Origin of the sequence: Mycobacterium sp. NPDC050551 (assembly GCF_040674075.1) — a bacterium.
GTDB lineage: Bacteria > Actinomycetota > Actinomycetes > Mycobacteriales > Mycobacteriaceae > Mycobacterium.
The window spans coordinates 112,579-226,156 of sequence record NZ_JBFARC010000005.1 but is presented as its reverse complement, the minus strand read 5'-3'; the positions used below and the strand labels follow the sequence as shown (position 1 = coordinate 226,156).

The window sequence follows — 113,578 nt, the reverse complement described above, 5'->3', positions numbered from 1 at the left end:
AGGAACGACCAGTGGGTGGGGAAGACCTTGTTGAGCTGTCGCCGCACCGCCGCGGACGGGTGGTAACGCGAGTCGATCGCATCACCCTGCGCCGCGAGTTTGGAACTCATGACTTTGTCCTCCGTTCCCAGAAGGCCGGCCCGACTGGCTCGATGAAGTCGCCGTTGGCGACGAGGTAGCCGTCCTGGTCAATGGTGATGGGCAGCTGCGCCAACGCACGCGCGGCGGGGCCGAAGATCGGCTTCGCGAAGTGCAGGGCGTCGAACTGCGACTGGTGGCACGGGCACAGGATCCGGTTCGTCTGCTGCTCGTAGAGCGACGCCGGGCAACCCAGGTGCGAGCACACCTTGGTGTAGGCGAAGAACTCACCGAAGTTGAAGCTCTCCTGGTTCTTTCGCTTGACCACCTTGGCCATGTCACCGGGCCGCAGACGGATCAGCATCACCGGGTTGCGCACGCCCATCGAGATCTCGACGAGGTGGTGCTCGGACTCGACCGTGGTGCCGTCACCGTCGGACTCGCGCCACGGGTAGACGGTCTCCATGCCGCCGGCGTCGAGGTCCTCGGGCCGCATCTTGACGAACGGGGAGGAGCCGACCTCACCGGTCGCCCGCGCCAGGAAGATCGTTTCGCCACGGAAACGAGGCGTCCACCCGGATGTCCACAGCACGGCCTTCATGCCCTCGGCGGTGGGGACCACCGGCTTCCACGGGTTCTTGATCAGGCCGCCGAGGAACGCCACCAGCGTGCCGAGCCCGAAGGCGCCCATGCCGACGCCCAGCGACATCACGATCAGCTTGCGGCGCTTGATCGTCGAGCCCTCGAGCGCGTCGGTCAGGTTGGCCGCTGCGGTCTTGCGCTGGATCTCCGCGGAGCGCCCGTCGTGGCGTTCCTGGACCGAGATCTCCTCGGGGATGAACTTCTTCTGGAACAGCACCGCGCCGACGCCGATGGCCAGCACGGACAGGCCGAACGTGACGCCGTAGAGCGGCGTGGCCAACGAGTACATGAACTCACCCGCCGACCCGTAGGGCTGGTACTCCCACGGCCAGAAGAGGAAGACCACCAGCAGCGCGAGGCCTGAGAAACCGCCGAGCAGAAGCCAGTTCGCGACGGTGCGCTCGGCCCGCTTCTCGGCCCGGGTGCCCGGCACCGGCCAGCGCGGCTCCTTGTAGATGGTCTCGACGCCGTCGATGCGACCACCCAGCTCGACGAGTTCCTCGCGGGTCATCTCGGCGAGTTCGGCGTCGGTGGGCTGGCCGGGCACGCCCGCGTGGCCCGGGGCGTCGGTGCCCTTGGGGGTGTCTTCCGGGTCGCCGTCGCGGCGGGGGTCGCCGTCGGCTCCGCGCTCGGTCATGCCCGTGCTCCGATCCAGAGGGCCGCAGCGATGACGGCCACCATGCCGATGATCCAGGCCGCCATGCCCTCCGGCGCGGGGCCGAAGCCGCCGAGGCCGTAGCCGCCCGGGTTCGGCGTCTCGGCCGACTCCCGGACGTAGGCGACGATGTCGCGCTTCTCCTCGGGCGAGAGCTGGCGGTCGGAGAACTTGGGCATGTTCTGCGGGCCGGTCAGCATCGCCGAGTAGATCTGCGACTCGGTGGCGTCGCCCAGGTCGGGGGCGTACTTGCCCGACGACAGTGCGCCGCCCTTGCCGGTGAAGTTGTGGCACGACGCGCAGTTGAGGCGGAACAGGTCGCCACCACGGGCGACGTCGTCGCCGATCAGGGACTGCGAGGCGATCTGGCCGTTCTCGTCACGGGGCACGACGGGGCCGCCGCCGGTCGCCTGCACGTAGGCGCCCAGCGCGTCGATCTGCTGCTCGTCGAAGTTGGGCGGCTTGTCGGGGGCCTGGGCCTCGCCGCGCATCGCCGGCATGCGGCCGGTGGAGACCTGGAAGTACACCGCCGCCTCGCCGGTGCCGATCAGGCTGGGTCCGCGGTCGGCCACGCCCTGCAGGTTGGCGCCGTGGCAGCTCACGCACGAGGTCTCGAAGAGCTGCTTACCGGTGCGCAGCAGCGCCGACTGCGACTCGTCGGCGACCGCCACCTGCGGCGTCGGAGTCAGCGTTGCGGCGACGCCACCCGCGACGCCGAGTCCGGTCAGCAGCAGCAGTGCTGCCGACAGACGCCGTCGCAACCGGCGGCGGGACTTGGTGGTCATCGAACCCCTTCTCATCGGCGCAGGACGCGAGTTCTCGCTCATCGGACGAAGTAGATGACGGCGAACAGGGCGATCCACACGATGTCGACGAAGTGCCAGTAGTAGGACACGACGATCGCCGCGGTGGCCTGCGCCGGGGTGAACTTGCTCATCGTGGTGCGGGCGAGCAGGAAGATGAAGGCGACCAGCCCGCCGATGACGTGCAGCCCGTGGAAGCCGGTGGCCAGGTAGAACACCGTGCCGTAGGCGCTGCCCGGGATGGTGGTGCCCTCGTGGACCAGGTGCAGGTATTCGTAGCCCTGGCCGAGGACGAAGAACAGGCCCATCGCGAAGGTCAGCAGGTACCACCGCCGCAGCCCGAACACGTCGCCGCGCTCGGCGGCGAAGACGCCCATCTGGCAGGTGAACGACGAGGCGATCAGGACCAGCGTCACGGGCACCGCGAGCATCAGGTTCAGCTCGGTGGGCTCCGGCGGCCAGTCGCCACCCGCCTGCGCGCGCGCAGTGAAGTACATCGCGAACAGGCCAGCAAAGAACATGAGTTCGCTGGACAGCCAGACGATGGTGCCGACACTGACCATGTTCGGCCGATTCAGCGAATGCACGCGGGACGTGATGGCGGTTCCCGAGGTGCCTACAGCGCTCGTCACACATGAAGTATGACGCTTTGTAGTTGTTGAACTCCACCCGGGTCGAGCAATTCGTCATAATCTCGGGGTGGTCACTCCCGAGCCGTCTTCGCGTCCGCCGTCCCCCGATTCCGCAGGCGCGCCCACCTGGCCGCAGGTCCTGGGCCGCTTGACCACTGGTCAGGCCCTCCCGTCGGGCCACGCCGCCTGGGCGATGGACCAGATCATGACGGGAGCGGCCACTCCGGCACAGATCGCCGGCTTCGGCGTGTCGATGAAGATGAAGCGTCCCACATCGGCCGAAGTGACCGAACTGGCGGACACGATGCTCAAGCACGCGCGTCGCGTGCCCACCGACGAGATCGGCACCGACAGCGTCGATGTGGTGGGCACCGGGGGAGACGGGTCCAACACCGTCAACCTGTCCACCATGGCCGCGATCGTGGTGGCCGCCAGCGGGGTCCCGGTGATCAAGCACGGCAACCGGGCGGCGTCGTCGCTGTCGGGTGGGGCGGACACGCTGGAGGCGCTCGGGGTGCGCATCGACCTCGGCCCCGACGACGTCGCGCGCAGCGTCGCCGAGGTCGGCATCGGCTTCGCCTTCGCGCCGCAGTTCCATCCGTCTTACCGGCACGCCTCCGTGGTGCGCCGCGAGATCGGCGTCCCGACGGTGTTCAATCTGCTTGGCCCACTGACGAATCCGGCCGGTCCGCGGGCCGGTCTGATCGGCTGTGCGTGGGCCGACCTCGCCGAGGTGATGGCAGGGGTGTTCGCCACCCGGCGCTCCAGCGTGCTGGTGGTGCACGGCGACGACGGCCTCGACGAGCTGACCACGACGACCACCAGCACCATCTGGCGGGTGCAGGCAGGCATGGTCGAACGGCTGACCTTCGACCCGATGGCGTTCGGCTTCAAACGTGCGGAGCTCTCCGAGCTGGTCGGCGGGGATGCCGAGGCGAACGCCGCGTCGGTGCGGTCGGTGCTGGCCGGCGCCACCGGTCCGGTGCGCGACGCCGTGGTGCTCAACGCCGCAGGCGCGATGGTGGCCCATGCCGGCCTAGCCAGCGACGCCAAGTGGGTGCCCGCCTGGGAGACGGGGCTGGCGCGCGCCTGTGAGGCCATCGACTCCGGGGCGGCCGAACAGCTGCTCGCGCGTTGGGTGCGGTTCACTCAGCAGCTCTGAGCCGTCGAGGGCCTGCTCGGCGGCGATCCGCGCCGACCGTGCCGACGCGGCCCAGGCCGCCCATCGCCCCGCCGACCCCGCCGCCGACGCCCACCCCGGATCGCAGCGCACGATGCGCACGCCTGGCTGCGCCAGCCAGCGGGTGATCAGAGCGGTCTCCTCGACCAGTGCGCCGCCCAGCGGGGCCTCGGCGGGCAGCACCACCTGAGCGGCTGCCCCCAGCGCCTCCACGACGGGCATGGGCGGCACTCCGGGTGCCGCGCAGCCCGCTGCGGCGAGCCTGCCGTGCCGGACCACGGCGAGATGCCAGCCCCCACTGCCGTCGGCGCGGGCGGCGACGAGTTCGGACTGCGCGGCCAGCGCGTGCAGCCGCTGCCCCCGCCACAGCACCTCGATCGCCGCCGCGGCGTGGTCGCGGAGCCGGGCGGCGATCTCGTAGCGACCCGCGGCGGCCAGCCCGCTGAGATGGGCCAGCATCGCCGCCAGCGGCGTGCTGTCGCGACCGGCGATCACGTCGGCGGCGCGGCGGGGGGTGGCGGCGTAGTCGGCCGCCGAGAGGTCGCGCGGCGCCGGGCAGGGGGACAGTTCCCGCTCCGGGCACGACGGACCGTGCAGCGCGGAGCGGGCCAACCGGGCGGTGCAGGTGCGCACACCGGTGAACCGCGACAGCAGATCCGCGGTCTCGGCGGCGTCGGCGCGGGACCGGAAAGGTCCTACGGCGCAATCGGTCCGGGGTGATCGCACCACCGAGAACCGCGGGAACGCCTCGTCGGTGAGCACCAGCCACCACCACCGGTGCGGGAACTTCGACCGCCGGTTGTAGGGCGGCGCGTGCGCGGCGAGCAACCGCAGCTCGCGGACCCCGGCCTCGAGTTCGTGGGCGCACTCGACGTGGTCGACGGCGGTGGCCAGCGACGCCATCTCCTTCATCCGGGTGCGCGGATCGGCCCCGTTGAAGTACTGGCCGACGCGGCGGCGCAGGTCCACCGCGGTGCCCACGTAGAGCACCTCGCCGCCCGGCCCGCGGAACAGGTACACGCCCGGCCGGTGCGGCAGTGGGGCGGCCAGCGCGCGGTTGCGCCGCTGCGCGGGTGTGACGTCGGGCAGGTACGCCTTCAGGTCGGCGTAGGTGTGGATGCCCTGATTGCCGACGCGCTCGATCAGCGCGTGCAGGACGTCGACGGTGGCGCGTGCGTCGTCGAGTGCGCGGTGGGTGGGGGTGGTGGCGGCGCCGAACAGCCGGGCCAGGGCGGACAGCTTGACGCTCGGCGCCTCGTCGCGGGTCAGCACCCGGCGCGCCAGCTTCACCGTGCACAACACCGGCGGCCGCGGCCAGGCCAGGCCACAGCGTTCGGCGGCCGCCCGCAGGAACCCGGTGTCGAAGCCGGCGTTGTGAGCGACGAGCACCGCCCCGCGGGCGAACTCGAGGAAGGCGGGCAGCACGGAGTCGATGCGGGGCGCCGCGTACACCATCGCCGAGGTGATGCCGGTCAGCGCGACGATCTGGGGCGGTATCGCGCGGCCGGGGTCGACCAGGGTGGCCAGCTCGCCGAGCACCACGCCGCCGCGCACCTTGACCGCGCCGATCTCGGTGATCATGTCGCAGTTGTCGCCCGCGGCCCGGCCGCCCGTGGTCTCCAGGTCGACCACCACGAACGTGGTCTCCCGCAGCGTCAGGTCAGCCTGCGGATCGACGTCGGCGAAGCTGAGCTGCCCCATGGCCGTCAAGGTAGGCACTCGCACCGACAACCGGCGGTTGCCACGCGCAGGCCCGGGGAGCTCGTCGGGGCTTGTCGGTGGGCGTCGATACCGTGCCGACAACACCCCAGAGAGGAGGGCCCACGATGGGACAACCCTTGGTTCCCGACGGCCCCTTGGTTCCCGACAGATCCGCGTCCGACAGATCCGCCGACCGATCCGAGCCGGACGGCACGGTGGTGATCGACTGCGACGACTGCGCGGTGCGCGGACCCGGATGCCAGGACTGTGTCGTGAGTGTGCTGCTCGGGGTGCCCGACACGTTGCTGATGGACGAACGCCGCGCCCTGGAAGTGCTGGCCGACGCGGGACTCGCGCCGCGACTGCGCCTGGTTCCGATTCACCGGCAAACAGATTCCGGCGTTGCCTGACGACACGCATCCCCAGCGGGCGCCGAAAAATTCCCATGACAGCTGTTAAATTTGCGTCTTCTGTTGGACAAGCCCGATGCCGTTTCGTAACCTATCTGAGACCTGAGAGCAGTTCGAGGCGGCTCGTTACGCCAGTTTAAGGACGCAAAAATCTTGAGGCTCACCCGCGCGCACTGGAGAAACCGTGCTGTCACACGACTTCTTGCCGGTGCAACCATCGGTGTGACACTGTTCGCCGCCGCGCTGACCTCGAGTGTGCAGGCCGACCCTGCCTCTGACGCACTGGCAAAGCTCACCGAGCTGTCCAGGCAGGCCGAACAGACCACCGAGGCGATGCACGCCGCGCAGCTGGATCTCAAGGACAAGCTGGCTGCTCAGCAGACGGCCGAGGCGAAGCACACCGCCGACGTCGCCGCCACGGACGCCGCCGAGAAGCAGCTGGCTAACTTTCAGGGCGCCGTCAACCACGTTGCTGCAGCGCAGTACATGGGTGGCCGCACCGACGGTATGAGCGCCATCCTCACGGCGAACTCGCCGCAGCAGTTCATCGACCAGCTCTCGGTGCAGCGCGTGGTGGCCACCGAGATGTCGGCCCAGATGAAGAACTTCAAGGCCATCAGCGAGCAGGCCGCCACCGCCCAACAGGCGTCGGCGGAGTCCGCCGCAGCGGCCAAGACCGCCGCCGAACAGGCCGCCGCAGTGCGCGCTGACCTGCAGAACAAGCAAAGTCAGCTGCAGGTCCAGATCGCAATCGTCAAATCGCAGTACGAGGCGCTGACCCCCGGGCAACGCGAAGCGCTCGCCGCCGCACCGCCCGCGCCCGTGCCGCCGCCTCCGGCTGCGCTGCCGCCGAACGACCCCGCCGTGGTTGCCGCCCCTCCCGGCGCCATCCCGCCCGGCGACCTCGCCCCGCCTGCGGGCGGCCAGGGCGCCGTCGCGGTGCAGGCGGCGCTGAGCCGGATCGGCTCGCCCTACTCGTGGGGCGGTTCCGGCCCGAGCGCGTTCGACTGCTCAGGCCTGGTCATGTGGTCCTTCCAGCAGGCAGGCATCTCGCTGCCGCACTCCAGCCAGGCGCTGGCCCGCGGCGGTCAGGCCGTGTCGATGGATCAGATGCAGCCCGGCGACCTGGTGACGTACTACTCGGACGCCTCGCACGTCGGCATCTACATCGGCGGCGGACAGATGGTGCACGCCTCCACCTACGGCACACCGGTGCGCGTCGCCCCGGTGGACAACGCGCCGATCTACAACGTCCGCCGGTACTGAGGCCGGGCGTCGTAACCGGCCCGGTCAGGGCTCCCGTGTCCGCGAAACGCCTGCTGCTCTCCGTGCTGCTGGCCGAACTGATGTGCGCGCTGCTGCTCCTCGACCGGTCCGCGACGCCGACCGCGCCGCAGACCGCCGCGCCCGCGCCCGCCGCCCCCGCATCCGTGCCGGCCGCGACAAGCCTTGCGCTGACCGGCGGTCGTACCGCCACGCTGATCGCCGTCGGCAGTGACCGCAGTGCCGCCCTGACCCGCCGCATCGCCGATGAACTCGGGCCTGCGGCCGACGCGGTGACGGCGTTCTGGGGTCCGGACTGGCGACGCGACATCGTGGTGGCCGTCGCGAGCTCCGACGCGCAGTTCGCCGCGCTCGCCGCACCGACCCCCGGCGCCCCCACCACCGACATCGCCGCCGTCACCACCGCCGACCGGATCCTGTTCGCGCCCGGTGCGGCCGCGATGACCACCCCGGCGCTGCGGATCGTGCTGCGTCACGAGCTGTTCCACTACGCGGCGCGGGCCGACACCGCTGCCGACGCGCCGCGCTGGCTCACCGAGGGAGTCGCCGACTACGTGGCGCGCCCCGCCCCGGCGCCTCCGCCCGGCGCCGGCATGCCCGCGCGACTGCCCACCGACGCCGACCTGGACACCGCAGGAACGGTGCGGTCGCTGGCCTACGACCGGGCATGGCTGTTCAGCCGCTACGTCGCCGACAGTCACGGCACGGCGGCGTTGCGCGCGCTGTACCTGCGTGCCTGCGGCCCCGGACATCCCGACGTCGCGACAGCGGTGCGCGACACCCTCGGGCTGGACCTGCCCGAGGTGGAGGCCGGCTGGCGGGCGTGGCAAGGGCAATGACCCGAGTCCTGCTGGTCACCAACGATTTCCCGCCCCGCAGCGGCGGGATCCAGGCATACCTCGAGGCACTGGTGGGTCAACTGGTGGCGTCCGGTTCACACGCGCTGACGGTGTACGCGCCGACGTGGTCGGGATCTGCGGACTACGACCGCGCGGCCGGGTACGAGGTGGTCCGGCATCCCACCACGCTGATGCTGCCCGAGCCGACGGTGGCCGCCAGGATGGCTGCGCTGATCCGGCGCCACGACATCGAGACGGTATGGTTCGGCGCCGCGGCGCCGCTGGCGTTGCTCGCACCGCTGGCGCGGCGGGCAGGCGCGGACCGCGTACTGGCCAGCACCCACGGTCACGAGGTGGGCTGGTCCATGCTGCCGCTGGCCCGAACGGCGTTGCGCCGCATCGGGGACGGCACCGACGTGGTGACCTACGTCAGCCGGTACACCAGGGGACGGTTCGCCTCGGCGTTCGGGCCCGCGGCCGCGCTCGAGCACCTCCCGCCGGGCGTGGACACCGACCGGTTCGCACCCGATTCGGCCGCTCGTGCCGAACTCCGGACCCGCTACGGGTTGGGTGACCGGCCCGTGGTGGTCTGTCTGTCGCGGCTGGTACCCCGCAAGGGCCAGGACATGCTGATCCGGGCGCTGCCCGAGGTGCGGCGGCGCGTTCCGGGAGCGGCGCTGGTGGTCGTCGGTGGCGGCCCGCACCGGGAGGCCCTCGAGCAGTTGGCCGTCCGGCATGGAGTCGCCGACCACGTCGTGTTCACCGGCGGTGTGCCCGCCGCCGAACTGCCGGCCCACCATGCGATGGCCGACGTCTTCGCGATGCCGTGCCGCACCCGCGGTGCGGGCCTCGACGTGGAAGGGCTGGGAATCGTCTACCTGGAGGCCTCGGCGACCGGCGTCCCCGTGGTCGCCGGGCGGTCCGGCGGCGCCCCGGAGACGGTGCGGGACGGCCAGACCGGAACGGTGGTCGACGGCCGCGACGTGCCCGCGATCGCCACCGCGGTCAGCGACCTGCTGGCCGACCCGGTCCGGGCCGCCGCGATGGGAGCTGCGGGCCGCGCCTGGGTGGTCGACCAGTGGCAGTGGCACACCCAGGGCCGACGGCTGGCCGGACTGCTCTAACCGGACCCGTACAGCGCCTCGATGTCGGTGGCGAACTTCTCCGCCACCACCTTGCGCTTGACCTTGAGCGTCGGGGTCAGCTCGCCGGTGTCCTCGGTGAAGTCGACGGACAAGATGCGGAACTTGCGGATCGCCTCCGCCTTGGACACCGCCTGGTTGGCCTCTTTCACCGCGAGGTCGATCTCGGCGACGAGGTCCGGGTCTTCGGTGAGATCGCCGACGGAGGCGCCGCTGTCCTTGCCGTTGCGGCCCTTCCAGCCGTCGAAGGCCTCCTGGTCGATGGTGATCAGCGCACCGACGAACGGCTTGGCGTCCCCGACCGCCATCGCCTGACTGATCAGCGGATGCGCGCGAAGCTGGTCCTCGAGTACCGCAGGCGCGACGTTCTTGCCGCCCGCGGTGACGATGATCTCCTTCTTGCGCCCGACGATCGTCAGGAATCCGTCCTCGTCGATGGCGCCGAGATCACCGGTGTGGAACCAGCCGTCGGAGAAGACCTTGTCGGTCTCCTCCTGATTGTTCCAGTAGCCGCTGAACACGACGCCGCCCTTGACCAGCAGCTCGTCATCGTCGCCCAGGCGCATGCTGTTGCCGGGCAACAACTTCCCGACCGAGCCGATCTTGATGTCGCCGACCCGGTTGACGGTGATCGCCGCACTGGTCTCGGTGAGGCCGTAACCCTCGTAGATGGTCAGGCCGACGCCACGGTAGAAGTGGCCGAGCCGGGCGCCGAGGGGGGCACCGCCGGAGATCGCGGCGCGGCAGTCCCCGCCGAGGGCGGCCCGCAGCTTGCCGTAGACCAGCCGGTCGAACACCGCATGCTTGGCGCGCAACACCAGCCCCGGCCCGCCCTTGTCGGCGGCCTTGCTCCACTCGATCGCCGTGTCGGCCGCGATGTCGAAGATCCGGCCCTTGCCGTCGCTGCGGGCGTTCTGCTCCGCGGTGTTGTACACCTTCTCGAACACCCGCGGCACCGACACCACCAGCGTCGGCTTGAACACGCCGAACAGCGGCACCAGGTTCTTGATGTCGCTGGTGAAGCCGAGTGTCACCTTGCTCGTGAACGCGGCGATCGTGATCGCCCGTGCCAGCACGTGGGCCAGCGGCAGGAACACCAGCATGCGTTCGCCCTTGGCGAGCTGATCGGGGAAACATGCTCTGGCACCGCGGATCTCGTAGAGCAGGTTGGCGTGGGTCAGCTGGCAGCCCTTGGGCCGGCCGGTGGTGCCCGAGGTGTAGATCAGCGTGGCCGGGTCGGCAGAGGAGATCGCCGCGAGCCGGTCGGAGAGTTCCTTGGCGTCCACCGACGCGGCGGCCTCCGCCAGCGCGGGCAGCGCGGGTTCGGCGCCCTCGATGCGCAGCACCGTGCGCAGATCGGACAGCTCGCCGGCGAACTGGTCGATCTTGTCCGCGTGCGCGTCGGTCTCGGCGAACACCGCCACGGCGCCGGAATCCGACAGCACGTGCCGCACCTGCTCGGCCGAGGAGGTCTCGTAGATCGGCACTGTGACCGCGCCGGCGGCCAGGATGGCCAGGTCGATGATCGTCCACTCGTACCGGGTCGCCGAGAGCAGTGCCACCCGGTCGCCGGGCTTGATCCCCTTGGCGATCAGACCCAGGGCGGTGGAACGGATCTGGTCGGCGGCCGCAGCGCAGGTGACGTCCTCCCACGTGCCGTCGACGAGGCGGCTGAAGATGACGTGGTCCGGATCGTCGCGCTCGTGGGCGAACGCGACGCCGACGACGCTGTCGTGTTCGTCGACGGTGAAATCGGCGGGAACGCTGAACTCGCGCACGGTGCTGGCCTCCCGGCTCTCGGCTTGCTGATGTGCCGCCTCAGCCTAGTCGGCCGACCCGACCCGGCGAAGGAGCATATGTGAAGCTTGGAGGCGATGAACAGCATCCAGATCGCGGACGAGACGTTCGTGGCTGCCGACCCGGCCGACGTGGGCCGCGCCGTCGCCGACCCGGCGGCGTGGCGGCGCTGGTGGCCGGATCTGCGGCTCACCGTCGTCGAGGACCGCGGCCCGCAGGGCCATCGCTGGACCGTGACGGGCGCTCTGACCGGGACCATGGAGGTGTGGCTGGAGCCCGCGCTGGACGGGGCCATCCTGCACTACTTCGTGCACGCCGAACCGGCGGGAGTCGCGGCGTGGCAACTGGCCCGGATGAATCTGGCCAAGCTCAATCATCAACGCCGCGTGGCCGGTAAGAAGATGGCGTTCGAGGTCAAACAGACGCTCGAGGCGTCCCGGCCGGTGGGGCTGCCCCGGCTGACGTCATAGTCCTCGTCCCGGCCGTGCGGTTGGCGCGGGGTGGTCGGGGTAGATTTCGTGCCGAGGAGGGGTGCAGGTGGCGGACAGAACGGCACAGACGATCTACATCGATGCCGATCCGACGACGGTGATGGACGTGATCGCCGACATCGGCTCGTATCCGGACTGGGTTGCCGAGTACAAGGAGGCCGAGGTCCTCGAGGCCGACGCGAAGGGCAATCCGAAGACCGCCCGGCTGGTGCTCGACGCGGCCGTGCTCAAGGACACCATGGTGCTGGCCTACGAATGGCCCGCCGACCGCAAGTCGGTGACATGGACGCTGGTGTCCAGTTCGTTGCTCAAGGCGCTGCAGGGCGCATACCGGTTGACGCCCAAGGGTTCCGGCACCGACGTCACCTATGAACTGTCGGTCGACCTGGTGATCCCGATGATCGGTCTGCTCAAGCGCAAGGCCGAACGCAGGCTCACCGACACCGCGTTGAAGGACCTCAAGAAACGAGTCGAGGCTGACTGACCTGAGTGACCGGCCACCGGCCACCCCCGCCCGCATCAGTCTCTTCGTCGGCAAGGGGGGAGTGGGCAAGTCGACGCTGGCCACGGCGACCGCTGTGCGCGACGCGCGGGCCGGCATGCGGGTGCTCATCGTCTCCACCGATCAGGCCCACTCCACCGGCGACGTGCTCGGCACCGTCGTGGTGCCGACCGGGCGCCGCGAGCCCACCAGGGTGCCGGCCGAACTGGAGACCGGGGACCTCGCCGACGGCGGCGGATTCCTCGATGCGCTGGCGCTCGACACCCTCGCTCTGCTGAGTGAGCGCTGGCGCGAGGTGGCCGCGCCGATCGCCGCCAGGTTTCCCGACTCGGACCTCGCGGAGCTCGCCCCCGAGGAACTCTCCGCACTGCCGGGCGTCCAGGAGGTGCTCGGCCTGCACGAGGTCGGCCAGCTGGCCGCCGAGGGCACCTGGGATCACGTCGTGGTGGACTGCGCCTCGACGGCCGACGCCCTGCGGATGCTCACCCTGCCCGCCACCTTCGGCCTCTACCTGGAACGGGCCTGGCCCCGCCACCGCAGGCTGTCCACCGGAGCCGACGACGCGGCGACCGCCGCGGTCATCGCGCTGGTCGAGCGCATCGACGCCGCCACCCGTGAGCTGACATCGCTGCTGGCCGACGGTGCCCGGGTCGGCGCACATCTGGTGCTGACCGCCGAACGGGTGGTGGCCGCCGAGGCGGTGCGCACCCTCGGATCGCTGGCGATGATGGGGGTGCGGGTCGCGGAGCTGATCGTCAACCAGTACCTGGTGCGCGACGACTCCTTCGAGTACCGCAATCTGCCCGAGCACCCGGCGTTCGAGTGGTACGCGGCGCGGATCGGCGAGCAGAAGGCGGTGCTCACCGAACTCGACGCGGCCGTCGGCGATGTCGCGCTCGTGCTCGTCCCGCACCTGCCCGGCGAGCCGATCGGGCCGAAGGCGCTCGCCGAACTGCTCGACGGCGCCCGGCGCCGCGACGGGTCACCACCACCGGGGCCGCTGCGGCCGGTGGTGGACCGGGAATCAGGCAGCGGCCTCGAAGCGGTGTATCGACTGCGGCTAGAGTTGCCAGCGGTCGACTCCGCCGGACTGTCGTTGGGCCGGGTCGACGATGACCTGATCATCGGCGCAGGCGGTATGCGGCGCCGCGTACGGCTGGCATCGGTCCTGCGGCGGTGCATCGTGACCGATGCGCAGCTGCGGGGGCATGAGCTGACGGTGCGATTCCGACCCAATCCGGAGGTGTGGCCGGCGTGAGTGACTCCGACACCGACGCCGGTGCCGCCGGGGGGCGACACCAGAACCTGGCGCCCGAACTGCGGGCACTCGCCCAAGCCGTCCTCGACCGCCTCGATCCTGCCGTGCGGCTGCTGGCCGCGCGGGCGGCGTCGAGCGGATCGCCGGGTGCCTGCCAGCAGGTCTGGTGCCCGGTCTGCGCACTCGCGGCGCTGGTCAGCGGCGAGGAGCATCCACTTCTGAGCGTGATCGCCGAGCACAGCACCGCGTTGCTGACGGTGGTGCGCGCCGTGGTGGAGGACATGGGCCCGCCGCAGGATCCCGACCGGCCCCCGCCGCCGGGTTCGGCGCCGCAGGGGCCGCCCGCGGACCCGCCCGGCCCCGGTCGCTATCAGCACATCCCCGTCACCGTCGAGGAGTGACGTCCCGTGCTGTGGTCCGTTCCACAGTGCCTGGGTAAAGTTGTCGCCGAGCACCGTCAGGTGCGTCCGATGGGGAGGATCCATGTGGTATTGGCTCTTTAAGTACGTCTTCATGGGCCCGCTGCTGTCGCTGCTCGGACGCCCGAAAGTCGAAGGGCTCGAGCATGTTCCGACGTCCGGCGCGTGCATCCTGGCCAGCAATCACCTGGCGGTGGCGGACAGCTTCTACAAGTGCCTCGTGGTCAAGCGTCGCATCACCTATCTGGCCAAGGCCGAGTACTTCACCGGCACCGGGCTGAAGGGCTGGTTCCAGCGCTGGTTCTACACCGCCGCCGGTCAGGTGCCGATCGACCGCACCGACGCCGACGCCGCCAAGGACGCTCTCAGCGCCGCAGTGCGGATACTCAACGACGGCAAGGTGCTCGGCATGTACCCGGAGGGCACCCGCTCACCGGACGGCCGGCTCTACAAGGGCAAGACCGGGCTGGCCCGGGTCGCGCTCGAGACCGGCATCCCCGTCATCCCGGTCGCGTTGATCGGCACCGACGTGGTCAACCCGCCCGGCAGCAAGATGTGGCACTTCGGACGCGTGCAGGTGAAGTTCGGCAAGCCGATGGACTTCACCCGGTTCGAGGGCCTGGCGGGTAACCGGTTCATCGAGCGGGCCGTCATCGACGAGGTGATGTACGAGCTGATGCAGCTGGGCGGCCAGGAGTACGTCGACCTCTACGCGGCCGACGTCAAGGAGGGCGGCAAGGAGGTCGGAGCCGACACCGACACCCCGCCCGCCGACCGCATCCCCGAGGCCGCTGCGGGCTGACTCCGCTGCCGGCCGACTCAGCTGGCGGCCGGAACCGGCGTCGCGTCGGGTGTCGACCCGGCCCGGTCCGCCGTCGACACACGCACCATGCCCGTCACCACGATGACCGCCAACGCCCACCACACGTAGGACCCGCCGGCCAACTGGCGCCACAGTGACGCCGCGGCCTCGCGGTGCGCAGGCATCAGGGTGATCGGCGTCCACACCACCAGCGCCACCCCTGCCACCGACACCGCGGCCAGCGCGAGCGACCGGCGACGCGCGGCCGTCACACCGGTGGCCAGCACTGCGGGCAACACCCACACCCAGTGGTGGGACCACGACACGGGCGACACCACCAGCCCGAACATCGCCACGCAGATCAGGGCGAGCACCGGTTCACCGGCCCGCAGCAGCCGCCGCGCCGCCCACACCGTCAGCCCGAGCACGGCGAAGCAGCACGCCGTCCACACCGCGAACCGGACCTCCTCGCCGAGGCCGATCCGGGCCAGCGCACCCGCGATGTTCTGGTTGGTGTTCAGTGTCGCCGAGCCGATCCGGTCGGTGTTGCGCACCGTCTCGGTCCAGTACTCGATCGAATCCCGCCAGGCCAGCACGAATCCCGCCAGGGTGGCCGCGGCGACCGACGCCGCGGCGGTGATCAGAGCGCGGGTGTCGCGGCGCAGCAGGAAGTACAGCAGGAACACCGCCGGCGTCAGCTTGAGCGCGATCGCCAGGCCGACCAGCATGCCGCGCGGCCACGGGGTGCGTCGCGGCACGCAGTCGGCGATCACCAGCGTCATCAGCACGACGTTGATCTGCCCGAAGTCGAAATTCGCCCGGATCGGTTCGAGGTAGACGACCGCGGGCGCCACCAGGGCGGCCGCCAGCCACGCCCTGCGCAGCCACGCCGGCTCCGGCGTCACGGCGGTGTGCGGCCACACGTCGAGGCGGGTGAGCAGGATCGTGGTCGACACGATCAGCAGCACCAGCGTGGTGGCGGTGATCGCCATGCTCGCCGCGGACAGCGACAGCCAGGCGAACGGGGCGAACGCGATGGCGGCCAGCGGCGGGTAGGTGAACGGCAGGTCGAGCCCGCCCTTGGTGGCGAACATCGCCCCGTCGGCGTACAGCGGCCTGCCGTCGAGCCAGGCCCGGCCGCCCATCCGGTAGACGTCGACGTCGATGCGGTAGGGGACGTGGCCGAGCAGCCGCCATGCGGCCCAGCCCAGGGCGGCGAGGGTCGACAATTGGAACAGCCGCCACGCGATGGTGGGCGCCAGACCAGCCCCACCGGGCGACTGCCGAGTACTCATGTCGCCGATCAGACTATCGGTGGGCGACGACGCGCCGGGAAGCCATGCCGGACCCGACGCCGAATTCGGCCTGCAGGTCGGCGTAAGTTTTCTGCGTGCACGTGACCTTCGATCTGGACTTTCTCACCGCGGGAGTCACCCGGGACCGCCTTCCCCTGGTGTGTTGTCTGGTCGCGTTCATCCTCACGTTCTTCGTGACGCGCACGATCGTGCGCTACATCCGGCGCAACGCCGACAGCGATGCGCCCCGCAAGTGGTGGCAACCGCGCAACATCTCCACTGGTGGGAGCGGGTTGCACATTCACCACGTGGTGATCGGCGTGATCCTGGTCATGGTCTCCGGCCTGGCGATGGTGACGTTGGCGGTGAACGGCGGAGTAGCCGAATTCACCGCCGCGGCCATCGGCTTCGGGGTCGGCGCGGCGCTGGTGCTCGACGAGTTCGCGCTGATCCTGCACCTGTCCGACGTCTATTGGTCCGAGGACGGCCGCACGTCGGTCGATGCCGTGTTCGCCGCGGTGGCGGTGGCCGGGCTGCTGGTGGTGGGGTTCAACCCGCTGTCGTTCTTCGACGTCGGCATCTGGCGCGACGACCACTCCCTGGCGGCGCGGGCGTCGGTGATCGCGATCGCGGTGCTGACCCTGGCTCTGGCGGTGATCGTGCTGTTCAAGGGCAAGGTGTGGACCGGCCTGGTGGGCATGTTCATCACCCCGCTGCTGATCGTCGGCGCCATCCGGCTCTCCCGGCCGCACGCCCCGTGGGCACGGTGGCGCTACACCAACCGGCCGCGCAAGATGCACCGCGCCCTCGAGCGCGAGCGCCGGCTGCGCCGGCCGGTGGTGCAGGCCAAGCTGTGGTTGCAGCACGTCGTCGCCGGTGAACCGCAGTTCCCCGAGGACGCCAAGGTCGACGCCGAACTCGACCGCGAGATCCACGCCGCCCCGGCGCCGGGACCCGGTCCGGCGATCGCGCCCGCACGCGACCGTGACCGCGGGCGGGTCGCCTGATGCGGTACTTCTACGACACCGAGTTCATCGACAACGGCCGCACCATCGAGCTCATCTCGATCGGTGTCGCAGCCGAGGATGGCCGCGAATACTACGCCATCTCAACGGAATTCGATCCGGACCGGGCCGGCAGCTGGGTGCGCAAGAACGTGCTGCCCAAGCTGCCGTCGCCGGCGTCGCCGCTGTGGCGCTCGAGGAGGCAGATCCGCACCGAGCTCGAGGACTTCTTCGGCATCGACGGCGACGACACCATCGAGCTGTGGGCGTGGGTCGGCGCCTACGACCACGTGGTGCTCTGCCAGCTGTGGGGACCGATGACCAGCCTGCCGCCGGCGATGCCGCGATTCACCCGCGAATTGCGGCAGTTCTGGGAGGAACGCGGGTCACCGCGGATGCCGCCCCGGCCACGTGACGCCCATGATGCGCTGGTCGACGCGCGGCACAACCTGCTGCGCTTCCAGACGATGACCGGCCTCGACCGTCGTCCGCCGAGCTGACCTGCAGTCGACTGCGTAAATTCCGATGCGCCGCCCAGTTACCATGAATGGGTGAACTGGACCGTCGACGTACCCATCGACCAGCTCCCAGACCTGCCGCCGCTGCCCGAGGACCTGCGGCGACGGCTCGACGCCGCGCTGGCCCGCCCGGCCGTCCAGCAACCCAGCTGGGATCCCGCCACGGCCAAGGCGATGCGGACGGTGCTGGAGAGTGTTCCGCCGATCACCGTGCCGTCGGAGATCGAGCGGCTCAAGAGCCTGCTCGCCGACGTCGCGCGCGGTGAGGCGTTCCTGCTGCAGGGCGGTGACTGCGCGGAGACGTTCGCCGACAACACCGAGCCGCACATCCGCGCCAACATCCGCACGCTCCTACAGATGGCGGTGGTGCTGACCTACGGCGCCAGCATGCCCGTGATCAAGGTGGCCCGCATCGCGGGCCAGTACGCCAAGCCGCGGTCGGCCGACATCGACGCGCTGGGACTGCGGTCCTACCGCGGCGACATGGTCAACGGCTTCGCCCCCGACGCGGCGCTGCGGGAGCACGACCCGTCGCGGCTGGTCCGCGCCTACGCCAATGCCAGCGCCGCGATGAACCTGGTGCGGGCGCTGACCTCGGGCGGCCTGGCGTCGCTGGACCTGGTGCACGACTGGAACCGCGAGTTCGTCCGCACCTCGCGCGCCGGTGCCCGCTACGAGGCGCTGGCCGGCGAGATCGACCGCGGCCTGCGGTTCATGAACGCCTGCGGCGTCAACGACCCGAACCTGCAGACCGCCGAGATCTACGCCAGCCACGAGGCCCTGGTGCTCGACTACGAGCGGGCGATGCTGCGGTTGTCCACCGACTTCCCGGCCGGCCAGCCCGAACCGCGGCTCTACGACCTGTCCGCGCACTACGTGTGGATCGGCGAGCGCACCCGCCAGCTCGACGGCGCCCACATCGGCCTGGTCGAGACGATCGCCAACCCGATCGGCGTCAAGCTCGGCCCGACCACCACGCCGGAGATGGCCGTCGAGTACGTCGAGCGGCTGGACCCGCACAACGAGCCCGGCCGGCTGACACTGGTCACCCGGATGGGCAATCACAAGGTGCGCGACCTGCTCCCGCCGATCATCGAGAAGGTGCAGGCCACGGGCCACCGAGTGATCTGGCAGTGCGACCCGATGCACGGCAACACCCACGAGTCGTCCACCGGCTACAAGACCCGGCACTTCGATCGCATCGTCGACGAGGTGCAGGGATTCTTCGAGGTGCACCGGGCGCTGGGCACCCATCCGGGCGGCATCCACGTCGAGATCACCGGCGAGGACGTCACCGAATGCCTCGGTGGCGCGCAGGACATCTCCGACACCGACCTCGCCGGCCGCTACGAGACCGCGTGCGACCCGCGACTGAACACTCAGCAGAGCCTGGAGCTGGCGTTCCTCGTGGCGGAGATGCTGCGCGACTAGAGCAGCCCGGGCAGATTGGTGCCCAGTGTCCAGGCGGCGGTGCCGAGCAGGCCGGTGAGCGTGAGCACCGCGATCACCCAGAACAGCAGCGTCCGCCGGGCCCGCTGCCGCGCCCAGTAGAACTCGTCGATCGGGATACCGGCGAAATGGTCGGCCGCCGAGGGATATTCGTCGTCGCGGCTCGGTTCGGCGGGCCAGTCGTCGGGGCCGCGGGTGAGTTCGCGGGTGGGCTGACGCGGCGGCGCGGGCGTGGCGGCGGCGACCGGCGCACGGGTGTGCGCCCGGGTGGCCGACGCGTGCGCCGCCGAATTCCTGGCGACGGGCACCCGGAAGGCCGGCAGTCGCAGTTCGTCGGCGATGTCGGCGAGGTCGTCGCCCATGTCCTGGGCGTCGGCGTACCGCTGTGCGGGGTCGCGTGATGTGGCCCGCAGGACCAGGTCGTCGAACTGCGGCGGCACGCCCGCGATCACCGAACTCGGCGGTGCGACGTCATGGTCCATCCGCTGGTAGGCCACCGCCAGTGCGGTGTCGCCGCTGAACGGGGTGTCTCCGGTGAGCAACTCGTAGGCGAGCACACCCACGGCGTAGACGTCGCTGCGCGGACCGGAGTCACCGGAGGCGACCTGTTCGGGCGACAGGTAGGCCGCGGTGCCGAGAATGACGCTGGTCGAGGTGATCTTCGCCTCGGCAAGGGCACGGACCAGGCCGAAGTCGGCGATCTTGACCTCGCCGTCGTCGGAGATCAGTACGTTCTCCGGTTTGACGTCGCGGTGCACCAGACCGGCGCGGTGGGCGACGGCCAGCCCGGACAACACCGGCGCCAGCACCGCGGCCGCGGCGTGCGGGGGCATCGGACCGCGTTCGCGCAGCAGTTCGCGAAGCGTGCCGCCCTCGACGAGCTCCATCACCAGGAACGGGTGGCCGCGGTCGATGCCCTGGTCGTACACGGCGACCAGGCCGTCGCCCTTCAGCCGCGCGACGGCTCGGGCCTCCCGCTGGAACCGGGTCAGGAAGTGCTGATCGCCCGCGTAGCGGGCCTCCATCACCTTCAGCGCCACCGGCCGGTCCAGTCGCTCGTCCAGGCCGCGGTAGACCGTCGACATGCCGCCGGCGGCGATCGGCGCGTCGACGCGGTAGCGCCCGTCCAGCACGGTGCCGACGAGCGGATCCGGATGCTGGGGGTAGGGCTCCACCGAACACATGTTACGAGTCGCGTTTGGCCCTAGACTCGATGCCGTGAGCAGCATTCCGGCCGCTGACGATGTGTTGGAGCGCGACGAGGCCGTCTACGACCTGCCCGCCGTCGCATCGATGCTCGGCATTCCGGTGACCAAAGTCCATCAGCACCTGCGCGAGGGCCACCTCATCGGTGTCCGCCGTGGCGGCACCGTGGTGGTGCCGAAACTGTTCTTCGACGACTCCGGCCAAGTGATCAAGCCACTGCCCGGGCTGCTGGTGGTGATGCGCGACGGCGGGTACCGCGACACCGAGATCGTGCGGTGGTTGTTCACCCCGGACCCGTCGTTGACGATCAGCCGCGACGGCAGCACCGAGCGGCAGACCAATGCGCGACCAGTGGACGCGCTGCGCTCACATCAGGCACGCGAGGTGGTGCGCCGCGCCCAGGCGATGGCGTACTGACCCGGCCGCCGGTCCGGGTGATAGAGCGAATACCAGGCCACCGCAGCGCATGCCGTGGCGAGCAGCACGTGGGCCCACGAGTACATGCCGTGCGCGCCGTCGGGTTTGAAGATCACCATGATCCACGTCGAGAACCCGGCGATGAGCGCGATGGCGGGCCGGCTCTGCGCCAGCGCGGCCACCACGGCGAGCGGCCAGGTGTAATACCAGGGCAGGGCGGCGGGCACGAACAGCACCACCACGCCCATCACCGCGGCGATGCCGATCAGCGCCTCGCGGTCGGTGTGGCGGAACCGCCACCACAGCAGCGGAAGTGAGATCGCGATGACCGCGATGCCGATGATGCGGGTGACGTCGAGCACGGCGTAGAAGTTCACCGGCAGGAACAGTCCGCCGATCACGTTGACCAGTTGGGCCGCCGCGGTCGGCAGGGTGAGCCAGTTGATGATCTTCACCGATCCGGCCAGCGCGGTCAGCCAGCCGAGGCCGACGCCGGCCAGGGCGGACACCACGGCGAACACGGCGACGAAGACGGCGCACGACGCGGCGGTGGCAGCGGCGAAGGCACGCAGCGGCCGGTACCCGCGACGCTCCTGCAGTTGACGCATCCACACCCACACCATGAACGGAAGTGCCAGTCCGCCGGTCGCCTTGACCGCCACCGCGAGCGCGATGAGGCCCACGCCCCAGACCGGCCGGCCACCGAAGGTCAGCGCGATGCCTGCCACCATCAGTCCGACCATCAGCATCTCGTTGTGCACGCCACCCATCAGGTGGATGATCACCAGCGGGTTCAGCACGCAGATCCACAGCGCCGCCGCGCCGTTGGCGCCGACGTGGCGGGCCACCCGCGGTGCAGCCCAGATCAGAAGTGCCAGTCCCGGCAGCATGCACAGCCGCAGCAGCATGGTGCCTGCGATGACGTCGTCGCCGACGAGCATGGTGACGAACTTGGCGATCAGGATGAAGGCCGGTCCGTACGGTGCGGTGGTGGTGGTCCAGATCGGACTCACGTTGTCCAGCAGCGGGTTCGGATTCTCGATCGGGCCCACCAGGTACGGGTCGAAGCCGTCGCGCAGCAGCGCGCCCTGCGCCAGGTAGGAGTAGGTGTCGCGGCTGAAGACCGGCACGCTCAACAGCAGCGGGGCGATCCAGAAGCCCGTGGTCGCCACCATCGTGTACTCGGTTGCGGTCCGGTCGATCACCCGCCGCCCCAGCCACAGCCACGCGATCAGCATCACCGCCACCCCGCCCCACAGCAGCAGCGAGGACAGCACCAGGCCGTGCCCGAAGCGCAGCCACGACAGGTGCAGTGACTCCAGCAGCGGGTCGTGCAGCCTCGTGCTGCCCGCGCCCAGCGCGCCGATGGTGATCAGCGCGGCGCCCAGGCAGCCCAGCAGGGCCGGCCGTGCCGCACCCGACGAGGCGAAGGCGGCCAGCCGCGACAGATGCTGCGCCACAGGTGTTCTCGGAGTTCCGGTTTCGGTCGTCATGCTGTCAGGCGGACCGGTTGGCGGCCGATCTCGCGAGTTCGGCCAGTCCGGCCTTGGCGCGCGCATCGATCGGCGCGGCGGCCAGTCGCTCCAGTGAGCGCCGGGTGAGCAGTTCGATGCGCTCCTCGACCGCGGCCAACGCACCGACGGACTCGATGACCTGACACAGCTCGCGCACCTGCGCATCGGTGAGCTGGGTGCCGATCGACGTCCTCAGCAGTTTGGCCGCGACCGGGTCGGTGCGCTCGGCCAGCTCGACGGCCTCGGCGACCAGCACCGTGCGCTTGCCCGAGCGCAGGTCGTCGCCGGAGGGCTTGCCGGTGACGGCGGGGTCGCCGAACACCCCGAGCACGTCGTCGCGGAGCTGGAAGGCTATCCCGAGGTCGGTGCCCACCTCGTGGAAGATCGTCTGCACGTCGGGACGGTCCGCTGCCGCGGCGGCACCCATCTGCAGCGGCCGCGAGACGGTGTAGGACGCCGTCTTGTAGGTGTTCACGGTCATCGCCGAGGCCACCGAGTCGGCGCCGCCGGCTTCGGCGACGATGTCGAGGAACTGCCCGCCGAGCACCTCGGTGCGGATGTCGGCCCACACCCGTTGTACCCGCCGGTGCGCGTCGTGCGGGAGATCGGCGGTGGCGACGATGTCGTCGGCCCACACCAGCGCGAGATCGCCGAGCAGGATCGCCGCAGACAGGCCGAACTGCTCGGCGGACCCGTGCCAGTTCTGCCCGCGGTGCCGCTCGGCGAACAGCCGGTGCACGGTCGGCAGGCCGCGTCGCGTCGCCGACGCGTCGATGACGTCGTCGTGGACCAGGGCGCAGGCGTGCAGCAGTTCAAGGGCGGCGAAGAGCCGGAGGATCCCGGGGTCGGCGTCCCGGCCGGCCACCGCGCGCCAGCCCCAGTAGGCGAACGCCGGTCGTACCCGTTTGCCTCCGCGCAGGACGAATTCCTCCAGCGCGGCGGTCACTTCTGCGTACTCCGGGCCGATGTAGGCGCTGTCCCGGCGGCGGTCCCGGAGATAGTCCCGCAGTTGGTCGGTGACGGCACGGGCCAGCTCGACGGCTGACGGTGCCGCGGCATCCACGCTCAGCGGGCACCCCTTTCTCACGTGCTGATCTCGCCCCCGAGTGCACTAAGAGTAGAGCGTGTCGGGGGTTTCCCGGCAAGCCAGGCGCACGCGGGCCGCGGCGCGCCGGTCATGCGTCCTTCGCCGGCTCCTCGCCGAAGCGGGGGGAGCGGTCGCGGCTCGTCCAGGCCAGCGCGCCGACGATGCCGGCAACCAGTATCGACGCCAGGCCGAGCCAGATCGCGGCGCCGGTGAACGAGCGGGCGCTCGGGTCGGTGTAGCGGGCCTGGGCGTTCATCGTGGTCACCACTCCGGGGCGGAGTTTCCACTCGACGATCTCCGCGCTGAGCTGGTCGCCGTTGGTCGAGGTCACCTCGCCGGGGAAGGACACCGAGAGCGACACGTCGGCCTCGGGATCGCTGAGCGAGGTCAGGTCGACGCGGCCCTCGAGGATCACCAGGTCGCCCGCGCGGCGCAGGGAGATGTCGACGCCGGCCGCGTCGCGGTTCATGTTCGCCAACTGGGGGAGTTCGGCGAAGGTGAGGTCGGAGAACACCGCCTGCGAGCCCACGTAGTCGTCTCGCTCGTACTCGGTGACCGCCACCTTCGTCGCGAACGGCAGGCTGTTGAGCAGCTGCGGGCCCTTGTCGTTCTCGTCGCGGGGCTTGGCGGCGGCGACGATCTGCCCCGACACCCGGTCGTCCGGCGACACCGTGATGGACGCACGCACACGCACGCACCCCACCATCATCGGCAGCATCAGCACCAGCAGGGCCAGTACCAGCAGACGGGTTCGGCGTTTTGCGGACGGGCGGGCGCGCACCCGGTCATCGTGCCAGACCGGGCGTTGCCCAGTGGCCCGACGGGCGGACTAGAGCGGCAGAGCGCGCCCGAGGATGGCGAACGGGCGGGGATCGCCGGCGAAGTGGTAGCCGCGGATCACGTCGGCGAAGCCCAGCCTGCGGTAGAGCCGCCAGGCCCGGTTCGCCTCGCCGCTGGTCTCCGGCGTGGACAGCAGCACGTGGTCTTCGGTGCGGTCCGCGAGCAACCGCCTGGCCAGCGCCTCGCCGAGGCCCCGGCCCTGTGCCGCGGGGTCGATGTGCAGCTCGGTGAGCTCGAAATAGCTGGTCATCAGCTCGGCGATGCGCGAATGCTCGGCTCCGACCCGCTGTAACCCGGCGACCACCTGCTGCTGCCACCACTGGTCCGGGGCGCCGCAGTACCCGTAGGCCACCCCCAGCAGCGGTGCGGCCTGCAGCTCGTCGAGGGGAGGCTCCGCCGCACCGTCGGGCGTCTCGACCACGGCCACCGCCTTCCAGCCGTGCCTGCGGGTGTGTTCGAGCCACATGGACGCCCGCTGCTCCTCGGTGCCGCGCGGGTAGTGCATCGCGTCCACGTACACGCTGAGCGCGTCGGGAAGGCGGCGTGCCATGTCGTCGGGCGACAGATCGATCAGAAATGTCGCCAATGTGTCGCCTCTCCAGGGTGCTCTACCGTCGCCTCCATTATCCGGGGCGAGGTGGTGGCGTCCCAATGGCGGTGCACGTCATACAATCGTGCGACGAACTAGGTGGTACGGCTCAGATCGACCTCGTATCATGACTGTTAGGTGTCCGTGAATGCGGGCATGCATGACTTTGAACACCGTGACCGGCCGTACCGGCGAGGAGGGACGTATGCCACTCTCCGATCATGAGCAGCGCATGCTCGATCAGATCGAGAGCGCGCTGTATGCCGAGGACCCCAAGTTCGCCTCGAGCGTCCGGGGTGGAACGCTGCGTGCGCCCTCGGCCCGCCGCCGATTGCAGGGCGCGGCGCTCTTCGTGGTCGGTCTGGGCCTTCTGGTCTGCGGGGTCGCGATCAAGGCCACCATGATCGGCACGTTCCCGATCCTCTCGGTGATCGGCTTCGTGCTGATGTTCGCCGGCGTGGTGTTCGCGATCACCGGCCCGCGGGTGACCGGCTCGCGGGACCGTTCGGCGCCCGAGGCGTCGTCGCGGTCGACGAAGAAGCACAAGGGCTCGGGCAACTCGTTCACCAGCCGGATGGAGGATCGCTTCCGCCGTCGCTTCGACGAGTAGCCGAGTCTTCGGTTTCACAGGGGTAGCCCGGATGCGGGCTACCCCTTTTTCATGTCTGTGGACGATTTCGCGACACGCCGCTCCCGGTTGCCGCCCGTGTCGCGCCCCACTCCGCCCCACCTTCTCTTGTGGCTGCGCTGAGCTGCTCTGATACCCGATCGAGCCCGGTCCGAGGCATCCGCCGGCCACCCGCAATGTGCCCTCGTGGGTCAGTGGTGGGGAATTCGTCGAGCTCGCCCGCACTAGATGGAGCAAAGTGGGGGATTGTGGGGTAAAGTGGCATGCATCGGAGCGAGGCGGGAGGTGGCCGGATGTTTCTGGGCACCTACACGCCGAAGCTCGACGACAAGGGGCGGCTCACACTTCCCGCCAAGTTCCGCGACGCACTGGCAGGAGGGCTGATGGTGACCAAGAGTCAGGACCACAGCCTGGCGGTCTACCCGCGGGACGAATTCGAGAAGCTCGCACGGCGGGCGTCGCAGGCGTCGCGGTCCAATCCCGAGGCGCGTGCATTCCTGCGCAACCTGGCCGCCGCCACCGACGAACAGCATCCCGACGCGCAAGGCCGGATCACCCTGTCGGCCGACCATCGCCGCTACGCGAACCTCTCCAAGGAGTGCGTGGTGATCGGTTCGGTCGACTATCTGGAGATCTGGGACGCCCAAGCCTGGCAGGAGTACCAGCAGACCCACGAAGAGAACTTCTCCGCGGCAACCGATGAAACTCTGCGCGACATCATCTGAGTCCCCCGCGGGCCGGGGACACCACCCGGCCTTCGGTCCGCATGTCGCCCGTGCATCGTGGCCTCTGTCCGATCCGGCCCTGGCGTACTTCCCCGACGCCAGGTCCGCGCTCTCGGGCAGGGACCTCGATGCAGGGGTGCTCTATCCACAGAACGGTTCTTCGGGGGTGGCGATGGAACACGTCCCGGTCCTGCTGGACCGCTGTGTCGAACTGCTGATGCCGGCGCTGACCCGCCGCGGCGCCGACGGCGCGGGCGCGGTGCTCGTCGACGCCACCCTCGGCGCCGGTGGACACTCCGAGCGCTTCCTCTCACTGCTGCCCGAGCTGCGCGTGATCGGCCTCGACCGCGACTCGGACGCCCTGGCGATCGCCGGCGAACGGCTCGCCCCGTTCGGCGACCGGGTCCACCTGGTGCGCACCCGTTACGACGGCATCGCCGACGCCCTGACCGGATCCGGCTCGTGGGCGGCGGACGTCCGCGGCTTCCTGTTCGACCTCGGCGTCTCGTCGATGCAGCTCGACCGTCCGGAACGGGGTTTCTCCTACTCCGCCGACGCCCCTCTGGACATGCGGATGGATGCCGACGCCCCGCTGACCGCGGCCGAGGTGCTCAACACCTGGGACGAGAAGGCCCTGGCCCGGGTGCTGCGCGAGTTCGGCGAAGAACGGTTCGCCGGCCGGATCGCCAAGTTCGTCGTACGTCGCCGCGCCCGCGCGCCGTTCACCAGCACGGGCGAGTTGGTGGAACTGCTCTACGAAGCCATCCCGGCCCCTGCCCGTCGCACCGGAGGTCATCCCGCCAAGCGGACATTCCAGGCGCTGCGCATCGCGGTCAACGGCGAACTGGACTCGCTGCGCGACGCCCTGCCCGCCGCGCTCGACGCGCTGGACGCCGGCGGGCGGATCGTGGTGATGGCCTACCAGTCCCTGGAGGACCGCATCGTCAAGACCCGGTTCGCAGAGGCCACCGCATCGCGCACACCGCCGGGTCTGCCTGTCGAATTACCAGGCCACGGGCCGGAATTCGTCGCACTGACGCGTGGCGCCGAGCGTGCCGCCCCCGAGGAGATCGAGCGCAATCCGCGCAGCGCCCCGGTGCGCCTGCGCGCGCTGGAGAAGGTTGCCGGAAGGGAAGTGGCATGAAGGTGAAGCGAAACGCAGTCGACCGCGGCGCCGATCGGCGGCGTACTGCCCGGCAACCGGTCCGTGGCGGCGGTCGCCGCCCGGTCGACACGCCGTCGCGCCGGGGCAGGCCCACCCGCGAGCGCGGGCCCCAGCGGTCCGCACCGCAGACCGGACCCGTCGCCCGGCCGGCCAAGCCGTCCTCCGGCGCGGTCGCCGTACCCGCACGGCCGAAGAACGCCAGCCAGGCCAAGGCCCGCGCCAAGGCGCGCAAGGCCAAGGCCCCGAAAGTCATTCGGCCCCCGCTGCGGCAACGGCTGCTGGTCAGGCTCGCCGAGATCGAGCTGAACCCGCGGACCCTGGTCGCCCGGGTGCCGTTCGTGGTGCTGGTCATCGGGGCACTGGGAATGGGCCTCGGTATCACGCTGTGGCTGTCCACCGGCGCCGCCGAGCGGTCCTATCAACTGGGTGCGGCCCGCGAGACCAACCAGGCGCTGCTCCAGCAGAAGGAGGCGCTCGAGCGCGACGTGCTGGAGGCGCAGGCAGCACCCGCGCTGGCCGAGGCGGCCCGCGGTCTGGGCATGATCCCGTCGCGCGACACCGCTCACCTCGTCCAGGATCCTGCGGGCAACTGGGTGGTCGTCGGCACACCGAAACCGGCCGAGGGCGTCCCGCCGCCACCGCTGAACGCTCCGCTGCCCGACGACACGCCGACGCCGCAACCGCCTCCCGCGCCGCGAGTGGTCGATCCTCGTGAGGTGACTGTTCGGATGCCCGACCGCACCGGCCTGCCCGGATCGCCCGCAGCGACGCCTGCCGTTCCGCTCGGAACTGCACCGCACGGCACCGCGGACGGACCGCCCGCGTCGCCCGGACCGGCTCTGCCGCTGCCCGCCGCGGGTGCGCCGGTCGCGCCTGACGCGGCGCCGCTGGCCGTCGCGCCGCCGCCGGCCGCCGCGCCCGCCCCGGCGCCGCTGCCTGTCCCCGGCCTGCCGCTGCTGCCGGGCCCTGCGCCCGACCAGGTGGCCCCGGAAGCGGTCGCCGCCGCGGCACCGCCTCCTCTTGCCACCCCGCAGGCACCGCCCGCGCCCGGTCCGGCCACGGGCGCCGAGCAGTTCACCCCTGTCGCCGCACCGCTGCCCGGACCCCAGGCATGAGCCGCGACGCCGGACGGCGCCGTCCTGCCCGGCCGAACGCCAAGCCCCGACGGGGTGCGGCGCCTTCGGCCGAACACTCGGCACGCGCCCGGCGTACGCGGGAGACCTCGGTCGAAACCGGCCTGCGCAGTTCGTCATTCACGTTCCGGCACCGCGGCGGCATGGCGGTGATCTTCGTGCTGCTGCTCGTCGCGGCCGGGCAGTTGTTCAGCTTGCAGGTACCGCGGGCCGAAGGGCTGCGCGCCGAGGCCGCCGGCCAGCTCAAGGTGACCGATGTGGAGAAGGCGGTGCGCGGCAGCATCGTCGACCGCAATAGCGACAAACTGGCGTTCACCATCGAGGCGCGGGCGTTGACGTTCCAGCCGGTGAAGGTGCGCAAGGAGCTGGAAGAGGCCTTCACGAAGAATTCGGCCGAAACGGTGCAGGCGCCGGACCCCCAGCGCCGGCTGCGCGACATCGCGACCGAGGTGGCGGCCCGGCTCGGCAACAAGCCCGACATGAAGACGGTGCTGAAGAAGCTGCGCAGCAACGAGTCGTTCGTGTATCTGGCCCGCGCGGTCGACCCGTCCGTGGCCGACGCGATCACCGCGAAGTTCCCCGAGGTCGGCACCGAGCGCCAGGATCTCCGCCAGTATCCGGGCGGATCGCTGGCGGCCAACATCGTCGGCGGCATCGACTGGGACGGCCACGGGCTGCTCGGACTCGAGGACTCGCTGGACGCGGTGCTGGCCGGCACCGACGGCTCGATCACCTACGATCGCGGTTCCGACGGTGTGGTCATCCCCGGCAGCTACCGCAACCGGCACGACTCGGTGGACGGCTCGACGGTGATGCTGACGATCGACGACGACATCCAGTTCCACGTCCAGCAGCAGGTGCAGCAGGCCAAGGACGCCTCCGGCGCCAAGAACGTCTCCGCCGTGGTGCTGGACGCGAAAACCGGTGAAGTGCTGGCGATGTCGAACGACAACACGTTCGACCCGTCGCAGGACATCGGCCGTCAGGAGCACAAGCAGAACGGCAACCTGTCGGTCTCCTCGCCGTTCGAACCCGGCTCGGTGAACAAGATCGTGACCGCGGCGTCGGCGATCGAGTACGGGCTGACGAATCCCGACGAGGTCCTGCAGGTGCCCGGATCCATCGACATGGGCGGCGTCACGGTCGGTGACGCGTGGAAGCACGGGGTGATGCCGTACACCACCACCGGCGTGTTCGGGAAGTCCTCCAACGTCGGGACACTGATGCTGGCCCAGCGCGTCGGGCCGGAACGCTACGCCGACATGCTGCGCCGGTTCGGCCTAGGCCAGCGCTCCGGAGTCGGCCTGCCCGGCGAGAGCGCCGGCCTGGTGCCGCCGATCGACCAGTGGTCGGGCAGCTCCTTCGCCAACCTGCCCATCGGACAGGGCCTTTCGATGACCCTGCTGCAGATGACCGGCATGTATCAGACCATCGCCAACGACGGCGTGCGAATCCCGCCCCGGATCATCAAGGGCACCGTCGCGGCCGACGGCAGCCGCACCGACGAACCGCGCCCGGAGGGGATCAAGGTGGTCTCACCGGAGACCGCGCGCACGGTGCGCAACATGTTCCGCGCCGTCGTCCAGCGCGACCCGATGGGCACCCAGCAGGGCACCGGTCCGGCGGCCGCGGTGGAGGGCTACCAGATCGCCGGCAAGACCGGCACCGCCCAGCAGATCAACCCCGCCTGCGGCTGCTACTACAGCGACGTCTACTGGATCACCTTCGCAGGCATGGCGCCCGTCGACGACCCGCGCTACGTCGTGGGCGTGATGATGGACGCTCCGCACCGCGCGGCCGACGGCACGCCGGGTTCCTCGGCCGCCCCGCTGTTCCACAACATCGCATCGTGGCTGCTGCAGCGCGACAACGTGCCCCTCTCACCGGACCCCGGCCCGCCGCTCACGCTGCAGGCGAGCTGACCTGTAGAAGCACCGCCGGTGCCGGGATCGGTACTGTGTCATCGCCATGAACCTGCGTCCCAGCCACCCCGCCGGATACCCGCTCGGGCCGCTGGCCGAGCGGGTGACAGCGGTGCCGCGCGGGGTCGCGCCGCTGCCCGACCTCCAGATCACCGGGGTCACCCTGCGCGGTCAGGACGCCCGGCCGGGTGACCTGTTCGCCGCCCTGCCCGGTTCCTCGTCGCACGGCGCCCGCTATGTCGGGGCGGCCGTAGCGGGCGGTGCGGCGGCGGTGCTCACCGATGCGGCAGGCGCTGACCTCGTCGACACCGGGACCGACGTCGCGGTCCTGGTCCATCCCGACCCTCGCGCGGTGCTGGGCGACGTGGCGGCCACCGTCTACGGCAGGCCGTCGGAGCGCCTGCGGGTGATCGGGGTGACCGGCACCTCGGGCAAGACCACCACCACCTACCTGGTCGAGGCGGGCCTGCGCGCGGCCGACCGGGTGGCGGGCCTGATCGGCACGGTCGGCGTGCGCATCGCCGGCCGGGACCAGCCCAGCGCACTGACCACGCCCGAGGCGCCCGACCTGCAGGCACTGCTCGCGGTGATGGTGGAGCACGGCGTCGACACCGTGGTGATGGAGGTGTCGAGCCATGCTTTGAGCCTCGGCCGGGTGGACGGCGTGCGGTTCGCCGTCGGCGGATTCACCAACCTCTCGCGCGACCACCTGGACTTCCACCCGACGATGGCCGACTACTTCGCCGCCAAGGCGCGGCTGTTCGACCCGCGGTCATCCGCATGTGCCGACCTGCCGGTGATCTGCGTCGACGACGAGGCCGGCCGGGAGATGGCGGCGCTGGCGACCGCGCCGGTGACCGTCAGCGCCACCGGCCGCGACGCCGACTGGCGGGCCGAGCAGGTGCGCGCCGTCGGTCACGTCGCGCAGGAGTTCGTCGCCGAGGATCCCGTCGGCGTGCACCACGGGCTGCGGATCGGACTGCCCGGCCGCTACAACGTGGCCAACTGCCTGCTCGCCACCGCGCTGCTGGACGCGGTCGACGTGTCACCCGAGCAGGCCGCGCCGGGTCTGCGCACCGCGACGGTGCCGGGCCGGCTCGAACCCGTCGACCGCGGCCAGGGCTTTCTTGCGCTGGTGGACTACGCGCACAAGCCCGGCGCGTTGCGGGCGGTGCTGCACACCCTGCGCGAGCACGCCGGCGGCGCCCGGGTGGCGGTCGTGTTCGGCGCGGGCGGCAACCGCGATCCGGGCAAGCGGGCGCCGATGGGCCGCACGGCCGCCGAACTGGCCGACCTGGTGGTGGTCACCGACGACAACCCGCGCGACGAGGACCCCGCCGCGATCCGGGCGGCCATCGTCGCAGGCGCGCGCGAGGCCGGGTCCGAGGCCGAGATCCTCGAGGTGGGCGACCGCCGCGGCGCCATCGACTGCGCGGTGGCGTGGGCGCGACCCGGCGACGTCGTGCTCGTCGCTGGCAAGGGCCACGAGGCGGGCCAGACGAGCCACGGCCGAACCCGCCCGTTCGACGACCGTCAGCAGTTGGCCGAGTCACTGCTCGCGTCGGGGCGCGGCGGATGATCGCGCTCAGCCTCGCCGAGATCGCCGGCATCGTCGGCGGCGAGCTGGCCGACGTCACACCCGATGCCGCCGCCGCGACCCGGGTGACCGGCACCGTCGAGTTCGACTCCCGCGCCGTCACGCCCGGCGGGCTGTTCCTTGCGCTGCCGGGCGCCCGCGCGGACGGCCACGAGTTCGCCGCGGCCGCGGTGGCCGCCGGTGCGGTTGCGGTGCTGGCCGCCCGGCCGGTGGGAGTACCCGCGATCGTGGTGCCGCCCGCCGAGCGCGCGCACGCCGGAGCCGGGGTGCTCGAACACGACGTCGACGGCGCAGGCGCGGCGGTGCTCGCCGCGCTGGGCAGGCTCGCCGCGGCGGTGGCCGAGCGTCTCACCGCGAACGGGCTGACCGTCGTCGGGATCACCGGCTCCTCCGGCAAGACCTCGACCAAGGACCTGGTCGCCGCGGTGCTGTCGCCGCTCGGGAACGTCATCGCGCCACCGGGCTCGTTCAACAACGAGCTCGGCCATCCGTGGACGGTGCTGCGCGCCGACGAGTCGACCGACTTCCTGGTCCTCGAGATGTCGGCCCGCCATCCCGGCAACATCGCCGCGCTCGCCGCGATCGCCCGGCCGTCGATCGCGGTGGTGCTCAACGTGGGCACCGCCCACCTCGGCGAGTTCGGTTCGCGCGAGGCCATCGCCGCGACGAAAGGCGAACTGCCGGAATCGGTTCCGCCGTCGGGAGTGGTGATCCTCAACGTCGACGACAATGCGGTGGCGGCGATGGCCGGGCGCACCGCGGCGCGGGTGGTGCGGGTGTCGCAGGACGCGGGCGCCCCGGGGGACATCTGGGCCGACGGGATCGCTCTCGACGCGCTGGCGCGGCCGCGGTTCACCCTGCACACCGGCGCAGGCGAGGTCGACGTCGCGCTCGCGGTGCACGGCGAGCACCAGGTGTCGAACGCACTGTGTGCGGCGGCGGTGGCGCTGGAGTGCGGCGCCCGCCCCGACCAGGTGGCAGCGGCGCTGGCGGACGCCGGTCCGGCGTCGCGGCACCGCATGGAGGTCACCACCCGTGCCGACGGGGTGACCGTCGTCAACGACGCCTACAACGCCAACCCCGACTCGATGCAGGCCGGCCTGAAGGCGCTGGCGTGGATGGCCCGCGGAGGGCAGGAGCGAAGCGACTCGGGAATGGGTCGCGGCGAGGGCGAGGGACGGCGCAGCTGGGCGGTGCTTGGCGAGATGGCCGAGCTCGGCGAGGACGCGATAACCGAGCATGACCGCATCGGCCGGCTGGCCGTGCGCTTAGATGTGTCTCGACTCATCGTCGTCGGAACCGGGAGGTCGCCGAGCGCCATGCATCACGGGGCGGTCATGGAGGGATCGTGGGGGTCGGAGGCCGCCCTGGTCGACGACGCGGACGCGGCGCTCGCCGTGCTGCGCGCCGAACTGGCGCCCGGTGACGTGGTGCTGGTGAAGGCGTCGAACTCGGCCGGGCTCGGTGCGCTGGCCGACGCGCTGGCGGCGGACCCCGGAATCGGTGATCGATGAGGCAGATCCTGATCGCCGTCGGCATTGCGCTGACGGTGTCGATCCTGCTCACCCCCGCCTTGATCCGGCTGTTCACCCAGCGTGGCCTCGGTCACGAGATCCGCGAGGACGGTCCGGCCAGCCACGCCAAGAAGCGCGGCACCCCGTCGATGGGCGGCGTGGCGATCCTGGCAGGCATCTGGGCCGGCTACCTCGGCACGCACCTCGTCGGCGTGGCGCTCGGCGGGGAGGGTCCGTCGGCGTCCGGCCTGCTGGTCCTCGGGCTGGCCACCGCGCTCGGCGCGGTCGGCTTCGTCGACGACCTGATCAAGATCCGGCGTGCCCGCAACCTCGGCCTGAACAAGACCGCCAAGACCGTGGGCCAGCTGCTGGCCGCGGTGCTGTTCGGTGTGCTGGCGCTGCAGTTCCGCAACGCCGACGGGCTGACGCCGGGCGGCGCGGAGCTGTCCTACGTCCGCGAGATCGCCACGGTGACGCTGGCGCCTGCGGTGTTCGTGCTGTTCTGCGTGGTGATCGTCAGCGCCTGGTCGAACGCGGTCAACTTCACCGACGGCCTGGACGGCCTGGCCGCCGGCGCCATGGCGATGGTCACCGCCGCCTACGTCATCATCACCTTCTGGCAGTACCGCAACGCCTGCGCGACCAGCCCGGGGTTGGGCTGCTACAACGTCCGCGACCCGCTGGACCTGGCGCTGATCGCGGCGGCGACGGCCGGCGCCTGCATCGGGTTCCTCTGGTGGAACGCCGCGCCGGCCAAGATCTTCATGGGCGACACCGGCTCGCTGGCGCTGGGCGGCGTCATCGCGGGTCTGTCGGTCACCAGCCGCACCGAGATCCTCGCGGTGGTGCTCGGTGCGCTGTTCGTCGCCGAGGTGACCTCGGTCGTGGTGCAGATCCTGGCGTTCCGCACCACGGGCAGGCGGGTGTTCCGGATGGCGCCGTTCCATCACCACTTCGAACTGGTCGGCTGGGCCGAGACGACGGTGATCATCCGGTTCTGGCTGCTGACGGCGATCGCGTGCGGCCTGGGCGTCGCACTCTTCTACAGCGAGTGGCTCGCCGCCGTCGGAGCGTGACGTGTCGCCGATAGCCCCCGGGGCGGCGGTTCTGGTGACGGGCGCCGGGATCACCGGCCGTGCGGTGCTGGCCGCGCTGGCGCCACTCGCGGTGACGGCGACGCTGTGCGACGACAACGCCTCGGCGCTGGCCTCCTACGCCGACGCGGGCACGCGAGTGACCGACCCGGCGACCGCGGTGGCCCGCATCGCCGACTACGACCTCGTGGTGACCAGTCCGGGTTTCCCGCCGATGGCGCCGGTGCTGGCCGCGGCGGCCGCGGCGGGTGTGCCGGTCTGGGGTGACGTGGAGCTGGCATGGCGGCTCGACCAGTCCGGGCGCTACGGCCCTCCGCGCCGCTGGCTGGCGGTGACCGGGACCAACGGCAAGACCACCACGACGTCCATGCTGCACGCGATGCTGGTGGCGGGCGGCCTGCGAAGCGCGCTATGCGGCAACATCGGCGAGCCGGTGCTCGATGTGCTGGGGCAGCCGTCCGACGTGCTCGCCGTCGAGCTGTCGAGCTTCCAGCTGCACTGGGCGCCGTCGCTGCGGCCCGAGGCCGGTGTCGTGCTCAACGTCGCCGAGGACCACCTCGACTGGCACGGTTCCATGGCCGCCTACGCCCGCGACAAGTCCAGGGTGCTCGACGGCCGGGTGGCAGTGGTCGGCCTGGACGATCCGGTGGCGGCCGGCCTGCTGGGCGACGCGTCGGCGCCGGTGCGGGCGGGTTTCCGGCTGGGCGTGCCCGGTGCGGGCGAACTGGGGGTGCGCGACGGCACGCTGGTCGACAACGCGTTCGGCCGCGACGTCGAGCTCGCGCGCACCGCCGACATCACCGTGGCGGGGCCGGTCGGGGTGCTGGACGCGCTGGCGGCAGCGGCGCTGGCCCGGGCCGTGGGGGTGGAGCCCGCCGCGGTGGCGGGTGCGCTGCGGGACTTCACGGTGGGCAGGCACCGGGCGGAGGTGGTTGCGGTGCGCGACGGCGTCACCTACGTAGACGACTCCAAGGCCACCAACCCGCACGCCGCCCAGGCGTCGATCGCCGCGTACCCGCGGGTGGTGTGGATCGCCGGCGGCCTGCTCAAGGGTGCGTCGGTACTGGACCTGGTCCGTGAGGTGGCCGGACGTCTGGCCGGCGCGGTGCTGATCGGGCGTGACCGCGCCGTCGTCGCCGAGGCGTTATCGCGACACGCGCCGGATGTCCCCGTCGTCGAGCTTGTGACGAGGGAGGATTCTGGGGTGCATGGGACAACTGAGTCAGCTGTTAAGCATGTGACTCGTGTGGTCGAGGTGGCCGACGGGGCGATCGCCGAGGCGGTGATGGCGGCGGCTGTCGAGGCCGCCGGCGACCTGGCGCGGCCGGGCGACACCGTCCTGCTGGCGCCCGCGGGCGCGTCTTTCGACCAGTTCACCGGCTACGGCCACCGCGGTGACGCGTTCGCCGCCGCCGTGCGCGCCGGCACCCGGTAGCGGACCGTGGGCAACCTGCTGGCCCGCCTGCGCTCGCGCGGCGCCGCGGCGGAGACGGCCGAAGCGGCGGTGACGCGCGGTCCCCGGACCCGCTTCGGCGCCTGGCTCGGCCGGCCGATGACGTCGTTCCACCTGATCATCGCCGTCGCGGCACTGCTCACCACGCTCGGCCTGACGATGGTGCTCTCGGCGTCGGGGGTGTACTCCTACGACTCCGCCGGATCGCCGTGGTCGGTGTTCGCCAAGCAGGTGCTGTGGACCGCCGTCGGCCTCATCGCGTTCTACGTCGCGCTGCGAATGCCGGTCGCCATGATGCGCCGTCTCGCGTTTCCCGCCTTCGCCGTGACGATCGTGCTGCTGATCCTCGTGCTGATCCCAGGAATCGGCAAGGTGGCCAACGGGTCTCGCGGCTGGTTCGTCGTGGCGGGCTTCTCGATGCAGCCCTCGGAGCTGGCCAAGATCGCCTTCGCCATCTGGGGCGCCCACCTGCTGGCGTCGCGCCGCCTTGAACGCGCATCGCTGCGCGAGATGCTGATCCCGCTCGTGCCTGCGGCCGTGATCGCCCTGGCGCTGATCGTCGCGCAGCCCGACCTCGGCCAGACGGTGTCGCTGGGCATCATCCTGCTGGCGCTGCTCTGGTACGCGGGCCTGCCGCTGCGGGTGTTCCTCAGCTCGCTGCTCGCTGTCATGGTGTCGGCCGCCGTGCTGGCGATGGCCGAGGGGTACCGCTCGGCGCGGGTGCAGTCCTGGCTCGATCCCGCGGCGGATGCCCAGGGCTCCGGCTACCAGGCCCGCCAGGCCCGGTTCGCGCTGGCCAACGGCGGGGTGTTCGGCGACGGGCTGGGGCAGGGCAGCGCGAAGTGGAGCTACCTGCCCAACGCCCACAACGACTTCATCTTCGCGATCATCGGCGAGGAACTGGGCTTCATCGGCGCCGCGGGAACGCTGGGCCTGTTCGGGCTGTTCGCCTACACCGGGATGCGCATCGCGCGCCGCTCGGCCGATCCGTTCCTGCGGCTGCTCACCGCCACCGCCACCACCTGGGTGCTCGGCCAGGTGTTCATCAACGTCGGCTACGTGGTGGGATTGCTGCCCGTCACGGGGCTGCAGCTGCCGCTCATCTCCGCGGGCGGGACGTCAACGGCGACAACGTTGTTGATGATGGGCGTGATGACCAACGCCGCACGGCACGAACCCGAGGCGGTGGCCGCGCTGCGGGCGGGCCGCGACGACCGGGTGAACCGGCTGCTGCGGCTGCCGCTGCCCGAACCGTACGTGCCCACCCGGCTGGAGGCGGTCCGCGACCGGTTGCGGACCCGGCCGGGCCGGCCGGCCAAGCCCGCGCCGCGGGCACAGGCACGCGATCGCCAACGCAAACCCCCCGCCGATGACCGACGGGCGCGGCGCGCAGGGCATCATGTAGGCGATCAACGCTCCGGCGGACAGCCTCGCCGGGCGATCGGGTCCGGCAAGCAGAAGGCCGACCGCGGGAAGCGGACCGGCGAAGGCCGGACCGCGCAACGCCAACAGGGCCGGCGGGCCCGCACACTGGAAGGTCAGCGTTACGGGTGAGCGGCGCAGGGATGTCCGTTCCGGCGGGGCAGGGAAGTAGCCACCGGCCGGTCTCGGTCGTCCTCGCCGGCGGAGGCACCGCGGGACACATCGAACCGGCGATGGCCGTGGCCGACGCGTTGACCGCACTCGATCCCACGATCCGGATCACCGCGCTGGGCACCGCGCGCGGCCTGGAGACGCGGCTGATCCCTGCCCGTGGTTACGACCTCGAACTGATCACGCCTGCGCCGCTGCCGCGCAAGCTCTCCGCCGACCTGGCCCGGCTGCCCCTGCGCGTCCGCCGCGCGGTGCGCGAGACCCGGGCGGTGCTCGACAGCGTGCAGGCCGACGTCGTGGTGGGTTTCGGCGGCTACGTCGCGCTGCCTGCATATCTGGCCGCGCGCGGCGGCGTCCGGCGACGCCGGGTGCCGGTGGTGGTGCACGAGGCCAACGCCAGCGCCGGATGGGCGAACAAGGTGGGCGCCCGCTCGGCACGTCGCGTGCTGGCCGCGGTGCCCGATCCCGGGCTCGGTGACGTCGAGGTCGTCGGTGTCCCGGTGCGAGCGGCGATCACGTCGCTGAACCGGGGCGCACTGCGTTCCGAGGCACGCGCCTTCTTCGGCTTCGGCGAGCACGACCCGGTGCTCCTGGTGTTCGGCGGGTCCCAGGGTGCGCAGTCGCTGAACCGGGCGGTGGCCGGAGCCGCCGAAGCCCTTGCTGCAGCGGGTGTCTCGGTGTTGCACGCCTACGGTCGCAAGAACACGCTCGACGTCCGCGAACCGGCAGGCGGTGGCGCCCGCTACGTCGCGGTGCCGTACCTGGACCGCATGGACCTGGCCTACGCCGCAGCCGATCTGGCTATCTGCCGGTCCGGCGCGATGACGGTCGCCGAGGTCACCGCCGTCGGGCTGCCCGCGGTGTACGTGCCACTGCCGATCGGCAACGGCGAGCAGCGGCTCAACGCACTGCCGGTGGTCGGTGCGGGCGGCGGCCTGCTCGTCGACGACGCCGACCTGACACCGGCCTTCGTGGCCGAGACGGTCGCGGGCCTGCTCACCGACGCCGGGCGGCTGCAGACGATGACCGCCGGAGCGGCGCTGGCGGGACACCGCGACGCCGCCACCGAGGTCGCCAGGGTGGCGCTCGAGGTGGCGGGCCGGTGAGCGGCGCACCGCTGCCCGAGGAACTGCACCGGGTGCACATGGTGGGCATCGGCGGCGCCGGGATGTCCGGAATCGCCCGCATCCTGCTCGACCGGGGCGGCCTGGTCTCGGGCTCCGACGCCAAGGAGTCACGGGCGGTGGCGGCCCTGCGCGCCCGCGGCGCGTCGATCCGCATCGGGCACGACGAGTCGTCACTCGACCTGCTGCCGGGTGGGCCGACCGCGGTGGTCACCACCCACGCGGCGATCCCCAAGACGAATCCGGAACTCGTCGCGGCGCGCAGGCGCGGGATCCCGGTGATCCTGCGGCCGGTGGTGCTGGCCAAGCTGATGGCCGGGCACACCACGCTGATGGTGACCGGGACAGCAGGCAAGACCACCACCACGTCGATGCTCATCGTGGCCCTGCAGCACTGCGGGTTCGACCCGTCCTTCGCCGTCGGCGGTGACCTCGGAGAGGCGGGGACGAACGCCCATCACGGCAGCGGCGCTTATTTCGTCGCTGAAGCCGACGAGAGCGACGGGTCGCTGGTGCAGTACGAGCCCGACATCGCCGTGGTGACCAACATCGAGGTCGACCATCTGGACTTCTTCGGCAGCGAAGAGGCCTACGTCGCGGTGTTCGACGCCTTCATGGAACGGCTGAAGCCCGGGGGCGCGGTGGTGGTCTGCGTCGACGACGCCGGGGCCGCTGCCTTCGCCGAACGGACTGCCGCGCAGGGGATCCGGGTGCTCCGCTACGGCAGCGGCGATCAGCCCGACCTGGCCGGTGCGCTGCTGGACTGGTATCAGCAGGGCACGAGTGCGGTGGCCACCGTGCAGTTGGCGGGGGAGAGCAGCCCGCGCACGATGCGACTGGCAGTGCCCGGCAGGCACATGGCGCTCAACGCGCTGGCCGCGCTGTTGGCGGCGATGCAGGCCGGGGCGGCGGCGGACGTCGTGCTGGAGGGCCTGGCGGAGTTCGAGGGCGTACGGCGGCGCTTCGAGCTGGTCGGTACGGCGACCGGGATCAGGGTCTTCGACGACTACGCCCATCACCCGACGAAGGTCGCGGCCGCGCTGACGGCGGCGCGCGGGCTGGCGGAGGAGTCGAACGGCCGTGTCGTCGTGGTCTTCCAGCCGCACCTGTACTCCAGGACCGAGGCGTTCGCGCGGGAGTTCGGCCGCGCCCTCGACGCCGCCGACGCCGTGTTCGTGCTCGACGTGTTCGGCGCCCGCGAGCAGCCGCTGCCGGGCGTCAGCGGCGCGACGGTGGCCGAGCACGTGAGCGTGCCGGTGACCTACCTGCCCGACTTCTCGGCGGTGGCCGACCGGGTGGCCGACGCCGCCCGGCCGGGTGACGTCGTGCTGACGATGGGCGCAGGCGACGTCACCATGCTCGGACCGGAGATCCTGGCTGCGCTGCGGGCGAAGGCCAACCGCATCGCGCCGCCGCCACGGGCGGAGCGGTGATGAGCGAGCCCCCGCAGGACGGCGAGCCCCCGCAGGACGGCGGGCCACCCGCCGAATCACCGGAGGCGCCCACCGAACCACCGGAGGCGGCCGACGCGTCCGAAGACGGCACCCTCCCGCCGGCCGCGGCGGAGGACTTCGAAGGTCCACGCAGGCGCGCCCGCCGCGAGCGCGAGGAGCGCCGCGCCGCGCAGGAGCGGGCGACGGCCATCGAGGCGGCCAGGCGCGAGGCCAGGCGCAAGGCCATGGGCGGACCCGTTGACGCGCCGAAAACCCTTGGCCGGGGCGCGGTTCGGGGACTGAAGGTGCTGTTGTGGTCCACGCTGCTCTCGGTGCTGGCGGTCGCACTGGGCCTGCTGCTGTACTTCACGCCGGTGATGTCGGCGCGCAGCATCGTGATCACCGGCATCGGAGCGGTGACCCAGGAGGAGGTGCTCGCCGCGGCCGCGGTGCCTGCCGGGACGCCGCTGCTGCAGGTCGACACCGACGCGGTGGCCGAGCGCGTCGCGACCATCCGCCGGGTGGCCGCCGCCCGGGTGCAGCGCGAATACCCGTCCACGCTGCGCATCACGGTGGTGGAGCGGGTTCCGGTGGTGGTCAAGGACCTTGCGGACGGTCCGCACCTGTTCGACCGCGACGGCGTGGACTTCGCGACCGCGCCGCCGCCCCCGACACTGCCCTACCTCGACGCCGAGAATCCCGGCCCCAGCGACCCGGCGACCCAGGCCGCGCTCGAGGTGATGACCGCGCTGCCGCCGGACGTGGCAGGCCAGGTCGGGCGGATCGCGGCGCCGTCGGTCGCGGCGATCACGCTGACGCTGACCGACGGCCGGGTGGTGGTGTGGGGCACCAACGACCGCACCGAGGAGAAGGCGCTCAAACTGGCCGCCCTGCTCACCCAGCCGGGACAGACGTACGACGTCTCCAGTCCCGATTTGCCCACGGTCAAGTAGCACCCGCAGGCGCGACGCCCCACCGCGCGGCATGACGTCGATGAAAATTCGTCAGATCCGCACCGGCGCGCCTGCATGGTCAATGCCGGGGCCGGCCATACCGTTCTGTTTGCACGGCGCTACCTGACATAACTCTAAGCCTCACGTTGAGGTTGAGAGTTTGCTCAACGGAGTTGGACCAGTCGTACAGGAAGGCGAACGATGACCCCCCCGCATAACTACCTCGCCGTCATCAAGGTCGTCGGCATCGGCGGCGGCGGCGTCAACGCCGTCAACCGGATGATCGAACAGGGCCTCAAGGGCGTCGAGTTCATCGCGATCAACACCGATGCGCAGGCGCTGCTGATGAGCGATGCCGACGTCAAGCTCGACGTCGGCCGCGACTCCACCCGAGGGCTCGGTGCAGGCGCCGACCCCGAGGTCGGCCGAAAAGCCGCCGAAGACGCCAAGGACGACATCGAGGAGCTGATCCGCGGCGCGGACATGGTCTTCGTCACCGCAGGAGAGGGTGGCGGCACCGGTACCGGTGGCGCACCGGTGGTGGCGAGCATCGCGCGCAAGATGGGTGCGCTGACGGTCGGCGTCGTGACGCGGCCGTTCTCCTTCGAGGGCAAGCGCCGCAGCAATCAGGCCGAGACCGGCATCGCCTCGCTGCGCGAGAGCTGCGACACCTTGATCGTCATCCCCAACGACCGGCTGCTGCAGATGGGCGACGCCGCGGTGTCGCTGATGGATGCGTTCCGCAGCGCGGACGAGGTGCTGCTCAACGGCGTTCAGGGCATCACCGACCTGATCACCACACCGGGCCTGATCAACGTCGACTTCGCCGACGTCAAGGGCGTGATGAGTGGTGCGGGCACCGCACTGATGGGCATCGGCTCCGCCCGCGGCGACGGACGTGCGCTCAAAGCCGCCGAGATCGCGATCAACTCGCCGCTGCTCGAGGCGTCGATGGAGGGCGCGCAGGGCGTGCTGCTGTCGGTCGCGGGCGGCAGCGACCTCGGCCTGTTCGAGATCAACGAGGCCGCGTCCCTGGTGCAGGATTCGGCGCATCCCGAGGCCAACATCATCTTCGGCACGGTGATCGACGATTCGCTCGGTGACGAGGTGCGGGTGACGGTGATCGCGGCGGGCTTCGACGCCGCCGGGCCGAGCCGCAAGCCGGTGGTGGGCGCGGGCCAGGCCATCGCGCCGGGACGGGCGGGCAAGGTGACCTCACCGCTGTTCGACCCGGCCGATCCGGCGAGCGTGCCGCTGCACACCAACGGCGCAACCGTGCGCATCGGCGGTGACGACGGCGGCATCGCCGACGACGACGTCGACGTGCCGCCCTTCATGCGCCACTGAGCCGTCCGGTGATCCCGTGCCGTCCGGCGATACTGGATCGGTGACCGTCCGGGTTCGGCGGGTGACCACCACCCGCTCCGGCGGCGTCTCGGCGCCGCCGTTCGACACCTTCAATCTCGGCGACCACGTCGGCGACGATCCCGGCGCGGTGGCGGCCAACCGGAGACGGCTGGCGTCGGCGACCGGTCTGGGTGCCGACCGGGTGGTGTGGATGAACCAGGTGCACGGCGACCGGGTGGTCGTCGTCGACGACCCGGCACAGGCCGCCGCGGGCCCGGTCGAGAATACCGACGCTTTGGTCACCGGCATCCCGAGATTGGCTCTGGCCGTGGTCACCGCCGATTGTGTTCCGGTGCTAATGGCCGACGCCCGCGCGGGTGTGGCCGCCGCCGTGCACGCCGGGCGGGTCGGCGCCGCACAGGGTGTCGTGGTGCGCACCGTCGAGGTGATGCTCGAACTCGGCGCCCGTACCGGGGACATCTCCGTGCTGCTCGGACCGGCGGTGAGCGGAGCCCATTACGAGGTGCCCGCCGAGATGGCCGACGAGGTGGAGGCGGCGTTGCCCGGCAGCCGCACCACCACTGCCCGCGGCACCGTCGGTCTTGACCTGCGGACCGGAATCGCAAGGCAATTAACGGGTTTGGGCGTCACCGCCATCGACGTCGACCCACGCTGCACGGTCGCCGACAAGAATCTGTTCAGCCATCGCCGCGACGCCCCGACCGGCCGGCTGGCGTCGCTGGTGTGGATGGAGTGAGCGCCGTGCCCACCGACCGGGAAAGCGAACTGCAGGCGTCGCTCACGGCGGTGCGTGCCCGGTTGGATCGGGCCGCCGCGGACGCCGGACGCAATGTCGGAGAAATCCAATTACTTCCCGTCACAAAATTCTTCCCGGCTTCTGACGTATTGCTATTACACGCAATGGGCTGCACCGAATTCGGCGAATCCCGCGAACAGGAAGCGTCGGGAAAAGCGGCCGAAGTCGGCGCCGAATTGAGCGGCGAGCCCGTTCGCTGGCACATGGTCGGGCGCATCCAGCGCAACAAGGTGCGGGGGATCGCCGAGTGGGCGCACGCCGCACACTCCGTCGACGACCTGCGGGTGGCGGCCGCACTGGACCGGGCGGTGGGCCGTGCGCTGGACGAGGGCCGCCGGGCCGAGCCGCTGCAGGTCTACCTCCAGATCAGTCTCGACGGCGATGCCGGGCGATCCGGGGTCGACGTCCGCAGGGCAGACCTCGTCGACGAACTTGCGGCCGCGGTCGACGCCGCGGCGCCGCTGCGGCTGGTCGGCGTGATGGGCATCCCGCCGCTGGACGCGGACGCCGATGCGGCGTTCGCGATGCTCGCGGCCGAGCGCGACCGGGTTCAGCAGCGCTGTGGGCAACCCCTCGGGCTGTCCGCCGGGATGTCGGGCGACCTCGAAGTCGCGGTGCGACACGGTTCCACGTGTCTGCGTGTCGGAACCGCTCTTCTGGGACGACGACCGCTAACGTCACCATGAGTAGTCACACCAGTCACATCTTCATCACAGACACCACAGCTTCCAGAGTCATTCAGAAGGGTCGCGCGATGAGCACACTGCACAAGGTCAAGGCCTACTTCGGTATGGCTCCCATGGATGACTACGACGACGAGTACTACGAGGACGACGACCGCGGCGCCGCGCGCGGATACGCCCCCCGCCGCCCGCGCGACGAGCGATTCGAGGAGGAGGGGTACGGCCGCGGCTACGACGACCGGCCGCCCGCCCGCGAGTACGACGAGCCCCCGGGCTACCGCGCCGGCTACGACGAGCCGCGATTCGAGCCGCGGCTGCGTGGACCACGTGAATTCGATCGGGCCGCCCCGCGGTTGGGTGCGCTGCGCGGCTCGACCCGCGGTGCACTCGCGATGGATCCGCGCCGGATGGCCGAGTTGTTCGATGCGGGCAGCCCGCTGGCCAAGATCACCACGCTGCGACCCAGGGACTACAGCGAGGCCCGCACCATCGGTGAGCGCTTCCGCGACGGCACGCCGGTGATCATGGACCTGGTGTCGATGGACAACGCCGACGCCAAACGCCTGGTCGACTTCGCCGCCGGGCTGGCGTTCGCGCTGCGCGGCTCGTTCGACAAGGTCGCGACCAAGGTGTTCCTGCTGTCACCCGCGGACATCGATGTCAGTGCCGAGGAGCGCAGGCGCATAGCCGAGGTCGGCTTCCACGCCTATCAGTAGGTCTGCCTGTCGGTAGGTCCGCCGGTCGGTGGGCCCCGTGCCCGACGGGTAGGCTGGCGTCGCGCCCGAGGCCGCTCACGTGGCCGCGGGCGTTGACTCTGTATCGAATGTCACACATCTGCCCGTAGTGAGGACGGCTGTCGTTGTCGCTCTTCTTCGAAATTCTCGGTTTCGCGCTGTTCGTCTTCTGGTTGTTGTTGATCGCCCGGGTCGTGGTCGAGTTCATTCGGTCCTTCTCCCGCGACTGGCATCCCAAGGGCGTGACGGTGGTGATCCTCGAGGTGATCATGACGCTCACCGATCCTCCGGTGCGGCTGCTGCGACGCCTCATTCCCCAGCTCACGATAGGTGCCGTGCGCTTCGACCTGTCCATCATGGTGCTGCTGCTCGTAGCGTTCATCGGGATGCAGCTGGCGTTCGGCGCCGCGGCCTGACCGCAGCCCACGGGCGGGTCGCGGGCGGCGTGCCCGGACCGCCGGCACGGCGTTTGCCGAGGCCCCGGAATTGCGTGCAACATTGAAATTCGTTCTTAAAATTCGGCCTCGACTGCAACCGCCGGGTCTGGTGTGACAGGATGGACGCCAGTTGCGAACAGGCCAGGCTTTACACTTTGAGATCGGTTGACGGTCCAGACTCCAAGGGGGCAGACAATGCCGCTCACACCAGCCGACGTTCATAATGTCGCGTTCAGCAAGCCACCCATCGGCAAGCGCGGCTACAACGAGGACGAGGTCGATGCCTTCCTCGATCTGGTTGAGAACGAGCTGACGCGACTCATCGAGGAGAACGCCGATCTGCGTCAGCGGGTCGCCGAACTCGATTCGGAACTGGCCTCCGCCCGCTCCGGCAACGGGGCGCAGTCCACGCAGTCCACGCAGGCGATCCCGCTCTACGAGCCGGAGCCCGAGCCGGCACCAGCGCCGCCTCCGCAGCCCGTGTACGAGGCGCCGCCGGTCGTTCAGCAGGCGGCCGCGCCCAGCGAGGACCAGGCACTCAAGGCGGCCAAGGTGCTCAGCCTGGCGCAGGACACCGCAGACCGGCTGACCAGCACCGCCAAGGCCGAGTCCGACAAGCTGCTCTCCGACGCACGTGCGCAGGCCGACGCCATGGTCAGCGAGGCGCGCATCACCGCGGAGAACACCGTCACCGAGGCGCGCCAGCGTGCCGACGCGATGCTCGCCGACGCCCAGACCCGCTCCGAGACCCAGCTCCGGCAGGCTCAGGAGAAGGCCGACGCGTTGCAGGCCGATGCCGAACGCAAGCACTCCGAGATCATGGGCACCATCAACCAGCAGCGCACGGTGCTCGAGGGGCGGCTCGAACAGCTGCGCACCTTCGAACGCGAATACCGGACCCGGCTCAAGACGTACCTGGAATCACAGCTCGAGGAGCTCGGTCAGCGCGGGTCGGCGGCACCCGTCGACTCGAGCGCGAACAACGACGGCGGCGGCTTCAACCAGTTCAACCGGGGCAACAACTGATCCGCGATAGGTGATCGATGCTCATCATTGCGCTCGTCCTGGCCGTCGTCGGCCTCGCCGCTCTGGTGACCGCGGTGGTCACCAGCAATGAGCTGATCGCCTGGGTCTGTATCGCTGCCAGTGTCATCGGCGTGGTGCTGCTGATCGTCGACGCCGTGCGTGAGCGGTCCCGGCGCGACGGGGGTGACCGCTCCGACGACGAGCAGGAGACTGCCGAGTTCGACGCCGAGTACCCCGACGACACCACCCACGCCGACGATCTGTCCGCGGACGCCCGCGACGGCGATGTCGACGCGGACACCACCGCCGTGCCGATCGACGAGCGCGACGACGACGTCGCCCGCGAGGAGCGCCGCTAGACCGTCGGTGTGCTTAGCAGTGCGCGCACCTCGTCGTCGGTGACCTGATGAAAATCGGCGAACACCTGACCGACGGCCTCGAATCCCGGCGGCATCGTCGCACACACCACGTCGTCGGCCTCCCGGCCGATCTCCCGGCAGGCCGACGTGGGTCCGACGGGCACCGCGACCACGATCCCGGCCGGTCCGACACTGCGCACCGCCCGCACCGCGGCCAGCATGCTCGCTCCCGTCGCGATGCCGTCGTCGACCAGGATGACCGTGCGGCCCGACAACTCGACGGGCGGCAGGCCGCCGCGGTAGGCACGTTCGCGGCGGGCCAGTTCGGCGGTCTCTCTTTCGACCGCCGCCTGCAGATCCGCCTCGCTGATGCCGAGGCTGCGCACCAGCCGGTCGTTGACGACCATGCCACCGCCGGTGGCGATCGCGCCCATCGCCAATTCCTCCCAGCGGGGAACGCCGAGCTTGCGGACGAGGAAGACGTCCAGTGGTGCCCGCAACGCGGCCGCCACCTCCCAGCCGACCGGGACGCCGCCGCGCGCGAGGCCGAGTACCAGCAGACCGGTGGCGTCGCGGTAGGCGTCCAGCGAGCGGGCCAGCACGCGGCCGGCCTCCGAGCGGTCCCGGAAGGTGCGCCTGTCATCGCGGTGGGCGGCCCTGGCACCCATCCCGACGGGGTACCCGTATCCGGAGCTGCTCACCGCGGGTATCCAGGAGGCGCTCGGCTACGAATGACGTTCGGGTTCCGAAGCGAGGAGAAGCATGGGCATCGAGTTCGAGAGCGTCGTCGACCATCCGCTGGACGAGGTGTTCGCCTGGCACGGCAGGCCCGGCGCGATGTCGCGACTCGTCCCGCCGTTCGCGCCGATGACGGTGGTCGCGGAGACCGACTCGCTGGCCGACGGTCGTGCGGTGCTCGGGCTGCCCGGCGGGCTGCGCTGGGTCGCGCAGCACCAGGCCGACGACTTCGATCCGCCGCACCGGTTCGTCGACGTGCTCTCCTCCGACGGCGCGACGTCGTGGCCGCCGCGGGCGATCGGCTGGTGGCGGCACACGCACGATTTCGCGGCGGAGTCACCGCAGTCGACGCGGGTTCATGACCGGGTGGACACCACGGTGCCGGGACGGGCGTTGCGCTCGATGTTCGTCTACCGGCACCGGCAGCTCGCCGACGACCTGGCCGCCCACCGCGACGCGGCGGAGGCCGGCGCCGGGTCACTCGTCGTCGCCGTCACCGGTGCGTCCGGCCTCGTCGGCGCGGCGCTGACCGCGCTGCTGACCTCCGGCGGGCACCGCGTCATCCGGCTGGTGCGCCGGGAGCCCGGCAGTCCCGACGAGCGGCGCTGGGACCCCGAGAGTCCGGCGCCCGGACTGCTGACCGGAGTCGACGCGGTCGTGCACCTGGCCGGGGAGTCCATTGCAGGCCGCTTCACCGCGGCGCACCGCGCGGCGGTGCGCAGCAGCCGCATCGGGCCGACCCGCAGGCTCGCCGAGGCCGCCGCGGGCACCGACGGCGGGCCGCGGGTGTTCGTCAGCGCGTCGGCGATCGGTTACTACGGCTACGACCGGGGCGACGAGGTGCTGACCGAGGAGGCCGCACAGGGCAGCGGTTTCCTGGCCGACGTCGTCGCCGAGTGGGAGGCCGCGACCGCGCCCGCCGCCGACGGCGGACTGCGGGTGGTCGCCGTGCGGACCGGCATCGTGCAGGCCGCGGCGGGCGGGACGCTGCGGTTGATGCGGCCGCTGTTCTCCGCGGGCCTCGGTGGCCGCCTGGGCAGCGGGCAGCAGTGGCTGTCGTGGATCGGCCTCGACGATCTGCTCGACGTCTACTACCGCGCGCTGTGGGACGACCGGCTGAGCGGCCCCGTCAACGCGGTGGCGCCGGAGCCGGTGCGCAACGTCGACTACACCCGGGCGCTGGCGAAGGTGCTGCACCGTCCGGCGGTGCTGCCGGTGCCGTCGCTGGGCCCGCGGATCCTGCTGGGCTCCCAGGGTGCGCGCGAACTGGCCGAGGCGGACCAGCGGGTGGCCCCCACCGTGCTGCAGTCAGTGGGACACCGGTTCCGTCAGCCGCTCGTCGCCGAAGCGCTCGCGCATCAGCTCGGACACGGCTGACGCGCCACCCGGTCCACGAACCCCCGCACCAGCAACCGGATCCGGCGCGCGGTGTCGTCGCGCATTTCCGCTGTGCGAGAAAGCAATTCGTCGTGGCGCAGCCCCGCCCCGACGACGTCGCCGTCACGGTCGTCGGCCAGCCAGCCGGCCAGCAGGCCCGCATCGAGCTCGGGATGGAACTGCAGTGCCAGCGTGCGGCCCAGCACGAACGCCTGCGACGCCTGCGCGGTGCGGGCGAGTTCGGTGGCGCCGGGCGGCAGCGTCCAGCGGTCGAAGTGCCACTGGAACCACGGCCCGGGCGGCACCACCGCGGTGTCGTCGGACTCGATCTGGTACCAGCCGATCTCGGGCGTCGTGGACCGTGCGACAGTGCCGCCGAACGTCTGGGCCAGCAGCTGACCGCCGAAACACACCCCGAGCAGTGCGACCCCGGCAGCCGCGGCGTCGCGCATCATCTGCATCTCGGCGTCCACCCAGGTGCGGCGCAGCGCCTCGTCGTAGACCGGCCAGCGGGCGCCGAGCGGAACGATGACGTCGTAGCCCGTCGGATCGGGGAAGGTCACGTCGACTGCCGGGCTGTCCACCCGGTCGGGGGGCACCACCTCGAACGTGTCGACGTCGAAGCCGCTGTCGAGGAACGCCTCGCCGAGCAGGCCCTCGGTCGCCAGATGTTCGTTGTAGAGGAACAACACCTTCGCCGCCACGGCAGCCATTATCTCGGCGGCGGCATGGGCGGCGCATCCTCGGGGGCCAGTTCGGCGCCGATGCGGCGGAACAGCGCCTCGGCCTCGTTGGCGTAATCGCCCTGGTCGTCGAACGCCTCCGGCGCGTAGGTGACGGCGACGGCGACGGCCAGCTTGCGTTCCGGAAGGTAGGCCTCCACCGCCGACGAGCCGGACAGCAACGGGTTCTGCAGCAGCCACTGCCCGGAGATCACCACGCCGAGGCCGTAGGTGTAGCCGATGCCCTGGGCGAAGCAGGTGCTGCACCCGGGCTGCGGACGTGTCTTCCCGCGCAGGCCGGTCGAGGTCATCGCGCGGTAGGACGCCTCGGACAGCAACTGTCCGGAGCCGATGCCCTCGGCGGTGCGGGCGAGGTCGGCGATGGTGGAGGTCTGCACGGCTCCGTGGGTGATGGTCCACGACGGGTTCCAGAACGTCGACTCCTCGTGGAACGGCGTGCCCGCGGGGACACCGAGTGCGGCCCGGCGTTCGGAACTGAACGCGTGCAGCACCGGGTCGGGAATCTCCGCCGTCAGCGAAGCGGTGGTGCCGGTGAGTCCGAGCGGCTGTAACACGTTGTCGGACAGTAGTTCCGGCATACCGCGACCGGTGGCCTTCTCCAGCGCCAGGCCGAGCAGCACGTAGTTGGTCTGGGCGTAGTTCCAGTTGGTGCCGGGTTCGTAGAGCAGCGGCTCGTCGACGGCGTAGCGCAGCAGTTCGTCGGTGGTCCAGGCGCGGAACGGATTGTCGTAGGCGGCTGCGGCGAAGGCGTCGTTGCCGATCACGTAGTCGCGGTAGCCCGACGTCATCTGCGCGAGCTGGCCCAGGGTGACCGCCTCGGCGTGCGGAACGTCGGGCAGCCATGTCGACAGCCTGTCCTCGAGCCGCACCGTGCCGCGGTCGACGAGGATCAGCAGCAGCGTGGCGACGTAGGAGATGGCCACGGCGCCGTTGCGGAAGTGCATCTGCGGGTTGGCCGGGACGCCGGTCATCGATTCGCCGACGGCGTCGGTGAGGATTTCCCGACCGTCCTCGGTCACCCGCACCAGCACCGCCTTGAGGTGGGCCGAGGTGATGGCGTCACGCACGATGGCCCGCACCGCCGCCGCCCTGGAATCCTCTGCGGGCTGCGGGGTCTGGTCAGCCTGCGGTGCGCATCCGCCGAGCACGGTCAGCGCGCACAGGACGGCGAGCGTGCGACGGGCGCGGAGCATGACTGATCCTGGCAGAGTCGGGCCGCCCGGGCGGCGTACTTTGGCGGGCAAGTGGGCATTCCCACGAGGTGAACGACCTGTCCGAGTGGTTCCTCACCACCGCCGAGCGGAACAACCCCCACTCGGATCTGCCCGCCTGGTGTGCGGGCAGCCTGGTGCAGCCCCTCGTCCACGGTGCCACCTACTTCGACCGGCTGGTCACGGAGGTGGAGGCGCTCGGCGAGGGCGATCACCTGTTCTTCACCGACTGGCGCGGTGACCCCGACCAGCAGCTGCGCGACGGCGGTCCGACCATCCGCGAGCTGTTCTGTCACGCCGCCGAGCGCGGCGTGGTCGTCAAGGGGCTGGTGTGGCGGTCGCACATGGACTGGCTGCAGTACAGCGAGGAGGAGAACCAGCACCTCGGTGAGGCGATCGAGGCGGCGGGCGGTGAGGTGCTGCTGGACCAGCGCGTGCGCATCGGCGGGTCGCACCACCAGAAGCTCGTGGTGATCCGCCATCCCGGCGAACCCGAGCGCGACGTCGCGTTCGCCGGCGGCATCGACCTGTGCCATTCCCGCCGCGACGACCGGGCGCACCACGGGGACCCGCAGGCGGTGCAGATGGCGGCTCAGTACGGCGAGCACCCGCCCTGGCACGACGCGCAACTGCGGTTGCAGGGGCCCGTCGTGGGCGCGCTGGACGCCACGTTCCGGGAGCGGTGGAACGATCCGGCGTCGCTCGACATGTTGAACCCGATCGCATGGGTCCGCGACAAGCTGCGCGGCGCGGATCTGGAGGCGGATCCGCTCCCGGAGCAGCCGCCGGACCCTCCGCCGTGCGGGCCGCACGCGGTACAGGTGCTGCGCACATATCCCGACGGTCACTTCGAATTCGACTTCGCACCGCACGGCGAATACACCGTGGCACGCGGCTACACGAAGGCGATCGAGAAGGCGCGACGGCTGATCTACCTGGAGGACCAGTACCTGTGGTCGAAGCAGGTCGCCGAGCTGTTCGCCGCTGCCTTGAAGGCCAACCCGGATCTGCACCTGATCGCGGTCGTGCCGAGGCATCCCGACGTGGACGGCAAGCTCGCGCTGCCGCCCAATCTGATCGGCCGCCGCGAGGCGATCGATGCGTGCAAGGCCGCCAGCCCCGACCGGGTGCACGTGTTCGACATCGAGAATCACCAGGGCACACCGGTGTACGTGCACGCCAAGGTGTGCGTCATCGACGACGTGTGGGCGTGTGTCGGCAGCGACAACTTCAACCGCAGGTCTTGGACACACGACAGCGAACTGTCGTGCGCCGTCCTCGACGACACCCGCGACGAGCGCGAGCCGACCGACCCGGCGGGCGGCGGAGACGGCGCGCGCGTGTTCGCCAGGGAGCTGCGGCTGGAGCTGATGCGCGAGCACCTCGACCGCGACGGCGACGACGGCCTCATCGACCCCGCCGACGCCGTGCGTGAATTCGTCGGGGCGGCAGCGGCTCTCGACGAGTGGTACGAGGGCGGGCAGCGCGGCACACGGCCGCCCGGCCGGCTCCGCAGGCACCGGACCGAGAAGCTCGGGCGGTTCACGCGGCTCTGGGCGAGTCCGGCCTACCGGATGCTCTACGACCCGGACGGCCGGTCCTACCGTGCCCGCATCAGAGGGCGGTACTGAGTCAGCGGACTTCGGCGTCCACTTCGGCGAGTCCGGCGAGCACCCGGGGGAGCGGTCCGTCGTGCAGCACGCCGAGTCGCTGCGTCGCGCGGGTCAGCGCCACGTAGAGTTCGGCCGCCCCGCGGGGACCCTCGGCGAGGATCCGGTCCGGCGCCACCAACAGAACCGCGTCGAACTCGAGGCCCTTGGTCTCCGACGGCGGCACCGTGCCGGGCACGCCGGGCGGTCCGATCACCACGCTGGTGCCCTCGCGCGCGGCCTCGTCCCGCTCGAAATCACGGATGGCATCGGCGAAGTCAGCCTCGCCGACACGGCGCGACCACGGCCGGAATCCGTTCGCGCGCACCGACTCCGGTGGCCGCACCCCGGGCGCGAACTCGGCGAGCAACGCGGCGGCGACGGCCATGATCTCCGCGGGCGTGCGGTAGTTCACCGTCAGCGAGCGGTAGATCCAGCGGCCGGGCACATACGGTTCGAGCATCGCCGCCCACGACGTCGCCCCTGCGACCGAGCGGCGCTGGGCGAGGTCGCCGACCACGGTGAACGACCGCGCCGGGCATCGCCGCATCAGGACCCGCCAGTCCATCTCGGAGAGTTCCTGCGCTTCGTCGACGACGACGTGGCCGTAGGTCCAGTCGCGGTCGGCGGCGGCGCGTTCGGCGACGTCGCGGGTGTCGCGTTGTTCGAAGCGCAGCGCGAGGTCCTCGGCGTCGATCACGTCGCTCGCGAGCAGATGGTCCTCGTCGTCCATCATGTCCTCGCGCGCAAGCATCATGTCGAGGACGCCTGCGGCATAGGCGGTTTCGGCTTGTCGCTCTTTCTCCGCGGCCTGGTCGGCCGCTCTGTCGCGCCCCAGCAGGTCCACCAGCTCGTCGAGCAGCGGCACGTCGGAGACGGTCCAGGCGTCACCGTCGGCGCGCCAGAGCAGTTCGTCGGCGCCTGCCGCCTTCAGCCGCTCGGGTGATTCGTACAGCGACTTCAGCAGTGCGTTCGGTGTCAGCAGTGGCCACAGTGCGTCGAGCGCGGCGACGAACTGCGCGTTGTCCCTGAGCTCGCCGAGGAGGTCCTTCCGCAGGTTCTCCCACGCTCCGCGGTCGTCACGGGTCAGCCACCCGCGGCCGATGCGGGCGATCGCCCGTTCGGTGAGCACGTACTCGACGATCTCGCGGAACTTCGTGCGGGCCTCGTTGTGCGGCAGGCCGGTCGAGCGTGCCTCGTCCCTGGCCCATTCGGCGGTCTCGGCGTCGATGCGGACCGTGACGTCGGTGAGTTGCATCGTCAGCGGTTCGTCGGGGATGCGCTGCCGGTCGGCGATGGCTGCGGTCAAGACGTCGAGGATGCGCAGAGAACCCTTGAGCCGTGCGACGTCCGGGGTGTCCTCGGCGGTGACCCGCAGGCCGGGGACGAAGTCGCCGGTGGTGGTGAACACCACGTCGGATTCGCCGAGCGACGGCAGCACCCGGCCGATGTGCTCGAGGAACGCCGGACTGGGCCCGACGACGAGGATGCCGTGCCGCTCCATGCGTTTGCGCTGGGTGTAGAGCAGATAGGCGACGCGGTGCAGCGCGACGACGGTCTTGCCGGTGCCGGGACCGCCCTCGATGACCGTCACCCCCGGATGCTCGAGCCGGATGATCGCGTCCTGCTCGGCCTGGATGGTGGCGACGATGTCGCGCATGCCCTCGCCGCGGGGCGCGTTGACGGCGGCGAGCAGGGCGGCGTCACCGCGTTCCTCGCCGATCCGGCCGAAGACCTCGTCGGTGAAGTCGAGCAACTGCCTGCCGCGGGTGTGGAACTGTCTGCGGCGGCGCATGCCCTCCGGATGCGCGCCGGTGGCCGTGTAGAAGGCCTGTGCCGCGGGAGCGCGCCAGTCCAGCAGCTTGGTCCCGTACCCGTTCTCCTCGTCGAGCAGACCGATGCGGCCGATGTAGCACCGCTCACCCGACAGCGGGTCGAGGCGGCCGAAACACAGCCCGTGGTCGGCCACGTCGAGGCGCGCCATCTGCTTGGCGAGCGCGTGCACCTCGGCGTCGCGGGCCACCAGCGTGCCGCCGTCCATCTTGTCGATGGGTGCCCGCAGCGCCTCCTGGTAGCGGCGCTTGGCCCGGGCGCGTTCCGCGTCCAGCCGGGCGTACAGGTCGGCGACATAGTCGCGCTCGGCCTGCAGTTCGTCGTCGTACGCCAGATCTCTCACTACCTCTGCTGTCTCCTTCGTCGAACTCGTGGAGCAGCGAGTGTGCGCCATGACCCCGGCCTTGCGGCAAGCCCCCCGGTGCCGGATATCCTGAGAAGGGCAGGGACGTTCGTCCCGCCTTCTGTCTCCCAGTCGAGACACCCACAGTAGTCGCCTTTTTCGGCGGGTTGTCGTAGCTGACCGATATACTCGAACACATGTTCGAGTCAGTGTCGACGGGTGAGGTGGTCGCAGCGATCACCGACACCTACCGGGAGGAGTCGAGGCTGGTCGGGCGGCGGTTGGCGGCGATCGCCGAACTGCTGGGTCGGCGCACCTGGGAGGCCAAGGCAGAAGACCCCGACTGTGGCTACATGATCGTCACCGGGTTGCAACGCACCAGCGCGGAGGTGGCGGCGGCGATGAACCTCACAGCGGCCGCGGCCAGCGTGCTGGTCGCCCAGGCCGATGCCTTGGACAGCCGGTTGCCGAAGGTGGCCGCGGTCCTCGCCCGCGGTGACATCGACTGGCGGACGGTGCAGATCATCCTGTCGCGCAGCGAGTTGGTCAGTGACCGCACCATCATCGCCGCCCTGGACTCCCAGTTGGCCGAACGGATCCCGCGGTGGCAGTCCTGGTCGCGCAAACGGGTGATCGACGCGGTGGACGCCGCGGTGCGCACCCTGGATCGTGACGCGGTCAAGGAACGTGAACGCGCCGAAGACCACCGGCACATGGATGTCATTCCCGTCGGTGACGGGACGGCCAAGGTCGACGGGGTGGTGGACGCCGAGACTGCGGTGATCTTCGACCGCACGTTGGGCGCACTCGCGACCGGGGTGTGCCCGTCAGATCCGCGGACCCTGGCCCAGCGCCGCGCCGACGCAGTGGCCGCGATGGCACAAGGACAACCACTGGCATGCCGATGCGAGGCGTGCGCCGCATCAAAGTCGGCGCCTGCGCATGCCGCCGCTGATGCCGAGACCGGCGAGCTCGAGGCCCCAGCGCCTCCGGCGCCCCCGCCGGCGCCGTCGGGCACGAAGTTCGTGATCAACGTGATCGCTGATCAGTCCACCGTGCTGGGTACCGGCAATCGGCCGGGCTATTTGGAGGGTTTCGGGGTGATCGACGCCGACCTGGTGCGCGAGCTGGCTCAGGGAGCGACGCTGCGGCCGCTGTACTCGCCGGTCGTCACCGCTGAGCAGGGGTTGCGGTATCAGCCGACGGCGGCGGTGGAACGGTTCGTGCGGATGCGGGATCTGACGTGTCGCTTCCCCGGGTGTGACCGGCCCGCCCGAGGCTGCGACCTCGACCACACCGTTGCGTTCAACCACGTCGACCCACGGGCTGGTGGTAAGACGGTGCCGGAGAATCTGAAATGCCTGTGCCGTCAACATCATCGCGCCAAGACGTTCGTGCAGGGCTGGCGTGACCTGCAGTTGCCCGACGGCACGGTGGTGTGGACGACGCCCGACGGGCGACAGGTGTGCACCGTGCCCGGCGGCGTCGAACTCTTCCCCGCCCTGGGTGGTCGTCCATGTGCGTCGCCCCGGCCGACGCGCTGCAACCCCACCCGCCGACGCGCGACCCGTGTCGAGCGGCGCCGCGCCAAGAACCGCGCCCTGCGCCCGCTCAACGAGGCTCACCGCACCCTGGAACGCGCCCGCCGCCGCGAGATCGAGGCCCGCAAAGACCGCAACCGCCACCGCACCATGCTCATGCTGTTCAAAGGCGGCCGACCCACCAAGAGCCCGTTCATGCGATGGGTCAACCAACCCTACGAATCCGAAGTGCTGCCACCGGACTGGCAACCACCACCCGACCCACCACCACAACCCGACGACCCACCGTTCTGAGCTAGCCGCGGGCGCGGTAGCGGCGCTCCGGACGGCCGACGCCGTACTGCAGCCGGAGTTCGAGCGCGCCGGTGCCGAGGTAGTGCTCGAGGTACCGGCGCGCGCTCACCCGCGAAATGCCGATCAGCTCCGCGCATTCGGCCGCCGATACCTCGCCGGCATCGCGGACCGCATCGAGCACGAGGCGGCCGGTCTCGACGCCCAGCCCCTTGGGCAGTGTCTCGGCCGACGTCGCGGGCCGCCCGAAGAGTGCGTCGATCAGCGACTGGTCGGCGCCGCGGTCCGATTCGAGGGCATCGGCCCGCGCGGCGAACGCCTCCAGCTTGGCCCGCAGCTGCGCGAACTCGAACGGCTTGATCAGGTAGTCGGCGGCTCCACCGTCCAATGCGCCGCTGACCGTGTCCAATTCGCGGGCGGCGGTGATCATGATGACGCCGACCCGGTCGCCTGCGGAGCGCAACCGGTGCAGCACCTCCAGCCCCGTCATGTCGGGCAGGTACACGTCGAGCAGGATGAGGTGCGGGCTCAGGTCGCGTGCGGCGACGAGCGCCTCGGCGCCCGTGCGTGCGACACCGACTGCGCGGAATCCGTCCACCCGGTCGACGAACCGGCGGTGGATGTCGGCCACCATGAAGTCGTCGTCGACCACCAACACGTCACGCACGCGCCAGCACCCCCGGCAATCTCGCGACGAATGTGGCCCCGCCCCCGGGGCGATCGGTCACCTCGACGCTGCCGCCGTGCTGCGCGGTCACCAGTCGGACCAGCGCCAGGCCGATGCCGCGGCCACCGGGCACGTCGGACTTCGACGTGACGCCGCGGGAAAAGATTGCCTCCCGGAGGTGCTCGGGCACACCCGGTCCCGAGTCCGACACCGATACCTCCAGTCCGGCGGAATCCGAGATCGCCACCCCCACCCGGGCCTCGTCCGATCCCACCGACACGTCCACCGCATTGTCGATGAGATTGCCCAGCAACGTGATCACGTCGGTGGCCAGCGCCGGGTCGAGCGCGCCGAGGTGCGACTCCGGTTCGAGGTGCAACCCCACGCCGCTCTCGGCGGCCAGGGTGGTCTTGGCGATCAGCAGCGCCGCCACCGCCGGGTCGGAGATGCGCCGCGTCACCGCGTCGCTGATCTCGGCGCGCCTGCGGGTGAGATCGCCCACCAGGTCGCGCACGGCGTCGTACTCACCGAGCTGCACCAGACCCGAAATGGTGTGCAGCTGGTTGGCGAACTCGTGGGTCTGCGCCCTCAACGTGTCGGTGACGCTCTTGTGCGACGACAGCTGTGCCTGCAGTGCGGCCAGTTCCGTGCTGTCGCGCATCGTGGTCACCGTACCGATTCGCCGCCCGGCACTGGTGGTCGCGCGCCGGTTCAGCGCCAGCACCCGCGTCCGCGTGGCGATCACCACGTCGCGGCGATCTTCGCCGGATAGCAGGAATTCCACCACCGCCGGGTCCAGACCGACCTCGTCGACGCGCCTGCCGACTGCAGTGCCGTCCACGCCGAGCAGATCCTGTGCGCTGTCGTTCATCAGCGTGATGCCGCCCTCGTTGTTGACCGCCACCACACCCTCACGAATGCTGTGCAGCAACGCTTCCCGATGGTCGGCCAACCCGGCGATCTCGGCGACCTCCAGCCCACCGGTGTGCCGCTTGATGCGCCGCGACAGCAGCCACGACGCCACCATGCCCAGCGCCGCGCCGATCCCCAGATAGAACAGCAGTCGTTCGCCCGCCCCGCTCACCAGCCCCCACAGCGACGGGTAGGGCTCGCTCACCGACGCGATCGCCAGCACCTCACCCCTGCTGGACAGCAGCGGCACCTGACCGATGAGATTGTGCGCGCCGTCGATGTCGCCGTCGCCGAACCACGCCCGTCCCTCGTCGGCACGGGTCAGCCCGAGATCGGTCTGGTGTCCCACCCGCGACGGATCCGACGATGCCCGCACCACACCGGCCGGGTCGATGATCTCGGCGAGGCCGGCGCCCGACAGCGCGACGGCGCGGTCGACCTCCGGCGCGAGTGTCTGTGCGGCAGCGGGATCGTTGTAGCGGTCGCGGACCACCGGGGTGGACGCCACGTTCTCGGCAACGGCGATCAACCGCTGCCCCCGCACGTCGCGGAACTCCCGCGTCGACTCCGCAACGGAGAAGCCGGCCACCGCCAGCAGCACCACCGCGACAACCAGCAGCTGGAACGCCAGGAACTGCCCGGCGAGGCTGCGCCCGGACAGCGCCCGGACAACCGGCGCCCACCGCGAGTGGTTCGTGTTCTTAATGACCAAATCTTCCTTTGCGTTCGAATCAGTGACGCACATCACTGGTGGGGTCCAGTATTGCTGAGCATCACACCGCTGCCGATTGGGGACGACTGTGCACAGAATCGTGGCCGCACTGCCGAGGGCGCTGGGCCTTGCGCTCGCCGCGCTCCTGCTGCTGACGGCCTGCGGCGTCACGCGCGGCGACGGCAACGAGGAGTTCCACCGGCTCCGGATGATGGTTCCCAACAGCCCCGGCGGTGGCTACGACCTGACCGCACGCACCGCGGTGAAGATCATGGAGGACGACGACATCACCGGGCGCATCGAGGTGTTCAACGTGATCGGCGCCGGCGGCACCGTCGCGATGGCCCGGCTGATGAACGAGAAGGGCAACAACGACCTCATGATGACCATGGGGCTCGGTGTCGTCGGCGCCACCTACACCAACGGCTCGAAGATCAAGGCCTCCGATGCGACGGCGCTGGCGAAGCTGATCGAGGATCCCGGTGCGATCTTCGTGCCCGCCGATTCCCCGTTCAAGACGATCCAGGACTTCGTCGCGGCGTGGAAGAAGGACCCGTCGAAGGTCACCATCGGCGGCGGATCGTCGCCGGGCGGACCGGATCACCTGTTCCCGATGGAGACCGCCGAGGCGGTCGGCGTCGATCCCAAGTCGGTCAACTTCGTCACCTACGACGGCGGCGGCGATCTGCTGACGGCGCTGCTCGGCAACAAGATCACCGCGGGCACGTCGAGCCCGGGTGAGCTCATCGACCAGATCGAGGCCGGCCAGCTACGGGTGCTCGCGGTGTCGAGCGACGAGCGCGTCGAGGGTATCGACGCACCGACACTCAAGGAGTCCGGGATCGACCTGACCTTCGCCAACTGGCGCGGAGTCCTGGCTCCGCCAGGCATTTCCGACGACGCCAAGCGCAGGATGATCAAAGTGCTCGAGGAGTTGCACGCCTCGCAGGGCTGGAAGGACGCCCTGGTGAAGAACGGCTGGACCGACGCATTCGTGACCGGGGCGGCGTTCGAGCAGTTCCTCGTGGACCAAGACAACCGGGTCTCCTCGACCCTGACCGAACTGGGGCTGCTGTGACCACCACCGAGAAGCCGGAACCTCCGGCCCAGGAACCACCCGAACGGGAACCGGCCGTGGCCGAGAAGCGCATCGACAAGGCGCAGTACCTGGTCTGCGCCGTGCTCGTCGCGGTCGGCGCCTTCCTCATCTACGGCGCGTTCGCGTTGGAACCCGGATTCGCCAAGGTCGATCCGGTGGGGCCCAAGGCCTTCCCGATGGTCATCGGGATCGTGCTGATCGTGCTGGCCGTCATCCTCGCGGTGGCGATACCGCGCGGATCGGTGGGGGAGGCCGACGCCGGTGAGGACGTCGACCCGGACGCTCCGAGCGACTGGCGCACGGTCGGAATGCTCGTCGGCGTGTTCGTCGCCGTCATCCTGCTGGTCGAACCGCTCGGCTGGGTGATCACCAGCACACTGCTGTTCGCGGGCGCGGCAACGATTCTCGGCAACCGCCACTACGTCCGCAACATCGCCATCGGGGTGGTGCTCGCGCTGGTGAGCTTCTACGCATTCTATTCCGGGCTCGGGATCCCGCTGCCCGCAGGCATTCTGGACGGGATCCTGTAGATGAACAACTTCGACTGGCTGCTCCAGGGATTCGCCGAGGCGGCGACCCCGATGAACCTGCTGTACGCGGTCATCGGCGTGCTGCTTGGCACCGCGGTGGGCGTGCTGCCCGGCATCGGGCCCGCGATGACGGTCGCGCTGCTGCTCCCCGTCACCTACAACGTCAGCCCCAGTGCGGCGTTCATCATGTTCGCCGGCATCTTCTACGGCGGCATGTACGGCGGTTCCACCACGTCGATCCTGCTGAACACGCCCGGCGAATCGTCATCGGTGATCACCGCGATCGAGGGCAACAAGATGGCAAAGGCCGGACGTGCCGCACAGGCGCTGGCCACCGCGGCCATCGGCTCGTTCGTCGCAGGCGCGATCGGCACCGCGCTGCTCGCCACGTTCGCGCCACCGATCTCGAGGTTCGCGGTGTCGCTCGGCGCCCCGTCCTACCTGGCGATCATGATCTTCGCGCTCGTCGCGGTCACTGCGGTGCTCGGCGCCTCCAAGCTGCGCGGCGCCATCTCGCTGTTCCTCGGACTCGCGATCGGCGTGGTCGGCATCGACTTCCTCACCGGCCAGCCGCGCGCGACGTTCGGGTTGCCGCAGCTCTCCGACGGCATCGACATCGTGGTCATCGCGGTGGCCATCTTCGCGGTCGGCGAGGCGCTGTGGGTGGCCGCGCACCTGCGGCGCCGCCCCGCCGAGGTGATCCCGGTGGGCCGGCCGTGGATGGGCCGCGACGACTTCCGGCGGTCGTGGAAGCCGTGGCTGCGTGGTACCGCCTACGGATTCCCGTTCGGCGCGCTACCTGCCGGCGGTGCCGAGCTGCCGACGTTCCTGTCCTACATCACCGAGAAGCGGCTCTCCAAGCACAAAGAGGAGTTCGGCAAGGGCGCCATCGAAGGTGTGGCCGGGCCGGAGGCCGCCAACAACGCCTCGGCGGCGGGCACGCTGGTGCCGATGCTGTCGCTGGGTCTACCGACCAACGCCACCGCGGCGGTCATGCTGACCGCGTTCGTGTCGTATGGAATCCAGCCGGGTCCCACCCTGTTCGACAAGGAGCCGTTGCTGATCTGGACGCTGATCGCCAGCCTCTTCATCGGCAACCTGCTGCTGCTGCTGATCAACCTGCCGCTGGCACCGCTGTGGGCGAAGCTGCTGCGCACCCCGCGGCCCTACCTGTACGCCGGCATCCTGTTCTTCGCGACGCTCGGCGCGCTGGCGGTCAACGTGCAGCCGCTCGACCTCGCGCTGCTGCTCGTGTTCGGACTGCTCGGCCTGATGATGCGGCGCTTCGGCCTGCCGGTGCTGCCCCTGATCATCGGGGTGATTCTCGGCCCGCGCGTCGAACGTCAACTCCGCCAGAGCCTCCAGCTCGGCGGCGGGGACTGGGCCAGCCTGTTCACCGAGCCGGTGGCGATCATCACCTACGTCCTGATGGCGATCCTGCTCATCATGCCGCTGATCCTGAAGTTGATGCACCGCAGTGAGGAGTCGCTGTTGATCGTCGAGGACGATGCGGACCAGAAGGCGAAGGCGGCCCAGTCATGATCGTTGTTGGATACTCGGCCGACGAATTCGGCCGCGCCGCACTCGAACACGGCATCACCGAGGCCAAGCGGCGCGACACCGAACTGCTGGTGATCAACGCCACCTCCGGCGAGTCCTACGTCGACAAACGCTTCGCCCAGCAGAGCGAAGTGCACGACGTCGAGGCCAGGCTGACCGAGTGCGGGGTGCCGTTCGAGCTCAGTCAGCCCGTCGGTGTGGACGCCGCCGAGGAACTGGTCCGCGCGATGGACCGCGCCGAGGCAGAACTGCTCGTCATCGGGCTCCGGCACCGCAACCCGGTGGGCAAGCTGCTGATGGGAAGTGTGGCTCAGCGGGTGCTGCTGGAGTGCCCGAAGCCGGTGCTGGCCGTCAAGCCGGCGGAAGGCTGAGCCGTCACTACTGCGCCAGGATCTTGTCTCCGATCAGATCGGCGATCCTCACCGCCGAGTCGGCGGGGTCGGCGCTGCAGGTGTTCACGTCGATGATGATGTTGTTGCGCAGGGCCAGTGCCCTGCCGCACCCCCAACCCGGTGCTGCGGCTTCCTGCTGAACGACGTTGGTGCTCAGGATGTCGTCGACGTTCTTGATCTCTCCGACGTCCCAGCGTGATCCGCTCTGGGTGTGGACGTACTGGTGGCAGTTCGGCCACTGGCCGACCGATGTCTCGAAGAATGCGGCAGCCTTCTCGCGGTAGGGGAACTGCACCACGGCCTGCTTGAGGTAGTGGGTGAAATCGTCGCCGGTGTTCAGGCTCTGATCGCGCACGGCCTGGAAGTCGCTGCCCGCGTACACGAGCGCCTCCGCGGCGCCGTCGATGGCGAGACAGTCCACGGGTGCCATGATCGCGCTGTTGTCGGACATCGCGGTCTGGGACTCGGTGACCATCATCGCGGGCGATCCCATTGCGGCGGCCGCCTCGTGCGGCGCGAGAAGCAGTCCTGGCAACTCACGCTCGACGAGGGGACGCGGGATGGCGAATCGGATGTCCGGAGGCGCCACGGCCGTGGCATTGCTGGTCGTGGTGCATCCGGCGACGAGCAGGCAGATGCCCCAGAGCACCATGCACACCTTCGAATGACGCATACATGCATGGTGAGGCAGGCTCTGCGGCAACGTAGCCATGTCGACCGCGAGTCATGGTCACGATGCACCGCAGACCTGATAACGAAATCGTGTACCGTCTCCGGCCCGACAGCTGCGGTCAGGCCGGGTCAGACCAGATCCATCTCGGCCGGACCCGCGCCCCCGATGGCCTGGGAGATGAAGCTCTTGGTCGTCAACGGCCCGCCGAACTGCTGAAGCAGTCCGCCGCCGTCGTTGCGGCCGAGATCGAGCGCCTCGAATCCGAGGTCGGAGATCAGTTGTGCCACCGTGGCATTCGCGTCGGGGTGATTTCCGGAGAGGAACAACACGCGTCGGCCCCCGTGCCCGTCGCCGGGCTCGCGCGCCAGCACCTTGGCCCAGGTGTGGCCGAAGGCCTTGACCACCCTGGCGCCGCTCGCCCACTCCTCGACCAGATCGGACGACGCCCGTCCGCCGAGGTCGGCGGGGGAGAAGTCGCTGTAGTCGATGGCGTTGGTGGCGTCGACGATGATGCGGCCGCCCCAATCCGGCACCGACCCGACCAGTTCCCGGACCGCCTCGAACGGGGTGGCGAGGATGACGACGTCGGCTGCCAGTGCATCGGACACCTCGGCCGGGACGACGTTCGGTCCGATCGCGGCTGCGACGCCGCGGACCGCCTCGACACCGCGCGACGCGGCCAGGCCCACGTCGGTGCCGGTACGGGCGAAATGCCCCGCGACGGCCGTGCCGATGTTTCCCGCTCCGATGATTGCGTACTGCATGACGTGCTCCTTCAGCCGACCAGAATGCGTGATATGTCACCGAACTGTGCCGGCCGGCCGGGTATTCCCTCTGGTGCCCGATCAGAGTGTGATGCGGATGGTTCCGTCCACGGCCTCGACGGGGAAGCTGCGCACCGACAGGTCGGCGCCCGCGGCCTCGCGCCCGTCGCAGAGATCGAAGGTGTGCCCGTGCAGCGGACACACCACCACGCGGTCGTCGGCGAGTCCGTCGGCCAGCGGTCCGCCGCGGTGCGGGCACACCGCGTCGATCGCGCGCAGGGTGCCGTCGCGCAACCGGAACACCGCGATCTGCTCGCCGCGCACCGAGTACGTGCGGCCCTCGCCGACCGGTACCTCGTCCAGCGAGCCGATGTCGACGCTCATCGCGGTCCTCGGCTCTTCGCGCAAGCGCTCATCGGACGGGCACCAGGGGGAGCGGCAGCAGCGGCAGCGACGGCCGGAACTGTCCTTCGGTCACCGGGTCCTGCCCGTCCCGCCACGGGTCGCGATAGGCGTCCACCGACTTCTGCATCCTCTCGTCGAGTTCGGTTCCGATGCCCTCGCTGTCGTCGACCACCACCGCACGCAGGTGCTCGATGCCCACCCTCGGCACGAACGCGTAGGTGCGCTCCAGCCAGTTCGCGTTCTCCCGGTAGTACTGCAGGAAGCGGCCGGTCAGCGTGATCACCGTCTGCGGGTCGTCGACGGTCGCGAGCAGGTCGCCCTTGCGGATGTGCGCGCCCGCGGCACCGCCGACGTAGATCTCCCACCGGCCGCCGTCGACCGCCACCACACCGAGGTCCTTGCACAGCGCCTCGGCGCAGTTGCGCGGGCATCCGGTGACGGCCAGCTTCATCTTGGCCGGGCTGGCCAGGCCCTGGTATCGCTCCTCGATGGCGATGCCCAGTGCCGTCGAATCGCCCAGCCCGAAGCGGCAGAAGTCGCTGCCCACACAAGTTTTGACGGTGCGGAAGCTCTTGCCGTACGCGTATCCGGACGGCATGTCGAGATCGGCCCACACCGCGGGTAGATCCTCCTTGCGCACCCCGAGCAGGTCGATGCGCTGGCCACCGGTGAGCTTGATCATCGGGATCGCGTACTTCTCGGCGACATCGGCGATCGTGCGCAATTGCGCCACGTCGGTCACCCCGCCCTTCATCTGCGGCACCACCGAGAACGTGCCGTCGCGCTGGATGTTGGCGTGCACCCGGTCGTTGATGAACCGGGCGTCGCGCTCGTCGACGTACTCGTCGGCCCACATCGTCTCCAGCAGCGACGCCAGCGCCATCTTCGAGCCAGCGTCCTCGCGGCCGTCGGGCGCCAGCGCGGCGAACACCGAAGACACCGAATGCAGTTCGAGCTCGCGGATGTGGCGCATCAGCGTCGGCTTGTCGTAGGGCACCCCCGGCACGTACCACGACGCCGACGGATCCTCGCTGACCGCGCCGCCTGCCGCCCACTCGACGACCTGGCCCACCAGCTCCTTGCACGAGCCGCAGCCCTTGCCCGCCTTCGTCTTCGCCATCACGCCGGACACGGACGTCTCGCCCCCGCGGACACACCCGACCAGTGCGCCCTTGCTGACCCCGTTGCAGTTGCAGATCTGCGCGTCGTCGGCGAGTTCGGCGACGCCCACCGCGACGTCGGGGGTGCCGATGTCGAACATCAGCGACACCCGCTCGTCGGGGAGCGGCAACCCGCTGTCGAAGGCCTGCGTGAGGAACGACACCTTGCTGACGTCGCCGAGCAGGGTGGCGCCCACCAACTTCCCGTCCCGGATGACGATCGTCTTGTAGACCCCGTGCCGGGGTTCGGAGTACTGGACGAACTCGTCGTCCGGCCGCTCGGGGGCCTTGAGCCCCATCGACGCCACGTCCACGCCGGCCACCTTGAGCTTGGTGGCGGTGCGCGACCCGTGATAGGCCGCCGCCGGGTCGTTTCCGGTGAGCTGGTCGGCGAGCACGCCGGCCTGCTCCCACAGCGGAGCCACCAGCCCGTACACCTGGCCGCGGTGCTGTGCGCACTCGCCGACGACGTAGATGTGGCCGTCGTCGATGGAGCGCATGTGGTCGTCGACCACGATCGCGCGTTCGACGGTCAGGCCCGCCCGTTGCGCCAGACCGACGTTCGGCCGGATGCCCGCCGCGATCACCAGCATGTCGCAGTCGACGACCGAGCCGTCGGAGAACACGATCCCGGACAGCCTCCCCGAGTCGTCGGTGAGCACCTCGGTGGTGCGCTTCTCGGTGTGCACGGTGATACCGAGCGCCTCCACCGAACGCCGGAGGATCGCGCCCGCCGTGACGTCGAGTTGTGCGTTCATCAGCACCGGGCCCGCGTGCACGACATCGACGGCCAGACCGCGGTTCTGAAGTCCCCGAGCGGCTTCGAGTCCGAGCAGCCCACCGCCGATCACCACGGCCTTGGTGCGGTGCTGCGCCTCGTCGATCATGCCCATGCAGTCGTCGAGGGTGCGGAAGCCGAACACCCCGTCGGTCAGCGTCGTGTCGTCGGCCCACAGGCCGGTCATCGGCGGGAAGAAGGACCGGCTGCCGGTGGCGAGCACCAGATCGTCGTACTTCTGCACGGTGCCGTCGTCGGCGTACACCAGCCGGGCGAAGCGGTCGATGCGCACCACCCGCACCCCTGCCCGCAAGTCGATGCCGTTCTCGGCGTACCAGTCCAGCGCGTTGAGGTAGATCTCGCCGGCGTCGGCCTCGACGTCCTGACTGCCCGCCAGCACGTTCGACAGCAGGATCCGGTTGTAGTTGCCGTACGGTTCGTCGCCGAACACCGTGATGTCGAACATCGCGCCGCCGCCCCTGGCAAGGATCTCCTCGATGGCGCGCACGCCGGCCATCCCGTTGCCGACCACCACCAGCTTGCGCATCACACCTCCACCAGGCCGAGATCGACGACGACGGTGCCCGAACAGCCGGCGGGCGCGGCGACGAACAGTTCGAGCACGGTGTCCCCGAGCAGGTCCTCGACCACCCGCAACGCCACGTGGGTGGCGCCCTTCGCGGCGATGGGGAAGTACCGCATCGGCGCGCCGTCGCGGATCAGCACCACGGTGACCATCTCGTCGCAGGAGTTGCCGCCGCGGAAGTAGACCGGCTGGGTCACCGACCCGGCGGGCACCGTGTAGCGCAGTGAGTCGTCGATCGGCGTGGGCTTGGTGAGGCCGTTGCCCTCGAACTCGAAAGCGCCTTGCAGGAATCGGGGAATGCTGCCGTCGCTCATGCTCCATGACTAGGCGGCGTTTGTTTCGTGGTGGTTTCGTCGTCGAGTCAGCCGTGGATCTCGTTGTGCACAGCCGCTGTCGCAGCAGGTGTGAGGCCGAGTTGACACAGCCGACACCGGAGGGCAACGGCCGCGGAACGGCCCGGCAGTACACAGATGGCATGAGCCGCGACATCGCACACTGGGACGCCGAGGACGTCGAGGCGTGGAACTCGGGCGGGCACAAGATCGCCAAGCGCAACCTCATCTGGTCGATCTTCGCCGAGCACGTCGGCTTCTCGATCTGGTCGATCTGGTCGGTGATGGTGCTGTTCATGCCGCAGGACGTCTACGGCATCGACCCGGCGGGCAAGTTCTACCTGGTGGCGATGCCGACCCTGGTCGGCGCCTTCATGCGCATCCCGTACACCATCGCGCCTGCCCGGTTCGGCGGCCGCAACTGGACGATCGTCAGCGCGCTGCTCCTGCTGATCCCGACGCTGCTCACCCTCTGGGCGATGAAGAATCCCGGCACCGGTTACACCACGTTCATGGTGGTGGCGGCGTTCGCCGGCTTCGGCGGCGGCAACTTCGCCTCGTCGATGACCAACATCAACGCCTTCTACCCGCAGCGGCTCAAGGGCTGGGCGCTGGGCCTCAACGCCGGTGGCGGCAACATCGGCGTGCCGGTCATCCAGCTGGTCGGGCTGCTCGTCATCGCCACCGTCGGCAACACCGCCCCTGAAATCGTCTGCGCCGCCTACCTCGTGCTGATCGCTGCGGCCGCGGTCGGCGCCGCGCTGTTCATGGACAACCTCGGCAACCAGCGGTCGAACCTGGGCGCGCTCGCCGAAGCGCTGCGCTACCAGCACTCCTGGGTGATGAGCTTCCTGTACATCGGCACGTTCGGCTCGTTCATCGGGTTCTCGTTCGCCTTCGGGCAGGTGCTGCAGATCAACTACCTCGCCGGCGGCGACACCGCGGCGCAGGCCTCGCTGCACGCCGCACAGATCTCGTTCCTCGGACCGCTTCTCGGCTCGATCTCGCGACCGTTCGGCGGCAAGCTCGCCGACCGGATCGGCGGCGGACGGATCACGCTGTACACGTTCGTCGCGATGACCTTCGCCGCAGGGATCCTGGTGACCACCGGCATGATCGACGACGGCACGGCCGGCGCGCCGACCGGCGGGCAGATGGCCTGCTACGTGGCCGGCTTCATCATGCTGTTCATCCTGTCCGGCATCGGCAACGGTTCGACGTACAAGATGATCCCGTCGATCTTCGAGGCGAAGGCCCAGGGCCACGACGAGTGGAGCCCGGCGGAGAAGGCGGCGTGGTCGCGCAGCATGTCCGGCGCACTGATCGGATTCGCCGGGGCGGTCGGGGCGCTCGGCGGGGTGTTCATCAACATCGTGCTGCGCGCCTCCTACGTCGGCGACGCGAAGTCGGCCACCAACGCGTTCTGGGTGTTCATGGGGTTCTACGTGGTCTGTGCGGTCGTCACCTGGGTCGTCTTCCTGCGCATGCGGACGGCCAAGGCGGGTGGCGGAGAACACATCGACCGTGTGCCCTCTCCGGCTTCAACGGCCTGAGCAGCGCTGATGCGGCTCACCGAGCGCGCATGGCGGCGGTGAGCACCAGTTTTCCTGCCGATAACGTCACCGGAAAGGAACCGGAACAGGACCCGCACACCATGGGGTCATGGCGGTGACCAGGACGGCGTGCTCGTACTGCGGCGTCGGCTGCGGCATCGAGGTGCAGACCGACGGTGACGCCGACCGCCCGGTGATCGCCCGGGTGTCTGGCGACAAGCTGCACCCGACCAACGCGGGCAGGCTGTGCACCAAGGGCGCCACCCACGCGGAGATGATGCGGGCCGACGAGGGGCGGCTGAAATCGGCGCTGCTGCGGCCCGGCCGTGACGACGAACCGGTGCCGGTGCCCGTCGACGATGCGATCGCCGAAGCCGGCCGGCGGCTGCGGGCCATCGTCGACAAGTACGGGCCGGATGCGGTCGCACTGTACGTCTCCGGGCAGATGTCGCTGGAATCTCAGTACCTGGCAACAAAACTCGCCAAGGGATTCCTGCGGACGAAGTACATGGAGTCGAATTCGCGGCTCTGCATGGCCAGCGCGGGCACCGGCTACAAGCAGTCCCTCGGCTCCGACGGCCCACCCGGGTCCTACACCGACTTCGACCTGACGAACCTGTTCTTCGTCATCGGCTCCAACATGGCCGACTGCCACCCGATCCTCTACCTGCGCATGGCCGAGCGGCTCAAGGCGGGCGCCAAGCTGATCGTCGTCGACCCGCGGCGCACCACCACCGCCGAGAAGGCCGACCTGTTCCTGCAGATCAAGCCCGGCACCGACCTCGCGCTGCTCAACGGCCTGCTGCATCTCCTGGTGGAGAGCGGCGACATCGACGAGCGGTTCATCGCCGAGCACACCGAGGGCTGGGAGCAGATGCGCCCGTTCCTGGCGGACTATCCGCCCGCGCGGGTGTCGGAGCTCACCGGGATCGGGGAGTCGGATCTCCGGCTGGCCGCGGCGATGATCGCCGAGGCCGGCGACTGGATGACGTGCTGGGCGGTCGGCATGAACCAGAGCACCCACGGCACCTGGAACACCAACGCGATCTGCAACCTGCACCTGGCGACCGGCGCGATCTGCCGCCCGGGCACCGGGCCGATGTCGCTGACCGGTCAGCCCAACGCCATGGGCGGACGCGAGATGGGCTACATGGGACCAGGTCTGCCCGGACAGCGTTCGGTGGTCTCCGCCGACGACCGGGCGTTCGTCGAACAGAAGTGGGGCCTGGCGCCGGACACCATCCGCAGCGAGTTCGGGCCGGGCGCGGTCGACATGTTCGAACGCCTCGCCGCGGGAGAGATCAAGGCGTGCTGGATCATCTGCACCAATCCGGTGGCCACCATGCCGAACCGCAAGACCACGATCGCGGGGCTGGAGGCCGCCGAACTGGTGATCACCCAGGACACCTACCGGGACAACGCGACGAACCGCTACGCCGACATCGTGCTGCCCGCCACGCTGTGGGCCGAATCGGACGCGGTGATGATCAACTCCGACCGCACCATGACGCTGTTGCGGCAGTCGATCCCGCCGGCCGGCCAGGCCCGGCCGGACTGGCAGCTGATCTGCGACATCGCCGCGCAGCTGGGCTTCGGTGAACACTTCGACTACCGCGACAGCGCCGAGATCATCGACGAGATCACCGGATTCACCAACCTGCGGACGGGTTACGACCTGCGCGGCGTCAGCTACGAGCGGCTCCGCCGGACGCCGCTGCAGTGGCCGGTGCCGCCGCAGGAGGCGCCCGGTGGCGACACCGACCGGCATCCCACCCGCTACCTCAACGACGGTGTCAGCCAGCATCTTTTCGTCGACGAGGACGGCGGCCGGCCCCGGCTGGCGTTCGCGACCCCGTCGCGACGGGCGGTGTTCTTCCCGCGCCCGCACGTCGACGCCGACGAACTGCCCGACACCGACTACCCGATCGTGCTGAACACCGGTCGGCTGCAGCACCAGTGGCACACCATGACCAAGACCGGCAAGGTGGACAAGCTCAACAAACTCAACAGCGGGCCGTTCGTCGAGATCCACCCCGTCGACGCGGTGGCCCTCGAGATCACCGACGGGACGTCGGTGGAGCTCGCCTCCCGGCGCGGCCGCGCCGTGCTGCCCGCGGTGGTGACCGACCGGGTGCGGCCCGGAAGCTGCTTCGTGCCGTTCCACTGGAACGACGAACACGGCGAGTACCTGACCATCAACGCCCTGACCAACGACGCCGTCGACCCGGAATCGCTGCAACCGGAGTTCAAGGTGTGCGCGATCAGCCTGCGCCCGGTGAGGCCGGTGGACACCCCGGCCGGCCATCCGCTCGTCGCCGAACTGGGCATCGGACGGATCCGCAAGCCGGTACTCACCGACGACGAGAAACTTTATCTCTCCGGGTTTCTCGGGGCAGTGGGCGATCAGCCGAGCGGAGTGCCGGTGCTGCCCGCGCACGCCCCGGTGCGCGCCGACGTGCGGCTGTGGATCGACGGTGTGCTCGCGGGGCGCTACTCCCGTGCCGGCGCCGCACTGGCCACGGCGGAGGACGCGCCCGCCGGGGGAGGGCCGCTGGTGCTCTGGGCGTCGCAGACCGGCAACGCCGAGGAGGTGGCGGGCCGGGTGGCGGCGAAACTCGCTGCCGCGCAACTGCGCAGCATGGACGACGTGGCCGTGACCGATCTCACGGCGGCCCGCGACGTGCTGGTGGTCACCAGCACCTTCGGCGACGGCGGCCCGCCGGACAACGGCGCGGACTTCTGGAGCCGCCTCGAGTCGGCCGAGGCCCCCGCCCTCGACGGTGTGCGCTTCGCCGTGCTGGGGATCGGCGACAGGTCCTACGACGACTTCTGCGGGCACGCCCGCTCGCTCGACGACCGGCTGGCCGCGCTCGGCGCCACCAGGCTGCGCAGTCGCGCGGAATGCGAAGCGTACGACGAGGAACCGATGCAGAGCTGGACCGACGACGTCGTCGCGCTGCTCGGCGAATCCACACCGACCGCCCCGCCGCGCGGCGGCACCACGACGATCACCCGGCCGGCCACCATCGCCGAACCGTTCACCCGCGCCAAGCCGGTGCTGGCACCGCTGAGCCGCAACGTGGTGCTCAGCAGCCCGTCCTCGACGAAAGAGGTGCGGCTCTTCGGATTCGACATCTCACAGTTCGGAGTCGGCTACGGCGTCGGCGATTCGCTGGGAGTGTTCGCCCGCAACGATCCCGCGGTGGTCGACGGGTGGCTGTCGGCGACCGGCCTGCGCGGGGAGCAGGTGGTCGAGGTGGACGGCTCTGATCAGCCCCTGCGTGACGCGCTGGCCACCTGTTACGACATCCGCAAGGTCACACCCAACCTGCTGCGGTTCGTCGCCGAGAACAGCCGCGACGCGCGGCCGCTGCGGGCGCCGAAGGACAAGCTCGACAAATGGCTGGCCACCAGGGACGGGCTGGACATCGTTCGCGAGTTCGCGGTGCACGCCGACCCGGCGCAGTGGCAGGAGGTGCTGGTCCGGCTGACGCCGCGCAACTACTCCATCTCGTCGAGCCCGCTGGTCAGCCCGAACGAGGTGCAGCTGACCGTGTCGGTGGTGCGCTATCACGGCACCGACGGCGGCCGCCGTGGCGGCGTGTGCTCGACCTTTCTCGCCGACCGCGCCGCGGACGCGCCGGTGCCGGTGTTCCTGCAGCGCTCACCGCACTTCCGACCGCCGGAGGGCGCCGACACCCCGATGATCATGGTCGGCCCGGGCACCGGCATCGCACCGTTCCGCGGGTTCCTGCAGGAGCGACGGGCACTCGGCCACACCGGCCGCAACTGGCTGTTCTTCGGTGACCAGCACCGCAGGGACAACTTCTACTATCGCGACGACCTCGAGCACATGGTCAGCGACGGCTTCCTGGAGATGGACCTGGCGTTCTCCCGCGACCAGAAGGAGCGGGTGTACGTGCAGCACCGGATGCTCGAGCGCGGCGCCGAGGTGTGGCGGCGGCTGCAGGACGGCGCGCACTTCTACGTCTGCGGTGACGCCACCCGGATGGCGCGCGACGTGGACAACGCGCTGACCGCGATCATCCGCAAGCACGGCGCGATGACCAACGAACAGGCCCACGACTACAAGCGTGAGCTGGTGGCGTCGAAACGCTACGTGCGCGACGTGTATTGAGCTCCGTCGCCTGGTGTCCGAGGGGGGACTTGAACCCCCACGCCCGTTAATAGGGCACTAGCACCTCAAGCTAGCGCGTCTGCCATTCCGCCACTCGGACCAGTGGGCGACTAAGGCTAACGGATTGGGCTACCGGGACCCAAACCCGGCCGTCCCCGCGGGTGGTACGAATGGTGACTGTGACTGCAGCCCCGGACGCATCCCACGAGGTCGTCGAACTCGTCAGCGCGTTGATCCGGTTCGACACCTCCAACACCGGCGACCCCGCCACCACCAAGGGCGAGGAGGAATGCGCCCGCTGGGTGGCGCAGAAGCTCGAAGAGGTCGGCTACGAGACCGAGTACGTCGAGGCGGGCGCACCCGGCCGGGGCAACGTGTTCGCCCGGCTGCCCGGCGCCGACCGGTCGCGGGGCGCGCTGATGATCCACGGCCACCTCGACGTGGTGCCCGCCGAACCCGCGGACTGGAGCGTGCACCCGTTCTCCGGGGCGATCGAGGACGGCTACGTGTGGGGCCGCGGCGCGGTCGACATGAAAGACATGTGCGGCATGATGATCGCCGTCGCCCGCCACTTCAAGCGCGCGGGCATCGTGCCGCCCCGGGATCTGGTGTTCGCCTTCGTCTCCGACGAGGAGCACGGCGGCACCTACGGCGCCCAGTGGCTCATCAAGCACCGGCCCGACCTGTTCGCCGGCGTCACCGAGGCCATCGGCGAGGTGGGCGGGTTCTCGCTCACCGTGCCGCGCCGCGACGGCGGTGAACGCAGGCTCTATCTCATCGAGACCGCGGAGAAGGGCCTGTCGTGGATGCGGCTGTCGGCACGCGCGCGGGCGGGCCACGGCTCGATGGTGCACGACGACAACGCGGTGACGCTGATCGCCGAGGCGGTGGCCCGGCTGGGCCGCCACCGGTTCCCGCTCGTGCTCACCGACACCGTCGAGCAGTTCCTCAGCGCGGTCGCCGAGGAAACCGGGTACACGTTCGACGTGGATTCGCCGGATCTCGAGGGTTCCATCGCCAAACTGGGCGGAATCGCCCGCATCGTCGGCGCGACGCTGCGCGACACCGCCAACCCGACGATGCTCAAGGCCGGCTACAAGGCGAACGTCATTCCGGCCACCGCCGAGGCGGTGGTGGACTGCCGCGTCCTGCCCGGTCGCAAGGAGGCGTTCGAGCGGGAGGTCGACGAGCTGATCGGCCCGCACGTCACCCGCAGCTGGGAGCGCGATCTCGACTCCTACGAGACGAGTTTCGACGGTGACCTGGTCGACGCGATGAACGCCGCGCTGCTGACCCTCGACCCGGACGCCCGCACGGTGCCGTACATGCTCTCCGGCGGTACCGACGCGAAAGCGTTCGCCAAGTTGGGGATTCGCTGCTTCGGCTTCGCGCCGTTGCGGCTGCCGCCGGATCTCGATTTCTCGGCGTTGTTCCACGGTGTCGACGAGCGGGTGCCCGTCGACGCGCTCGAATTCGGCGCCCGGGTGCTCGAACACTTCCTCGAGCACTGCTGAGCCGGGTCCTGTCCCGTATCCGTCAACGAAAGGACATCATGGCCTTCCCGTACGACCCCTACGAGTTCCTGCCGAAGCTGCCCACCTTCACGCTGACCTCGGAGTCGGTGACCGACGGCCAACCGCTGTCCAACGATCAGGTCAGCGGCATCATGGGCGCAGGCGGCTCGGACGTCTCACCGCAGCTGAGCTGGTCGGGCTTCCCGGAGGAGACCCGCAGCTTCGCCGTGACGGTCTACGACCCCGACGCGCCGACCGGTTCGGGGTTCTGGCACTGGGCCGTGTTCAACCTGCCCGCGACCGTCACCGACCTGCCCGAAGGCGTCGGCGACGGCAGCAGCAAGGGCTTTCCCGGTGACGCGGTGACGCTGGCCAACGACGCCGGCCTGCAGCGGTTCATCGGTGCGGCGCCGCCCCCGGGTCACGGCCCGCACCGGTACATCATCGCGGTGCACGCCGTGGACGTCGAGAAGCTCGAGGTGCCCGCCGAGGCCACTCCGGCCTACCTCGGCTTCAACCTGTTCTCGCACGCGATCGCCCGTGCCCTCATCACCGGGACGTACGAGCAGGAGTGAGCTCAGCCCGCGGCGGAGCCGACGGCGTCGGCCAGTGAGGCGAACCCGCCGTCGTGCAGGCGGCGGGCCAGGCCGTCGTGGATGTGCTTGGCCCACAGGCCGCCGCCGTAGATGAAGCCGGTGTAGCCCTGCAGAAGCGAGGCGCCGGCGGTGATGCGTTCCCATGCGTCGTCGGCCGTCTCGATGCCTCCGACGCTGACCAGCACCAGGCGGTCGCCGACGCGCCGGTACAGCCGGCGCAGCACCTCGGCCGAGCGCTGTGCGACCGGCGGCCCGGACACCCCGCCGGCGCCCAGCTCGGTCGCGCCGGGTGTGCGCAGCAGGTCCCGCGACACCGTCGTGTTGGTCGCGACGATGCCCGCGAGGCCGAGTTCCACTGCCAGATCGGCGATCTGGTCGATGTCGGCGTCTTCCAGGTCGGGTGCGATCTTGACCAGCACCGGCGCCGTCGTCTGCGCACGCACCGCGGCGAGAATGGGCCGCAGCGTGTCGACCGCCTGCAGGTCGCGCAGCCCGGGGGTGTTGGGCGAGCTGACGTTGACCACCACGAACGCGGCCACCGGCCCGACCTGCCTGGCGCTCTCGGTGTAGTCGGCGACGGCGTCCTCGACCGGGGTGGATTTCGTCTTGCCGATGTTGACGCCGACCGGGGCGGTGGGACGCACGCGAGCCAGTCGCCGTCCCAGTTCGGTGGCGCCGGAGTTGTTGAAGCCCATCCGGTTGAGCAGTGCGCGGTCCTCGGGCAACCGGAACAGCCGCGGCTGCGGGTTGCCCGGTTGCGGGTGTGCGGTCACGGTGCCCACCTCGGCGTAGCCGAAGCCCAGCGCGGGCCAGGTGCGAACACCGCGGCCGTCCTTGTCGAAGCCGGCGGCCAGGCCCAGCGGGCCGGGGAACCGCACCCCGAACACCGTGGTGGCCAGCACCGGGTCGCGCGGCGCGAGCCAGCGCGTCAGCGCGGCCCGCAGCGGGGCCACCGCGGTGACCGCGCGCAGCAGGGCGAACACCCACGTGTGCACGCGTTCGGCAGGGACCGAGAACAGCAGCCGGCGGACTGCGCGGTAGATCACCCGGTCACTGTCCCGGCTGATCGGTGATGCCCGCGGTCTTCTTGCGGCGCAGCAACACCCGGCGGCTGCCGTCGGTGTAGGCCCGCACCCGGGTCAGTTCCCAGCCGCGGTACTCGGCTTCGATGGACAGCCGGATCGACGCGGTCAGCCGGGTGACGTCGGGCGGCAGCCGCAGCGGAACCCACTCGTAGTCGTCGGAGAGGTCGCCCTCCCAGCCCTGCGGCATCCGGCCGCGCTGCATCGCGCTCACGGCTCGCCCGCCGCCGCGTTCGCGATCACCTGGACACCGTCTCCCGCACCGGACACCACGTACAGCGTGCCCGACGCGTCGTCGAAGGCCAGGGAGTCGGGTTGCCGCACGGTCCGATATCGCACCTTTTCCACCGGGATGCCAGTGGCCAGATCGTATCCAATCACCGTGTTGGTGGCAGTCTGCGACACCCAGGACAGCGTGGGCGAGGCGGCCAGCCCGTAGGGCGCCCCGCGCACCGGGTAGCGCTGGCGCAGGATCAGCGGGTCGGTGCCGAACACCAGCAACCCGTCGCCGCGGGTGTCGGCCACCAGCACCCGCCCCGCCGGGTCGACGGCCATCGTGGTGGCGCCCTCACCGGCGCGCAGGGCGTGCCGGGCATCGGTGCCGGACGCATCGACGGTGGTCACCGACGTCTGCCCGCGGTCCAGTACCACCATGGTGTCGCCCTGTGCCGCAAGGGCGTCGACGCGGGCGAAGATCTTCAGCTCGGCGGCCACCGCGGCGCGGTCGCCGTCGGCGGGCGCCAGTGTGAGGACCGCGCCGTCGGCCGTGCCGAGTGCCAGCCGGCCGTCGGCGCGGCGCGCGATCGCGGTGAAGTCGGCGTCCTGCTTGCCGTCGACGTCGACGCGGGTGGCCCGACCGCGGGCGACGTCGACGCGGAAGAAGCCGCCCCGCCCGGCGGCGTACACCTCGCCCCGGCCGTCGCCGATCACCGCGGTGGCCGCACCGTCGAGTGGCACGGTGCGGATGTCCGTCCCGGGGCCCATCACCGTCACCTGCGACCGGCCGTCCGCGCCGGCGCCCAGCACCACCAGCGATCCGGTGGCCCGGTCGAACACGGCGCCTCGGGTCTGCGCGGCGAGTGGCCGTACCAGCCCCGCGGGGGCGCCGCTGACCGGGGGAGACTCCGCGGCGGTGGCCGGGACGATGGTCGGCGGCGGGTCGTCGTCCGGGCCGGTCGCGCAGCCGGCCGAGGCGAGAATTGCCACCACCGCGACAGCGGCGAGAAAGCGCTGTGTCGCGGCGTTTAGGTGGTATGACAAGGGGTAGCTCTCGGTTCGTGCGGTCGATTCACGGGACGTTCGACGCGTCCGGCAAGTCTAGGCATGACCGTGGTGGACGGGACGGGCAGCGATTCGCAGCTGCCGCTGTCGCCGACGGCAATACCGGAGGTATGGTGCGAATATGACGCTCGCCACACGTCGGAGTCAGAGCGAAGACGACTTTGCTATCGAAGACATATCCACTGGTGTGCACGCTAGCGGGTTTGGCCAGGTCGGCGACGGGCGGAGTTTTTCGTTCCACGTCGAGCGCCAGCAGCTCGTCGTCGAGGTGTATCGCCCGCGGCTGCGCCACCCCGTGCCACAGGCCGAGGACGTGGTGGCCGTCGCCACCCGGGGCCTGACCGACATCGACCTGTCCGACGAACGCAGCGTGGCCGCGGCCGTGCGCGACGCGGTCGCCGACGCGCACCCGGTGCCGCGCCCCGCTCGCTGACCCGCCGCCCACGGTACGGTCGTCGGCGTGACCGAGGCCATGTCGTGGATGCAGGTGGTGGTCCTGGCGGTCCTGCAGGGCCTCACCGAGTTCCTGCCGGTGTCCTCCTCCGGCCACCTCGCCATCGCCTCGAGGGTGTTCTTCTCCGGTGATGCCGGCGCCTCGTTCACGGCCGTCACACAGCTGGGCACCGAATTCGCCGTGCTGCTGTACTTCGCCCGCGACATCGGCCGCATCGTCACCGCCTGGTTCCGCGGCCTGTTCGCTCCCGAACACCGCACCGCCGACTACCGGCTCGGGTGGTTCGTGATCATCGGCACCATCCCGATCGGGCTGATCGGCCTGCTGCTCAAGGACGAGATCCGTACGGCGGCGCGGAATCTGTGGGCGATCGCGATCGCGCTGATTGTGTTCTCGGCGGTCATCGCGGCGGCCGAGTACGTCGGGCGCCAGGGCCGCCGGGTCGAGCATCTGACGTGGCGCGACGGCGTGATCGTCGGCCTGGCACAGTGTCTGGCGCTGCTGCCGGGGGTGTCCCGGTCGGGCGCCACCATCAGCGCGGGGTTGTTCCTGGGCATGAACCGCGAACTCGCCGCCCGGTTCGGCTTCCTGCTGGCGATACCGGCCGTGTTCGCCTCCGGGCTGTTCTCGCTGCCCGACGCGTTCGACCCGGTCGGGGAGGGGATGAGCGCGACCGGAGCGCAGCTGCTCGTCGCGACGATCATCGCGTTCGTCGTCGGCTTCGCCGCTGTCGCGTGGTTCCTGCGCTTCCTGGTCCGGCACAGCATGTACTGGTTCGTCGGCTACCGGGTGCTGCTCGGCACGGTCGTGCTGGTGCTGCTGGGCACCGGGGTGGTGGCGGCGTCGTGACCGTGATCCTGCTGCGGCACGGCCGCTCGACGTCGAACACCGCGCACACGCTGGCGGGCCGCAGCGAGGGCGTCGACCTCGACGAGAAGGGCCGGGAACAGGCCGACGGGGTGGTGGAGCGCATCGGCGCGCTGCCGGTGCGGGCGATCGTGCGGTCGCCGCTGCTGCGGTGCCGTCGCACCGTCGAACCGCTCGCCGCCGCACTGCAGCTGGAGCCGGTCGTCGACGAGCGGCTCGCGGAGGTCGACTACGGCGCCTGGACCGGCCGCAAGATCGGCGATCTGGTCAAGGAGCCGCTGTGGGCAGTGGTGCAGCAACAGCCGAGCGCCGCGGTGTTCCCCGACGGCGAGGGACTGGCTCACGTGCAGGCGCGGGCCGTGGCGGCGGTGCGCGAACACGACCGGGCGCTGGCCGAGCAGCACGACGGCGACGTGCTCTGGGTGGCCTGCACGCACGGGGATGTGATCAAGGCGGTGCTGGCCGACGCGCTCGGCGTGCACCTCGACGGCTTCCAGCGCATCACCGCCGACCCCGCTTCGATGAGTGTGATCCGGTACACATCACTGCGGCCATTCGTTCTGCACGTGAACCACACCGGGCCGAGCCTGACATCGGGACTGGTGGCCGCCCCCGCCAAGACCGACGGCGATGCATCGGAGCAGCCGGTCCCCACCGACGACGCGGTGGTCGGCGGTTCCGTCGACTGACCGGCGCCGTCGTGATTACGGTCGCGACGGCCCTACCGGTATTTTGGAAGGTGCCATGGCCCGCGCAATTCACGTCTTCCGTATGCCCGACCGTTTCGTGGCCGGGACCGTCGGGCAACCCGGCAACCGCACCTTCTATCTGCAGGCCGTGCACGAGAAGCGGGTGGTGTCGGTGATCTTGGAGAAGCAGCAGGTGGCGGTGCTGGCCGAGCGCATCTCTGCGCTGCTGCTCGAGATCAACCGCAGGTTCGGCACCCCGATCCCGCCCGAGACCGGGGAGATCGACGACCTGAGCCCACTGCAGACACCCGTGGACCCCGAATTCCGGGTCGGCACGATGGGTCTGGGCTGGGATTCCGAGGCACAGACGATCGTGGTGGAACTGCTTGCGGTCTCCGAAACCGAATTCGACGCCTCGGTGGTGCTCGACGACGCCGAGGAAGGCCCCGACGCCGTGCGGGTGTTCCTGACGCCCGAGTCGGCGCGCCAGTTCGCGAACCGCTCGAACCGGGTCATCTCGGCCGGGCGGCCGCCCTGCCCGCTCTGCGACGAGCCGCTCGACCCCGAAGGCCACATCTGCGTCCGCACCAACGGCTACCGGCGCGGTGCGCTCACCGAACCCGACGATGACGCCGACACCTGAGTCTGCCGCCGGCGGCGTCGAGGAGGTGCTGCGGTGCGGCGAACTGACCGTCCTCGGGCGGATCCGCTCGGCGAGCAATGCCACCTTCCTGTGCGAGGCACATCTGGGCGAGCGGCAGGCGCACTGCGTCTACAAGCCGATCGCCGGGGAGGCGCCACTGTGGGACTTCCCCGACGGCACGCTGGCCGGCCGCGAGGTGGGCGCCTACCTGGTGTCTCACGCACTGGGGTGGGACATCGTGCCGCACACCATCATTCGTGACGGACCCGCCGGCGGCGGGATGATCCAGCTGTGGGTGGACCAGCCCGGCGACGACATCGACGAGGACGCCGACGATGCGTCCGCGTCGGGACCCGATCTGGTCGACCTGCTGCCCGCGGGCCGGGTGCCGCCGGGCTACCTGCCGATCCTGCAGGCCTACGACTACGCCGGCGACGAGGTCACCCTCGTGCACGCCGACGACCCGCGGCTGTACCGGATGGCGGTGTTCGACGTGCTGGTCAACAACGCCGACCGCAAGGGCGGGCACATCCTCACGGGCGTCGACGGCCGCGTCTACGGCGTCGACCACGGCGTCACCCTGCACGTCGAGGACAAGCTGCGCACGGTGCTGTGGGGCTGGTCGGGCAAGCCGGTCGACGATCCGACGCTCGAGGCGGTGCTCGGGCTCGACGAGGCGTTGCGCGGTGACCTGGCCGAGCAGCTGCGCGAACACATCACCCGTGCCGAGATCGCCGCCCTGCGTGCGCGAGTCGTCGCCCTACTGGGTGATCCGGTGATGCCGACGCCCGACCGGCACCGACCGATCCCGTGGCCTGCGTTCTAGTCGCAGTTGGAACAGACGCGGGTCAGCGACAACTGCATGCCGCAGGTGCAGAACTCGCCTTCACGCCTCGTGTCGCGCGGTTTCACGGCTTTCGCCGCCGGGGTCCGGGTCTTCGCCGGTGCCTTCACGAGGGAGTCGGAGGGCTCATCTGCTGTGGTCATCACCACTGACGGTAGTCCTCCGGGAGGTCCCGTGGTGTCCGCGGACCAGGCGTTGGCGATACTGACCGGATGAGCCTGACCGATGCGGCGCTGGCCGCGGCGGTCGCGGCCGAAGCCGGCGAACTGCTGCTCGGGGTCCGCGACGAGGTCGGCTTCTACGATCCCTACTACCTCGGCGACGTCGGCGACATGCGCGCGAACGCGCTGATCCTCGACCGGCTGCGCCGGCACCGCCCCGACGACGCGGTGCTGTCCGAGGAGGCGGTCGACGACCTGTCCCGGGTGCAGGCCGACCGGGTGTGGATCGTCGATCCGGTGGACGGCACCCACGAGTTCTCGCTGCCCGGCCACGACGACTGGGCGGTGCACATCGCGCTGTGGCAGCGCGGCGCCGGGGGCCCCGACGGCGGCCTGACCGACGCCGTGGTGGCGCTGCCCGCCACCGGCGAGGTGTTCCGCAGCGACACCGTCACCCCGCCGCCACCGCGGCGGGAGGGCCCCATCCGCATCGCCGCCAGTGCCAGCAGGCCGCCGGCAGTGCTGTGGCGGTTGCGCGAGCATCTCGACATCCAGCCGGTGCGGATCGGATCGGCCGGCGCCAAGGCGATGGCGGTGGTGCGCGGCGACGTCGACGCCTACATCCACGCCGGCGGGCAGTGGGAGTGGGACTCCGCGGCTCCCGCCGGGGTCGTCACGGCCGCAGGCCTGCACGCGTCGCGGCTGGACGGCTCGCCGATGCTCTACAACCGCCCCGACCCGTATCTGCCGGACTTCGTGATGTGCCGCAGTGAGCTGGCCGACGTGCTGCTGGACATCATCCGCCGGCGCTGACGGGCGACGTGGGAATCAAATCGCGTCCGCCGTTGTCGCTGTCGGGGAGTCACGCACCAGCGGGAGGCCGTCCTGACCGAACACCTTAGAGTCGAAGCCATGCAATCGTGGCCGGCTCCGACCGTTCCGGAACTGCCGGGCCGTGGGCCGCAACTGCGCCTCTACGACAGCGCCGCCCGCCAGGTGCGCCCCGTGTCGCCCGGTGAGACCGCCACCATGTACGTGTGCGGGATCACCCCGTACGACGCCACCCACCTGGGCCACGCCGCGACGTATCTGGCGTTCGACCTGGTGCACCGGCTGTGGCTGGACGCCGGGCACCGGGTGCACTACGTGCAGAACATCACCGACGTCGACGACCCGCTGTTCGAGCGCGCCGCCCGCGACGGGATCGACTGGCGTGAGCTCGGCGACCGCGAGACCGAACTCTTCCGCCAGGACATGGCGGCGCTGCGGGTGCTGCCGCCGCACGACTACGTCGCCGCCACCGAGGCCATCGCCGAGGTCGTCGAGCTGGTGGAGAAGATGCTGGCCTCCGGCGCCGCGTACGTCGTCGAGGATGCGCAGTACCCGGATGTCTACTTCCGCGCGGACGCCACCGTGCAGTTCGGCTACGAGTCGGGCTACGACCGCGACACCATGCTGCGGCTGTTCGGCGAGCGCGGGGGCGACCCGGACCGCCCGGGCAAGGGCGACGAACTCGACGCGCTGCTGTGGCGTGCGGAGCGGCCGGGGGAGCCGAGCTGGCCGTCGCCGTTCGGCCCGGGGCGGCCGGGTTGGCACGTGGAATGCGCGGCGATCGCGCTCGACCGCATCGGCACCGGGCTGGACATCCAGGGCGGCGGCAGCGACCTGATCTTCCCGCACCACGAGTTCTCGGCCGCGCACGCCGAGTCCGTCACCGGTGAGCGGCGGTTCGCGCGCCACTACGTGCACGCCGGGATGATCGGCTGGGACGGCCACAAGATGTCGAAGAGCCGCGGCAACCTGGTGTTGGTGTCGCGACTGCGCGCCGATGGCGTCGATCCGGCGGCGATCCGGCTCGGCCTGCTCGCCGGGCACTACCGCGCGGACCGGTCGTGGAGTGCCGCCGTGCTCGACGAGGCGCACACCCGGCTGCAGCACTGGCGCACTGCGACCGCGCTGCTCGCCGGCCCCGCCGCCGGCGACGTGCTGGCCCGGGTCAGGCAGTATCTCGCCGACGATCTGGACACGCCGAAAGCCCTTGCCGCACTTGACGGCTGGTGTACCGACGCGCTGGAGTACGGCGGGCACGACAACGAAGCGCCCCGGCTGGTGCGCGACGCCGTCGACGCCCTGCTCGGTGTGCCCCTCTGACGTAGCCCGCGGGTGGCCAATGGGCGTGGTCGGACACCGCCGCGCACATTGCTCGTCGTACCCCGCCAAGCGGTTTCGCCACTCGACGGCAACGGATGCGGTCAGAGAGCACTTTGCCAGCGCGCAATGGCATTGTTGCTGCTTCAAGCAAATCGTTAATGACGGCATCGAAGATTATTTGCCACACCTACGCCAGCGGTAGGTTATTGAGGTCGGTGGGTTTGCCAATCACCTCGCTGAGTGATCGGGAGTGGACGATGAATCGTCGAGATATCCGGAGCTGTGTGGTCAGATCGGCGATCGCGGCCGCGTCGATCACCGTGGTCGCAGCGACCGCCGCCGTCGTCGTCCCGAAACCCGACGCCGCCCCGTCCACGACGCACGAGGCGGTCCGCAGCGCAGCGCAGCCCAGCTCGCCGCCGAGCATCGTCACGACGCTGCTCGGGCTGCAGCAGTTGGGCGTCACGTCGGTGCGGGTCCGGGTGCCGGACCCCGCGGCCGACGCGCGGACAGCGCAGCCTGCCCTGGTGATCGCCGATGGCATCACTCCGACAGCCACCACCCGCACGGCGGCCACCACCAGCGCTACCTCGACCACCACCCGCGCGGCGGCCACCACCAGCAGTACCGCCACCACCCAGAGCGCTACCGCCACCTACCTCCAGCAGCTGTCGGCGTACATGCAGAAGCTGGCGGCCGCTCTGACCCAGCCGCCGATCGTGCCGCCCACGGCGAAGCGTCTCTTCACCGGCGACTACAACACGGGGAACTTCACGCAATGGGCCATGTTGCAGGCCAAGGGAATCAACGCGCCCGCTCCGGCGAACTACTGCACCTACAGCGCATGTGTGCGTAACGGAGGGCTGGGTCACGAGACGGCGGCGCGGTTCGAGGTCCGCGACGGCGACGTCCCGCCGTTCGGTGGCGGCGAACGCGCAGAGGTCACTCCGGGCGCCTGGTACGCCCCCTCCGCGGGCGCCTTCGTCAAAGAAGGCGACGAACGCTGGTATTCGTTCTCGATGAAGTTCGAGGAGGGATTCCAGAACCCGCGCCACGGCCCGGAAAGCTGGTTCATGGTGTCCCAGTGGTTCCCCCAGCAGGGGGGTGCCCCCGCGCTGACCCTCCAGGTGACCCAGGACAACTATCTCGAACTGGGTGGCGCGGGTGCGGCGGTCCCTTACCGCCGAAAGATCTCGCCGGTGAAGCCGGGGGAGTGGGTGGACTACGTCGTCCACGTCAAATTCTCCGAGGACCCGAACGTCGGCTACGCGGAGGTCTACGAGAACGGCAAACTGGTTGTCGAGAAACACTATCGGCCCACACTCGTCGCCGGAGGCGGAGGAGCGTACTACAAGCAGGGCGTGTACCGGGACGCCGAATCCACAGGTACACAGGTGGTGTGGCACGACGGCCTCGTCATCTACGAGGGAGTGACGCCTCCGCCGACGATCGCACTCAGCCAGCCGGTCACGTCGGTCGCGCGGACGCAGTCATTCACCGCCGACAGTGTCGTGAGTGGCGGGGACGCCAACCTGCGTAGCGGACCGATCTCGGACGAACTCGGCACCGATGACAGCACGGAGTCGCTCGATGCGACGACGACGTCGGTTGATGCCACGACGTCCGTCGACTCCACGACGTCGGTTGCAGCCACATCCTCTGTGTCCTCGACGTCACTCGATGCCGGAAACGCGCGCCGCGAGGCCCGGGAGGAACGTCGCGAGGCCCGGGAGGAACGCCGCGAGGCCCGGGAGGAACGGCGGGAGGCTCGTGCCGCCGAGCGTGAGCAACGTGCCGCCGAGCGCGAGGCGGCCGAGGTTGAGGCCGAGGCCGAGGATGAGGCGGCCGACGCCGAGAGCGAAGCGGCCGACGCCGATCCGGAGAACGGCTCGGAGCCCGGCTCAACGCCGTAGGGGGCGAGGCCCGGGTGGAGGAATTGCCCGGCCGCCCGCGTGGTCCCGGCACGCCCGCCCACCCGGTGGAGTAGCTTGCGTCGCATGACTTCGGTACGTGGCAAGGTCGTGGTGATCACCGGCGGCGCGAGAGGTGTGGGGGAGGAACTGGCCCGCAGGCTGCACGCCAAGGGCGCCGCGCTGGTGCTGACCGACCTCGACGAGGGGCCGCTGGCCGCACTGGCCGCCGACCTCGGCGATGACCGCGTGCTGACCGTCGTCGCCGACGTGAGCGACCTCGAAAGCATGCAGGGCGCGGCGGAGCAGGCGGTGGCCCGCTTCGGCGGCATCGACATCGTCATCGCCAACGCCGGCATCGCCAGCTACGGCTCCGTGCTGGTGGTCGATCCCGACGCGTTCCGGCGGGTGCTCGACGTCAACATCGTCGGCGTGTTCAACACGGTCCGGGCCACGCTGCCGGCACTGATCGACCGCAAGGGATACGTCCTCGTGGTCTCGTCGCTTGCGGCGTTCGCGGCCGCACCCGGGATGGCGCCCTACGACGCGTCGAAGGCGGGTGTCGAGCAGTTCGCAAACGCACTGCGGCTGGAAGTGGCGCATCACGGCGTGGGCGTGGGCTGCGCTCACATGTCCTGGATCGACACGCCGCTGGTGCAGGACACCAAGAGCGATCTGCCGAGCTTCGTCGCGATGCTCGACTCGCTGCCGGGGCCGTTGAGCAAGACCACCTCGGTGCAGGAGTGCGGCGAGGTGTTCGTCAAGGGCATCGAACGCCGCAAGGACCGCATCTACTGTCCGCGCTGGGTGGGTCTGGCCCGCTGGTTCAAACCGGTGCTCACCACCAGGATCGGGCAGGCATCGCTGCTGAAAGCGGCGCCGAAGATCCTGCCGCAGATGGACGCCGAAGTCACCGCACTCAAGCGCTCGCTGGGCACCCGCACCCACGGCCTCAAGAAGTGATCCGCCGCGTCGCCGCGATCCTGATCGGGACCCTCCTGCTCGCCGGGTGCGTCAAGGACGGCAAGGAAGCCGACCCCTCGACCCCGCCGCCGCCCGCGGAGGTCACCCCTCAGCAGGCGCGCGCGATCGCCAAGGAGGCCTACATCTGGGGCTTCCCGATCGTGGACAACTACCGGGTGCAGTACTCCTACTTCGTCAACCGCGACAACCCCGAGTACAAGGGCGGCTGGAACGCGATCCACAACACCGCCCGGCTGTTCACGCCGGAGGACAAGACCGTCCAGACGCCGAACTCCGACACGCCCTATTCGATCGTGGGGGCCGACCTGCGCGCCGAGCCGCTGGTGCTGACGGTCCCGCCGGTGGAACAGAACCGCTACTACTCGCTGCAGTTCATCAACGGTTACACCAACAACATCGCCTACGCCGGCAGCCGCACCACCGGCAACGGGGGCGGGAAGTACCTGCTCGCCGGCCCCGGCTGGAAGGGCGACAAGCCCGAGGGTGTCGACGAGGTCATCCGCTCCGACACCGAACTGAACAACGTCGTCTACCGCACCCAGCTGTTGAACCCGTCGGACCTGGAGAACGTCAAGCGGATCCAGGCGGGCTACCAGGTGACGCCGCTGTCGGTGTTCCTCCGTCAACCGCCTGCCGCACCCGCGCCCGCGATCGACTTCGTGCCCCCGCTGACGCCGGACCAGCAGCGCACCTCGCCGCAGTTCTTCGAGATCCTCAACTTCGCGCTGCGGTTCGCGCCCGTGCTGCCCGACGAGAAGGACCTGCGGGACCGGTTCGCAACCATCGGTATCGGGCCCGACGGCGACTTCGCGGCCGACGAGCTGAGTCCGGAGATGCGCTCGGCCGTGGAAGGCGGCATGGCCGACGCCTGGGCAGAGCTCGACGCGCTGAAGAAGGACAAGATCGACACCGGTGAGGTGGGGTCGGCGCAGTTCTTCGGCACCGCGGCCGACCTGAAGGGCAACTACCTCTACCGGATGGCCGGAGCGGTGTTCGGCATCTACGGCAACACCGCTGCCGAGGCGCTGTACCCGATTCTGGCCAATGACTCCACCGGCGCGCCGCTGACGGGCGCGAACAACTACACCGTGCGGTTCGCGCCCGGCCAGCTGCCGCCGGTCAACGCGTTCTGGTCGCTGACGATGTACGAGATGCCGCAGAGCCTGCTGGTCACCAATCCGCTCAACCGGTGGCTGATCAACTCGCCGATGCTGCCCAGCCTGGTCGCCGACCCCGACGGCGGATACACGTTCCTGGTGCAGAACGCGTCGCCGGGCATCGACAAGGAGTCGAACTGGCTGCCCGCGCCCGCCGGTCCGTTCCAGATGGTGCTGCGGCTGTACTGGCCCAAACCGGACGCGCTGAACGGCACATGGAAGCCGCCGCAGGTCGTCAAGAGCTGACGGCCTGGGGTCAGCTGCGGTATCCGGGGCCGCGCCTGCGCAGGTAGCGCTCGAACTCCGCGGCGAGCGCGTCGCCGTCGATCTTGCTGAGGGTCTCGTGCATGTCGACCTCGGCGTCGCCGCGTTCCTCGAGCGCCGTCACGTACTCGGCGATCTCGTCGTCGTCGGCCGTCATCTCGGTGACGGCCTCCTCCCACTCCTCGGCGGCCGTCGGAAGGTCGGCCAGCGGCACCTCGATGTCGAGGACGTCCTCGACCCGGCGCAGCAGCGCCACCGTCGCCTTCGGGTTGGGCGGCTGCGAGACGTAGTGCGGGACGGCCGCCCAGAACGTCACGGCGGGGATCCCGGCCTGCACGCACGCGTCCTGGAACACCCCGGCGATGCCGGTCGGGCCCTCGTAGCGGGTCTCCTCGAGGCCGAAGAACTTGGCCGATTCGGGCGAGTAGGCGGCCCCGGACACCGGCACCGGCCGGGTGTGCGGGGTGTCGGCCAGCAGCGCACCCAGGATCACCACCGTCTGCACGTTCAGCTTGTCGGCGATGGCGAGCAGCTCGGCGCAGAACGTCCGCCACCGCATGTTCGGCTCGACGCCGTGCATCAGCACGATGTCGCGTTCGGCGCCGGGCGGGCGGCAGTGCGAGATCCGCATCGACGGCCACACCAGCTCACGGGTGACGCCGTCGATCTGCCGGATCACCGGGCGATTGACCTGGTAGTCGTAGTAGGACTCGTCGTCGATCTCGACGATCGGGTCGGCCTCCCAGATCGCGTCCAGGTGCTCGAGCGCGTCGCTGGCAGCGTCTCCGGCGTCGTTCCAGCCCTCGAACGCCGCGACGATGATGGCGTCGTGCAGTTCGGGCAGCTCGGGTCCCTTCGGTGCACTGAATTCCGATGGGGTCACCTGGCCAGCGTAAGGCCTCCGCAGTGGTGACGAGCGTCATCGGCCGCCCGGGTGATTTACACCGTGCGACTACCCTGGCGTTGTGACCGCAGCCGCCACTCACGCCCGTCGCACCGACGGTGACCGCGCCATGGACACACAGCTCCGGGCCGCCGATCCCATGCCCCACCACCCCGGATACGGCGAGACGAAATACCTTCGGCTGCACTTCGGTTGATCTTGGTGACGACGAGCGGGTCGTGGTCAGGCCGGGCGTCCGGACGTCGATCAGGTGAGGACGTAGACTTTTCTGGTCGAGAGGCGTTGCAACGGTTACGCGGGGGGCATGGATCCTCCTCGGTATCCGCCACGCTCGGCAGAGTCAAGGACGCCTTCCGCTACGGAAGGAGTGCGCGTGAACACGTCTGAGTCGACCGCCGTCGAGTCGAATAACGTCGAGTCGAAGACCTTTGCGCCCAACATCCGCCCCGACTGCACCGAGGAACTGACGGCTGCGCTGCGGCAGCGGATCGTGGTGATCGACGGCGCGATGGGCACGGCGATCCAGCGGGACCGGCCCGACGAGGCCGGCTACCGCGGCGACCGGTTCACGGAGTGGCCGACGGCCCTGCAGGGCAACAACGACCTGCTCAACCTGACGCAGCCGCAGATCATCGAGGGGATCCACCGCGAGTACCTCGAGGCGGGCGCCGACATCCTCGAGACCAACACGTTCAACGCGAACGCGATCTCGCTGTCGGACTACGACATGGCCGAGCTGGCCTACGAGCTGAACTACGCCGGCGCCGCGCTGGCCCGCACTGCCGCCGACGAGTACAGCACCCCCGACAAGCCCCGCTACGTCGCGGGCGCCCTGGGGCCGACGACGCGAACCGCGTCGATCTCGCCGGACGTCAACGACCCCGGCGCGCGCAACGTCTCCTACGACCAGCTGGTCGCCGCCTACCTCGAAGCCGCCGACGGCCTGGTCGACGGTGGCGCCGACCTGCTCATCATCGAGACGATCTTCGACTCGCTGAACGCCAAGGCAGCGGTGTTCGCCGTCGAGACGCTGTTCGAGCAGCGCGGACGGCGCTGGCCGCTGATCATCTCGGGCACCATCACCGACGCGTCGGGCCGGACGCTGTCCGGACAGGTCACCGAGGCGTTCTGGAACGCCGTCAGGCACGCGAAGCCGCTCGCGGTCGGCCTCAACTGCGCGCTGGGCGCGCCGGAGATGAGGCCCTACATCGCCGAGATGGCGCGAATCGCCGACACGTTCGTCTCCTGCTACCCGAATGCGGGCCTGCCCAACGCTTTCGGGGAGTACGACGAGGACCCGGAGCATCAGGCCGGTTACATCGCCGAGTTCGCCGAGGCCGGCCTGGTCAACCTGGTCGGCGGGTGCTGCGGAACGGCGCCGCCGCACATCGCCGAGATCGCCAAGGTGGTCGAGGGCAAGCCGCCGCGCGAGCTGCCGGAGATCCCGGTGGCCACCCGGCTCGCGGGCCTGGAGCCGCTCAACATCAACGACGAGTCGTTGTTCGTCAACATCGGTGAGCGGACGAACATCACCGGCTCCGCGCGGTTCCGCAACCTGATCAAGGCCGAGGACTACGACTCCGCCCTGTCGGTCGCCCTGCAGCAGGTCGAGGTCGGTGCCCAGGTCATCGACATCAACATGGACGAGGGCATGATCGACGGCGTCGCCGCGATGGACCGGTTCACCAAGCTGATCGCGGCCGAGCCGGACATCAGCCGCGTCCCGGTGATGATCGACTCCTCCAAGTGGGAGGTCATCGAGGCCGGCCTGAAGAACGTGCAGGGCAAGCCGATCGTCAACTCGATCTCCATGAAGGAGGGCGAGGAGAAGTTCATCCGCGAGGCCCGGCTGTGCCGCAAGTACGGCGCCGCCGTCGTCGTGATGGCCTTCGACGAGCAGGGCCAGGCCGACAACCTGGAGCGCCGCAAGGAGATCTGCGGGCGCGCCTACCGGATCCTGACCGAGGAGGTCGGCTTCCCGCCCGAGGACATCATCTTCGACCCGAACTGCTTCGCGCTGGCGACGGGTATCGAGGAGCACGCGACGTACGGGATCGACTTCATCGAGGCCTGCGCCTGGATCAAGGAGAACCTGCCCGGGGTGCACATCTCCGGTGGTATCTCCAACGTGTCGTTCTCGTTCCGCGGCAACAACCCTGTCCGCGAGGCGATCCACGCGGTGTTCCTGTTCCACGCCATCAAGGCCGGCCTGGACATGGGCATCGTCAACGCCGGTTCGCTGGTGCCGTACGACTCGATCGATCCCGAACTGCGGGACCGGATCGAGGACGTCGTGCTGAACCGTCGCGAGGACGCGGCCGAACGGCTCCTGGAGATCGCCGAACGGTTCAACAGCTCGGAGAAGGCCGACGATCCGGTCGCCGCCGAGTGGCGCAGCCTGCCGATCCGGGAGCGGATCACGCACGCCCTGGTCAAGGGCATCGACGCGAACGTCGACGCCGACACCGAGGAACTGCGGGCGGAGATCGAGGCTGCCGGGGGCCGGCCCATCGAGGTGATCGAGGGACCGCTGATGGACGGCATGAACGTCGTCGGCGACCTGTTCGGCGCGGGCAAGATGTTCCTGCCCCAGGTGGTGAAGTCGGCCCGGGTGATGAAGAAGGCCGTCGCGTACCTGCTGCCCTACATCGAGGCCGAGAAGGAGCAGAACGGCACTGCCGCGTCAAAGGACACCAACGGCACGATCATCATGGCGACGGTCAAGGGCGACGTCCACGACATCGGCAAGAACATCGTCGGGGTTGTCTTGCAGTGCAACAACTACGAGGTGATCGACCTCGGTGTGATGGTGCCTGCCCAGAAGATCCTGGACGCCGCCAAGGAGCACGACGCGGACATCATCGGGCTGTCCGGCCTGATCACCCCGTCCTTGGACGAGATGGTCAACTTCGCGGTCGAGATGGAGCGCCAGGGCCTGGAGATCCCGCTGTTGATCGGCGGTGCGACGACCTCACGTGCCCACACGGCCGTGAAGGTGGCGCCGCGTCGCAGCGGTCCGGTGGTCTGGGTGAAGGACGCGTCCCGTTCGGTGCCGGTCGCCGCGGCGCTGCTCGACGACAAGCAGCGGCCCGCCCTGCTGGAGGCCACCGACAAGGACTACGCCTCGCTGCGCGAACGGCACGCCCAGAAGAGCGAGCGGCCGATGCTCACGCTGGAGAAGGCGCGCGCGAACCGGACGCCGATCGAATGGGACGACTACACGCCGCCGGTGCCCGCGCAGGGCCTGGGAGTGCGGGAATTCGGCGACTACGACTTCGCCGAGCTGCGCGAATACATCGACTGGCAGCCGTTCTTCAACGCCTGGGAGATGAAGGGCCGCTTCCCGGACATCCTCAACAACCCGGTCTCGGGCGAGACGGCCCGCAAGCTCTACGACGACGCCCAGGAGATGCTCGACACCCTGATCAAGGAGAAGTGGCTGACCGCCAACGGCGTGATCGGCTTCTTCCCGGCGAACGCGGTCGGTGACGACATCGAGGTCTACACCGACGAGAGCCGTACCGAGGTGCTGACCACGTTGCGCAACCTGCGCCAGCAGGGCGAGCACCGCGACGGCGTCCCGAACCGGTCCCTCGGCGATTTCGTCGCCCCCAAGGAAACGGGTCTGAGCGACTATGTCGGCGCCTTCGCTGTCACCACGGGGCTCGGCATCCACGACAGGATCGCCGAGTTCAAGGCGGCCAACGACGACTACAACGCCATCCTGCTGGAGTCGCTGGCCGACCGGCTGGCGGAGGCGTTCGCCGAACGGATGCACCAACGGGTCCGCAAGGAGTTCTGGGCATACCAGCCCGACGAGCAGCTGGACAACGACGCACTGATCGGTGAGAAGTACCGGGGGATCCGGCCCGCACCCGGCTACCCGGCCTGCCCGGAACACACCGAGAAGGCGACGCTCTGGGAGTTGATGGACGTCAAGGAGCGCACCGGTATCGAGCTGACCGAGTCGATGGCGATGTGGCCGGGGGCTGCCGTCAGCGGCTGGTACTTCTCGCACCCGCAGTCGCAGTACTTCGTGGTCGGCCGGATCGCCCAGGACCAGGTCGCCGACTACGCGAGGCGCAAGGGCTGGACCCTCAAGGAGGCCGAGCGCTGGCTTGCCCCCAATCTCGGCTACAACCCGGAGGACTGAGCGTGCAGGCCGTGCTGCTCGACATGGACGGCACCCTGGTCGATTCCGAGAAGCTGTGGGACATCTCGCTGGAAGCGCTCTACGCCCGGTTCGGCGGTGAACTGCGCACCGAGGTGCGTCAGGCACTGGTGGGCAGTTCGGCGGAGAACACCATGCGCACCGTGTTCGCCGACCTCGGCCTCGAGCCCGACCCACAGGCGATGGCCGAGACGAGCCGTTGGCTGCACGACCGCACCGGCGAGCTGTTCGAGCAGGGGTTGCCCTGGTGCGAGGGCGCCGGGGAACTGCTCGATGCGCTGGCCGCCGAGGCGGTGCCGATGGTCCTGGTCACCAACACGCTGCGAGCGCTCACCGACAAGGCGCTCACAAGCATTGGCCGACAGTACTTCTCGGCCACGGTATGCGGCGACGAGGTGGCGCACGGCAAACCCGCGCCGGATCCGTACCTGCGCGCGGCGGAGTTGCTGGGACTGCCGCCGGGCGGGTGTCTGGCCGTCGAGGACTCGGTCACCGGCACGGCGGCCGCCGAGACCGCGGGGTGCCCGGTGCTGGTGGTGCCCAACGACATCGCGGTGCCCGCAGGCCCGGGGCGGCGCCACGCACGATCGCTGCGCGGCCTGGGTGTCGACGACCTTCGTGCCATCCACGCCGAGCTGACCGCCGAGCTCTCCGAACGCAGCGCCTGAGCATCGTCACGGGCTACCGGCCTCGAACAGCCCGTGCGCAGGTGTGAATTGTGCAATCGTGGGAACGAGTGATTCCACGCAGCGCTGCGGAAAGGAAATCCCATGGCAGGTCAGGGTGGAGCTCCGGTAGGCGACGACCTACCGGTCTCGGACGAGGACTTCTCCTCGGGCAAGACCGCGGTGCGCATCGCATCGGTGGCCGCGCTCGGCGGCCTGCTGTTCGGCTACGACAGCGCGGTGATCAACGGTGCGGTGGACTCCATCCAGGAGGACTTCGGCATCGGCAACACCGAGCTGGGCATCGCCGTCGCCTCGGCGCTGCTGGGAGCAGCGGTGGGCGCCATGACGGCGGGACGCATCGCCGACAAGATCGGCCGCATTGCGGTCATGAAGATCGCCGCGGTGCTCTTCCTGATCAGCGCCTTCGGCACCGGCCTCGCGCCCGACGTGCTGTGGGTGGTGGTCTTCCGGGTGGTCGGCGGCATCGGTGTCGGCGTCGCGTCGGTCATCGCGCCCGCCTACATCGCCGAGACCTCGCCCCCGGGCATCCGTGGCAGGCTGGGTTCGCTGCAGCAGCTGGCGATCGTCTCCGGCATCTTCCTGTCGTTCGTCATCAACTGGCTCCTGCAGTGGACCGCGGGCGGACCGAACGAGCCACTCTGGCTGGGCCTCGATGCCTGGCGCTGGATGTTCCTGGCCATGGCTGTGCCCGCTGTGCTGTACGGCTCGCTGGCCTTCACCATCCCCGAATCGCCGCGGTATCTCGTTGCCAGTCACAAGATCCCGGAAGCCCGCCGGGTGCTCAACATGCTGCTCGGGCAGAAGAACCTGGAGATCACCATCACGCGCATCAGGGAGACCCTGGAGCGCGAGGACAAGCCGTCGTGGCGCGACCTGCGCAAGCCCACCGGTGGCATCTACGGCATCGTCTGGGTGGGTCTCGGGCTGTCGATCTTCCAGCAGTTCGTCGGCATCAACGTGATCTTCTACTACTCGAACGTGCTGTGGCAGGCCGTGGGCTTCAGCGCCGACGAGTCGGCGATCTACACCGTGATCACGTCGGTGATCAACGTGCTGACCACCCTGATCGCGATCGCGCTGATCGACAAGATCGGCCGGAAACCGTTGCTGCTCATCGGATCCTCCGGCATGGCGGTCACCCTCATCACGATGTCGGTCATCTTCGCCAACGCCACCGTGGGGCCCGACGGCACCCCGAGCCTGCCCGGCGCGTCGGGCGTGATCGCGCTGATCGCCGCCAACCTGTTCGTCGTCGCGTTCGGCATGTCGTGGGGACCGGTGGTCTGGGTGCTGCTCGGCGAGATGTTCCCCAACCGCATCCGCGCCGCCGCGCTGGGCCTGGCCGCCGCCGGCCAGTGGGCGGCCAACTGGCTGATCACCGTCTCGTTCCCCGGCCTGCGCGAACACCTCGGTCTGGCCTACGGGTTCTACGGATTGTGCGCGATCCTGTCCGGACTCTTCGTGTGGCGGTGGGTGATGGAGACCAAGGGTGTGTCGCTGGAGGACATGCACGGCTCGATCCTCAAGAGCGACGAGTTGCCCAAAGCAACCACCTGAGCGCGGTCGGCGGCGGCCCGTCTGACCCCGCATGGGACAATTGCTGCCCGTGAAGACCTTCGACGCCCTGTTCGCCGAGCTGAGCGAGAAAGCGCGCAGCCGGCCCGCCGGCAGCGGCACCGTCGCCGCGCTGGACGGCGGTGTGCACGGCCTCGGCAAGAAGATCCTCGAGGAGGCCGGCGAGGTCTGGCTGGCCGCCGAACACGAGAGTGACGAGGCGCTCGCCGACGAGGTCAGTCAGCTCCTGTACTGGACCCAGGTGCTGATGCTGGCCCGCGGGCTGTCCCTCGACGACGTCTACCGGAAGCTGTGAGCGCGGTGACAGATTCTCTTCGCGCAAGCGGCTCATCGATGCTGCGGGTCGCGGTTCCCAACAAGGGCGCGCTGAGCGAGTCCGCCGCGGAGATCCTGGCCGAGGCCGGCTACCGCAAGCGCACCGACCCCAAGGACCTCACGGTCATCGACCCGGTGAACAACGTCGAGTTCTTCTTCCTGCGCCCGAAGGACATCGCGATCTACGTCGGCTCGGGTCAGCTGGACCTCGGCATCACCGGACGCGACCTGGCCGCCGAGTCGGACGCGCCGGTCCGCGAGCGGCTGGCGCTCGGCTTCGGTTCGTCGACGTTCCGCTACGCCGCACCAGCGGGCCGGGACTGGACGGCGGCGGACCTGGCCGGTAAACGGATCGCCACCGCCTACCCGAACCTCGTGCGGAAAGACCTGGCGGCGCGGGGAATAGACGCCGCGGTGATCCGGCTCGACGGCGCGGTGGAGATCTCGGTACAGCTGGGGGTGGCCGACGCGATCGCCGACGTGGTCGGCTCGGGCCGCACGCTGCGACAGCACAATCTCACGGCTTTCGGTGAGTCGCTGTGCGATTCGGAGGCGGTGCTGATCGAGCAGGACGGTCCGGCCGACGACAGATTGGCGGCCCGCGACCAGCTGGCCGCCCGCGTGCAGGGCGTGGTGTTCGGCCAGCAGTACCTGATGCTGGACTACGACTGCCCGCGTACAGTGCTCGACCGCGCGACCGCCGTCACGCCCGGACTCGAATCACCCACCATCGCACCGCTGGCGGACCCCGACTGGGTGGCGGTGCGGGCGCTGGTGCCGCGCCGCGACGTCAACGCCATCATGGACCAGATCGCCGCCATCGGAGCCAAGGCGATCCTGGCCTCGGACATCAGGTTCTGCCGCTTCTAGATAGCCGGGCCCCGTCGCGGTCTGCGTGTTAGCGTCCGGAGGACATTTCGCCCGCCTCGGAGGTACGCATGACCCATGTCCTGGTGTTGGTCCTCGCGCTGCTGATCGGGGTGATCGCGGGGCTGCGCGCGCTGACGGCGCCCGCGGTGGTGGCCTGGGGTGCGTTGCTGGGCTGGATCGACGTCGACGGCAAATGGTCGGAGTGGGTGGCACATCCGATCACCGTCGCGGTGCTCACCGTCTTCCTGGTCGTCGAGCTGATCACCGACCAGCTGCCGAAGACGCCGAGCCGCAAGACCACGCCGCAGTTCCTCACCCGCATCCTCATGGGCGCCTTCGCCGGTGCGGTGATCGGCAGCGCGTTCTTCCACACCTTCAGCTCCATCGGCGCGGGGATCATCGGCGCGGTGCTCGGCACCCTGGGCGGCGCGGAGCTGCGGTCGCGGCTGGCGGCGGCCAACGGCGGCAAGGACCGGCCCGGTGCGATCATCGAGGACGTCATCGCTGTCGGCGGCGGCTTCCTGATCGTGTTCCTCGTCAGCCTGATCTGAGCTGAAACCCGGAATGAGTCCTGTGGCAGAGCATTTCGACGCGATCGTGATCGGCGCCGGGCAGGCCGGCCCGCCGCTGGCCGGCCGGTTGACCGAGGCGGGCCAGACCGTCGCGGTGATCGAGCGCAAGCTGGTCGGCGGAACCTGCGTCAACTACGGATGCATCCCCACCAAGACCCTGGTGGCGAGCGCGCACGCCGCCCACCTGGCCCGGCGCGGCGCCGACTACGGCATCGGCACCGGCGACGTCGCCGTCGACATGGCCAAGGTCAAGGCCCGCAAGGACAAGATCATGCTCGACGACCGCCATGGCGTCGAGTCGTGGTTGGAGGGTATGGCGGGCTGCACCTTCATCCGCGGCCACGCCCGTTTCACCGATCCGCACACCGTGGACGTCGACGGCAGGATCCTCACCGCCGACCGCGTCTTCCTCAACGTCGGCGGCCGCGCGGTGGCCCCCGACCTGCCGGGCCTGGCGGACATCGACTATCTCACCAACGTCGGCATCCTCGAACTCGACACCGTGCCCGAGCATCTGGTGATCATCGGGGGCAGCTACATCGCGCTCGAATTCGCGCAGATGTACCGCAGGTTCGGCGCCGAGGTCACCGTGATCGAGAAGGGCCCCCGGCTGACATCGCGGGAGGACGAGGACGTCTCGGCCACCGTCCGCGAGGTCCTCGAGGCCGAGGGCATCACCATCATCGTGGGCGCCGGGGACATGCGGTTCACCAAGCGCGACAACGGGTTCGAGGTGACACCGCACGACGGCGCCGACGCCGTGTCCGGCACCCACCTCCTGGTCGCCGTCGGGCGGGTGCCGAACACCGACGACCTCGGCCTCGACGCCGCAGGCGTGCAGACCGACGAGCGGGGCTACGTCGTGGTCGACGACCAGTTGCGCACCACGGCCGAGCACATCTGGGCGATGGGGGACTGCAACGGCAAGGGCGCCTTCACCCACACGTCGTACAACGACTTCGAGATCGTGGCGGCCAATCTGCTCGACGACGACCCCCGGCGGGTCAGCGACCGCATCACCACCTATGCGCTGTACATCGACCCGCCGCTGGGCCGTGCCGGGATGTCGGTCGACCAGGTGCGGGCGTCGGGCCGGACAGCGTTGGTGGGCAAACGCCCGATGACGCGCGTCGGCCGTGCCGTCGAGAAGGGCGAGACGCAGGGCTTCATGAAGGTCGTCGTCGATGCCGAGACCGAGGAGATCCTCGGCGCGGCGATCTTCGGTGTCGGCGGCGACGAGGTGATCCACTCGATCCTCGACGTGATGACCGCCAAGCTGCCCTACACGGCGATATCTCGGACCATGCACATCCACCCGACCGTCAGTGAACTGGTGCCGACGCTGCTGCAGGATCTGAAGCCGCTGTCATAGCGTGCCTGCCCGCCTCGAGCTGGCGCGCCACCATCGTCACCCGCTGCCCGAGGTGGGTGCAGGTCCGGGCGTCGGACCCGTGCACCCGGTCCGGGCCGGCGTCGACGTCGGTCTGCGCGCCCGCCCCGAGGAAGAACGCGAGCCGGTTGAGGTCGTCGGGACCGGCGGTCGAGCTGTTCCAGCCTGCCACCAATCCGAGGTTCACCCAATGCATGTGGTGCTGGGCGGCGAACACCGCCAGCGAGGTCAGCGTCTGCAACTTGTCCCCGCTCTTGCCGCCGGAGTTGGTGAACCCCGCCGCCACCTTGTCGCTCCAGGTGCCTTCCTGGCAGCGCCTGCCGGTCTTCTCCGCGAACGCCTGGAACGCCGCGGCCACGTTGCCCATGTAGGTCGGCGTGCCGAAGATGATCGCGTCGGCCGTGTCCAGGGTGTCCCAGTCGGCACCGGACATCGCGCCGACGGCGATGAGGGTCACGTCGCCGCCGGCGTCGCGGGCGCCCGCGGCGACGGCGTGGGCCAGCGTCTCGGTGTGCCCGAATCCGGAGTGGTAGGCCACCGCAATTCGTGGCGCACCGACGTCGAAGTGGTTGTCAGGCATCATGTCTCCGCATCCGGTTGGTCCAGTCTGGTAACGCGGTGCCGCCGAGGTGGGCCTCCAGCCGATCCAGGAAGGCCTCGGTGCCGCCGCGGAAGCCGGTGGCATTGCGCACGCCGAGCCCGCGATGGGTGAACCGCAACACGGTCGCGTCGGGGCCGTCGGGCGTCAGTTCGTAGCGCACCACGCCGTCCTCGACGATCTGCTGCCTCCACTCGTGCTCCAGCACGTGCGGTGGATCCCACACGAGGATCCGGCCGGTCATGCGTTTGAGGTCGTCGGGTAGCGGCGGACCGGTCGCGACCATTTCGATGGTGCCGCCTTCGCGCGGGTCGATGGTGGTCGGCCCGAACCACTGCTTCCGCTCGGCGGGGTCGGTGATGGCCGACCACACGGCCTCGACGGGGTAGGGCAGCCGGCGTTCGAAGTGCAGTACCGCGCGGGCGCCGTCGATCGTGAGGGTGCCGTCGCGGCCGGTCATTCCGAGCTCCCGTGGGTGGTCCGCAGGTGCTGCTCCAACGCGTCGAGATGACCGGCCCAGAAGTGGCGGTAGCGCTCGATCCACTGGTCGACGGCCACCAGGCCGTCGGCGCGCAGCGCGTAGATGCGGCGCTGGGCGTCCGGGCGCACCTCCACCAGGCCGACCTCGCGCAGCACCCGCAGGTGTCGCGACACGGTCGGCTGCGTCAGTCCGGGCAACGTGGCGACCAGATCGCCCGCCGTGCGTTCGCCGTCGGTCAACACGTCGAGCAGTGCCCGTCGGTTGGGCTCCGCCACCGCCTCGAATACGTCCATGCCCTCTAATATTGCATGACGTCTATATAGAAGCAAGTACATATAAAGACGCCCGCGCCGAACGTGAGCAAGATGGCGATGATCGGCCGATTCTTCAGCAATAACTTCACGTTCGGCGGATCGGGCGCAGCAGCCGAAGCTGACCGATCTCCGAGATGTTCTTGGTCAGTTCGACGTTCACCCACAGCACGGTGTGGATCACGGTGCGGCCGGCGTCAGTGCCCCAGGGGAAGTCGGACGGCCGGTGCAGGTCGTCGGGGCCGAGACCCGCGAGGAGCGCCCGCCAGGTCGCGGCCAGCTCGCGCAGCCGCGTCACCGCCGAGGAACCGGAACCGGGCCACGTCACGTCGGTGCGCTCGGGTACTGCACCGCCGCGCGCGTGGGCGAGCGTCACCGACCACCACCAGTCGATGTGCCAGGTGAGCCAGCCGATGGTGGGTACCGGGATGGGTTCGGGCTCGGTGTCCGCCCAGTCGGGCCGCCACCTGCCGTCGTCGTCCGGGCGCACCGTCCACACCGATTCGCCCGGCTCCCAGAGGAAGTCGTCATCGACCAGCGCGTCGAGGTGCAGCTCGGCCAGCGCCCACACCAGGTCGAACTGCCAACGCAGATCTTCGCTCACCGGCGTTGCACCAACAGGGTCTGCGCGCTGGTGCCGACGAACCCCTGCCGGTCGAAGATCTCGGCGGTGGTGACCCCGACACCGTCCGGACCGATCGAGCCGCGCGCCCGCAGTGCGAAGTCCGAACCGGTCGGCAGCCGGTGCAGGTGCACGGTGGTGTCGGTGTTCATGAACATGAACCGCTCGGGGTCCAGGGCTGCGCCCGCTCCGTTGGCCGAGTCCACCACCATCGCCAGCCGCTGCACCGCCGTGGTCTCCTCGTCGTCGACCAGCGGCACCAGCGGGCTGAGCCAGGCCACCGCGGCGTCGCCGTCGGCGCTGGGTTGGCGGCGCCACCTGACGGTCTCGAGGTAACCCCGCGCGCCCTCCCAGCTGTGCGGCACCGGTATCGCGTCGCCCTCGACGAGCGGCGGGTAGCGATCGGTCGCCACCTCGCGGGTGTCGCTGGTGGCCAGCAGCCAGGCGGTGACGCGGGCCACCACCCGTTCGGCGCCGTCGGGTGCGGCGGCGGTCATCTCGGCCGTCATCATCGAGATCCGCGTGCCCGGCCGGGACACCCGGCTACGCACCCTCACCGGCGCGACCGGAATGGCGCCCAGGATGTCGAGGGTGAGCCGGCCGATCCGCAGCGGCGTGCCTGCCGCCAGATCCTCGATGGCGCGGGTCATCAGCGCCAGCGGCGGCGAGCCGTGCTGGATGTCGGCGGCCCAGTTGCTGCGGGTGCCGTCGGTGGACTCGAACAGCTCGCCGGCGGGCCCGCCGCCGGGCAGGCGGCGGTAGAGGCAGTCGATCACGCAGCGGGCTCCGCCGCCGTCTGCAGCACCGCGTCGGGGTCGCCGTCGTCGATGACGGCGGGCCAGCCGGGGTAGGGCGGCGGCGTGCCGCCGAACGCCGGGCAGTGCGCGTGATGGGCGCACCAGTCGCACAGTCGCGACGGCTTGGGCGGGAAGTCGCCCGAGACGCCCGCCGCCTGGATCGCCCGCCACATCGCCGACAGTGTCCGCTCGAAGCGCAGCAGCTCGTCGGCGTCGGGGGAGTAGTCGAGCACCTGGCCGTCGGCCAGGTAGAGCAGCCGCAGCCGGGCCGGCAGCACGCCGCGGGACCGCATCAGCGCGACGGCGTAGAACTTCATCTGGAACAGCGCCTTCGCCTCGGCCAGCGTGCGTGCCTCCGGCGGCGCCTTTCCGGTCTTGTAGTCGACCACCCGGAGCTCACCGGTGGCGGCGACGTCGATGCGGTCGACGAATCCGCGCAGCAGCGTGCCGTCGGCGAGTTCCACCTCGACGCGCTGTTCGCAGGACTGCGGGTCGAACCGGGTGGGGTCCTCGAGGCGGTAGTAGCCCGACAGCAGCTTGCGCACCTCGTCGATCAGCGCGGTGCGCAACGCGGGGTCGACGTCGGCGACGAGGCCGGGGTGCTCGGCCACCACCCGGTCCCACGCGGGGCCGACCAGTTCCTGCGCGGTGTCGTGACCGCGCTGCTCGGCGGGAAGGGAATACAGCTGCTCGAGCGCGGCGTGCGCGACCGAACCACGCAGCTGCGCGGGAGAGGTGGGCTCGGGGAGGCGGTCGATGGCCCGAAAGCGGTACAGCAGCGGGCACTGCTTGAAATCGCTGGCCCGCGACGGGGACAGCGCGGGCCGCCGCACACCACCCCGTTCGCTGCTCACGCACAGCAGCCTAGGACGGGCCCCCGACAACCCCGCGCACCCGCGGCGGCGCGTCCCCTGGCAGGCTTGACGGCTATGCGCCGCACCGGTCCCTTCGCTGTCGGTGACCGTGTGCAACTCACCGATGCCAAGGGCAGGCACTACACGATGCTGCTCGAGCCCGGCCGCGAGTTCCACACCCACCGCGGGATCATCGCGCTCGATTCGGTGGTGGGGCTGCCCGAGGGCAGCGTGGTGAAGTCGACGAGCGGCGACCAGTTCCTGGTGCTGCGCCCGCTCCTGGTCGACTACGTGATGTCGATGCCGCGCGGCGCGCAGGTGATCTACCCCAAGGACGCCGCCCAGATCGTGCACGAGGGCGACATCTTCCCGGGCGCACGGGTGCTCGAGGCGGGCGCGGGTTCGGGTGCGCTGACGTGCTCGCTGCTGCGCGCGGTCGGCCCCGGCGGCCACGTGTCGTCCTACGACGTGCGCGACGACCACGCCGTGCACGCCGAACGCAACGTGGTCACCTTCTTCGGCGAGCGTCCGCCCAACTGGGACCTGGTCATCGCCGACGTGAACGACTACTCCGGCCCGGAAGTGGACCGGGTGGTGCTGGACATGCTCTCGCCGTGGGAGGTGCTCGACACGGTGTCGCGCAGCCTGGTCCCGGGCGGGGTGCTGATGATCTACGTCGCCACCGTCACGCAACTCTCGCGGGCCGTGGAGGCGCTGCGCGAGCAGCAGTGCTGGACCGAACCGCGGGCGTGGGAGAGCATGCAGCGCGGCTGGTATGTGGTGGGCCTGGCGGTCCGCCCGCAACACACCATGCGCGGCCACACCGCGTTCCTGATCAGCGCGCGCCGGCTCGCGCCCGGCGCGGTGGCGCCGATCCCGCTGCGCCGCAAACGGCAGCTCGGCAGCTGATCATTCGTCGGTGCTGCGGCGCAGGCCCCGCCGTACCGACAGCAGTTCCAGTTCAGGGCGCGCCGCCACCAGCCGCTCGGCGGCGTCGAGCACGTCGACCAGATGCGCCCGGTCGGCCGCCACCATCGCCACGCCGACGCTCGCCCTGCGATGCAGTTCCTGCGCGCCGACCTCGGCCGCGGACACGGCGAAACGGCGTGCGAGTTCGGCGACCAGCGGCCGCACCGCCGACCGCTTCTGCTTGAGCGAGTGCACGTCGCCCAGCAGGAGGTCGAACTCCAGCCAGCCGATCCACATGTCGCGGGGCCTCAGCGCGGTGGCGCCGGCGTGGCGGGCGCGTTGAGTTCGAAGAGCAGTTCGGCGGTCTCGTGGGTGAGCTGCCAGCCGCCGTCGGGCGTGCGCGCGAACTCCATCGGGTAGGTGAAGTCGCCGCCCTCGCGGCCCGCCGGGGTCCTGGCGATCACGGTCGCGGTCACGTTGCCGGGGTCTGACTCCGACCAGGCCAGATCGGCGGCGTCGAAGGTCATCGGGTTGTAGCCGTTGTCGGTGAGCGCCCGGCCGAAGCGGTCGAGCGCCTCGGCGTCGGCGTTGGTGGCCTCCTCGACGAACGTGATCTTCTCGACGCCGGGCACGTTCACGTCTGCCAGTCGGTAGAGCACGTCGGTCAGTGCGCTCGGCGGCGGCAGCGGCGCGGCACCGGGGGGCGGCGGTGGACCGGCGGGCGAGCTGCGCGGAGGTGGGGCCTGCGCCGGTCGCGGCGCGTCGGCACTGCACCCGACAAGCCCGAACGCCGCCACCAGGATGGTGACGGCGCTCAGGATGACGGTGCTGATACGGCGGATCGTCAGCCCACCAGGTCGCCGAGGGCGAACAGCGACTGGCTCGACAGCTGCCAGCCGGTGGGGCTCGGGCCGCGCACGAACGACAGCGGCATCGAGCGGACCTGACCGTTGGCCAGCGTCGCGGTGACGTTGGCGGTCGCCAGGTTGCCGTTGAGGTCCGGGTTGGCCACCGTGGCGCTCAGCGGCAGGTAGCCCTTCGCCACGGCGTCGTTGTACTTGATCTCGGCGCCCTTGCCGGTGAACCGGCCGAGGCCCTGGATGTAGGGCGACTTGCCGCGGAAGGAGCCGCCGGAGCCGAGGGCGTTGACCGTCTGCGTGAGCTCGCCGGAGATCTCCGGCGCGGGTGCGGTGGGAACCGGCGCACCGAAGGCGACAGGCGAAGCGGACGAGATCGCAGGGGATGCAATCGAGGTCACACCCACCGCGGCGGCGCCGACAACGGCGGCCGCTGCCATGCCGGTTACGAGGGTTTTCAGGATCACAACTGTCCTTTCGAAGGGTCCAACGCTTTCTTACGTTAACAGTGATGCTGGTGTGTCCCATTGCTACACCGCACACAAAGGCTGAATCGCCGGTAGCGTTGAAGTTGTTACTGCACCAATATTCGGTGCGGGAGGGAGTTCGGTATGAGTGAGTCAGATCGTTCGGAAGCCTTCTCGGACGGTTTCGGGACCCCGATGTCCAGCGATGATGCTGCCGAATTGGAACAGCTGCGCCGAGAGGCCGCCATGCTGCGCGAGCAGCTGGAGAACGCCGTCGGCCCTCAGAGCGGGCTGCGCACCGCGCGTGACGTCCATCAGCTGGAAGCGCGGATCGACTCGCTCGCGGCGCGCAACGCCAAGCTGATGGAAACTCTCAAAGAGGCCCGCCAGCAGTTGCTGGCGCTCCGCGAGGAGGTCGACCGGCTGGGGCAGCCGCCGAGCGGATACGGCGTGCTGCTGGGGACCCACGACGACGACACGGTCGACGTGTTCACCTCCGGCCGCAAGATGCGACTCACGTGCTCACCGAACATCGAGACCGAGGGACTCAAGCAGGGGCAGACGGTCCGCCTGAACGAGGCGCTCACCGTCGTCGAGGCAGGCACGTACGAGTCGGTCGGCGAGATCAGCACGCTGCGCGAGATCCTCTCCGACGGGCACCGGGCGCTGGTCGTTGGTCACGCCGACGAGGAGCGCATCGTGTGGCTGGCCGAGCCGCTGGTGGCCGCCGAGCACCTGCCCGAGGATCCCGACGCCGACACCGACAACGACGACGACAACCGGCCGCGCAAGTTGCGGCCCGGCGACTCGCTGCTGGTCGACACCAAGGCCGGCTACGCCTTCGAGCGCATCCCCAAGGCCGAGGTCGAGGACCTCGTGCTCGAAGAGGTGCCCGACGTCAGCTACAACGACATCGGCGGCCTCGGCCGTCAGATCGAGCAGATCCGCGACGCGGTGGAGCTGCCGTTCCTGCACAAGGAGCTCTACCGCGAGTACTCGCTGCGCCCGCCCAAGGGCGTGCTGCTCTACGGTCCGCCCGGCTGCGGCAAGACGCTGATCGCGAAGGCGGTGGCGAATTCGCTGGCCAAGAAGATGGCCGAGGTGCGCGGCGACGACGCGCGCGAGGCGAAGTCCTACTTCCTCAACATCAAGGGCCCCGAGCTGCTGAACAAGTTCGTCGGCGAGACCGAACGCCACATCCGGCTGATCTTCCAGCGGGCGCGCGAGAAGGCGTCCGAGGGCACCCCGGTGATCGTGTTCTTCGACGAGATGGACTCCATCTTCCGCACCCGCGGCACCGGCGTCAGCTCCGATGTGGAGACCACCGTGGTGCCGCAGCTGCTGTCGGAGATCGACGGCGTCGAGGGGCTGGAGAACGTCATCGTGATCGGCGCCTCCAACCGTGAGGACATGATCGACCCGGCGATCCTGCGGCCCGGCCGCCTGGACGTCAAGATCAAGATCGAGCGGCCGGACGCCGAATCGGCGCAGGACATCTTCAGCAAGTACCTCACCGAGCAGCTGCCGATCAACGACGACGATCTCGCCGAGTTCAGCGGCGACCGTTCGCTGACCATCAAGGCGATGATCGAGAAGGTCGTCGACCGGATGTACGCCGAGATCGACGACAACCGGTTCCTGGAGGTCACCTACGCCAACGGCGACAAGGAAGTCATGTACTTCAAGGACTTCAACTCCGGCGCGATGATCCAGAACGTCGTCGACCGGGCGAAGAAGAACGCGATCAAGTCGGTGCTGGAGACGGGCCAGAAGGGTCTGCGCATCCAGCACCTGCTCGACTCGATCGTCGACGAGTTCGCCGAGAACGAGGATCTGCCGAACACGACGAATCCCGATGACTGGGCCCGTATCTCGGGCAAGAAGGGCGAGCGGATCGTCTACATCCGCACGCTGGTCACCGGCAAGTCGTCGAGCGCTAGCAGGGCCATCGACACGGAGTCCAACCTCGGCCAGTACCTGTAGCCGACGAACACAGCCGGAAGGCCCCCGCAGCGCGCTGCGGGGGCCTTTCGCGTGCGGCGGGAATCAGCAGAGGTGGATGACGGCGGCCTCGTAGATGTAGTTCGCATCCTCGACGGCGATGCTCTCGGCGGTGTTCTCGTAGATCGCCTGCACGGTCGTCTCCTGCGGGACGCCGTGCTGCACGTCGCTGCAGATCTGGTAGCCCATCTCCAGCGCGGCGTCGGTCGGACCCGTGAAGTCGTTGTTGGCCAGATCGCCGAGGTAACTGCCCTCGTCCGCGTGCGCGGGCGACGCGACGGCCAGGGCGAGGGCGAACGCAGCCGCTGCGGCGGCGGGAATGAGGCGCTTGTTCATGATCGTGGCCCTTTCGTGCCTACGCTGCGCTTGTTTGCCGATTCACAGGACACTCGCCGGTGACGCGCAGCATTCGCGCAGTGTAGAGCGCGGCATTCTGATTTCGCAGCGCATTCGTGCAGCCGATCGACGGTTGCCCACATCGATGTGGGCAACGGGTCACGGCGCGCGCGCGGACTCGGTCTCGAGGTAGGCGTCGCGACCGGCGAGGCTGACGGCGACGTCGGCGATCAGGGGATCGAAGAACCGCTCCCGGTAGAGCGGGTCGACACTGGTGCTGACGGTGAAGTACAGCCCGGACAGCACGGACACGAACAGCGACATGTGCACCACGGTCTGCGGCACCGGCAGGGTGATGCCGAACCACGTTCCGGCGCAGGGCGGTTGACCTTCTGCGCAGACCTCCTCCGCGGACCACAGCACGGTCACCTCGTCGGGGACGGCGATCACCCCCAGGGCCAGGAAGAACGCGAACAGGCCCGCGGTGAACAACACCACCTGGATCGCCTGCGCCACCAGCATGACCGCGACGACGTTGACCCGCTCGCCGCGCGACAGCGGCGTCCGCGGCGGCTGGTGCCCCGGCGCGACGGCCAGTGGGGTGCCCGCCAGCAGTTCTGCCGGATTCTGATCCTCGGCCCGTTCCTCCCGCAGGGCCCGCACTTCGTCGCGAATCGTGGTGACCATGAACAGGATCGCCACCAGTGCGAGGAAGGCGATCGTCTGCCACAGCCGCTGCCGCGTCACCCGTGCCGAGAGCTGCCACAGTTCGCCGGTGAAGTACACCACCACCGTCAGCATCAGGAAGGGCAGTGCCCGGCTCATCAAGGTGCCCAGCGCGCCCAGTTGCAGCCACGCGAAGCGGAACGCCCACAGCGCGATCGAGCCGAAGCCGACATAGGTCAGCCAGATCGCGAGCAGCGACAGCAGCAGGAACACCGGCGCCTCGGTCAGCGCCTCCGCCGACCAGCCGTTGACGGCGACCGGCATCACGGCGACGAACGTCGCCATCACCAGCAGTGCCGCCGACCGCCGCCCCGCCAGGCCGAGGCGGGTCACGGTGCGCCGCAGCATGTTCATCACGAACGGCGCCACGATGAGCGCAGCGGCGATGACGCCGAGCCGCAACGCATAGCCGGAATCCGGGTCGTCGCCGGTGAGTTCGGCCGCGGACAGCGTCAGCGCGGTGACGACGCCGAGCGCGGCGACCATCGGGGCGGACCGGTCGATCAGCCTGCGCGAACGCACCCGCCGGGTGAGCACCAACGGCAGCCCACGCTGCAGGAACCACTCGTGCACCTGCCGGTCGTCGGACACAGCGCACCATTGTGCGCGATCGCGGCGGCGCGGGAGCGGTAATGATGGACCGGTGGACACTGCTGCCTCGTCGGACCGCGTCCTGCCGCGGACCCGGTGGGGCATCTCGGCGCGCTCGGCGTTCGTCGCCGCCGCGGTGGTCTTCGTGGCGCTGACGCTGTCGGGCGCCGGACTGGCCGCGGTGCTGCACCGGACCCTGCTGGCCGACGTGGACAGCGCCGCTGCCGAGCGGCTGGCCGAGATCGGCTCGGCGTTGCGCACCGACGGCGTGGACCGACTCGATCCCGGGCTGCTCGCGACCGACGAACGAATCCTCGCGGTGCAGATCCTCACCACCGACGGTGCGGTGGTGCGGCGGTCCGAGGCGGCACCCGACAGCCCGCTGATCCCGATCGGCGAGATCGGTGACGTGGTGCGGATCGGCATGCCCGAGCACGCATCGCCCTTCGGGCCGATCCGGTTCAGCGCGGGCACCTATGACGGGCCGGGCGGCAGGCACACCGTGCTGGTGGGTGAGGGCAGCCACGTCGTCGAGTCGACGGTCCGAGCGGTGATCACCGCGCTCGCCGTCTCGGCGCCCATCGTGATCGCGGTGTCGGCGGCGGCCACCTACCTGCTGGTGCGCCGGTCGATGCGGTCGGTGGAGGCGATCCGCGGCCGGGTCGACGCCATCACCACCTCGGACCTGACCGAGCGGGTGCCGGTCCCGGACAGTCGCGACGAGATCGCCGCGCTGGCGGTGACGATGAACGAGATGCTGTCGCGCATCGAGGCCGGCCACGCCGCCCAGCAGCGGTTCGTCGGCGACGCCTCCCACGAGCTGCGCAGCCCGCTGGCGACCATCGTCTCCGCGCTGGAGGTGGCGGCCGCCCACCCGGACCTGCTCGGCCCGCTCGCCACGGAAACCCTGCTGCCCGAGGCGCACCGGATGCAGGCGCTGATCGAGGACCTGCTGTTGCTGGCCCGGGCCGACGAGCGCGGACTGGTGCTGCGCCGCGAGGACGTCGACCTCGACGACCTCGTCGCAGCGGAGGTCGACGCGGTGGCGGGCCGCGCCGACCCGATGGTGCATGCCGAGCTGGCGCCGGTCCGGTTGCGGGGCGACCGCGCCGCGCTGTCGCGCGTCGTGCGCAACGTGCTCGACAACGCCGCGCGGCATGCGCAGAACCGGGTCGACGTCACCGTGCGCGCCGACGCGGGCACGGCGGTGCTGACGGTCGCCGACGACGGACCGGGCGTGCCACCGCACGAACGGATCCGGGTGTTCGACCGCTTCGTCCGGCTCGACCCGGACCGGGCCCGCACCGGCGGCGGCGCCGGGCTGGGCTTGGCGATCGTCAAGGAGATCGTCACCGCCCACGCGGGCGTGGTGTCGTTCGACGTGCGCCCCGGCGGCGGTTCCCGGCTGACCGTTCAGCTGCCGCTGGCGGCGGCGCCCGAATCGAGCCGGTAGCCGACCCCGCGGATCGTCCTGATGGTGGTGGCGCCGAACGGAACGTCGATCTTGCGGCGTAGATAGCCGACGTAGACCTCCACCACGTTGTCGGGGCCGTCGTAGTTCGCATCCCACACGCTGTGCAGGATCGTGGTCTTGGTCAGCGCCTGGTCGGGGTGGCGCATCAGGAACTCGAGCAGGCCGTACTCGCGCGGGGTCAACGGGATCGGTGTGCGGTCGCGCGTCACCACCCTGCGGACCGGATCGAGGGTCAGCGTGCCCGCGGTCAGCACCTTCGGCCGCTGCACCGCGCTGCGCCGGTTCAGCGCCCGCAGGCGGGCCACCAGCACCGCGAAGGAGAACGGCTTGGTCAGGTAGTCGTCGGCGCCGAGTTCGAACGCGTCGGTCTGGTCGTACTCGCCGTCCTTGGCGGTCAGCATCATCACCGGCGTCCACACGCCGCGGCGCCGCATCCGCCGCAGCACCTCGTAGCCGGACAGCCCGGGCAGCATGATGTCGAGCACCACGACGTCGAATTCGTCCTCGCACGCCCGCCGCAGACCGTCCACGCCATCGGCGGTCTGGACCGTCGTGAAGCCCTCGGCGGCCAGGCCGGCGGCGAGCGTCGCCGCCAGCCGCCGCTCGTCCTCGACGATCAGAACCCGCACGGTCCCAGTATCCCGGCAGCCGGCCCCGCCACCGTCGGTCACCGCCCCGTCGCGGCCGTCGCCTAGGCTGACGGCATGCAACGGATCATCGGAACGGAGGTCGAGTACGGCATCTCCTCGCCGTCTGATCCGACCGCGAATCCGATCCTCACGTCCACGCAGGCGGTGTTGGCCTACGCCGCCGCCGCAGGCATCCAGCGCGCCAAGCGCACCCGGTGGGACTACGAGGTGGAGTCCCCGCTGCGCGACGCCCGCGGATTCGACCTGAGCCGCTCGGCCGGGCCACCGCCGGTGGTCGACGCCGACGAGGTCGGTGCCGCCAACATGATCCTCACCAACGGCGCCCGCCTCTACGTCGACCACGCCCACCCGGAGTACTCGGCGCCCGAGGTGACCGATCCGATGGACGCGGTGATCTGGGACAAGGCCGGTGAGCGGGTGATGGAGGCCGCCGCCCGGCACGTGGCGAGCGTTCCCGGTGCGGCCAGGCTGCAGCTCTACAAGAACAACGTCGACGGCAAGGGCGCGTCCTACGGGTCGCACGAGAACTACCTGATGAGCAGGCAGACGCCGTTCTCGGCGATCATCGCCGGGTTCACGCCGTTCCTGGTGTCGCGGCAGGTGGTCACCGGGTCCGGACGGGTCGGGATCGGCGCGGCGGGCGACGAGCCGGGATTCCAGCTCACCCAGCGCGCCGACTACATCGAGGTCGAGGTCGGCCTGGAAACCACGCTCAAGCGCGGCATCATCAACACCCGCGACGAGCCGCACGCCGACGCCGACAAGTACCGCAGGCTGCACGTGATCATCGGCGACGCGAACCTGGCCGAGACGTCCACCTACCTGAAGGTGGGCACCGCCTCCCTGGTGCTCGACCTGATCGAGGAGGGCGTCGACCTCACCGACCTGGCGCTGGCGAGGCCGGTGCACGCCGTCCACGTGATCAGCCGTGACCCCTCGCTGCGGGCCACCGTGGCGCTGGCCGACGGCCGCGAGCTCACCGCCCTTGCGATGCAACGCATCTACCTCGACCGGGTGGCCAAGATGGTGGACTCGCGCGACCCCGACCCGCGGGCGTCCCATGTGGTGGAGACCTGGGCTGCGGTGCTCGACCTGCTCGAGCGCGACCCGATGGAGTGCGCCGAGATCCTGGACTGGCCGGCCAAGCTCCGGCTGCTGGAGGGCTTCCGCAACCGCGAGAACCTCAGCTGGTCGGCGCCGCGCCTGCACCTGGTCGACCTGCAGTATTCCGACGTGCGGCTCGACAAGGGCCTCTACAACCGGCTGGTGGCCCGCGGGTCGATGAAGCGTCTGGTCACCGAGCAGCAGGTGATCGACGCCGTGGACAACCCGCCGACCGACACCCGCGCGTACTTCCGCGGGGAGTGCCTGCGCCGGTTCGGCGCCGACATCGCCGCGGCCAGCTGGGACTCGGTGATCTTCGACCTCGGCGGCGATTCGCTCGTCAGGATTCCGACTCTCGAGCCGCTGCGGGGCAGCAAGGCCCATGTCGGGGCCCTGCTGGATTCGGTGGACAGCGCCGCCGAACTCGTCGCGCAGCTCACCAACTGATCCGGCTATCCCGGGCAATTGGGACTCCGACCGGTAATGTGAAAGAACCGGTGCGCGGCTTCGTTCACCGAGATGACATGTGCAGGAGGCAGCGATGGCTCAGGAGCAGACCAAGCGCGGTGGTGGTGGCGGTGAGGACGACGACGTCACCGGCAGCACGGCCGCCGGCCAGGAGCGTCGCGAGAAGCTGACCGAGGAGACCGACGACCTGCTGGACGAGATCGACGACGTCCTTGAGGAGAACGCCGAAGACTTCGTGCGTGCGTACGTCCAGAAGGGCGGCCAGTGACCTGGCCGCACGATCACCAGGCCTTCGCCCGATTCGCCCTCCCGACTCCTGGGGCACCCGCCGTACCGGTGGACCTGTCGTCGTTCTCTGACATGCTGCGCCGGCAGGCGCCCCATCTGCTGCCGTTCGGCGGCGGCGCGGAGCACCTCGGTCGGGCCACGGATGCGGTGCCGCACGGCACGACGATCGTCGCGCTGAAGTTCCCCGGCGGCGTGGTGATGGCCGGCGACCGGCGCGCCACCCAGGGCAACATGATCGCCAGTCGTGACGTGCAGAAGGTGTACATCACCGACGACTACACGGCGACGGGGATCGCGGGCACCGCGGCGATCGCGGTGGAGTTCGCCCGGTTGTACGCCGTCGAACTCGAGCACTACGAGAAGATCGAGGGCGTCCCGCTGACGTTCCCCGGCAAGGTCAACCGGTTGGCGACCATGGTGCGCGGCAATCTCGGCGCGGCGCTGCAGGGCTTCATCGCGCTGCCGCTGCTGGCCGGATTCGATCTCGACGATCCCGACCCGCAGGGGGCAGGCCGCATCGTGTCGTTCGACGCTGCCGGTGGCTGGAACATCGAGGAAGAGGGTTACCAGTCCGTCGGTTCCGGCTCACTGTTCGCCAAGTCGGCGATCAAGAAGTTGTACGCGCAGGTGCACGACGCCGATTCGGCGTTGCGCGTGGCCATCGAGGCGCTGTACGACGCCGCGGACGACGACTCGGCCACCGGTGGGCCCGATCTCGTGCGTGGCATCTATCCGACAGCGGTGGTCCTCGGCGCCGAAGGCGCCGAGGAGGTCAGCCAGGAGCACATCGCCACCCTCGCCCGCGAGGTCATCCAGAGTCGTTCCCGCGCCGACACTTTCGGCCCTGATGCGCATGCGCCGCGAGGTACAGATTCGTGAGCTTCCCCTATTTCATCTCGCCCGAACAGGCGATGCGCGAGCGCTCGGAGCTGGCGCGCAAAGGTATCTCCCGGGGCCGCAGCGTGGTCGCGCTGGCCTACGAGGGCGGCGTGCTGTTCGTCGCCGAGAACCCGTCGCGGTCACTGCAGAAGGTCAGCGAGCTCTATGACCGGGTGGGCTTCGCCGCCGTCGGCCGGTTCAACGAGTTCAACACGATGCGCAGCGGCGGGATCCGGTTCGCCGACACGCAGGGCTATGCGTACTCGCGCCGCGACGTGACCGGCCGCCAGCTCGCCAACGTGTACGCCCAGACGCTGGGCACCATCTTCACCGAGCAGGCCAAACCGTACGAGGTGGAGCTGTGCGTCGCGGAGGTGGCGCACTACGGCGAGACCAAGGCGCCGGAGCTCTACCGGATCACCTACGACGGCTCCATCGCGGACGAACCCTATTTCGTGGTGATGGGCGGGACCACCGAGCCGATCCTGACCGCGCTCAACGATTCCTACACGGAGAACGCCGAACTGGGCGACGCCGTGAAGATCGCGGTGGCGGCGCTGAGCGCGGGCGCAGGCGGCAACGGCAGCGAGGCCCGCACGCTCGGGGTGTCGACGCTGGAGGTGGCGATCCTGGATGCGAACCGGCCCCGCCGGGCGTTCCGGCGGATCACCGGTTCGGCGCTGGAGGCGCTGCTGCCCGAGACCCCCCAGGCCGACGCCGGTGGCGCCGAGGCCGAGGACAAGCCGGCGGACTAAGTCACCTCACGGGGGGGCGACGCGGTCCGCCGCGCACTCCGTATCGCCTGAGCTTTCTTGCGGATCTCCACCGACGTCGCGATGGTCCTGGCGGTGCGCTCGAAGAGGTCGGTCAGGTCTCGCGCGTCGTAGTGCAGGCCGGTGGCGCCGCTGCTGTTCACGGTCATGTCTCTCGAATCCGTTGCCGTAGGGCACCGGGTTCGATGTGGTGCGAGCGTGTGGCCGGCTCACTGGGAACTGATCGGCAGCGCGTGGCGTAAACCCAAGTCGTCGCCGCTGCCTTAATCCGGCTGTACCCAGGGTAACCCTCGCGCGAGGTCTGAAACCCATACGCGGTCCGACTCCGAATCCGTGCGTGTCCGAGTTGACGTGAGAGCACGCGAAGACGAGGATGTGTTGCGTATAGAACATCACGTTGCGTGATACGCAACAAATAGTTCACATTCGTCGGGAAAGCGGTTCGTCCATGCCGAAAATCGTCGTGATCGGGGCCGGGATCGTCGGCACCTCGCTGGCCGACGAACTCACCGCGCGCGGGTGCGCCGACGTGACGGTGGTCGACCGCGGACCGCTGTTCGCCACCGGTGGGTCGACGTCGCACGCGCCCGGCCTGGTGTTCCAGACCAACCCGTCCAAGACGATGACGGCCTTCGCCCGCTACACCGTCGAGAAGTTCCGCACCCTCGAACACCCGGGCGGCTGGGCGTTCAACCCGGTCGGCGGACTCGAGATCGCCACGACACCGCAGCGGTGGGCCGACCTGCACCGCAAGGCCGGCTGGGCGCAGGCATGGGGCATCCAGGGCGAACTGGTCACCGCCGACGAATGCCTCACGCTTCACCCGCTGCTCGACAAAGACCGGGTCCTCGGCGGATTCCACACGCCCACCGACGGATTGGCCAAGGCGGTGCGCGCCGCCGAGGCGCAGGCGCGGCGCGCGATGGCACGAGGCGCGACGTTCATGGCCGGCACCGAGGTGCTCGGCATCGTCGACCACGCCGGCCGGGTGACCGGCGTGCGCACCGCCGACGGGGTGCTGCCCGCCGACA

General features: G+C 70.1%; 110 protein-coding genes, 1 tRNA gene and 1 pseudogene (2 of these 112 running past the window's edge). 71 read left to right on the top strand and 41 right to left on the bottom strand.

All coding sequences use genetic code 11. The features are described 5' to 3' along the window. The 4 genes in view from AB0K11_RS20960 to AB0K11_RS20945 are tightly spaced (at most 23 nt apart) and all read right to left on the bottom strand, a layout consistent with a single transcriptional unit that may run on beyond the window. Positions 1-110, bottom strand: partial view of a cytochrome bc complex cytochrome b subunit gene (locus AB0K11_RS20960; protein WP_364981174.1) — the 5' portion only. It extends 1,570 nt beyond the left edge of the window; 110 of the gene's 1,680 nt are visible here — the first part of the coding sequence; the start codon lies at positions 108-110; the stop codon falls past the left edge of the window. Continuing rightward, positions 107-1,357, bottom strand: coding sequence for a ubiquinol-cytochrome c reductase iron-sulfur subunit (locus AB0K11_RS20955; RefSeq protein WP_364981171.1), 1,251 nt, complete (start codon positions 1,355-1,357; stop codon positions 107-109). Before AB0K11_RS20955 ends, AB0K11_RS20960 begins: the two co-directional genes overlap by 4 nt. Then, entirely contained in the window at positions 1,354-2,175 is an 822-nt protein-coding gene (locus AB0K11_RS20950; protein ID WP_364981863.1) for a cytochrome c, read from the bottom strand. Before AB0K11_RS20950 ends, AB0K11_RS20955 begins: the two co-directional genes overlap by 4 nt. A 23-nt stretch (positions 2,176-2,198) precedes the next feature. Further along, on the bottom strand, positions 2,199-2,810 hold the full coding sequence (locus AB0K11_RS20945) for a heme-copper oxidase subunit III (RefSeq protein WP_364981168.1): 612 nt from the start codon (positions 2,808-2,810) through the stop codon (positions 2,199-2,201). A gap of 67 nt (positions 2,811-2,877) precedes the next feature. On the opposite strand from AB0K11_RS20945, the gene trpD reads away from it, so the two are divergent. Beyond that, the gene (gene trpD / locus AB0K11_RS20940; protein ID WP_364981165.1) at positions 2,878-3,972 is read left to right on the top strand and encodes an anthranilate phosphoribosyltransferase; all 1,095 of its coding nucleotides are present in this window, start codon (positions 2,878-2,880) and stop codon (positions 3,970-3,972) included. Here trpD and AB0K11_RS20935 read toward each other — a convergent pair. Continuing rightward, a pseudogene (locus AB0K11_RS20935) lies at positions 3,910-5,691 on the bottom strand (DEDD exonuclease domain-containing protein); the annotation flags it as partial. The gene trpD and the pseudogene AB0K11_RS20935 sit on opposite strands and share 63 nt — an antisense overlap. 155 nt (positions 5,692-5,846) lie before the next feature. Between AB0K11_RS20935 and AB0K11_RS20930 the strand changes: the two are divergent. The 4 genes from AB0K11_RS20930 (at position 5,847) to AB0K11_RS20915 (ending at position 9,348) form a co-directional block, all read left to right on the top strand. Further along, on the top strand, positions 5,847-6,101 hold the full coding sequence (locus tag AB0K11_RS20930) for a hypothetical protein (protein ID WP_364981860.1): 255 nt from the start codon (positions 5,847-5,849) through the stop codon (positions 6,099-6,101). Positions 6,102-6,254: 153 nt separating this feature from the next. Next, positions 6,255-7,367: a peptidoglycan hydrolase RipC gene (gene ripC / locus AB0K11_RS20925; protein ID WP_364981162.1), complete on the top strand. Its 1,113-nt coding sequence runs from the start codon at positions 6,255-6,257 to the stop codon at positions 7,365-7,367. Positions 7,368-7,447: 80 nt separating this feature from the next. Continuing rightward, positions 7,448-8,224, top strand: coding sequence for a peptidase (locus AB0K11_RS20920; protein ID WP_364981857.1), 777 nt, complete (start codon positions 7,448-7,450; stop codon positions 8,222-8,224). Next, the gene (locus tag AB0K11_RS20915; protein WP_364981159.1) at positions 8,221-9,348 is read left to right on the top strand and encodes a glycosyltransferase family 4 protein; all 1,128 of its coding nucleotides are present in this window, start codon (positions 8,221-8,223) and stop codon (positions 9,346-9,348) included. Before AB0K11_RS20920 ends, AB0K11_RS20915 begins: the two co-directional genes overlap by 4 nt. Here AB0K11_RS20915 and AB0K11_RS20910 read toward each other — a convergent pair. After that, positions 9,345-11,144, bottom strand: a complete 1,800-nt coding sequence (locus AB0K11_RS20910) for a long-chain fatty acid--CoA ligase (RefSeq protein ID WP_364981156.1) — start codon at positions 11,142-11,144, stop codon at positions 9,345-9,347. The genes AB0K11_RS20915 and AB0K11_RS20910 overlap by 4 nt on opposite strands. Positions 11,145-11,240: 96 nt before the next feature. Here AB0K11_RS20910 and AB0K11_RS20905 point away from each other — a divergent pair, with 96 nt between their 5' ends. From AB0K11_RS20905 to AB0K11_RS20885, 5 genes are all read left to right on the top strand, one after another. Further along, positions 11,241-11,633: a polyketide cyclase / dehydrase and lipid transport gene (locus AB0K11_RS20905; protein ID WP_364981153.1), complete on the top strand. Its 393-nt coding sequence runs from the start codon at positions 11,241-11,243 to the stop codon at positions 11,631-11,633. A 67-nt stretch (positions 11,634-11,700) separates the two neighbouring features. Next, a complete protein-coding gene (locus AB0K11_RS20900; RefSeq protein ID WP_364981150.1) occupies positions 11,701-12,138 on the top strand; it encodes an SRPBCC family protein in 438 nt (145 codons plus the stop codon). Position 12,139: 1 nt separating this feature from the next. Further along, positions 12,140-13,414: an ArsA family ATPase gene (locus tag AB0K11_RS20895; RefSeq protein WP_364981854.1), complete on the top strand. Its 1,275-nt coding sequence runs from the start codon at positions 12,140-12,142 to the stop codon at positions 13,412-13,414. Next, positions 13,411-13,815 (top strand): hypothetical protein, encoded by a 405-nt coding sequence (locus AB0K11_RS20890; protein ID WP_364981148.1) that lies wholly within the window; start codon positions 13,411-13,413, stop codon positions 13,813-13,815. The genes AB0K11_RS20895 and AB0K11_RS20890 overlap by 4 nt, the downstream gene beginning before the upstream one ends. Positions 13,816-13,897: 82 nt before the next feature. Continuing rightward, complete coding sequence (locus AB0K11_RS20885; RefSeq protein ID WP_364981145.1) at positions 13,898-14,635, top strand: lysophospholipid acyltransferase family protein; 738 nt, start codon at positions 13,898-13,900, stop codon at positions 14,633-14,635. A 17-nt stretch (positions 14,636-14,652) separates the two neighbouring features. On the opposite strand, the gene AB0K11_RS20880 is transcribed toward AB0K11_RS20885, so the two are convergent. Then, positions 14,653-15,930: a glycosyltransferase 87 family protein gene (locus AB0K11_RS20880; protein ID WP_364981142.1), complete on the bottom strand. Its 1,278-nt coding sequence runs from the start codon at positions 15,928-15,930 to the stop codon at positions 14,653-14,655. A 95-nt stretch (positions 15,931-16,025) separates the two neighbouring features. On the opposite strand from AB0K11_RS20880, the gene AB0K11_RS20875 reads away from it, so the two are divergent. Genes AB0K11_RS20875 through AB0K11_RS20865 form a run of 3 tightly spaced genes read left to right on the top strand, consistent with a single transcriptional unit; the run spans position 16,026 to position 18,883 of the window. Beyond that, complete coding sequence (locus tag AB0K11_RS20875) at positions 16,026-16,937, top strand: hypothetical protein (RefSeq protein ID WP_364981139.1); 912 nt, start codon at positions 16,026-16,028, stop codon at positions 16,935-16,937. Next, entirely contained in the window at positions 16,937-17,434 is a 498-nt protein-coding gene (locus AB0K11_RS20870; protein ID WP_364981136.1) for a polyadenylate-specific 3'-exoribonuclease AS, read from the top strand. The genes AB0K11_RS20875 and AB0K11_RS20870 overlap by 1 nt, the downstream gene beginning before the upstream one ends. Positions 17,435-17,485: 51 nt before the next feature. Beyond that, positions 17,486-18,883 carry a class II 3-deoxy-7-phosphoheptulonate synthase gene (locus AB0K11_RS20865; protein ID WP_364981133.1) on the top strand — a complete coding sequence of 466 codons (1,398 nt, stop codon included), beginning with the start codon at positions 17,486-17,488 and terminating at the stop codon, positions 18,881-18,883. Here the strand turns inward: AB0K11_RS20865 and AB0K11_RS20860 are convergent. Continuing rightward, entirely contained in the window at positions 18,880-20,085 is a 1,206-nt protein-coding gene (locus AB0K11_RS20860; RefSeq protein ID WP_364981130.1) for a protein kinase, read from the bottom strand. The genes AB0K11_RS20865 and AB0K11_RS20860 overlap by 4 nt on opposite strands. 34 nt (positions 20,086-20,119) lie before the next feature. Between AB0K11_RS20860 and AB0K11_RS20855 the strand changes: the two genes are divergently transcribed. After that, positions 20,120-20,524: an Rv2175c family DNA-binding protein gene (locus tag AB0K11_RS20855; protein WP_364981127.1), complete on the top strand. Its 405-nt coding sequence runs from the start codon at positions 20,120-20,122 to the stop codon at positions 20,522-20,524. On the opposite strand, the gene AB0K11_RS20850 is transcribed toward AB0K11_RS20855, so the two are convergent. The 4 genes from AB0K11_RS20850 to AB0K11_RS20835 all read right to left on the bottom strand — a co-directional run bounded on the left by AB0K11_RS20850 (position 20,479) and on the right by AB0K11_RS20835 (position 24,551). Then, a complete protein-coding gene (locus tag AB0K11_RS20850; protein ID WP_364981124.1) occupies positions 20,479-22,017 on the bottom strand; it encodes an alpha-(1->6)-mannopyranosyltransferase A in 1,539 nt (512 codons plus the stop codon). The genes AB0K11_RS20855 and AB0K11_RS20850 overlap by 46 nt on opposite strands. 4 nt (positions 22,018-22,021) lie before the next feature. Further along, positions 22,022-23,101, bottom strand: coding sequence for a bifunctional (2E,6E)-farnesyl/geranyl diphosphate synthase (gene idsA2 / locus AB0K11_RS20845; RefSeq protein ID WP_364981121.1), 1,080 nt, complete (start codon positions 23,099-23,101; stop codon positions 22,022-22,024). Between the two features lie 112 nt (positions 23,102-23,213). After that, a complete protein-coding gene (locus AB0K11_RS20840; RefSeq protein ID WP_364981851.1) occupies positions 23,214-23,843 on the bottom strand; it encodes a DUF3153 domain-containing protein in 630 nt (209 codons plus the stop codon). A gap of 111 nt (positions 23,844-23,954) precedes the next feature. Beyond that, the gene (locus AB0K11_RS20835) at positions 23,955-24,551 is read right to left on the bottom strand and encodes an N-acetyltransferase (protein ID WP_364981118.1); all 597 of its coding nucleotides are present in this window, start codon (positions 24,549-24,551) and stop codon (positions 23,955-23,957) included. A gap of 208 nt (positions 24,552-24,759) precedes the next feature. Here AB0K11_RS20835 and AB0K11_RS20830 point away from each other — a divergent pair, with 208 nt between their 5' ends. The 20 genes from AB0K11_RS20830 (at position 24,760) to AB0K11_RS20735 (ending at position 46,291) form a co-directional block, all read left to right on the top strand. Further along, on the top strand, positions 24,760-25,164 hold the full coding sequence (locus AB0K11_RS20830; protein ID WP_364981115.1) for a DUF3040 domain-containing protein: 405 nt from the start codon (positions 24,760-24,762) through the stop codon (positions 25,162-25,164). 311 nt (positions 25,165-25,475) lie between these two features. Next, positions 25,476-25,907, top strand: coding sequence for a division/cell wall cluster transcriptional repressor MraZ (gene mraZ, locus AB0K11_RS20825; protein WP_018599516.1), 432 nt, complete (start codon positions 25,476-25,478; stop codon positions 25,905-25,907). Between the two features lie 172 nt (positions 25,908-26,079). Next, entirely contained in the window at positions 26,080-27,051 is a 972-nt protein-coding gene (gene rsmH / locus AB0K11_RS20820) for a 16S rRNA (cytosine(1402)-N(4))-methyltransferase RsmH (protein ID WP_364981111.1), read from the top strand. Further along, a complete protein-coding gene (locus tag AB0K11_RS20815) occupies positions 27,048-28,187 on the top strand; it encodes a hypothetical protein (protein ID WP_364981109.1) in 1,140 nt (379 codons plus the stop codon). The genes rsmH and AB0K11_RS20815 overlap by 4 nt, the downstream gene beginning before the upstream one ends. Continuing rightward, positions 28,184-30,127: a penicillin-binding protein 2 gene (locus AB0K11_RS20810; protein ID WP_364981107.1), complete on the top strand. Its 1,944-nt coding sequence runs from the start codon at positions 28,184-28,186 to the stop codon at positions 30,125-30,127. The genes AB0K11_RS20815 and AB0K11_RS20810 overlap by 4 nt, the downstream gene beginning before the upstream one ends. 46 nt (positions 30,128-30,173) lie before the next feature. Continuing rightward, on the top strand, positions 30,174-31,706 hold the full coding sequence (locus AB0K11_RS20805) for a UDP-N-acetylmuramoyl-L-alanyl-D-glutamate--2,6-diaminopimelate ligase (RefSeq protein WP_364981104.1): 1,533 nt from the start codon (positions 30,174-30,176) through the stop codon (positions 31,704-31,706). Continuing rightward, entirely contained in the window at positions 31,703-33,238 is a 1,536-nt protein-coding gene (gene murF / locus AB0K11_RS20800) for a UDP-N-acetylmuramoyl-tripeptide--D-alanyl-D-alanine ligase (RefSeq protein WP_364981101.1), read from the top strand. Before AB0K11_RS20805 ends, murF begins: the two co-directional genes overlap by 4 nt. Beyond that, a complete protein-coding gene (gene mraY, locus AB0K11_RS20795) occupies positions 33,235-34,314 on the top strand; it encodes a phospho-N-acetylmuramoyl-pentapeptide-transferase (RefSeq protein WP_364981098.1) in 1,080 nt (359 codons plus the stop codon). The genes murF and mraY overlap by 4 nt, the downstream gene beginning before the upstream one ends. Before the next feature lies 1 nt (position 34,315). Continuing rightward, positions 34,316-35,767 (top strand): UDP-N-acetylmuramoyl-L-alanine--D-glutamate ligase, encoded by a 1,452-nt coding sequence (gene murD / locus AB0K11_RS20790; RefSeq protein ID WP_364981095.1) that lies wholly within the window; start codon positions 34,316-34,318, stop codon positions 35,765-35,767. Between the two features lie 27 nt (positions 35,768-35,794). Continuing rightward, a complete protein-coding gene (gene ftsW / locus AB0K11_RS20785; RefSeq protein WP_364981848.1) occupies positions 35,795-37,339 on the top strand; it encodes a putative lipid II flippase FtsW in 1,545 nt (514 codons plus the stop codon). Positions 37,340-37,350: 11 nt separating this feature from the next. Continuing rightward, complete coding sequence (gene murG, locus AB0K11_RS20780; RefSeq protein WP_364981092.1) at positions 37,351-38,484, top strand: undecaprenyldiphospho-muramoylpentapeptide beta-N-acetylglucosaminyltransferase; 1,134 nt, start codon at positions 37,351-37,353, stop codon at positions 38,482-38,484. Next, a complete protein-coding gene (gene murC / locus AB0K11_RS20775; RefSeq protein WP_364981090.1) occupies positions 38,481-39,935 on the top strand; it encodes a UDP-N-acetylmuramate--L-alanine ligase in 1,455 nt (484 codons plus the stop codon). The genes murG and murC overlap by 4 nt, the downstream gene beginning before the upstream one ends. Further along, entirely contained in the window at positions 39,935-40,888 is a 954-nt protein-coding gene (locus AB0K11_RS20770; RefSeq protein WP_364981087.1) for an FtsQ-type POTRA domain-containing protein, read from the top strand. The genes murC and AB0K11_RS20770 overlap by 1 nt, the downstream gene beginning before the upstream one ends. Before the next feature lie 201 nt (positions 40,889-41,089). Then, entirely contained in the window at positions 41,090-42,235 is a 1,146-nt protein-coding gene (gene ftsZ / locus AB0K11_RS20765) for a cell division protein FtsZ (RefSeq protein WP_264012506.1), read from the top strand. Positions 42,236-42,275: 40 nt separating this feature from the next. Then, a complete protein-coding gene (gene pgeF, locus AB0K11_RS20760; RefSeq protein ID WP_364981084.1) occupies positions 42,276-42,992 on the top strand; it encodes a peptidoglycan editing factor PgeF in 717 nt (238 codons plus the stop codon). Beyond that, positions 42,980-43,738 (top strand): YggS family pyridoxal phosphate-dependent enzyme, encoded by a 759-nt coding sequence (locus AB0K11_RS20755; protein ID WP_364981081.1) that lies wholly within the window; start codon positions 42,980-42,982, stop codon positions 43,736-43,738. Before pgeF ends, AB0K11_RS20755 begins: the two co-directional genes overlap by 13 nt. A gap of 68 nt (positions 43,739-43,806) precedes the next feature. Continuing rightward, the gene (locus AB0K11_RS20750; protein ID WP_364981078.1) at positions 43,807-44,451 is read left to right on the top strand and encodes a cell division protein SepF; all 645 of its coding nucleotides are present in this window, start codon (positions 43,807-43,809) and stop codon (positions 44,449-44,451) included. Positions 44,452-44,594: 143 nt separating this feature from the next. Further along, on the top strand, positions 44,595-44,885 hold the full coding sequence (locus AB0K11_RS20745) for a YggT family protein (protein WP_264012502.1): 291 nt from the start codon (positions 44,595-44,597) through the stop codon (positions 44,883-44,885). 216 nt (positions 44,886-45,101) lie between these two features. Continuing rightward, a complete protein-coding gene (locus AB0K11_RS20740) occupies positions 45,102-45,932 on the top strand; it encodes a DivIVA domain-containing protein (protein WP_364981075.1) in 831 nt (276 codons plus the stop codon). A 17-nt stretch (positions 45,933-45,949) separates the two neighbouring features. Beyond that, positions 45,950-46,291, top strand: a complete 342-nt coding sequence (locus tag AB0K11_RS20735) for a DUF308 domain-containing protein (RefSeq protein ID WP_364981072.1) — start codon at positions 45,950-45,952, stop codon at positions 46,289-46,291. Here the strand turns inward: AB0K11_RS20735 and AB0K11_RS20730 are convergent. Beyond that, a complete protein-coding gene (locus AB0K11_RS20730) occupies positions 46,288-46,959 on the bottom strand; it encodes a phosphoribosyltransferase (protein ID WP_364981845.1) in 672 nt (223 codons plus the stop codon). The genes AB0K11_RS20735 and AB0K11_RS20730 overlap by 4 nt on opposite strands. A 94-nt stretch (positions 46,960-47,053) precedes the next feature. Here AB0K11_RS20730 and AB0K11_RS20725 point away from each other — a divergent pair, with 94 nt between their 5' ends. Beyond that, positions 47,054-48,406: a TIGR01777 family oxidoreductase gene (locus tag AB0K11_RS20725; RefSeq protein WP_364981069.1), complete on the top strand. Its 1,353-nt coding sequence runs from the start codon at positions 47,054-47,056 to the stop codon at positions 48,404-48,406. On the opposite strand, the gene AB0K11_RS20720 is transcribed toward AB0K11_RS20725, so the two are convergent. Continuing rightward, positions 48,388-49,119, bottom strand: a complete 732-nt coding sequence (locus AB0K11_RS20720; protein ID WP_364981066.1) for a type 1 glutamine amidotransferase — start codon at positions 49,117-49,119, stop codon at positions 48,388-48,390. The two genes, AB0K11_RS20725 and AB0K11_RS20720, sit on opposite strands and share 19 nt — an antisense overlap. After that, on the bottom strand, positions 49,119-50,342 hold the full coding sequence (locus AB0K11_RS20715; RefSeq protein WP_364981063.1) for a serine hydrolase domain-containing protein: 1,224 nt from the start codon (positions 50,340-50,342) through the stop codon (positions 49,119-49,121). The genes AB0K11_RS20720 and AB0K11_RS20715 overlap by 1 nt, the downstream gene beginning before the upstream one ends. A gap of 68 nt (positions 50,343-50,410) precedes the next feature. On the opposite strand from AB0K11_RS20715, the gene AB0K11_RS20710 reads away from it, so the two are divergent. Beyond that, on the top strand, positions 50,411-51,991 hold the full coding sequence (locus AB0K11_RS20710) for a phospholipase D-like domain-containing protein (RefSeq protein WP_364981060.1): 1,581 nt from the start codon (positions 50,411-50,413) through the stop codon (positions 51,989-51,991). 1 nt (position 51,992) lies between these two features. Here AB0K11_RS20710 and helR read toward each other — a convergent pair whose 3' ends face one another. Continuing rightward, positions 51,993-54,185, bottom strand: coding sequence for an RNA polymerase recycling motor ATPase HelR (helR, locus tag AB0K11_RS20705; RefSeq protein ID WP_364981057.1), 2,193 nt, complete (start codon positions 54,183-54,185; stop codon positions 51,993-51,995). A 197-nt stretch (positions 54,186-54,382) separates the two neighbouring features. Here helR and AB0K11_RS20700 point away from each other — a divergent pair, with 197 nt between their 5' ends. Beyond that, the gene (locus tag AB0K11_RS20700; RefSeq protein ID WP_364981054.1) at positions 54,383-56,020 is read left to right on the top strand and encodes a DUF222 domain-containing protein; all 1,638 of its coding nucleotides are present in this window, start codon (positions 54,383-54,385) and stop codon (positions 56,018-56,020) included. 1 nt (position 56,021) lies between these two features. On the opposite strand, the gene AB0K11_RS20695 is transcribed toward AB0K11_RS20700, so the two are convergent. Beyond that, entirely contained in the window at positions 56,022-56,684 is a 663-nt protein-coding gene (locus tag AB0K11_RS20695; RefSeq protein ID WP_364981051.1) for a response regulator, read from the bottom strand. Next, positions 56,677-58,341 carry an ATP-binding protein gene (locus AB0K11_RS20690; protein ID WP_364981048.1) on the bottom strand — a complete coding sequence of 555 codons (1,665 nt, stop codon included), beginning with the start codon at positions 58,339-58,341 and terminating at the stop codon, positions 56,677-56,679. Before AB0K11_RS20690 ends, AB0K11_RS20695 begins: the two co-directional genes overlap by 8 nt. Before the next feature lie 67 nt (positions 58,342-58,408). Here AB0K11_RS20690 and AB0K11_RS20685 point away from each other — a divergent pair, with 67 nt between their 5' ends. From AB0K11_RS20685 to AB0K11_RS20670, 4 genes are read left to right on the top strand one after another with little or no spacing between them, the layout of a single operon-like run. Beyond that, positions 58,409-59,386: a tripartite tricarboxylate transporter substrate-binding protein gene (locus AB0K11_RS20685; protein ID WP_364981045.1), complete on the top strand. Its 978-nt coding sequence runs from the start codon at positions 58,409-58,411 to the stop codon at positions 59,384-59,386. Between the two features lie 56 nt (positions 59,387-59,442). Beyond that, positions 59,443-59,937: a tripartite tricarboxylate transporter TctB family protein gene (locus AB0K11_RS20680; protein ID WP_364981842.1), complete on the top strand. Its 495-nt coding sequence runs from the start codon at positions 59,443-59,445 to the stop codon at positions 59,935-59,937. After that, positions 59,938-61,479, top strand: coding sequence for a tripartite tricarboxylate transporter permease (locus AB0K11_RS20675; protein ID WP_364981043.1), 1,542 nt, complete (start codon positions 59,938-59,940; stop codon positions 61,477-61,479). It abuts the gene before it with no gap. Further along, a complete protein-coding gene (locus AB0K11_RS20670) occupies positions 61,476-61,868 on the top strand; it encodes a universal stress protein (protein ID WP_364981041.1) in 393 nt (130 codons plus the stop codon). Before AB0K11_RS20675 ends, AB0K11_RS20670 begins: the two co-directional genes overlap by 4 nt. Positions 61,869-61,875: 7 nt before the next feature. On the opposite strand, the gene AB0K11_RS20665 is transcribed toward AB0K11_RS20670, so the two are convergent. From AB0K11_RS20665 to AB0K11_RS20645, 5 genes are all read right to left on the bottom strand, one after another. Continuing rightward, positions 61,876-62,562: a sensor domain-containing protein gene (locus AB0K11_RS20665; protein ID WP_364981038.1), complete on the bottom strand. Its 687-nt coding sequence runs from the start codon at positions 62,560-62,562 to the stop codon at positions 61,876-61,878. A 128-nt stretch (positions 62,563-62,690) separates the two neighbouring features. Next, entirely contained in the window at positions 62,691-63,326 is a 636-nt protein-coding gene (locus tag AB0K11_RS20660) for an NAD(P)-binding domain-containing protein (RefSeq protein ID WP_364981035.1), read from the bottom strand. An 81-nt stretch (positions 63,327-63,407) separates the two neighbouring features. Then, on the bottom strand, positions 63,408-63,710 hold the full coding sequence (locus AB0K11_RS20655) for a Rieske 2Fe-2S domain-containing protein (RefSeq protein WP_364981033.1): 303 nt from the start codon (positions 63,708-63,710) through the stop codon (positions 63,408-63,410). A gap of 28 nt (positions 63,711-63,738) precedes the next feature. After that, on the bottom strand, positions 63,739-66,216 hold the full coding sequence (gene nirB / locus AB0K11_RS20650) for a nitrite reductase large subunit NirB (protein WP_364981030.1): 2,478 nt from the start codon (positions 66,214-66,216) through the stop codon (positions 63,739-63,741). Then, a complete protein-coding gene (locus AB0K11_RS20645; RefSeq protein WP_364981027.1) occupies positions 66,216-66,569 on the bottom strand; it encodes a molybdopterin oxidoreductase in 354 nt (117 codons plus the stop codon). The genes nirB and AB0K11_RS20645 overlap by 1 nt, the downstream gene beginning before the upstream one ends. Before the next feature lie 161 nt (positions 66,570-66,730). On the opposite strand from AB0K11_RS20645, the gene AB0K11_RS20640 reads away from it, so the two are divergent. Beyond that, positions 66,731-68,140, top strand: coding sequence for a nitrate/nitrite transporter (locus tag AB0K11_RS20640; protein WP_364981024.1), 1,410 nt, complete (start codon positions 66,731-66,733; stop codon positions 68,138-68,140). A 109-nt stretch (positions 68,141-68,249) separates the two neighbouring features. Continuing rightward, positions 68,250-72,278, top strand: coding sequence for a bifunctional nitrate reductase/sulfite reductase flavoprotein subunit alpha (locus AB0K11_RS20635; RefSeq protein WP_364981021.1), 4,029 nt, complete (start codon positions 68,250-68,252; stop codon positions 72,276-72,278). An 11-nt stretch (positions 72,279-72,289) separates the two neighbouring features. Here AB0K11_RS20635 and AB0K11_RS20630 read toward each other — a convergent pair. Beyond that, positions 72,290-72,378, bottom strand: a tRNA-Leu gene (locus AB0K11_RS20630). A 70-nt stretch (positions 72,379-72,448) separates the two neighbouring features. Between AB0K11_RS20630 and AB0K11_RS20625 the strand changes: the two genes are divergently transcribed. Both AB0K11_RS20625 and AB0K11_RS20620 read left to right on the top strand, forming a co-directional pair. Beyond that, on the top strand, positions 72,449-73,792 hold the full coding sequence (locus tag AB0K11_RS20625; RefSeq protein WP_364981018.1) for a M20/M25/M40 family metallo-hydrolase: 1,344 nt from the start codon (positions 72,449-72,451) through the stop codon (positions 73,790-73,792). Between the two features lie 38 nt (positions 73,793-73,830). Then, entirely contained in the window at positions 73,831-74,367 is a 537-nt protein-coding gene (locus AB0K11_RS20620) for a YbhB/YbcL family Raf kinase inhibitor-like protein (RefSeq protein ID WP_364981015.1), read from the top strand. A 2-nt stretch (positions 74,368-74,369) separates the two neighbouring features. Here AB0K11_RS20620 and AB0K11_RS20615 read toward each other — a convergent pair whose 3' ends face one another. The 3 genes from AB0K11_RS20615 to AB0K11_RS20605 are packed head-to-tail and all read right to left on the bottom strand — an operon-like array spanning position 74,370 to position 76,676. Then, entirely contained in the window at positions 74,370-75,431 is a 1,062-nt protein-coding gene (locus tag AB0K11_RS20615; protein WP_364981839.1) for a quinone-dependent dihydroorotate dehydrogenase, read from the bottom strand. A 7-nt stretch (positions 75,432-75,438) separates the two neighbouring features. Continuing rightward, on the bottom strand, positions 75,439-75,675 hold the full coding sequence (locus tag AB0K11_RS20610; RefSeq protein ID WP_364981836.1) for a DUF5703 family protein: 237 nt from the start codon (positions 75,673-75,675) through the stop codon (positions 75,439-75,441). Between the two features lie 5 nt (positions 75,676-75,680). Then, on the bottom strand, positions 75,681-76,676 hold the full coding sequence (locus AB0K11_RS20605) for a hypothetical protein (protein ID WP_364981012.1): 996 nt from the start codon (positions 76,674-76,676) through the stop codon (positions 75,681-75,683). A 196-nt stretch (positions 76,677-76,872) separates the two neighbouring features. Between AB0K11_RS20605 and AB0K11_RS20600 the strand changes: the two genes are divergently transcribed. The 10 genes from AB0K11_RS20600 (at position 76,873) to AB0K11_RS20555 (ending at position 86,857) form a co-directional block, all read left to right on the top strand. After that, positions 76,873-77,184, top strand: a complete 312-nt coding sequence (locus tag AB0K11_RS20600; RefSeq protein WP_364981009.1) for a hypothetical protein — start codon at positions 76,873-76,875, stop codon at positions 77,182-77,184. 39 nt (positions 77,185-77,223) lie between these two features. Further along, on the top strand, positions 77,224-78,054 hold the full coding sequence (locus AB0K11_RS20595; RefSeq protein ID WP_364981833.1) for an undecaprenyl-diphosphate phosphatase: 831 nt from the start codon (positions 77,224-77,226) through the stop codon (positions 78,052-78,054). Further along, positions 78,051-78,761: a histidine phosphatase family protein gene (locus AB0K11_RS20590; RefSeq protein WP_364981007.1), complete on the top strand. Its 711-nt coding sequence runs from the start codon at positions 78,051-78,053 to the stop codon at positions 78,759-78,761. Before AB0K11_RS20595 ends, AB0K11_RS20590 begins: the two co-directional genes overlap by 4 nt. A gap of 55 nt (positions 78,762-78,816) precedes the next feature. Next, positions 78,817-79,404 (top strand): DUF3090 domain-containing protein, encoded by a 588-nt coding sequence (locus AB0K11_RS20585; RefSeq protein WP_364981004.1) that lies wholly within the window; start codon positions 78,817-78,819, stop codon positions 79,402-79,404. After that, positions 79,388-80,230: an SCO1664 family protein gene (locus AB0K11_RS20580; RefSeq protein WP_364981001.1), complete on the top strand. Its 843-nt coding sequence runs from the start codon at positions 79,388-79,390 to the stop codon at positions 80,228-80,230. Before AB0K11_RS20585 ends, AB0K11_RS20580 begins: the two co-directional genes overlap by 17 nt. Before the next feature lie 230 nt (positions 80,231-80,460). Beyond that, on the top strand, positions 80,461-81,222 hold the full coding sequence (locus AB0K11_RS20575) for a 3'(2'),5'-bisphosphate nucleotidase CysQ (RefSeq protein ID WP_364980998.1): 762 nt from the start codon (positions 80,461-80,463) through the stop codon (positions 81,220-81,222). A gap of 99 nt (positions 81,223-81,321) precedes the next feature. Continuing rightward, positions 81,322-82,560, top strand: a complete 1,239-nt coding sequence (gene mshC / locus AB0K11_RS20570) for a cysteine--1-D-myo-inosityl 2-amino-2-deoxy-alpha-D-glucopyranoside ligase (RefSeq protein WP_364980995.1) — start codon at positions 81,322-81,324, stop codon at positions 82,558-82,560. A 95-nt stretch (positions 82,561-82,655) separates the two neighbouring features. Further along, entirely contained in the window at positions 82,656-84,473 is a 1,818-nt protein-coding gene (locus tag AB0K11_RS20565; RefSeq protein ID WP_364980992.1) for a polysaccharide lyase, read from the top strand. Positions 84,474-84,557: 84 nt separating this feature from the next. Continuing rightward, positions 84,558-85,433: an SDR family oxidoreductase gene (locus tag AB0K11_RS20560; protein WP_364980989.1), complete on the top strand. Its 876-nt coding sequence runs from the start codon at positions 84,558-84,560 to the stop codon at positions 85,431-85,433. Continuing rightward, positions 85,430-86,857: a DUF1254 domain-containing protein gene (locus AB0K11_RS20555; protein ID WP_364980986.1), complete on the top strand. Its 1,428-nt coding sequence runs from the start codon at positions 85,430-85,432 to the stop codon at positions 86,855-86,857. Before AB0K11_RS20560 ends, AB0K11_RS20555 begins: the two co-directional genes overlap by 4 nt. Positions 86,858-86,867: 10 nt before the next feature. Here AB0K11_RS20555 and AB0K11_RS20550 read toward each other — a convergent pair whose 3' ends face one another. After that, on the bottom strand, positions 86,868-87,758 hold the full coding sequence (locus AB0K11_RS20550) for a PAC2 family protein (RefSeq protein WP_364980983.1): 891 nt from the start codon (positions 87,756-87,758) through the stop codon (positions 86,868-86,870). 82 nt (positions 87,759-87,840) lie between these two features. On the opposite strand from AB0K11_RS20550, the gene AB0K11_RS20545 reads away from it, so the two are divergent. From AB0K11_RS20545 to AB0K11_RS20510, 8 genes are all read left to right on the top strand, one after another. Continuing rightward, a complete protein-coding gene (locus tag AB0K11_RS20545) occupies positions 87,841-87,975 on the top strand; it encodes a hypothetical protein (RefSeq protein ID WP_364980980.1) in 135 nt (44 codons plus the stop codon). A 312-nt stretch (positions 87,976-88,287) separates the two neighbouring features. Further along, complete coding sequence (gene metH / locus AB0K11_RS20540; RefSeq protein WP_364981830.1) at positions 88,288-91,932, top strand: methionine synthase; 3,645 nt, start codon at positions 88,288-88,290, stop codon at positions 91,930-91,932. Between the two features lie 2 nt (positions 91,933-91,934). Then, positions 91,935-92,618, top strand: coding sequence for an HAD family phosphatase (locus tag AB0K11_RS20535; protein WP_364980977.1), 684 nt, complete (start codon positions 91,935-91,937; stop codon positions 92,616-92,618). A gap of 102 nt (positions 92,619-92,720) precedes the next feature. Next, entirely contained in the window at positions 92,721-94,196 is a 1,476-nt protein-coding gene (locus tag AB0K11_RS20530; RefSeq protein ID WP_364980974.1) for a sugar porter family MFS transporter, read from the top strand. Positions 94,197-94,227: 31 nt separating this feature from the next. Beyond that, entirely contained in the window at positions 94,228-94,509 is a 282-nt protein-coding gene (locus tag AB0K11_RS20525; RefSeq protein WP_364980971.1) for a phosphoribosyl-ATP diphosphatase, read from the top strand. A gap of 38 nt (positions 94,510-94,547) precedes the next feature. After that, positions 94,548-95,399 (top strand): ATP phosphoribosyltransferase, encoded by an 852-nt coding sequence (gene hisG / locus AB0K11_RS20520; RefSeq protein WP_364980968.1) that lies wholly within the window; start codon positions 94,548-94,550, stop codon positions 95,397-95,399. Between the two features lie 68 nt (positions 95,400-95,467). Beyond that, a complete protein-coding gene (locus AB0K11_RS20515; RefSeq protein ID WP_364980965.1) occupies positions 95,468-95,950 on the top strand; it encodes a DUF4126 family protein in 483 nt (160 codons plus the stop codon). A gap of 13 nt (positions 95,951-95,963) precedes the next feature. Further along, the gene (locus AB0K11_RS20510) at positions 95,964-97,343 is read left to right on the top strand and encodes an FAD-containing oxidoreductase (RefSeq protein ID WP_364980962.1); all 1,380 of its coding nucleotides are present in this window, start codon (positions 95,964-95,966) and stop codon (positions 97,341-97,343) included. Here the strand turns inward: AB0K11_RS20510 and AB0K11_RS20505 are convergent. The 6 genes from AB0K11_RS20505 to AB0K11_RS20480 form a co-directional block, all read right to left on the bottom strand. Continuing rightward, a complete protein-coding gene (locus AB0K11_RS20505) occupies positions 97,294-97,941 on the bottom strand; it encodes a flavodoxin family protein (RefSeq protein ID WP_364980959.1) in 648 nt (215 codons plus the stop codon). The two genes, AB0K11_RS20510 and AB0K11_RS20505, sit on opposite strands and share 50 nt — an antisense overlap. Continuing rightward, positions 97,934-98,419: an SRPBCC family protein gene (locus AB0K11_RS20500; protein WP_364980955.1), complete on the bottom strand. Its 486-nt coding sequence runs from the start codon at positions 98,417-98,419 to the stop codon at positions 97,934-97,936. Before AB0K11_RS20500 ends, AB0K11_RS20505 begins: the two co-directional genes overlap by 8 nt. Further along, entirely contained in the window at positions 98,416-98,733 is a 318-nt protein-coding gene (locus AB0K11_RS20495) for a metalloregulator ArsR/SmtB family transcription factor (RefSeq protein WP_364980952.1), read from the bottom strand. The genes AB0K11_RS20500 and AB0K11_RS20495 overlap by 4 nt, the downstream gene beginning before the upstream one ends. Before the next feature lie 106 nt (positions 98,734-98,839). Then, entirely contained in the window at positions 98,840-99,355 is a 516-nt protein-coding gene (locus AB0K11_RS20490; RefSeq protein ID WP_364980949.1) for a DinB family protein, read from the bottom strand. Then, positions 99,352-100,149, bottom strand: coding sequence for a thioesterase family protein (locus AB0K11_RS20485; protein WP_364980946.1), 798 nt, complete (start codon positions 100,147-100,149; stop codon positions 99,352-99,354). The genes AB0K11_RS20490 and AB0K11_RS20485 overlap by 4 nt, the downstream gene beginning before the upstream one ends. Next, positions 100,146-101,024, bottom strand: a complete 879-nt coding sequence (locus AB0K11_RS20480; protein ID WP_364980943.1) for a RecB family exonuclease — start codon at positions 101,022-101,024, stop codon at positions 100,146-100,148. The genes AB0K11_RS20485 and AB0K11_RS20480 overlap by 4 nt, the downstream gene beginning before the upstream one ends. A gap of 75 nt (positions 101,025-101,099) precedes the next feature. Here AB0K11_RS20480 and AB0K11_RS20475 point away from each other — a divergent pair, with 75 nt between their 5' ends. Continuing rightward, entirely contained in the window at positions 101,100-101,933 is an 834-nt protein-coding gene (locus AB0K11_RS20475) for a tRNA (adenine-N1)-methyltransferase (RefSeq protein ID WP_364980941.1), read from the top strand. Here the strand turns inward: AB0K11_RS20475 and AB0K11_RS20470 are convergent, their stop codons facing one another. The 3 genes from AB0K11_RS20470 to AB0K11_RS20460 are packed head-to-tail and all read right to left on the bottom strand — an operon-like array spanning position 101,934 to position 103,257. Continuing rightward, entirely contained in the window at positions 101,934-102,230 is a 297-nt protein-coding gene (locus AB0K11_RS20470; protein WP_364980939.1) for a DUF503 family protein, read from the bottom strand. A gap of 11 nt (positions 102,231-102,241) precedes the next feature. Next, positions 102,242-102,730, bottom strand: a complete 489-nt coding sequence (locus AB0K11_RS20465) for a hypothetical protein (protein WP_364980936.1) — start codon at positions 102,728-102,730, stop codon at positions 102,242-102,244. 47 nt (positions 102,731-102,777) lie between these two features. Further along, positions 102,778-103,257, bottom strand: a complete 480-nt coding sequence (locus tag AB0K11_RS20460; RefSeq protein ID WP_364980933.1) for a hypothetical protein — start codon at positions 103,255-103,257, stop codon at positions 102,778-102,780. Between the two features lie 144 nt (positions 103,258-103,401). On the opposite strand from AB0K11_RS20460, the gene arc reads away from it, so the two are divergent. Next, positions 103,402-105,240, top strand: a complete 1,839-nt coding sequence (gene arc, locus AB0K11_RS20455; RefSeq protein WP_364980930.1) for a proteasome ATPase — start codon at positions 103,402-103,404, stop codon at positions 105,238-105,240. A 63-nt stretch (positions 105,241-105,303) separates the two neighbouring features. Here the strand turns inward: arc and AB0K11_RS20450 are convergent, their stop codons facing one another. Together AB0K11_RS20450 and AB0K11_RS20445 are read right to left on the bottom strand one after the other, a co-directional pair. Then, entirely contained in the window at positions 105,304-105,594 is a 291-nt protein-coding gene (locus tag AB0K11_RS20450; RefSeq protein WP_364980927.1) for a DUF732 domain-containing protein, read from the bottom strand. A 159-nt stretch (positions 105,595-105,753) separates the two neighbouring features. Further along, entirely contained in the window at positions 105,754-106,911 is a 1,158-nt protein-coding gene (locus AB0K11_RS20445; protein WP_364980924.1) for a hypothetical protein, read from the bottom strand. A 52-nt stretch (positions 106,912-106,963) separates the two neighbouring features. Between AB0K11_RS20445 and AB0K11_RS20440 the strand changes: the two genes are divergently transcribed. Continuing rightward, the gene (locus AB0K11_RS20440; protein ID WP_364980921.1) at positions 106,964-108,364 is read left to right on the top strand and encodes a HAMP domain-containing sensor histidine kinase; all 1,401 of its coding nucleotides are present in this window, start codon (positions 106,964-106,966) and stop codon (positions 108,362-108,364) included. Here the strand turns inward: AB0K11_RS20440 and AB0K11_RS20435 are convergent. Beyond that, a complete protein-coding gene (locus AB0K11_RS20435; protein WP_364980917.1) occupies positions 108,325-109,014 on the bottom strand; it encodes a response regulator transcription factor in 690 nt (229 codons plus the stop codon). The genes AB0K11_RS20440 and AB0K11_RS20435 overlap by 40 nt on opposite strands. A 75-nt stretch (positions 109,015-109,089) precedes the next feature. Between AB0K11_RS20435 and dop the strand changes: the two genes are divergently transcribed. The 4 genes from dop (at position 109,090) to prcA (ending at position 112,529) form a co-directional block, all read left to right on the top strand. After that, positions 109,090-110,586: a depupylase/deamidase Dop gene (dop, locus tag AB0K11_RS20430; RefSeq protein ID WP_364980914.1), complete on the top strand. Its 1,497-nt coding sequence runs from the start codon at positions 109,090-109,092 to the stop codon at positions 110,584-110,586. Positions 110,587-110,680: 94 nt separating this feature from the next. After that, a complete protein-coding gene (locus AB0K11_RS20425; RefSeq protein ID WP_264010673.1) occupies positions 110,681-110,875 on the top strand; it encodes a ubiquitin-like protein Pup in 195 nt (64 codons plus the stop codon). A gap of 68 nt (positions 110,876-110,943) precedes the next feature. Next, positions 110,944-111,774, top strand: a complete 831-nt coding sequence (gene prcB / locus AB0K11_RS20420) for a proteasome subunit beta (protein ID WP_364981828.1) — start codon at positions 110,944-110,946, stop codon at positions 111,772-111,774. Next, positions 111,771-112,529, top strand: coding sequence for a proteasome subunit alpha (gene prcA / locus AB0K11_RS20415; RefSeq protein ID WP_364980909.1), 759 nt, complete (start codon positions 111,771-111,773; stop codon positions 112,527-112,529). Before prcB ends, prcA begins: the two co-directional genes overlap by 4 nt. Here prcA and AB0K11_RS20410 read toward each other — a convergent pair. Continuing rightward, a complete protein-coding gene (locus tag AB0K11_RS20410) occupies positions 112,526-112,696 on the bottom strand; it encodes a hypothetical protein (RefSeq protein WP_364980906.1) in 171 nt (56 codons plus the stop codon). The genes prcA and AB0K11_RS20410 overlap by 4 nt on opposite strands. Positions 112,697-112,995: 299 nt before the next feature. On the opposite strand from AB0K11_RS20410, the gene AB0K11_RS20405 reads away from it, so the two are divergent. Further along, positions 112,996-113,578, top strand: partial view of an FAD-dependent oxidoreductase gene (locus tag AB0K11_RS20405; protein ID WP_364980903.1) — the beginning only. 1,853 nt of this gene lie beyond the right edge of the window; only the first 583 of its 2,436 coding nucleotides appear in the window; it begins with the start codon at positions 112,996-112,998; the stop codon falls past the right edge of the window.

Bases quoted from the DNA above. Each gene is read 5' to 3' on its own strand.
- AB0K11_RS20955 (WP_364981171.1), bottom strand. From the start codon at position 1,357: ATGACCGAGCGCGGAGCCGACGGCGACCCCCGCCGCGACGGCGACCCG.
- AB0K11_RS20950 (WP_364981863.1), bottom strand. From the start codon at position 2,175: ATGAGAAGGGGTTCGATGACCACCAAGTCCCGCCGCCGGTTGCGACGG.
- AB0K11_RS20920 (WP_364981857.1), top strand. From the start codon at position 7,448: ATGTGCGCGCTGCTGCTCCTCGACCGGTCCGCGACGCCGACCGCGCCG.
- AB0K11_RS20915 (WP_364981159.1), top strand. From the start codon at position 8,221: ATGACCCGAGTCCTGCTGGTCACCAACGATTTCCCGCCCCGCAGCGGC.
- AB0K11_RS20905 (WP_364981153.1), top strand. From the start codon at position 11,241: ATGAACAGCATCCAGATCGCGGACGAGACGTTCGTGGCTGCCGACCCG.
- AB0K11_RS20885 (WP_364981145.1), top strand. From the start codon at position 13,898: ATGTGGTATTGGCTCTTTAAGTACGTCTTCATGGGCCCGCTGCTGTCG.
- AB0K11_RS20880 (WP_364981142.1), bottom strand. From the start codon at position 15,930: ATGAGTACTCGGCAGTCGCCCGGTGGGGCTGGTCTGGCGCCCACCATC.
- AB0K11_RS20870 (WP_364981136.1), top strand. From the start codon at position 16,937: ATGCGGTACTTCTACGACACCGAGTTCATCGACAACGGCCGCACCATC.
- AB0K11_RS20860 (WP_364981130.1), bottom strand. From the start codon at position 20,085: ATGTGTTCGGTGGAGCCCTACCCCCAGCATCCGGATCCGCTCGTCGGC.
- AB0K11_RS20850 (WP_364981124.1), bottom strand. From the start codon at position 22,017: ATGACGACCGAAACCGGAACTCCGAGAACACCTGTGGCGCAGCATCTG.
- AB0K11_RS20840 (WP_364981851.1), bottom strand. From the start codon at position 23,843: ATGCTGCCGATGATGGTGGGGTGCGTGCGTGTGCGTGCGTCCATCACG.
- AB0K11_RS20830 (WP_364981115.1), top strand. From the start codon at position 24,760: ATGCCACTCTCCGATCATGAGCAGCGCATGCTCGATCAGATCGAGAGC.
- mraZ (WP_018599516.1), top strand. From the start codon at position 25,476: ATGTTTCTGGGCACCTACACGCCGAAGCTCGACGACAAGGGGCGGCTC.
- rsmH (WP_364981111.1), top strand. From the start codon at position 26,080: ATGGAACACGTCCCGGTCCTGCTGGACCGCTGTGTCGAACTGCTGATG.
- AB0K11_RS20815 (WP_364981109.1), top strand. From the start codon at position 27,048: ATGAAGGTGAAGCGAAACGCAGTCGACCGCGGCGCCGATCGGCGGCGT.
- AB0K11_RS20810 (WP_364981107.1), top strand. From the start codon at position 28,184: ATGAGCCGCGACGCCGGACGGCGCCGTCCTGCCCGGCCGAACGCCAAG.
- AB0K11_RS20805 (WP_364981104.1), top strand. From the start codon at position 30,174: ATGAACCTGCGTCCCAGCCACCCCGCCGGATACCCGCTCGGGCCGCTG.
- murF (WP_364981101.1), top strand. From the start codon at position 31,703: ATGATCGCGCTCAGCCTCGCCGAGATCGCCGGCATCGTCGGCGGCGAG.
- mraY (WP_364981098.1), top strand. From the start codon at position 33,235: ATGAGGCAGATCCTGATCGCCGTCGGCATTGCGCTGACGGTGTCGATC.
- murG (WP_364981092.1), top strand. From the start codon at position 37,351: ATGTCCGTTCCGGCGGGGCAGGGAAGTAGCCACCGGCCGGTCTCGGTC.
- AB0K11_RS20770 (WP_364981087.1), top strand. From the start codon at position 39,935: ATGAGCGAGCCCCCGCAGGACGGCGAGCCCCCGCAGGACGGCGGGCCA.
- ftsZ (WP_264012506.1), top strand. From the start codon at position 41,090: ATGACCCCCCCGCATAACTACCTCGCCGTCATCAAGGTCGTCGGCATC.
- AB0K11_RS20750 (WP_364981078.1), top strand. From the start codon at position 43,807: ATGAGCACACTGCACAAGGTCAAGGCCTACTTCGGTATGGCTCCCATG.
- AB0K11_RS20740 (WP_364981075.1), top strand. From the start codon at position 45,102: ATGCCGCTCACACCAGCCGACGTTCATAATGTCGCGTTCAGCAAGCCA.
- AB0K11_RS20735 (WP_364981072.1), top strand. From the start codon at position 45,950: ATGCTCATCATTGCGCTCGTCCTGGCCGTCGTCGGCCTCGCCGCTCTG.
- AB0K11_RS20730 (WP_364981845.1), bottom strand. From the start codon at position 46,959: ATGGGTGCCAGGGCCGCCCACCGCGATGACAGGCGCACCTTCCGGGAC.
- AB0K11_RS20725 (WP_364981069.1), top strand. From the start codon at position 47,054: ATGGGCATCGAGTTCGAGAGCGTCGTCGACCATCCGCTGGACGAGGTG.
- AB0K11_RS20720 (WP_364981066.1), bottom strand. From the start codon at position 49,119: ATGGCTGCCGTGGCGGCGAAGGTGTTGTTCCTCTACAACGAACATCTG.
- AB0K11_RS20715 (WP_364981063.1), bottom strand. From the start codon at position 50,342: ATGCTCCGCGCCCGTCGCACGCTCGCCGTCCTGTGCGCGCTGACCGTG.
- AB0K11_RS20700 (WP_364981054.1), top strand. From the start codon at position 54,383: ATGTTCGAGTCAGTGTCGACGGGTGAGGTGGTCGCAGCGATCACCGAC.
- AB0K11_RS20690 (WP_364981048.1), bottom strand. From the start codon at position 58,341: ATGTGCGTCACTGATTCGAACGCAAAGGAAGATTTGGTCATTAAGAAC.
- AB0K11_RS20675 (WP_364981043.1), top strand. From the start codon at position 59,938: ATGAACAACTTCGACTGGCTGCTCCAGGGATTCGCCGAGGCGGCGACC.
- AB0K11_RS20670 (WP_364981041.1), top strand. From the start codon at position 61,476: ATGATCGTTGTTGGATACTCGGCCGACGAATTCGGCCGCGCCGCACTC.
- AB0K11_RS20665 (WP_364981038.1), bottom strand. From the start codon at position 62,562: ATGCGTCATTCGAAGGTGTGCATGGTGCTCTGGGGCATCTGCCTGCTC.
- AB0K11_RS20660 (WP_364981035.1), bottom strand. From the start codon at position 63,326: ATGCAGTACGCAATCATCGGAGCGGGAAACATCGGCACGGCCGTCGCG.
- AB0K11_RS20655 (WP_364981033.1), bottom strand. From the start codon at position 63,710: ATGAGCGTCGACATCGGCTCGCTGGACGAGGTACCGGTCGGCGAGGGC.
- nirB (WP_364981030.1), bottom strand. From the start codon at position 66,216: ATGCGCAAGCTGGTGGTGGTCGGCAACGGGATGGCCGGCGTGCGCGCC.
- AB0K11_RS20645 (WP_364981027.1), bottom strand. From the start codon at position 66,569: ATGAGCGACGGCAGCATTCCCCGATTCCTGCAAGGCGCTTTCGAGTTC.
- AB0K11_RS20640 (WP_364981024.1), top strand. From the start codon at position 66,731: ATGAGCCGCGACATCGCACACTGGGACGCCGAGGACGTCGAGGCGTGG.
- AB0K11_RS20635 (WP_364981021.1), top strand. From the start codon at position 68,250: ATGGCGGTGACCAGGACGGCGTGCTCGTACTGCGGCGTCGGCTGCGGC.
- AB0K11_RS20625 (WP_364981018.1), top strand. From the start codon at position 72,449: ATGGTGACTGTGACTGCAGCCCCGGACGCATCCCACGAGGTCGTCGAA.
- AB0K11_RS20620 (WP_364981015.1), top strand. From the start codon at position 73,831: ATGGCCTTCCCGTACGACCCCTACGAGTTCCTGCCGAAGCTGCCCACC.
- AB0K11_RS20610 (WP_364981836.1), bottom strand. From the start codon at position 75,675: ATGCAGCGCGGCCGGATGCCGCAGGGCTGGGAGGGCGACCTCTCCGAC.
- AB0K11_RS20600 (WP_364981009.1), top strand. From the start codon at position 76,873: ATGACGCTCGCCACACGTCGGAGTCAGAGCGAAGACGACTTTGCTATC.
- AB0K11_RS20595 (WP_364981833.1), top strand. From the start codon at position 77,224: ATGTCGTGGATGCAGGTGGTGGTCCTGGCGGTCCTGCAGGGCCTCACC.
- AB0K11_RS20585 (WP_364981004.1), top strand. From the start codon at position 78,817: ATGGCCCGCGCAATTCACGTCTTCCGTATGCCCGACCGTTTCGTGGCC.
- AB0K11_RS20580 (WP_364981001.1), top strand. From the start codon at position 79,388: ATGACGCCGACACCTGAGTCTGCCGCCGGCGGCGTCGAGGAGGTGCTG.
- AB0K11_RS20575 (WP_364980998.1), top strand. From the start codon at position 80,461: ATGAGCCTGACCGATGCGGCGCTGGCCGCGGCGGTCGCGGCCGAAGCC.
- mshC (WP_364980995.1), top strand. From the start codon at position 81,322: ATGCAATCGTGGCCGGCTCCGACCGTTCCGGAACTGCCGGGCCGTGGG.
- AB0K11_RS20565 (WP_364980992.1), top strand. From the start codon at position 82,656: ATGCGGTCAGAGAGCACTTTGCCAGCGCGCAATGGCATTGTTGCTGCT.
- AB0K11_RS20560 (WP_364980989.1), top strand. From the start codon at position 84,558: ATGACTTCGGTACGTGGCAAGGTCGTGGTGATCACCGGCGGCGCGAGA.
- metH (WP_364981830.1), top strand. From the start codon at position 88,288: ATGGGCACGGCGATCCAGCGGGACCGGCCCGACGAGGCCGGCTACCGC.
- AB0K11_RS20530 (WP_364980974.1), top strand. From the start codon at position 92,721: ATGGCAGGTCAGGGTGGAGCTCCGGTAGGCGACGACCTACCGGTCTCG.
- AB0K11_RS20525 (WP_364980971.1), top strand. From the start codon at position 94,228: ATGGGACAATTGCTGCCCGTGAAGACCTTCGACGCCCTGTTCGCCGAG.
- hisG (WP_364980968.1), top strand. From the start codon at position 94,548: ATGCTGCGGGTCGCGGTTCCCAACAAGGGCGCGCTGAGCGAGTCCGCC.
- AB0K11_RS20515 (WP_364980965.1), top strand. From the start codon at position 95,468: ATGACCCATGTCCTGGTGTTGGTCCTCGCGCTGCTGATCGGGGTGATC.
- AB0K11_RS20510 (WP_364980962.1), top strand. From the start codon at position 95,964: ATGAGTCCTGTGGCAGAGCATTTCGACGCGATCGTGATCGGCGCCGGG.
- AB0K11_RS20505 (WP_364980959.1), bottom strand. From the start codon at position 97,941: ATGCCTGACAACCACTTCGACGTCGGTGCGCCACGAATTGCGGTGGCC.
- AB0K11_RS20500 (WP_364980955.1), bottom strand. From the start codon at position 98,419: ATGACCGGCCGCGACGGCACCCTCACGATCGACGGCGCCCGCGCGGTA.
- AB0K11_RS20495 (WP_364980952.1), bottom strand. From the start codon at position 98,733: ATGGACGTATTCGAGGCGGTGGCGGAGCCCAACCGACGGGCACTGCTC.
- AB0K11_RS20475 (WP_364980941.1), top strand. From the start codon at position 101,100: ATGCGCCGCACCGGTCCCTTCGCTGTCGGTGACCGTGTGCAACTCACC.
- AB0K11_RS20470 (WP_364980939.1), bottom strand. From the start codon at position 102,230: ATGTGGATCGGCTGGCTGGAGTTCGACCTCCTGCTGGGCGACGTGCAC.
- arc (WP_364980930.1), top strand. From the start codon at position 103,402: ATGAGTGAGTCAGATCGTTCGGAAGCCTTCTCGGACGGTTTCGGGACC.
- AB0K11_RS20450 (WP_364980927.1), bottom strand. From the start codon at position 105,594: ATGAACAAGCGCCTCATTCCCGCCGCCGCAGCGGCTGCGTTCGCCCTC.
- dop (WP_364980914.1), top strand. From the start codon at position 109,090: ATGCAACGGATCATCGGAACGGAGGTCGAGTACGGCATCTCCTCGCCG.
- AB0K11_RS20425 (WP_264010673.1), top strand. From the start codon at position 110,681: ATGGCTCAGGAGCAGACCAAGCGCGGTGGTGGTGGCGGTGAGGACGAC.
- AB0K11_RS20410 (WP_364980906.1), bottom strand. From the start codon at position 112,696: ATGACCGTGAACAGCAGCGGCGCCACCGGCCTGCACTACGACGCGCGA.